The 112,901-nt window shown below is 71.8% G+C and carries 104 protein-coding genes and 1 pseudogene (1 of these 105 only partly in view); 59 read left to right on the plus strand and 46 right to left on the minus strand.

Annotated features, from left to right (window positions below):
• From OHU35_RS38505 to OHU35_RS38515, 3 genes are all read right to left on the minus strand, one after another.
• Window positions 1-493: the start of an FAD-binding oxidoreductase gene (locus OHU35_RS38505; protein ID WP_405508633.1), read on the minus strand. The gene continues 890 nt to the left of window position 1, outside the view; the window shows 493 of its 1,383 coding nt (coding positions 1-493); the start codon lies at window positions 491-493; the stop codon falls past the left edge of the window.
• A gap of 104 nt (window positions 494-597) precedes the next feature.
• Window positions 598-1,884 carry a cytochrome P450 gene (locus OHU35_RS38510; RefSeq protein WP_189722080.1) on the minus strand — a complete coding sequence of 429 codons (1,287 nt, stop codon included), beginning with the start codon at window positions 1,882-1,884 and terminating at the stop codon, window positions 598-600.
• 29 nt (window positions 1,885-1,913) lie between these two features.
• Complete coding sequence (locus tag OHU35_RS38515; protein ID WP_189722079.1) at window positions 1,914-3,263, minus strand: glutamine synthetase family protein; 1,350 nt, start codon at window positions 3,261-3,263, stop codon at window positions 1,914-1,916.
• A gap of 337 nt (window positions 3,264-3,600) precedes the next feature.
• On the opposite strand from OHU35_RS38515, the gene OHU35_RS38520 reads away from it, so the two are divergent.
• The 10 genes from OHU35_RS38520 to OHU35_RS38565 all read left to right on the plus strand — a co-directional run bounded on the left by OHU35_RS38520 (window position 3,601) and on the right by OHU35_RS38565 (window position 13,601).
• Window positions 3,601-3,789 (plus strand): ferredoxin, encoded by a 189-nt coding sequence (locus OHU35_RS38520; RefSeq protein WP_405508636.1) that lies wholly within the window; start codon window positions 3,601-3,603, stop codon window positions 3,787-3,789.
• Between the two features lies 1 nt (window position 3,790).
• Complete coding sequence (locus tag OHU35_RS38525; protein WP_189722077.1) at window positions 3,791-5,002, plus strand: NAD(P)/FAD-dependent oxidoreductase; 1,212 nt, start codon at window positions 3,791-3,793, stop codon at window positions 5,000-5,002.
• Complete coding sequence (locus OHU35_RS38530; RefSeq protein WP_405508638.1) at window positions 4,999-5,808, plus strand: acetoacetate decarboxylase family protein; 810 nt, start codon at window positions 4,999-5,001, stop codon at window positions 5,806-5,808. Before OHU35_RS38525 ends, OHU35_RS38530 begins: the two co-directional genes overlap by 4 nt.
• A 99-nt stretch (window positions 5,809-5,907) precedes the next feature.
• Window positions 5,908-7,371, plus strand: a complete 1,464-nt coding sequence (locus OHU35_RS38535; RefSeq protein WP_405508639.1) for an aldehyde dehydrogenase — start codon at window positions 5,908-5,910, stop codon at window positions 7,369-7,371.
• On the plus strand, window positions 7,364-8,284 hold the full coding sequence (locus OHU35_RS38540; protein ID WP_189722074.1) for a 3,4-dihydroxyphenylacetate 2,3-dioxygenase: 921 nt from the start codon (window positions 7,364-7,366) through the stop codon (window positions 8,282-8,284). The genes OHU35_RS38535 and OHU35_RS38540 overlap by 8 nt, the downstream gene beginning before the upstream one ends.
• Complete coding sequence (locus OHU35_RS38545) at window positions 8,277-9,122, plus strand: fumarylacetoacetate hydrolase family protein (RefSeq protein ID WP_189722073.1); 846 nt, start codon at window positions 8,277-8,279, stop codon at window positions 9,120-9,122. Before OHU35_RS38540 ends, OHU35_RS38545 begins: the two co-directional genes overlap by 8 nt.
• 79 nt (window positions 9,123-9,201) lie before the next feature.
• Window positions 9,202-9,804 carry a TetR/AcrR family transcriptional regulator gene (locus tag OHU35_RS38550; protein WP_189722072.1) on the plus strand — a complete coding sequence of 201 codons (603 nt, stop codon included), beginning with the start codon at window positions 9,202-9,204 and terminating at the stop codon, window positions 9,802-9,804.
• A 136-nt stretch (window positions 9,805-9,940) separates the two neighbouring features.
• Window positions 9,941-11,392 carry an APC family permease gene (locus tag OHU35_RS38555; protein WP_189722071.1) on the plus strand — a complete coding sequence of 484 codons (1,452 nt, stop codon included), beginning with the start codon at window positions 9,941-9,943 and terminating at the stop codon, window positions 11,390-11,392.
• Window positions 11,393-11,421: 29 nt separating this feature from the next.
• A complete protein-coding gene (locus tag OHU35_RS38560) occupies window positions 11,422-12,912 on the plus strand; it encodes an aldehyde dehydrogenase (protein WP_405508641.1) in 1,491 nt (496 codons plus the stop codon).
• Window positions 12,909-13,601, plus strand: coding sequence for a gamma-glutamyl-gamma-aminobutyrate hydrolase family protein (locus tag OHU35_RS38565; RefSeq protein ID WP_229872798.1), 693 nt, complete (start codon window positions 12,909-12,911; stop codon window positions 13,599-13,601). The genes OHU35_RS38560 and OHU35_RS38565 overlap by 4 nt, the downstream gene beginning before the upstream one ends.
• 14 nt (window positions 13,602-13,615) lie before the next feature.
• Here OHU35_RS38565 and OHU35_RS38570 read toward each other — a convergent pair whose 3' ends face one another.
• Window positions 13,616-14,188, minus strand: coding sequence for a MarR family winged helix-turn-helix transcriptional regulator (locus OHU35_RS38570; RefSeq protein ID WP_189722069.1), 573 nt, complete (start codon window positions 14,186-14,188; stop codon window positions 13,616-13,618).
• Window positions 14,189-14,296: 108 nt separating this feature from the next.
• Between OHU35_RS38570 and OHU35_RS38575 the strand changes: the two genes are divergently transcribed.
• Window positions 14,297-15,238 carry an LLM class flavin-dependent oxidoreductase gene (locus OHU35_RS38575; protein WP_189722068.1) on the plus strand — a complete coding sequence of 314 codons (942 nt, stop codon included), beginning with the start codon at window positions 14,297-14,299 and terminating at the stop codon, window positions 15,236-15,238.
• Between the two features lie 15 nt (window positions 15,239-15,253).
• Here OHU35_RS38575 and OHU35_RS38580 read toward each other — a convergent pair whose 3' ends face one another.
• Window positions 15,254-16,285 (minus strand): LuxR C-terminal-related transcriptional regulator, encoded by a 1,032-nt coding sequence (locus tag OHU35_RS38580; protein WP_189722067.1) that lies wholly within the window; start codon window positions 16,283-16,285, stop codon window positions 15,254-15,256.
• Window positions 16,286-16,514: 229 nt separating this feature from the next.
• Here OHU35_RS38580 and OHU35_RS38585 point away from each other — a divergent pair, with 229 nt between their 5' ends.
• The 4 genes from OHU35_RS38585 to OHU35_RS38600 are packed head-to-tail and all read left to right on the plus strand — an operon-like array spanning window position 16,515 to window position 21,780.
• Window positions 16,515-17,525 carry a sugar ABC transporter substrate-binding protein gene (locus OHU35_RS38585; protein WP_189722066.1) on the plus strand — a complete coding sequence of 337 codons (1,011 nt, stop codon included), beginning with the start codon at window positions 16,515-16,517 and terminating at the stop codon, window positions 17,523-17,525.
• 7 nt (window positions 17,526-17,532) lie between these two features.
• Complete coding sequence (locus tag OHU35_RS38590; RefSeq protein WP_189722065.1) at window positions 17,533-19,047, plus strand: sugar ABC transporter ATP-binding protein; 1,515 nt, start codon at window positions 17,533-17,535, stop codon at window positions 19,045-19,047.
• Entirely contained in the window at window positions 19,044-20,027 is a 984-nt protein-coding gene (locus tag OHU35_RS38595; protein WP_189722064.1) for an ABC transporter permease, read from the plus strand. The genes OHU35_RS38590 and OHU35_RS38595 overlap by 4 nt, the downstream gene beginning before the upstream one ends.
• A gap of 55 nt (window positions 20,028-20,082) precedes the next feature.
• Window positions 20,083-21,780, plus strand: coding sequence for an amidohydrolase (locus tag OHU35_RS38600; RefSeq protein WP_189722635.1), 1,698 nt, complete (start codon window positions 20,083-20,085; stop codon window positions 21,778-21,780).
• A gap of 16 nt (window positions 21,781-21,796) precedes the next feature.
• Here the strand turns inward: OHU35_RS38600 and OHU35_RS38605 are convergent, their stop codons facing one another.
• The 3 genes from OHU35_RS38605 to OHU35_RS38615 are packed head-to-tail and all read right to left on the minus strand — an operon-like array spanning window position 21,797 to window position 24,440.
• Window positions 21,797-22,678: a metal ABC transporter permease gene (locus tag OHU35_RS38605; protein WP_189722063.1), complete on the minus strand. Its 882-nt coding sequence runs from the start codon at window positions 22,676-22,678 to the stop codon at window positions 21,797-21,799.
• Window positions 22,675-23,523: a metal ABC transporter ATP-binding protein gene (locus OHU35_RS38610; protein WP_189722062.1), complete on the minus strand. Its 849-nt coding sequence runs from the start codon at window positions 23,521-23,523 to the stop codon at window positions 22,675-22,677. Before OHU35_RS38610 ends, OHU35_RS38605 begins: the two co-directional genes overlap by 4 nt.
• Complete coding sequence (locus OHU35_RS38615; RefSeq protein WP_189722061.1) at window positions 23,520-24,440, minus strand: metal ABC transporter solute-binding protein, Zn/Mn family; 921 nt, start codon at window positions 24,438-24,440, stop codon at window positions 23,520-23,522. The genes OHU35_RS38610 and OHU35_RS38615 overlap by 4 nt, the downstream gene beginning before the upstream one ends.
• Before the next feature lie 174 nt (window positions 24,441-24,614).
• Here OHU35_RS38615 and OHU35_RS38620 point away from each other — a divergent pair, with 174 nt between their 5' ends.
• From OHU35_RS38620 to OHU35_RS38630, 3 genes are all read left to right on the plus strand, one after another.
• Complete coding sequence (locus OHU35_RS38620) at window positions 24,615-25,295, plus strand: transcriptional regulator (protein ID WP_189722060.1); 681 nt, start codon at window positions 24,615-24,617, stop codon at window positions 25,293-25,295.
• On the plus strand, window positions 25,292-26,269 hold the full coding sequence (locus OHU35_RS38625; RefSeq protein ID WP_189722059.1) for a pyridoxal-phosphate dependent enzyme: 978 nt from the start codon (window positions 25,292-25,294) through the stop codon (window positions 26,267-26,269). Before OHU35_RS38620 ends, OHU35_RS38625 begins: the two co-directional genes overlap by 4 nt.
• A gap of 142 nt (window positions 26,270-26,411) precedes the next feature.
• The gene (locus tag OHU35_RS38630) at window positions 26,412-26,768 is read left to right on the plus strand and encodes a cupin domain-containing protein (protein ID WP_189722058.1); all 357 of its coding nucleotides are present in this window, start codon (window positions 26,412-26,414) and stop codon (window positions 26,766-26,768) included.
• 145 nt (window positions 26,769-26,913) lie between these two features.
• Here the strand turns inward: OHU35_RS38630 and OHU35_RS38635 are convergent, their stop codons facing one another.
• The 4 genes from OHU35_RS38635 to OHU35_RS38650 form a co-directional block, all read right to left on the minus strand.
• Window positions 26,914-28,278: a VWA domain-containing protein gene (locus OHU35_RS38635; protein ID WP_359892855.1), complete on the minus strand. Its 1,365-nt coding sequence runs from the start codon at window positions 28,276-28,278 to the stop codon at window positions 26,914-26,916.
• Complete coding sequence (locus OHU35_RS38640; protein WP_189722056.1) at window positions 28,275-29,132, minus strand: MoxR family ATPase; 858 nt, start codon at window positions 29,130-29,132, stop codon at window positions 28,275-28,277. Before OHU35_RS38640 ends, OHU35_RS38635 begins: the two co-directional genes overlap by 4 nt.
• Window positions 29,133-29,415: 283 nt before the next feature.
• Entirely contained in the window at window positions 29,416-30,723 is a 1,308-nt protein-coding gene (locus OHU35_RS38645) for an ABC transporter permease (protein ID WP_189722055.1), read from the minus strand.
• Between the two features lie 3 nt (window positions 30,724-30,726).
• A complete protein-coding gene (locus OHU35_RS38650; protein WP_189722054.1) occupies window positions 30,727-31,515 on the minus strand; it encodes an ABC transporter ATP-binding protein in 789 nt (262 codons plus the stop codon).
• Between the two features lie 156 nt (window positions 31,516-31,671).
• Between OHU35_RS38650 and OHU35_RS38655 the strand changes: the two genes are divergently transcribed.
• Complete coding sequence (locus tag OHU35_RS38655; RefSeq protein WP_189722053.1) at window positions 31,672-32,466, plus strand: SDR family NAD(P)-dependent oxidoreductase; 795 nt, start codon at window positions 31,672-31,674, stop codon at window positions 32,464-32,466.
• Here OHU35_RS38655 and OHU35_RS38660 read toward each other — a convergent pair.
• The 6 genes from OHU35_RS38660 to rhaI all read right to left on the minus strand — a co-directional run bounded on the left by OHU35_RS38660 (window position 32,442) and on the right by rhaI (window position 40,163).
• Entirely contained in the window at window positions 32,442-33,110 is a 669-nt protein-coding gene (locus OHU35_RS38660; RefSeq protein WP_359892847.1) for a lactate utilization protein C, read from the minus strand. The genes OHU35_RS38655 and OHU35_RS38660 overlap by 25 nt on opposite strands.
• Window positions 33,107-34,585 carry a LutB/LldF family L-lactate oxidation iron-sulfur protein gene (locus OHU35_RS38665; RefSeq protein WP_189722051.1) on the minus strand — a complete coding sequence of 493 codons (1,479 nt, stop codon included), beginning with the start codon at window positions 34,583-34,585 and terminating at the stop codon, window positions 33,107-33,109. The genes OHU35_RS38660 and OHU35_RS38665 overlap by 4 nt, the downstream gene beginning before the upstream one ends.
• A complete protein-coding gene (locus tag OHU35_RS38670; protein WP_405508649.1) occupies window positions 34,582-35,337 on the minus strand; it encodes a (Fe-S)-binding protein in 756 nt (251 codons plus the stop codon). Before OHU35_RS38670 ends, OHU35_RS38665 begins: the two co-directional genes overlap by 4 nt.
• Window positions 35,338-35,407: 70 nt before the next feature.
• On the minus strand, window positions 35,408-36,856 hold the full coding sequence (locus OHU35_RS38675; protein ID WP_405508651.1) for a rhamnulokinase family protein: 1,449 nt from the start codon (window positions 36,854-36,856) through the stop codon (window positions 35,408-35,410).
• Window positions 36,853-38,892, minus strand: a complete 2,040-nt coding sequence (locus OHU35_RS38680) for a bifunctional aldolase/short-chain dehydrogenase (RefSeq protein ID WP_405508653.1) — start codon at window positions 38,890-38,892, stop codon at window positions 36,853-36,855. The genes OHU35_RS38675 and OHU35_RS38680 overlap by 4 nt, the downstream gene beginning before the upstream one ends.
• A 110-nt stretch (window positions 38,893-39,002) precedes the next feature.
• Entirely contained in the window at window positions 39,003-40,163 is a 1,161-nt protein-coding gene (rhaI, locus tag OHU35_RS38685; RefSeq protein ID WP_359892837.1) for an L-rhamnose isomerase, read from the minus strand.
• 261 nt (window positions 40,164-40,424) lie between these two features.
• On the opposite strand from rhaI, the gene OHU35_RS38690 reads away from it, so the two are divergent.
• From OHU35_RS38690 to OHU35_RS38740, 11 genes are all read left to right on the plus strand, one after another.
• On the plus strand, window positions 40,425-41,942 hold the full coding sequence (locus tag OHU35_RS38690; RefSeq protein WP_189722046.1) for a sugar ABC transporter ATP-binding protein: 1,518 nt from the start codon (window positions 40,425-40,427) through the stop codon (window positions 41,940-41,942).
• Complete coding sequence (locus OHU35_RS38695) at window positions 41,939-42,979, plus strand: ABC transporter permease (RefSeq protein WP_405508655.1); 1,041 nt, start codon at window positions 41,939-41,941, stop codon at window positions 42,977-42,979. Before OHU35_RS38690 ends, OHU35_RS38695 begins: the two co-directional genes overlap by 4 nt.
• Window positions 42,972-43,946, plus strand: coding sequence for an ABC transporter permease (locus OHU35_RS38700; protein ID WP_189722044.1), 975 nt, complete (start codon window positions 42,972-42,974; stop codon window positions 43,944-43,946). Before OHU35_RS38695 ends, OHU35_RS38700 begins: the two co-directional genes overlap by 8 nt.
• 79 nt (window positions 43,947-44,025) lie before the next feature.
• Complete coding sequence (gene rhaS, locus OHU35_RS38705; protein ID WP_189722043.1) at window positions 44,026-45,108, plus strand: rhamnose ABC transporter substrate-binding protein; 1,083 nt, start codon at window positions 44,026-44,028, stop codon at window positions 45,106-45,108.
• Window positions 45,109-45,140: 32 nt separating this feature from the next.
• Complete coding sequence (locus OHU35_RS38710; protein ID WP_359892830.1) at window positions 45,141-45,461, plus strand: L-rhamnose mutarotase; 321 nt, start codon at window positions 45,141-45,143, stop codon at window positions 45,459-45,461.
• A gap of 16 nt (window positions 45,462-45,477) precedes the next feature.
• On the plus strand, window positions 45,478-46,902 hold the full coding sequence (locus OHU35_RS38715; RefSeq protein WP_405508656.1) for a BNR repeat-containing protein: 1,425 nt from the start codon (window positions 45,478-45,480) through the stop codon (window positions 46,900-46,902).
• Between the two features lie 87 nt (window positions 46,903-46,989).
• Window positions 46,990-48,015, plus strand: a complete 1,026-nt coding sequence (locus OHU35_RS38720; protein WP_189722040.1) for a LacI family DNA-binding transcriptional regulator — start codon at window positions 46,990-46,992, stop codon at window positions 48,013-48,015.
• A gap of 109 nt (window positions 48,016-48,124) precedes the next feature.
• The gene (locus OHU35_RS38725; protein ID WP_405508658.1) at window positions 48,125-49,426 is read left to right on the plus strand and encodes an alpha/beta fold hydrolase; all 1,302 of its coding nucleotides are present in this window, start codon (window positions 48,125-48,127) and stop codon (window positions 49,424-49,426) included.
• Between the two features lie 253 nt (window positions 49,427-49,679).
• Window positions 49,680-50,414, plus strand: coding sequence for a PIG-L deacetylase family protein (locus OHU35_RS38730; protein ID WP_405508660.1), 735 nt, complete (start codon window positions 49,680-49,682; stop codon window positions 50,412-50,414).
• A 37-nt stretch (window positions 50,415-50,451) separates the two neighbouring features.
• Window positions 50,452-51,345: an RNA polymerase sigma factor SigJ gene (gene sigJ, locus OHU35_RS38735; RefSeq protein ID WP_405508662.1), complete on the plus strand. Its 894-nt coding sequence runs from the start codon at window positions 50,452-50,454 to the stop codon at window positions 51,343-51,345.
• A gap of 19 nt (window positions 51,346-51,364) precedes the next feature.
• Window positions 51,365-52,207 (plus strand): pentapeptide repeat-containing protein, encoded by an 843-nt coding sequence (locus OHU35_RS38740; protein ID WP_359892816.1) that lies wholly within the window; start codon window positions 51,365-51,367, stop codon window positions 52,205-52,207.
• Here OHU35_RS38740 and OHU35_RS38745 read toward each other — a convergent pair.
• The gene (locus tag OHU35_RS38745) at window positions 52,169-53,665 is read right to left on the minus strand and encodes a cytochrome P450 (RefSeq protein WP_405508664.1); all 1,497 of its coding nucleotides are present in this window, start codon (window positions 53,663-53,665) and stop codon (window positions 52,169-52,171) included. The genes OHU35_RS38740 and OHU35_RS38745 overlap by 39 nt on opposite strands.
• Before the next feature lie 109 nt (window positions 53,666-53,774).
• Here OHU35_RS38745 and OHU35_RS38750 point away from each other — a divergent pair, with 109 nt between their 5' ends.
• Together OHU35_RS38750 and OHU35_RS38755 are read left to right on the plus strand one after the other, a co-directional pair.
• Window positions 53,775-54,383, plus strand: a complete 609-nt coding sequence (locus OHU35_RS38750; RefSeq protein WP_189722034.1) for a TetR/AcrR family transcriptional regulator — start codon at window positions 53,775-53,777, stop codon at window positions 54,381-54,383.
• A gap of 85 nt (window positions 54,384-54,468) precedes the next feature.
• Complete coding sequence (locus tag OHU35_RS38755; RefSeq protein ID WP_405508666.1) at window positions 54,469-55,197, plus strand: DUF2470 domain-containing protein; 729 nt, start codon at window positions 54,469-54,471, stop codon at window positions 55,195-55,197.
• Here OHU35_RS38755 and OHU35_RS38760 read toward each other — a convergent pair.
• The 4 genes from OHU35_RS38760 to OHU35_RS38775 all read right to left on the minus strand — a co-directional run bounded on the left by OHU35_RS38760 (window position 55,165) and on the right by OHU35_RS38775 (window position 59,123).
• Complete coding sequence (locus OHU35_RS38760; RefSeq protein WP_359892810.1) at window positions 55,165-56,355, minus strand: lactonase family protein; 1,191 nt, start codon at window positions 56,353-56,355, stop codon at window positions 55,165-55,167. The two genes, OHU35_RS38755 and OHU35_RS38760, sit on opposite strands and share 33 nt — an antisense overlap.
• A 172-nt stretch (window positions 56,356-56,527) precedes the next feature.
• Window positions 56,528-57,787, minus strand: coding sequence for an FUSC family protein (locus OHU35_RS38765; RefSeq protein WP_359892807.1), 1,260 nt, complete (start codon window positions 57,785-57,787; stop codon window positions 56,528-56,530).
• An 87-nt stretch (window positions 57,788-57,874) separates the two neighbouring features.
• The gene (locus OHU35_RS38770; RefSeq protein ID WP_189722030.1) at window positions 57,875-58,369 is read right to left on the minus strand and encodes an FBP domain-containing protein; all 495 of its coding nucleotides are present in this window, start codon (window positions 58,367-58,369) and stop codon (window positions 57,875-57,877) included.
• Window positions 58,370-58,478: 109 nt separating this feature from the next.
• Entirely contained in the window at window positions 58,479-59,123 is a 645-nt protein-coding gene (locus tag OHU35_RS38775; protein ID WP_405508669.1) for a PAS domain S-box protein, read from the minus strand.
• A 152-nt stretch (window positions 59,124-59,275) separates the two neighbouring features.
• Here OHU35_RS38775 and OHU35_RS38780 point away from each other — a divergent pair, with 152 nt between their 5' ends.
• The 4 genes from OHU35_RS38780 (at window position 59,276) to OHU35_RS38795 (ending at window position 65,171) form a co-directional block, all read left to right on the plus strand.
• Window positions 59,276-62,455 carry a cytochrome P450 gene (locus tag OHU35_RS38780; protein ID WP_405508670.1) on the plus strand — a complete coding sequence of 1,060 codons (3,180 nt, stop codon included), beginning with the start codon at window positions 59,276-59,278 and terminating at the stop codon, window positions 62,453-62,455.
• Window positions 62,456-62,485: 30 nt separating this feature from the next.
• Complete coding sequence (locus tag OHU35_RS38785; protein ID WP_405508672.1) at window positions 62,486-63,472, plus strand: phosphotransferase family protein; 987 nt, start codon at window positions 62,486-62,488, stop codon at window positions 63,470-63,472.
• Between the two features lie 73 nt (window positions 63,473-63,545).
• A complete protein-coding gene (locus tag OHU35_RS38790; RefSeq protein WP_405508674.1) occupies window positions 63,546-64,835 on the plus strand; it encodes an ROK family protein in 1,290 nt (429 codons plus the stop codon).
• 60 nt (window positions 64,836-64,895) lie between these two features.
• On the plus strand, window positions 64,896-65,171 hold the full coding sequence (locus tag OHU35_RS38795; protein ID WP_189722026.1) for a hypothetical protein: 276 nt from the start codon (window positions 64,896-64,898) through the stop codon (window positions 65,169-65,171).
• Between the two features lie 91 nt (window positions 65,172-65,262).
• Here the strand turns inward: OHU35_RS38795 and OHU35_RS38800 are convergent, their stop codons facing one another.
• From OHU35_RS38800 to OHU35_RS38815, 4 genes are all read right to left on the minus strand, one after another.
• Entirely contained in the window at window positions 65,263-66,291 is a 1,029-nt protein-coding gene (locus OHU35_RS38800; protein WP_359892797.1) for an SDR family oxidoreductase, read from the minus strand.
• Window positions 66,292-66,517: 226 nt separating this feature from the next.
• Window positions 66,518-67,660, minus strand: coding sequence for an aromatic acid exporter family protein (locus OHU35_RS38805; protein ID WP_372498769.1), 1,143 nt, complete (start codon window positions 67,658-67,660; stop codon window positions 66,518-66,520).
• A gap of 180 nt (window positions 67,661-67,840) precedes the next feature.
• Window positions 67,841-68,506, minus strand: a complete 666-nt coding sequence (locus OHU35_RS38810) for an HAD family hydrolase (protein ID WP_189722023.1) — start codon at window positions 68,504-68,506, stop codon at window positions 67,841-67,843.
• Between the two features lie 40 nt (window positions 68,507-68,546).
• Complete coding sequence (locus OHU35_RS38815) at window positions 68,547-69,587, minus strand: PHP domain-containing protein (RefSeq protein ID WP_189722022.1); 1,041 nt, start codon at window positions 69,585-69,587, stop codon at window positions 68,547-68,549.
• A 93-nt stretch (window positions 69,588-69,680) separates the two neighbouring features.
• On the opposite strand from OHU35_RS38815, the gene OHU35_RS38820 reads away from it, so the two are divergent.
• Window positions 69,681-69,917: a hypothetical protein gene (locus OHU35_RS38820; RefSeq protein ID WP_189722021.1), complete on the plus strand. Its 237-nt coding sequence runs from the start codon at window positions 69,681-69,683 to the stop codon at window positions 69,915-69,917.
• Here OHU35_RS38820 and OHU35_RS38825 read toward each other — a convergent pair.
• From OHU35_RS38825 to OHU35_RS38840, 4 genes are all read right to left on the minus strand, one after another.
• Window positions 69,914-70,459: a VanZ family protein gene (locus OHU35_RS38825; protein WP_189722020.1), complete on the minus strand. Its 546-nt coding sequence runs from the start codon at window positions 70,457-70,459 to the stop codon at window positions 69,914-69,916. The two genes, OHU35_RS38820 and OHU35_RS38825, sit on opposite strands and share 4 nt — an antisense overlap.
• Window positions 70,460-70,601: 142 nt before the next feature.
• Entirely contained in the window at window positions 70,602-71,264 is a 663-nt protein-coding gene (locus tag OHU35_RS38830) for a DUF4230 domain-containing protein (protein WP_189722019.1), read from the minus strand.
• A gap of 108 nt (window positions 71,265-71,372) precedes the next feature.
• Window positions 71,373-71,753, minus strand: coding sequence for an anti-sigma factor antagonist (locus tag OHU35_RS38835; RefSeq protein WP_405508678.1), 381 nt, complete (start codon window positions 71,751-71,753; stop codon window positions 71,373-71,375).
• Between the two features lie 228 nt (window positions 71,754-71,981).
• On the minus strand, window positions 71,982-72,419 hold the full coding sequence (locus OHU35_RS38840) for a MarR family winged helix-turn-helix transcriptional regulator (protein WP_405508680.1): 438 nt from the start codon (window positions 72,417-72,419) through the stop codon (window positions 71,982-71,984).
• Between the two features lie 103 nt (window positions 72,420-72,522).
• On the opposite strand from OHU35_RS38840, the gene OHU35_RS38845 reads away from it, so the two are divergent.
• From OHU35_RS38845 to OHU35_RS38855, 3 genes and pseudogenes are all read left to right on the plus strand, one after another.
• Window positions 72,523-73,977 carry an aldehyde dehydrogenase gene (locus tag OHU35_RS38845; RefSeq protein WP_189722016.1) on the plus strand — a complete coding sequence of 485 codons (1,455 nt, stop codon included), beginning with the start codon at window positions 72,523-72,525 and terminating at the stop codon, window positions 73,975-73,977.
• A gap of 23 nt (window positions 73,978-74,000) precedes the next feature.
• A complete protein-coding gene (locus tag OHU35_RS38850) occupies window positions 74,001-75,107 on the plus strand; it encodes an NAD(P)-dependent alcohol dehydrogenase (RefSeq protein WP_405508682.1) in 1,107 nt (368 codons plus the stop codon).
• Between the two features lie 19 nt (window positions 75,108-75,126).
• A pseudogene (locus OHU35_RS38855) lies at window positions 75,127-75,357 on the plus strand (IS5/IS1182 family transposase); the annotation flags it as partial.
• 19 nt (window positions 75,358-75,376) lie between these two features.
• Here OHU35_RS38855 and OHU35_RS38860 read toward each other — a convergent pair.
• Both OHU35_RS38860 and OHU35_RS38865 read right to left on the minus strand, forming a co-directional pair.
• Entirely contained in the window at window positions 75,377-76,744 is a 1,368-nt protein-coding gene (locus OHU35_RS38860) for a cytochrome P450 (RefSeq protein WP_189722014.1), read from the minus strand.
• Window positions 76,745-77,267: 523 nt separating this feature from the next.
• Window positions 77,268-78,218 carry an NADP-dependent oxidoreductase gene (locus tag OHU35_RS38865; RefSeq protein ID WP_189722013.1) on the minus strand — a complete coding sequence of 317 codons (951 nt, stop codon included), beginning with the start codon at window positions 78,216-78,218 and terminating at the stop codon, window positions 77,268-77,270.
• Window positions 78,219-78,289: 71 nt separating this feature from the next.
• Here OHU35_RS38865 and OHU35_RS38870 point away from each other — a divergent pair, with 71 nt between their 5' ends.
• The 6 genes from OHU35_RS38870 (at window position 78,290) to OHU35_RS38895 (ending at window position 83,842) form a co-directional block, all read left to right on the plus strand.
• Window positions 78,290-79,234, plus strand: coding sequence for a GlxA family transcriptional regulator (locus tag OHU35_RS38870; protein WP_405508685.1), 945 nt, complete (start codon window positions 78,290-78,292; stop codon window positions 79,232-79,234).
• Window positions 79,235-79,497: 263 nt separating this feature from the next.
• Complete coding sequence (locus OHU35_RS38875; protein ID WP_405508687.1) at window positions 79,498-81,225, plus strand: sensor histidine kinase; 1,728 nt, start codon at window positions 79,498-79,500, stop codon at window positions 81,223-81,225.
• 5 nt (window positions 81,226-81,230) lie between these two features.
• Entirely contained in the window at window positions 81,231-81,641 is a 411-nt protein-coding gene (locus OHU35_RS38880; RefSeq protein ID WP_003994857.1) for a roadblock/LC7 domain-containing protein, read from the plus strand.
• Window positions 81,638-82,009 (plus strand): DUF742 domain-containing protein, encoded by a 372-nt coding sequence (locus OHU35_RS38885; RefSeq protein WP_189722010.1) that lies wholly within the window; start codon window positions 81,638-81,640, stop codon window positions 82,007-82,009. The genes OHU35_RS38880 and OHU35_RS38885 overlap by 4 nt, the downstream gene beginning before the upstream one ends.
• Entirely contained in the window at window positions 81,990-82,595 is a 606-nt protein-coding gene (locus tag OHU35_RS38890) for an ATP/GTP-binding protein (RefSeq protein ID WP_189722009.1), read from the plus strand. The genes OHU35_RS38885 and OHU35_RS38890 overlap by 20 nt, the downstream gene beginning before the upstream one ends.
• Complete coding sequence (locus OHU35_RS38895; RefSeq protein WP_189722008.1) at window positions 82,592-83,842, plus strand: cytochrome P450; 1,251 nt, start codon at window positions 82,592-82,594, stop codon at window positions 83,840-83,842. The genes OHU35_RS38890 and OHU35_RS38895 overlap by 4 nt, the downstream gene beginning before the upstream one ends.
• Before the next feature lie 259 nt (window positions 83,843-84,101).
• Here the strand turns inward: OHU35_RS38895 and OHU35_RS38900 are convergent, their stop codons facing one another.
• Complete coding sequence (locus OHU35_RS38900; RefSeq protein ID WP_405508690.1) at window positions 84,102-85,715, minus strand: hypothetical protein; 1,614 nt, start codon at window positions 85,713-85,715, stop codon at window positions 84,102-84,104.
• 727 nt (window positions 85,716-86,442) lie between these two features.
• Here OHU35_RS38900 and OHU35_RS38905 point away from each other — a divergent pair.
• Together OHU35_RS38905 and OHU35_RS38910 are read left to right on the plus strand one after the other, a co-directional pair.
• A complete protein-coding gene (locus tag OHU35_RS38905; RefSeq protein WP_189722007.1) occupies window positions 86,443-86,907 on the plus strand; it encodes a pyridoxamine 5'-phosphate oxidase family protein in 465 nt (154 codons plus the stop codon).
• Window positions 86,908-86,986: 79 nt separating this feature from the next.
• Window positions 86,987-87,379 (plus strand): VOC family protein, encoded by a 393-nt coding sequence (locus OHU35_RS38910; RefSeq protein WP_189722006.1) that lies wholly within the window; start codon window positions 86,987-86,989, stop codon window positions 87,377-87,379.
• Window positions 87,380-87,402: 23 nt separating this feature from the next.
• Here OHU35_RS38910 and OHU35_RS38915 read toward each other — a convergent pair whose 3' ends face one another.
• Genes OHU35_RS38915 through OHU35_RS38925 form a run of 3 tightly spaced genes read right to left on the minus strand, consistent with a single transcriptional unit; the run spans window position 87,403 to window position 89,236 of the window.
• Window positions 87,403-88,197 (minus strand): thioesterase family protein, encoded by a 795-nt coding sequence (locus OHU35_RS38915; RefSeq protein ID WP_405508692.1) that lies wholly within the window; start codon window positions 88,195-88,197, stop codon window positions 87,403-87,405.
• 27 nt (window positions 88,198-88,224) lie between these two features.
• Window positions 88,225-88,551: a branched-chain amino acid transporter permease gene (locus OHU35_RS38920; protein ID WP_189722004.1), complete on the minus strand. Its 327-nt coding sequence runs from the start codon at window positions 88,549-88,551 to the stop codon at window positions 88,225-88,227.
• The gene (locus OHU35_RS38925; RefSeq protein WP_405508694.1) at window positions 88,544-89,236 is read right to left on the minus strand and encodes an AzlC family ABC transporter permease; all 693 of its coding nucleotides are present in this window, start codon (window positions 89,234-89,236) and stop codon (window positions 88,544-88,546) included. The genes OHU35_RS38920 and OHU35_RS38925 overlap by 8 nt, the downstream gene beginning before the upstream one ends.
• Window positions 89,237-89,298: 62 nt before the next feature.
• Between OHU35_RS38925 and OHU35_RS38930 the strand changes: the two genes are divergently transcribed.
• Complete coding sequence (locus tag OHU35_RS38930; RefSeq protein WP_189722002.1) at window positions 89,299-89,757, plus strand: Lrp/AsnC family transcriptional regulator; 459 nt, start codon at window positions 89,299-89,301, stop codon at window positions 89,755-89,757.
• Between the two features lie 71 nt (window positions 89,758-89,828).
• On the opposite strand, the gene OHU35_RS38935 is transcribed toward OHU35_RS38930, so the two are convergent.
• Together OHU35_RS38935 and OHU35_RS38940 are read right to left on the minus strand one after the other, a co-directional pair.
• A complete protein-coding gene (locus OHU35_RS38935; protein WP_189722001.1) occupies window positions 89,829-90,125 on the minus strand; it encodes a DUF4235 domain-containing protein in 297 nt (98 codons plus the stop codon).
• A gap of 40 nt (window positions 90,126-90,165) precedes the next feature.
• Complete coding sequence (locus OHU35_RS38940; protein WP_405508696.1) at window positions 90,166-91,188, minus strand: glutathione S-transferase family protein; 1,023 nt, start codon at window positions 91,186-91,188, stop codon at window positions 90,166-90,168.
• 159 nt (window positions 91,189-91,347) lie between these two features.
• Between OHU35_RS38940 and OHU35_RS38945 the strand changes: the two genes are divergently transcribed.
• On the plus strand, window positions 91,348-92,268 hold the full coding sequence (locus OHU35_RS38945) for a cation diffusion facilitator family transporter (RefSeq protein ID WP_189721999.1): 921 nt from the start codon (window positions 91,348-91,350) through the stop codon (window positions 92,266-92,268).
• A 68-nt stretch (window positions 92,269-92,336) separates the two neighbouring features.
• Here OHU35_RS38945 and OHU35_RS38950 read toward each other — a convergent pair whose 3' ends face one another.
• Window positions 92,337-92,786 (minus strand): nitroreductase family deazaflavin-dependent oxidoreductase, encoded by a 450-nt coding sequence (locus OHU35_RS38950; RefSeq protein ID WP_189721998.1) that lies wholly within the window; start codon window positions 92,784-92,786, stop codon window positions 92,337-92,339.
• A gap of 75 nt (window positions 92,787-92,861) precedes the next feature.
• A complete protein-coding gene (locus tag OHU35_RS38955; protein WP_405508698.1) occupies window positions 92,862-93,494 on the minus strand; it encodes a LysE/ArgO family amino acid transporter in 633 nt (210 codons plus the stop codon).
• A 367-nt stretch (window positions 93,495-93,861) separates the two neighbouring features.
• Between OHU35_RS38955 and OHU35_RS38960 the strand changes: the two genes are divergently transcribed.
• Window positions 93,862-95,058, plus strand: coding sequence for a cytochrome P450 (locus OHU35_RS38960; RefSeq protein ID WP_189721996.1), 1,197 nt, complete (start codon window positions 93,862-93,864; stop codon window positions 95,056-95,058).
• Between the two features lie 19 nt (window positions 95,059-95,077).
• Window positions 95,078-95,278, plus strand: coding sequence for a ferredoxin (locus OHU35_RS38965; protein ID WP_372498772.1), 201 nt, complete (start codon window positions 95,078-95,080; stop codon window positions 95,276-95,278).
• Between the two features lie 9 nt (window positions 95,279-95,287).
• Here the strand turns inward: OHU35_RS38965 and OHU35_RS38970 are convergent, their stop codons facing one another.
• Complete coding sequence (locus tag OHU35_RS38970) at window positions 95,288-95,839, minus strand: TetR/AcrR family transcriptional regulator (protein WP_405508700.1); 552 nt, start codon at window positions 95,837-95,839, stop codon at window positions 95,288-95,290.
• 92 nt (window positions 95,840-95,931) lie between these two features.
• On the opposite strand from OHU35_RS38970, the gene OHU35_RS38975 reads away from it, so the two are divergent.
• Window positions 95,932-96,390, plus strand: a complete 459-nt coding sequence (locus tag OHU35_RS38975) for a nuclear transport factor 2 family protein (protein WP_189721993.1) — start codon at window positions 95,932-95,934, stop codon at window positions 96,388-96,390.
• Window positions 96,391-96,418: 28 nt separating this feature from the next.
• Window positions 96,419-96,955, plus strand: coding sequence for a flavoprotein (locus OHU35_RS38980; RefSeq protein WP_405508702.1), 537 nt, complete (start codon window positions 96,419-96,421; stop codon window positions 96,953-96,955).
• 3 nt (window positions 96,956-96,958) lie between these two features.
• On the opposite strand, the gene OHU35_RS38985 is transcribed toward OHU35_RS38980, so the two are convergent.
• Window positions 96,959-97,834, minus strand: coding sequence for a hypothetical protein (locus OHU35_RS38985; protein WP_189721991.1), 876 nt, complete (start codon window positions 97,832-97,834; stop codon window positions 96,959-96,961).
• Window positions 97,835-98,048: 214 nt separating this feature from the next.
• Here OHU35_RS38985 and OHU35_RS38990 point away from each other — a divergent pair, with 214 nt between their 5' ends.
• Complete coding sequence (locus OHU35_RS38990; protein ID WP_405508704.1) at window positions 98,049-99,017, plus strand: aldo/keto reductase; 969 nt, start codon at window positions 98,049-98,051, stop codon at window positions 99,015-99,017.
• Window positions 99,018-99,108: 91 nt separating this feature from the next.
• On the opposite strand, the gene OHU35_RS38995 is transcribed toward OHU35_RS38990, so the two are convergent.
• Window positions 99,109-99,951, minus strand: a complete 843-nt coding sequence (locus tag OHU35_RS38995) for a phytanoyl-CoA dioxygenase family protein (RefSeq protein WP_405508706.1) — start codon at window positions 99,949-99,951, stop codon at window positions 99,109-99,111.
• A gap of 61 nt (window positions 99,952-100,012) precedes the next feature.
• On the opposite strand from OHU35_RS38995, the gene OHU35_RS39000 reads away from it, so the two are divergent.
• Window positions 100,013-100,984 (plus strand): helix-turn-helix domain-containing protein, encoded by a 972-nt coding sequence (locus OHU35_RS39000; protein ID WP_405508708.1) that lies wholly within the window; start codon window positions 100,013-100,015, stop codon window positions 100,982-100,984.
• 242 nt (window positions 100,985-101,226) lie between these two features.
• A complete protein-coding gene (locus OHU35_RS39005) occupies window positions 101,227-103,326 on the plus strand; it encodes a ricin-type beta-trefoil lectin domain protein (protein ID WP_405508709.1) in 2,100 nt (699 codons plus the stop codon).
• 11 nt (window positions 103,327-103,337) lie between these two features.
• Here OHU35_RS39005 and OHU35_RS39010 read toward each other — a convergent pair whose 3' ends face one another.
• Together OHU35_RS39010 and OHU35_RS39015 are read right to left on the minus strand one after the other, a co-directional pair.
• On the minus strand, window positions 103,338-104,594 hold the full coding sequence (locus OHU35_RS39010) for an arsenic transporter (protein WP_405509410.1): 1,257 nt from the start codon (window positions 104,592-104,594) through the stop codon (window positions 103,338-103,340).
• Between the two features lie 131 nt (window positions 104,595-104,725).
• The gene (locus tag OHU35_RS39015) at window positions 104,726-107,113 is read right to left on the minus strand and encodes a SpoIIE family protein phosphatase (protein WP_405508711.1); all 2,388 of its coding nucleotides are present in this window, start codon (window positions 107,111-107,113) and stop codon (window positions 104,726-104,728) included.
• Between the two features lie 257 nt (window positions 107,114-107,370).
• Here OHU35_RS39015 and OHU35_RS39020 point away from each other — a divergent pair, with 257 nt between their 5' ends.
• Window positions 107,371-110,460 carry a glycoside hydrolase family 2 TIM barrel-domain containing protein gene (locus tag OHU35_RS39020; protein ID WP_405508713.1) on the plus strand — a complete coding sequence of 1,030 codons (3,090 nt, stop codon included), beginning with the start codon at window positions 107,371-107,373 and terminating at the stop codon, window positions 110,458-110,460.
• 146 nt (window positions 110,461-110,606) lie between these two features.
• The gene (locus OHU35_RS39025; RefSeq protein WP_405508714.1) at window positions 110,607-112,850 is read left to right on the plus strand and encodes a glycoside hydrolase family 9 protein; all 2,244 of its coding nucleotides are present in this window, start codon (window positions 110,607-110,609) and stop codon (window positions 112,848-112,850) included.
• Window positions 112,851-112,901: the final 51 nt, after the last annotated feature.

Consider the following 112,901-nt stretch of genomic DNA (forward strand, 5'->3'; position numbering starts at 1 on the left):
CGACGTCGGCGGCGATCAGATTGTCCGCGGTCAGCCCGTACTTGCGGGTGAGATAGCCGTGCCCGCCGCCGAGGGTCAGGCCCCCGACCCCCGTCATGGAGATGATGCCGGTCGGGGTGGCCAGGCCGAAGGCGTGCGTGGCGTGGTCCAGGTCGCCGAGCTGAGCGCCGCCGCCGGCCTGCGCGGTCTTCGCCGCCGGGTCGACGCGCACCCCGCGCATCGGCGACAGGTCGATGGTGACACCGTCGTCCACCAGGCACAGGCCCGGTCCGCTGTGCCCGCCGCCCCGCACGGCGAGTTCCAGGCCGTGATCGCGGACGTAGGTGAGCGCGGCCATGACATCGGCGGCGTCCGCACACCGCACGATGGCCGCGGGGTGCTTGTCGATCATCGCGTTGTAGATCTTGCGGGCCTGGTCGTACTCGGCGTCCCGTGGGCCTATGACCGGTCCTCGCAGCGTGGTCCGCATGTCTTCCAGGGTGGCGCTGTTCATGACGATCTCCTCGGGACGCGTGACCGTGCTGCTATCACCAGCCTCCCGCCGACCGCGCGGCTGTGCATGTCCGGCGGAGAGCCACCGCCCGGCTGTCCGCGGATTCAGGTCAGGGTGACCTCCACCGGCAGCTTCTTGATGCCGTTGACGAAATTGGACCGCACTCGCGGCACGTCACCGGCCAGGCGGATGTCCGCGAGGCGCGGGATCAGCTCCTCGAACATGATCCGGATCTCGGTGCGCGCGAGCAGATTGCCCAGGCACAGATGGGGGCTGCCCTTGCCGAAGGTGACGTGGTCGTTGTCGGCGCGCGTGACGTCGAAGTCGTACGGATCGCCGAAGACCTCCTCGTCGCGGTTGCCGGAGGCGAACCACATCACGACCTTGTCGCCCTCCCTGACCCGCCTGCCGCCCAGTTCGACGTCGCGCGTGGCGGTGCGGCGGAAGTGGTAGACGGGGGAGGCCCAGCGCAGGAACTCCTCCACCGCGACCGGGATCAGCGAGGGGTCCTCCTGGAGGCGGGCCAGCTGCTCGGGGTGCTGGATCAGGGCCAGCATCGAGTGGGAGATGGTGTGCCGGGTGGTCTCGTTGCCGGCGACGACCAGGAGCAGGAAGTAGTTGTCGAAGTCCTGCGGGGAGAGCGGCACACCGTCCCGGGGGGTGGTGTTGACCAGCCGGGAGACCAGGTCGGTGCCGTCGCCGCCGCGTCGCCGCCGCGCCAGCTCCCGGCCGTACTCGAAGACCTCCAGCGAGGCGGGGGAGCGGAAGGGCAGATCGCGGTACCTCTCGCTCTCCTCGCTGTGCAGCAGGACGTCCGCGTAGTCCGGGTCGGTGTGGCCGATGATGCGGTTGCCCCAGTCGATCAGCCGCTGGTTGTCCTCCGGGGGCACGTCCAGCAGCCGGGCCAGGACGTTGATCGGGAAGTCCGCCGAGACGTCCTCGACGAAGTCGAAGCGGCCCTTGGCGAGCGCGGTGTCGAGGGTCCGCGCCGTCAGGCCGCGCAGGAAGTCGGTGTAGCCGCTGATCACGTTCGCGCCGAACTGCCGCTGGATCAGGCTGCGCAGTGCCCGGTGCCGGACCCCGTCCAGCTCGAGGATCGAGGCGCGTTTCTTGATCTGGTCGTCGTCGACCTCCTCCAGGTTGACGAACCTCGTGGAGGTGAAGGTCTCCGGGTCGCGGTCGACCCGGACGATGTCCCGGTGCCGGGTCACCGCCCAGAAACCGGAGTTGGGTGCCTCCTCCGGCTGCCAGTGCACGGGGTCCTGGTGACGCAGGGTGTGGAACATCCGCCAGGGTGTGACGCCGTCCGTGAAACGGTCCAGGTCGGCGAGGTTCACGTCGGCCAGGGGCAGCGGCTCGCGCAGCGCGTCGGTCGGGGTCTCGGTGGTCATGGAACAGCTCCTCGGCGGCACAGGGGGCGTCACAGGTGGTAGGCGTACTCGGTGAACTCCCAGTCCGTGACGTGCCGGTGGAAGCGTTCGACCTCGTCGCGCTTGTAGGAGAGGAAGGATGTGGTGAAGCCCTTGCCGAGCAGGTCGGTCAGGGCGGTGTCCGCCTCCAGCGCGTCCAGCGCGGCGGACAGGGTCTGCGGCAGGGCGGCGGACCGGGAGGTGTCGTAGCCGTAGCCCTCCAGCGGTGCGGGCGGCTCCTCGCCGGCGAGGACGCCCAGGAGGGCGGCGGCCGTCGTGCCGGCGATCGCCAGATAGGGGTTGGCGCTCGCGTCGCCCAGCCGCAGTTCGCACCGGGCCCCCGAGCCGCGCTCGGGCGGGATGCGCACCATGGCGCTGCGGTTGTCCAGTCCCCAGTCGATCAGCCAGGGCGCGAGGGTGTCCGGGCCGAAGCGCTTGTACGAGTTGACGGTGGGGTTGAGCAGCGCGGCCAGGGCGGGCGCGTGGGCGAGGACTCCGGCCACGGCGTGCCGGGCGACGGCGGACAGGCCGTACGGGCCCGACGGGTCGTCGAAGGTGTTGCGGCCCTGGTCGTCCTCGCCGGAGAGGTGGAGGTGGAAGCCGGAGCCGCCCGCGTCGTTGAAGGGCTTGGCCATGAAGGTGGCCAGCCTGCCCTCCTTGCGGGCCAGTTCCTTGATCGCCGCCTTGAAGCGGAAGGACCGGTCGGCGGCCGAGAGGGCGTCGGAGTGCGCCAGGTTGATCTCGATCTGGCCGCCGTCGAACTCGTGGTTGCCGCTGATCGCCCCGATCCCCAGATCGCGTACGTGGCGCAGGGTGCGCAGCAGGTGGTTGGCGGGGTCGGCGCGCAGCCCGGCGGTGTAGACGACGCCCGGGTCGGGTGCGTAGCGGCGCCAGCCGCCGGACGGGTCCGGCTCGCACAGGAAGTACTCCAGCTCGGGCCCGACCACCGGCCGCAGCCCGTGGTCGGTGCACCGGGCGAGGACGGCGCGCAGCAGGTCGCGGGGCGACTCCGGGGCGGGCGCGCCGGTCGCCGGGTCGACGACCTCGCCCAGACAGGCGGCCACCCCCGGCTCCCAGGGCAGGGGCACCAGCGTGCCGAGGTCGGGCCGTACGCAGATGTCCGGCAGCCCCGCGTCCAGCCCGCCGCTGACCGGGACCACGTCGCCCCGCGGGCTGGTGTGGTAGACGGCCCGGCAGAACGCGAGACCGTGCGCGCAGGCCCGGGGCAGCTCCTCGAGCAGCACGTCACGCGCCCGGTCGGTGCCGATGAGGTCGGGATAGGTCACCCGGACCACGTCGATGCCGTCGGCGGCGAGCCGCTCCATGTGGCGGCGGACTTCTTCAAGGTCGTGAGCGCTCACCGTTGTCTCCTCGGGCGGACGTCGGGACACCTCCGGGACACGGGGCCGGGGAGGCGGGTGGCGGGAGAGCGAGCAGGCCGGGCGCGGCGGAGCCAGGGACCGCCCGGTGCTTTGTTTGATGCCAAACGGTAGGGGTGGGTGAGGGGTGCCGCAAGAGGGCGGGGCAAGAATTTATCCATCCGGATAGCTATTGACCAGACCTCGGCCCCTGCCTACCTTGTTTGAAGCCAAACGAGTTCGGGGCGTGTCAGACCGCACCCCGTTGGCCGGGGCCCGGCCCTTCCGGCCGGGCCCCTTTCCCTCCCCTTCGACGCCCTCACATTCAGGAGGACCGGCCATGAAGGTCGTCGTCGACATGAACAAGTGCCAGGACCACGGCCAGTGCGTCTTCGCGGCCCCCGACGTCTTCCACATGGACGACGCCGGCCGCCTGGCCTACGTCCCCGACCCCGACGACGCCCTGTGCGACGAGGTCGAGGAAGCCGCGGACGTCTGCCCGCTCCAGGCCATCCGGATCGAGGACTGACATGAGCGGGCGCATCGTCGTGGCCGGCGCCTCCCTGGGCGGCCTGCGGGCGGCCGAGCAGCTGCGCACCGCCGGCTGGACCGGCGGCATCACGGTGCTCGGCGACGAGCCGCACCCCCCGTACAACCGGCCCCCGCTGTCCAAGGAGGTCCTCGCGGGCAAGGCGGCCTTCACGTCGCTGGCCTTCACCCCGAAGGCGTCCGTGGCGGACGTGGAGTGGCGGCTGGGCACGAAGGCGGTCGCGGCCCGGCTCGCCGAGCGGACCGTCGCACTCGACGACGGCTCGGTGCTCTCCTACGACGGCCTGGTCGTCGCCACCGGCATGCGGCCCCGGCGGCTGCGCTGCCCCGGGCCGGTCGCCGGCCGCCACACCGTCCGCACGATCGACGACGCCCAGGTCCTGCGGGGCGAACTCACCCGGCCCGGGGTGCGGGTGGTCGTGGTCGGTGCGGGGTTCATCGGCTGCGAGGTCGCCGCGACGGCGCTCGGGCTGGGCGCGGCCGAGGTGACGGTGGTCGACCCGCTGCCCCTGCCGATGGTCGGGCCGCTCGGCGAACTGCTCGCCCGCGCGCTGCTGCGGCGGCACGAGGAGCGCGGGGTGCGTTTCGTGCTCGGTGCGGGCGTGGCCGGGTTCGAGGGGCAGGACCGCGTCACCGGTGTCGTCCTGGGCGACGGCTCCGTGCTCCCCGCCGATGTCGTGGTGGAGTCCGTCGGCTCGGCCGCCAACACCGAGTGGCTCGACGGCAACGGACTCGACCTGGACGACGGGGTGCTCACCGACGCACACCTGCGCGTCGGCGGCCGGTCCGACGTCGTCGCCGTCGGCGATGTCGCCCGCTTCCCCAACGCCCGCTACGACGGTGTGCCGCGCCGGGTCGAGCACTGGTCCGTCCCGGCGGACTCGGCCAAGCATGCCGCGAAGGTGCTGGTCGGCGGCGTGGCCGATCTGACGCCCTTCGCTCCGCTGCCCACGTTCTGGAGCGACCAGCACGACTTCCGGCTCCAGTCCTTCGGCGCGCCCGTCCTGGGGCTCGGTGACGTCCGGGTCCTCGACGGCGATCCGTCGGGGGACGTCCTGGCCGGCTACCACCGCGACGGACTGCTGGTCGGTGTCGTCGCGCTCGGCGGGCCGGCCGTCGGTCGTGCCGCCGCCCGCTATCGCGCCGAGCTGCTGAAGCAGCCCGCCCTCACTGTGCAAGGAGCCCTCAAGTGACCGTTGTTCAGGGTTACTTCCACCCCAAGACGGCGAGCGGTGCCTCGTCGCTGATTCCCGCGCCGCCGTGGCGCTACTCCGGTGACCTGCTGACCGTCGAGTACCGGACGGATCCCTCGCGGGTGCGCGAACTGCTCCCCGAACCGCTGGAGTTGGCCGACGAGGATCCGGGGGCCGTCGCCCTGATCTGGGCGGACTGGCAGTCGTGCTCGGGTGCGGGGGAGGAGCTGCTCGATCCTGTGCGGGCGCAGTACAAGGAGGCGTTCGCGGTCGTGCGGTGCGTGTTCCGCGGGCGGACCTACTCGCGGTGCGTCTACATCTGGGTCGACAAGGACTTCGCGATCGCGCGAGGGCTGCATCAGGGGTATCCGAAGAAGCTCGGGTCCATTCATCAGACGCGGCCGCATCCGTACGGGCCCGCGCCGCGGATCGAGGCGGGGGCGCGGTTCGGGGCGACGTTGGCCGCGGCGGACCGGCGTATCGCTCAGGCCGTGGTGACGCTGCGCGAGCCTTCTGAGACCGGCGGCTTCGTCAACGCGCATCCCATGGCGCATCACCGGTGGTTGCCGTCGATCGAGGGCAAGGGGCTGGCTCTCGACGAGCTGGTCGAGTCGGGTGCGGCTTCCTTTGAGGGTGGGCAGCCGTGGGTCGGTGATGCGGATTTGGAGTTGTTCGAGGCGCCCACCGAGGAGCTTGCTCGGCTGGAAGTTCGTGAGCCGATCGCTGCGTATTACCGGCAGGTCGGGGTGGTCTGGGATGGGGGGCGGCTGTTGGAGGTCGGTACGTCGGGGGCGTCTGCCGAGTGAGCTGTGTGGGTGGGTGCGGGTTCGTTGTGGCTGGTCGCGCAGTTCCCCGCGCCCCTGGAGGGCGAGACCCCGCCCCCCGATACAAAAGGAGCTGTTTTCATGCCTGACAAGATCACTGTCGGCGGAGTCGACGTCGATACCCGGCACTGGATCGGTGGCCGGCGCGTCGCCTCCAGCGGTACCTTCACGGACCACTCGCCGATCGACGGCAGCGTCCTCGGCGAGATCGCCCGGGGCGGTGCCGACGAGGCTCGGGCCGCCGTGGCTGCTGCCCGGGAGGCCTTTCCCGCCTGGGCGGCGACCTCTCGCACGGAACGCGCCCGCCTCCTCCACGCCATCGCCGACGGGGTCGAGAAGCGGATCGAAGAGCTGTCGGTCGTCGAGACCACCGACAACGGCGCCCTCCTGCGCTCGCACCGCCGGGGCGTGATGCCCCGCGTCTCCCACAACTTCCGGTTCTTCGCCGACTGGTTGCTGTCGCTCGGCCACGAGGACTTCGAGACCCGGGGGCACACCAACCACGTCAGCTGGGACCCGGCCGGGCCCTGCGTGCTGATCACCCCCTGGAACGCACCCCTGATGCTGGCCACCTGGAAGGTCGCCCCCGCCCTCGCCGCCGGCGACACCGTCGTTCTCAAGCCGGCGGAGTGGTCCCCGCTGACCGCCTCCCTGCTGGCCGACATCGCAGCCGAGGCGGGGCTGCCGGCCGGGGTGCTGAATGTCGTCCAGGGGTACGGCTCGGAGATCGGGGACGCCCTGACCTCGCATCCGGACGTGCGCCGGATCAGCTTCACGGGGTCCGTGCCGACCGCGAAGCGGATCGCGGAGTCGGCCGCCGCCCAGCTCACCCCCCTGAGCCTCGAACTCGGCGGTAAGTCACCGCTGTTGGTGTTCGCCGACGCCGATCTCGAACTGGCCGTCGACCTCGCCGTCGAGCAGTACGACAACGCCGGGCAGGTCTGTCTGGCGGGCACCCGGCTGCTGGTCGAGGAGACGGTCGCCGACGAGTTCACCCGCCGGTTCGTCGAGAAGGCCACGGCTCTGGAACAGGGTGATCCGCGGGACGAGGCCACCGACGTCGGGCCCACCATCCATCCCCGCCAGCTGGAGAAGATCGACGGGTTCGTGCAGCGGGCTGTGGCGGCCGGGGCGCGGGCCGTCATGGGAGGGCATCGGAAGGACGGGCAGTACTACGCCCCGACCCTGCTCACCGATGTCGCCCAGGACTCCGAGATCGTGCAGGAGGAGGTCTTCGGGCCGGTCCTGACCCTCCAGACCTTCGCGGGCGAGGACGAGGCCGTCCGGCTCGCCAACGACACCCGCTTCGGGCTGGCCGCCACCGTCGCCACCGGCGACCGCGACCGTGCCGAGCGGGTCACCGCCCGGCTCGTCGCGGGCACGGTCTGGGTCAACTGCTTCTTCGTACGCGACCTCCAGGCGCCCTTCGGCGGCTCCCGGCAGTCCGGCGTCGGCCGTGAGGGCGGCACCTGGAGCTTCGACTTCTACTGCGACCTGAAGAACACCGTCACCGCCCCGAAGGGATGGAACCACGACCATGGGTGAGATCGTCGGGGCCGGGCTGCTCGCCCACGTGCCCACCATCGTGCTGCCCGAGGCGGACCGGCTGGAGCTCAACGAGGGCAAGGAGATCACCCTCGTGACCGGGCTCCGGGAACTCCGCGGGGACGTCTTCGAGCGTGACCACTACGACACCGTGGTCGTGCTCGACTCGCACTGGGCGACCACCGTCGAGTTCGTCGTCACCGCGCAGGAGCGGCGCGCGGGCCTGTTCACCTCCGAGGAGCTGCCGCGCGGCATGTGCAGGATGCCGTACGACTTCCCCGGCGACCCCGAACTCGCCCACAACGTGGCCAAGTTCGCCGACCGGCACGGCACCTGGATCACCCCGATCGACGACGCGTATCTGCCGATCTACTACGCCACCCTCAACCTCTGGAAGTACCTGGGCGAGGGCCTGCCCGACAAGCGGTGGGTCACCATCGGTGTCTGCCAGACCGGCGATATGGAGGACCATCTGCGGCTCGGGCGGGCGCTGGCCGACGGGATCGCCGCCACCCCGGGGCGACGGGTCCTGGTCATCGCCTCGGGCGCCCTGTCGCACACCTTCTGGCCGCTGCGCGAACTGCGCGACCACGAGGCCAGCGACCCGGTGCACATCCGTACGCCCGAGGCGCGCGAGGCCGACCGCGAGCGCATCGCCTGGTTCAAGGAGGGCCGCCACGACAAGGTCCTCGACACCATGGACGAGTTCTGGCGGTACAAGCCCGAGGCGAAGTTCTTCCACTACCTGATGCTGGCCGGCGCCCTCGGCGAGCAGGCCTGTGTCGCCCGGGCCCGGCAGTACGGCGCGTACGAGAACTCCGTCGGCACCGGCCAGGTCCACCTCTGGTTCGACCGCCCGGCCGGCGGCTGGACCGCAGACCACACCCCCGCGCAGGAGTCCGCCCATGCCTGAGTACCGCCGCATCCTCCTCGACGGCGCCGCCGTCCAGGTCACCGTCGACGGTGACGAACTCGTCGCCGGGGACGGTCGCCGCGTCAAGGCCGGGGACGCCCGGCACCTGCCGCCGGTCGTGCCCTCCAAGGTCATCGCCGTCCATCTCAACCACCGCAGCCGGGTCGACGAGTTCCGGATCGGCCTGCCCGGCACCCCGACCTACTTCCACAAGCCGACCTCCGCCCTCAACGCCCACCAGGGCGCGATCGTCCGCCCCGAGGGCTGCAGGTGGCTCAACTACGAGGGCGAGGTCGCCATCGTCATCGGGCGGACCGCGCGGAACATCGCACCGGCCGAGGCGGGGGAGTACATCGCCGGCTACACCGTCGCCAACGACTACGGGCTGCACGACTTCCGCGACACCGACGCCGGCTCCATGCTCCGCGTCAAGGGCTCCGACACCCTCTGCCCGCTCGGCCCCGGCCTCGTCACCGACTGGGACTTCCACGGCAAGCGGCTGCGGACCTACGTCAACGGGGAGGTCGTACAGGACGGCTCCACCGACGAGATGACGTGGGACATGCACTACCTCGTCGCCGACATCGCCCGCACCATCACCCTCCACCCCGGCGACGTCCTCCTGTCCGGTACGCCCGCCAACTCGCGCCCCGTCCAGCCGGGAGACGTCGTGGAGGTGGAGGTCGAAGGGCTGGGGCGGCTCACCAACCACATCGTGACCGGGCCGACCGCCGTCCGCACGGACGTGGGTGCCCAGCCCACCGAGTCGGAGGAGGTGCTGTCGACCGCGCTCGGCGGCGACTGGGAGTTCCGTGGCATCCGGCCGCCGCGCCGCTGACGTGGGGACCGGATGCGGCGTCGCCGACGTGGCAACCGGCCGCGTCGCCGAGCGGGACGGCCCGGGTAGGGTCGCGGACATGACCGAGCCCGCCGGCCGCCGCCCCCGCAAGCGCGTGAACTACGGCACGGGCCGCGAGGCCCTTCTGGAGGCCGCCGTGCGGGTCGTCGCCCGGGGCGGGCTGCGCAGGCTCACCTACCGGGCGGTCGCGGAGGAGGCCGGCGTCACCCACGGCCTGGTCGTGCACCACTTCGGCTCCCGCGACGCCCTGATCGAGGAGGCCGTCGCCCACGCCATCCGCTCCTCCCTGAGCAGCAGCGCCCTCGAACCGGGCACGGGCGAGGCCGCCGACTTCTCGGTGGGGCTGACGGACATGGTGGAGTCGGGGCCAGACCTCCAGGCGTTCCAGTACGAACTGCTGCTGGAGTCCCGGCGCCGTCCCGAGCTCCTGGCCCACCTGCGGTCGCTGTACGACGAGTACTTCGACGCGACCCGGCGCGAACTCACCCAGATGCTGCCCGGACCGGTCGACGAGGGCCTGTCCCGGATGGTCTTCGCCACGCTGGAGGGACTCGTCCTGCACCAGCTGGTCTTCGGCGAGCGTGAGGTCATCGAGGAGGCCCTCGACGAGCTGCGCGGGGTGCTGCGGCTGCTCGCCGAGCGGCGGGGCGACGAGGCCTGACCTCTCCGCGCCTCTTCGGCCCCGGAGCCCTGGAATTCCTCGTCCCTCACCCCTTGCCAAACGGATAGTTCCGCCCCACGATGAGGCAACTCGTTTGGCCTGAAACGATCCTTCCTCCCTCTGGCAGGTGATCCGAGTGGACAGTCAGACGGTCTCCCCGCACACGGCGAAACCGGACGCGCCCACCGCAGGCACGCTCAAGCCCGACGCCCTCGGCGTCCTGGGCATCCTCTTCTTCGTCCTGTCCGCCCAGGCCCCGCTCACCGGCATCGCCGGCGCGGCCCCCATCGCCGTGGCGCTCGGCAACGGGCCCGGCGTGCCCGCCGCCTACGTGGTGGCGGGCCTGGTGATCCTGCTGTTCTCGGTGGGCTTCGTCGCCATGGGCCGCCATGTCGTGGACGCGGGCGCCTTCTACACCTACATCGGCAAGGGCCTGGGCCGGACCACCGGCACCGGCAGCGCGGGCCTCGCGCTCTTCGCCTACTGCACCATCCAGGCCGCCATGTACGGGCTCTACGGCTCCATCGTGAGCGGCCTGGTCGCGAGCCACACCGGCCTCGACCTGCCGTGGTGGGTCTGGACGCTGGCCACCATGGCCGTCGTGCAGGCGCTCGGGGCGGCCGGTGTCGAGATGGGCGCCAAGGTGCTGGCCGTCTTCGTCCTGGCCGAGTTCAGCATCCTGGCGGTCTTCGCCCTGGTCACCCTCGTCCAGGGCGGCGGCCCCGAGGGGCTCGGCCTCGCGGACAGCTTCTCCCCGTCCGCCGCCCTGGACGGAGCGCCGGGCGTGGCCGTGATGTTCGCCGTGGCGTCCATGTTCGGCTTCGAGGCCACCGCGATCTACGGCGAGGAGGCCCGAGAACCGAGGAAGACCGTGCCGCGGGCCACCTACCTCGCGGTCGCCGTGGTCACCGGGTTCTTCGCCCTGACCTCCTGGATGATCGTCTCCTCCTACGGAGCTTCCAGGGCCACCGAGGCCGCGGGCAAGGCCCTGGAAGGCGGCGACGGGGCCGGGTTCGTCTTCGCGCCCATCGCGGCCGAGTTCGGCGGCTGGGTGGGCGACGTACTGCCGGTCCTGCTCGCCACCTCCCTCTTCGCGGGCATCCTCACCTTCCACAACTCCGCCAACCGCTACCTGTTCTCGCTCGGCCGCGACGGGCTGCTGCCGCGCCGGCTGTGCGGGCTCAACCGCCGCCACGCCCCCTGGGCGGCCGGCTGCGTCCAGACCGTCCTGGCCGTTCTCCTCGTGCTCCCCTTCGCGCTGGCGGGCAAGGACCCGGTGCTCACGCTGTTCTCCTGGTTCAGCGGGGTCGCCGTCCTGGCGATGATGCTGCTGTACCTGCTGACGTCGGTGTCCGTCGTCGTCTTCTTCCGCCGCGAACGTCTCGATGCCCGCCCCTGGAACACCCTGATCGCACCCGCCCTCGGCGCCCTCGGCATCGCCGGGGCGATCTGGCTCATCCTCGCCAACTTCACCACCCTCATCGGCGGCGAGCGCACCACGGCCCTGTGGCTCACGCTGTCGGTCCCGGTGGTCATGGCGCTGGGCGTGGTGGCCGCGCGGGTGCGCAAGCCGTCCGCGAACGCATGACCTGATCACAGACATCCCAAGGAGGTTCCATGCCGGCCGTCACCCACGACGAGTGGCTGCGCCGCGCCAAGGCGTTCCAGCTCTCCGGCGCCCATCACGTCGACGGCGCCGACGAACCCGGGAGCGGGGCGACGTTCCCGGTCGTGTCCCCGCGGGACGGCCGGATCATCGCCGAGGTCGCCGACGCGGGCGCCGCCGAGGTGGACGCGGCCGTCGCCGCCGCCCGGCGGGCCTTCGACACCGGCCCCTGGCCGCGCCTGGCGCCCGCCGAGCGCGGCCGGGCCCTGCTCCGCCTCGCCGACCTGCTCGACGAGCGGCGCGAGGAACTCGCGTTGACCGTCAGCCTGGAGATGGGCAAACCGATCACGGACGCCCACGGCATCGAACTGCGCGCCGTCATCAGCACCTTCCGCTGGTACGGCCAGCTCGCGGACAAGCTCACCGACGAGTCCCCGCACACCGCCCCGGACGCCCTCGCCCTGGTCACCCGGGAGGCCGCCGGAGTCGTCGGAGCGGTCGTCCCCTGGAACTTCCCGCTGACCCTGGCCGGCTGGAAGATCGCCCCGGCGCTGGCGGCCGGCTGCACGGTCGTCCTGAAACCCTCGGAGCACTCCCCGCTCTCCGCCCTGCTCCTGGGCCGCCTCGCGACCGAGGCCGGACTGCCGCCGGGCGTGCTCAACGTCGTCAACGGCGACGGACCCACAGCCGGCCGTGCCCTCGGCCTCCACCACGACGTCGACGTCCTGGCCTTCACCGGCTCCACCGCCGTCGGACGCCACTTCCTGCGCTACGCCGCCGACTCCAACCTCAAGCGGGTCTGGCTGGAACTCGGCGGCAAGTCGCCCAACATCGTCCTGCCCGACGCCCCCGACCTCGACCAGGCCGCCGCCACGGCCGCCTGGGGCATCTTCTTCAACCAGGGCGAGATGTGCACGGCCCCCTCCCGGCTGCTCGTGCACGCCTCGATCGCAGAGCGGGTCACCGAGGCCGTGGTCCGGCGGGCCCGGGAGCTGCGTGTCGGCGACCCCCTGGACCCGGCGACGGAGATGGGCGCGCTGGCCGGCCGGGCACATCTGGACCGCGTACACGACCACGTCCGGCGCGGCGTCGACGAAGGCGCCCGCCTGCGCACCGGCGGCGAACGGGTCCTCGCCGAGACGGGCGGGACGTACCTGGAGCCCACCGTCTTCGACCAGGTCGGCCCCGGCTCGCGACTGGCCCGGGAGGAGATCTTCGGCCCCGTCCTGTCCGTGCTCGCCTTCGACGACCTCGACGAGGCGGTCCGCCTGGCCAACGCCACCGAGTACGGCCTCGCCGCCGGCCTGTGGACCTCCGACCTGTCCACCGCCCACCAGGTCTCCCGCAGGCTGAGGGCCGGGACGGTCTGGGTCAACTGCTACGAGGAGGGTGACCTGACCGTGCCCTTCGGCGGCATGAAGCAGTCGGGCAACGGCCGCGACAAGTCCGCCCACGCGCTGGAGAAGTACACCGAGCTCAAGACCACCTGGATCCAGCTGTGAGGCCGCTGATCGCCGTCCCCGCACGGTTCTCCGCGCGGACCTCCGCACTCCGGTACGCCGCCGAGGTCAACGCCCGGGCCCTGATCGAGGCCGTCTGGCGGGCCGGCGGCGAACCGGTGGGCATCCACCCGGCGGACACCGGCACCGCCGCCCGGCTCGCCCGCTTCGACGGTGTCCTGCTCCCCGGCGGCGGCGACCTCGCCCCCGCCCGCTACGGCGCCGCCGCCCCGCACGACACCGTCTACGACGTCGACACCCTCCAGGACACCTTCGACCTCGCCGTCGCCCGCCACGCCCTGGAGTCGGGCCTGCCCCTGCTCGCGGTCTGCCGCGGTCTCCAGGTCGTCGACGTGGCCCTCGGCGGCACCCTGGAGCAGGACATGGGCGGCCCGGAACGCGAGCACCGGCACCTGGTGCACCCCGTCACCCTGGAACCGGACTCGGTCGTCGCCCGGGCCACCGGTGCCGAGAAGACCGACGTGTCCTGCTACCACCACCAGCGTGTCGACCGGCTGGGCACCGGCCTGCGCGTCACGGCCCGGGCGGCCGACGGCACGGTCGAGGCCCTCGAACTCCCGGGCGCCCACGGCTGGTTCACGGCCGTCCAGTGGCATCCGGAGGACACCGCCCACGAAGACCCCGCCCAGCAGGGCCTGTTCGACGCGCTCGTACGGGCCGCCGCCCGGTGAGGCCGCCGCGGGAGTCAGGCCCGGGGCCGCCGGCCGCTGCGCCGGGGCGCGGGCTCGGCACCGCCCAGCAGGGACTGCCGCCGCTCCTCGCCGTGCTCCTCGACCTGGAGCACCACGCTGCGCAGCCCCTCCGCGAGGCTGCGGCACTCCGCGCCGCTGAGCCGGGCCGTCACGAAGGCCTCCTCCTCGTTGAACGCCGGAAAGACCCGCTGCATGAACGCGTCGCCCTCCTCCGTGAGGCTCAGCAGCACCAGCCGCCCGTCGCTCGGATGGTCCGCCCGCCGCAACAGACCCCGCGACTCCAGCGTGCGCACCACCCCCGTCAGCGTGCCCTTGGAGATCCCCGCCTCCTCCGCCACGTGCCGGGTCTCCGACTCGCCCCACACCCAGACCACCCAGAGCACCACGAAGGCCGTCCAGGTCAGGTCGGAACCGCGCAGCACCGAGTTCTCCAGGTGCTGCCGCACGGCGGACGCCGCACGGTAGATGTTCGCCACCGCCGCCATCTGCTCACGCCGGATCGGAAAACCGCCGAGCTTCGCCGCTGCGAGCTTCTCGGCCTCGGTGATGGATCGGTGGCCCGGCACGGGCGGCTCCCTTGTCTGGTCGCGACGACACGTCACGCACGGGGGCGGCTCATCCGCGCCCCCAGTCGTTCGGACTCAAATTGTACGAAGTCGAAAGGGAAACCCGACATGCCCACGCCTCCCCGCATGCTCCTCGTCCTCAGCGAGAACTGGACCCTGACCGGGGGCCGGGCGGATCTGCCCGCCGCCGTCCGCTGGGCCCGCGAGGCCGAGGACGCCGGCTTCGACGCCGTCATGGTCAGCGAGCACATCGTCCTGGGCCCCGACGCGGCGGCGGCCGGCATCATGGGCAACCCCCGCGACTACGCCCTCCCGGGCAACCAGGACCCGCACACCCCCTGGCCCAACTCCCTGCTGCTGCTCGCCTCCATCGCCTCCGTCACCTCCCGGCTGCGGCTGGCCGCCGCGGCCGTCCTCGCCCCGCTGCGCCACCCGCTGCTGCTCGCCCGCGAGCTCGGCACCCTCGACCTCCTGTGCGAGGGACGGCTCGTCGTGCAGCCCACGGTCAGCTGGAGCAAGGACGAGTACGACGCCCTCGGCGTGCCCTTCGCCCGGCGGGGACGGCTCCTCGACGAGCATCTGGAGGTCTGGGCGAAGGCCTGGGGTCCGTCCCCGCTGTCCCACGAGGGACCGCACTATCCCTTCCAGGACGTCTGGTTCGAGCCCAAGGCCCACCGCCCGGACGGCCCCCGCCTCTGGTTCGGCGGACAGCGCCTGCACGGACCCGTCCTGCGCCGCCTGGTGCGGTACGGCCACGGCTTCCACCCGCTCGGCCGGCCCACGCCCGAGGACCTTCGGACGCTCAAGGAGTCGATGGCCGCCGCCGGGCGGGACATCGCCGGTCTGGAGATGATCGGCGGAACCCGGGCCGTCTTCCCCGACGACCATGCACCGGCGGACCTCGGCGCGGCGCTCGCCGTGATCCCCGAGCAACTGGAGCAGGGCTTCACCACGTTCTGCGTGAAACCGAACCAGTTCATCGACGACCCGGACGGAGTCGGGGCGTTCTGCCGCGAGGTCATGCGGCGCGTCGAGGCGCTTACTACCTGAGGGCCGGGGCCCGGATCACCGCTCGACGAAACGCGCGAGGTGATCCGGGTCCGGCCGCAGCAGCCCGTCCCGGACCGCGAGCGCGGTGGCCTCGGCGCGGGAGGCGCAGCCGGTCTTGCGCAGCAGATGCTCGACATGGCTGTGCACGGTCCGCGGGGACAGGAACAGCGCCTGCGCGATGGCCTGGTTGGTCTGCCCCGTGGCCGCCCGGGTGAGCACCTCCAGCTCCCGGGGGCTCAGTCCGTACGGCAGCTCCGTGGGCGTCTCGTGCACCAGTACCGCCTCCGACGCGAGGCCGGGGCCCGGCGGATGCCGGTGCAGGGCGACCCGCTGCCAGCCACCCCCGGCCGGCCACAGCAGCCGCAGCCGCCGGCCTCCCGTGCCCGTGAAGGCGTCGAGCAGCGCGTGGAAGGGCCCGTCGCCCCGCAGCACGAGGGGTCGGTCCCGGCCCGGCAGGTCGATCACCCCGCCGTCGCCGGTGACGAGGCTCGCCGCGTCCTCCTCGGCCAGACCGTGCAGGTCACCGGCGTGCGCCAGCGGGTCGGCGAACGCGGCCAGGGCGGGGATCACGGAGGCGAGCAGCAGCCGGGCGTCGGTGTCGTAGGCGTCCGCGCTCTCGGTGGAGAGATGGACCAGGCCCACCAGGCGGCCCCGATGCCGCAGCGCTCCCGTGACGCCGTCCCGGAAGCCGGCCGGGCGGACGCGCTCGGCGTAGAACCAGCCGTGCCGGAAGCGCGGTCCGGCGTCCTCGGGATCCTCCGCGTCCTGCGAGATGGACGGCGGCAGCTTCTGCCGTACGACGTTGCGGTACCAGGGCGTCCCGACGAATTCCCCGGCCAGGGCCTGCGAGGCCGCGGCGGTGTAGCCGATGCTCGCGACCTGCACGTGGGAGCCGGTCAGCGGGTCGATCGTGAGCAGGGTCGCGGCGTCCAGCGGCAGGGCGCGGGCGAGTTCGCGCAGGGCCTGAGCGGAGGCCGACGCGGTGTCGCGCTCGCGGGTGAGCATGCCGATGCGGGCGGCTGCCGCGATCTGGTGGTGGCTGGGCATGGCGAGCCTCCGGGCGGCTCGGGCGACGATATCGTTTGGGGCCTAACGATAGGGGTGCGGCCGGTGCCCGACAAGGTGTTCACCGACTCGCGCGCGGGATCGGTGTTCCGCCGGCCGCCGCCGGCAGTCGGTATTTGTACGGATGGTGCGGCGGGCCCGGCGGGACTTTCCTGTTCGGCACAGCCGGACGCCCGCTCCAGTCGGGCCCGCCCCTCGGAGAGCCCCTGCCATGACCCCACCGTCGTACGCCGCCTCGCGCAGACACTTCCTCGCCCTCTCCGCCGCCACCGCCCTGGCGGCGGCCGGATGCTCGGCACCCCGGGACACGGCCGCCTCGGCCGAAGCCGCACCCTCCGGCGGCACCCCCCTGACGAAGATCGGCCTCGACTACCCCTTCACCCAGCTCCCGCTCTACTCCACGCTGGTGAAGCTCTCCACCGCCCAGGCCAAGAGCCACGGCATCTCGCTGCTCACGACCAGCGACAACGCCAGCGCCGACACCCAGGCCGGCAACCTCCGCACCTGGGTCGCCCGCAAGGTGCCGGCGATCGTGTCCTTCCCGATGGTCTTCGAGGCAGCCGAGCCCATCGCCAAGGCGGCCCTGGACGCCGGACTGATCTGGGTGACCTACGGCGGCTCCCTGCGGCACCAGAGCGCCGACATCCGGTTCAGCTTCCGCGAGGGCGGCACGCTGCTCGGCGAGGCAGCGGCGAAGTGGGCCGAGGAGCACCTCGGCGGCAAGGGCAAGATCGCCTTCCTCACCGACAGCACCATCGAACTGGGCCGCGAACGCACCAAGGGCATGATCGACGCCTTCACCAAGCTGGCGCCGGGCGTCGACGTCGTGGCCCGGGAACAGGCCATCGACCCGGACACGGGCCTGTCCAAGACGAAGGCGATCCTCGCCAAGCACCCCGACCTCAACCTCGTCCTCGGTGTCACCGACGCCGCCGCGTACGGCGGGTTCAAGGCACTCCAGCAGGCGGGCCGCGGGAAGGACGACGCGAAGACCTTCGTCGGTGGCCAGGACGGGGCCGCGCCCTCCCTCCTCGCCGTCAAGCAGGGCACCTTCTACCGGGCCTCCGCCGCCCTGGCGCCGAAGGACATCGCCGCCGCCATCGTCGAGGTGCCGCGCGCGGTCGCGGCGGGCAAGGCGAACCCCAGTGCCCAGGTGCCCATCACGCTGGTCCAGCGCGGCGACGGGGCCGAGATCGACAAACTGCTCGCACAGAACGCCTAGGCCCGCCATGACGATCACGAACCTCCGCATCCGCGGCCTGACCAAGTCGTTCGGCGGAGTCCGGGCCCTGGACGGCGTGGACCTCACCGTCCCCGCCGGACAGGTGCACGCCCTGCTCGGCCACAACGGCGCCGGCAAGTCCACCCTCATCAAGTGCCTGGGCGGCGCCTTCCCGCCCGACGCCGGCACCATCGAGGTGGGCGGGACGACACACACCCGCCTCAGCCCCCGCGAGTCGATCGCGGCCGGCGTGGCGATCATCTTCCAGACCCTCAGCGTGGTCGACGCTCTGACCGTGGCGGAGAACATCTTCCTCGGCCAGGAGTGGACCCGGTACGGCCGCATCGACCGGCGCGCCCAGGAGGACGTCGCCGCCGGGCTGCTGGAGCGGGTGGCGGCCCGGTGCTCCCCGCGTGACCGGGTGGGTGATCTGCCCATGGGGCAGCGGCAGTTGGTCGAGATCGCCAAGGCCCTCAGCCGCAGCGCCTCCGTCCTGGTCCTCGACGAACCGACGGCCGCCCTGTCCGGCGCGGAGACCGACGCCCTGGCCGAACGGGTCGAGGACCTGCGCACCCAGGGGCTCGCCATCGTCTACGTCACCCACCTGCTGGCGGAGGTGGAGCGGCTCGCGGACGCGGTGACGGTCCTGCGCGACGGACGGGTCGCGCACCAGGGCACGGTCGCGGGGCAGACCCGGGCCGAACTGGTCGCGGCGATCGCCGGACGGCCGACGGAGGAGGTGCGCAGGCCCAAGCCCCGCCGTACATCAACGGCACCCCGGCTCGTCGTCAAAGCCCTGCGCGGCCCCGGCTTCGGCCCCGTCGATGTCACCGTCGGCGAAGGCGAACGCGTCGCCCTGTTCGGGCTCATCGGCTCCGGCCGCACCCGCGTCCTGGAGACCCTCTACGGCAGGCGCCGCGCCACCGCCGGAACGATCCGGGTCGGTGACCGTACCGTCGCCCCCGCCCGGCCGGCCGACGCGCTCGCCGCCGGGATCGCGCTCGTGCCTGCGGACCGGCGCGCACAGGGCCTCTTCCCGTCGCTGTCCGCGCAGGACAACACGCTGCTGCCCTCCGTCCGGCCCCTGGCCCGCCACGGCGTACGGGCGCTGCGCACCGAGCGGCGGGTGTTCGAGGCGCTGGCCACGGAGGTGGGGCTGCGTCCGGCCCGGCCCGGGCTGCCGGCGGGCGCGTTCTCCGGCGGCAACCAGCAGAAGCTCGTCCTCGGCCGGTGGATCAACGAGGCCCGGCACGTCGACGTGCTGCTGCTGGACGAGCCGACGCAGGGCGTCGACGTGGGGGCCCGGCAGGAGATCTACCGGGTCGTGTCGTCCCTCGCCGCCGAGCGGGGCACCGCCGTGTTGTTCGCCTCCAGCGACCCCGAGGAGATCGTGGCGCTCGCCGACCGCTGCCTGATCGTCGCCGGGGGACGGATCGCCGGCGAACTCTCGGGTGCCGAACTCACCGAACAGGCCCTGCTGTCGGCCGTCCACACCCCCCTGCCCGCCGAAGGAGCAGCATGACCACCGCCGACCGCGTCCTCACGCGCCCCCGACTCCTGGCCACGGGCGGGCTGGACACCGTACGCCGCAACCCGCTCCTGGTCGTGCTCGTCGCGATGGTGCTGGTCTTCCAGCTGACCACGGGCAGTTTCCTCGACCCGGCCAACCTGAGCGGCATCGCCACCGACGCCGCCACGCTCGCCATCGTCGCCGTCCCGCTGGCCCTGCTCGTCATCAGCGGCTACCTCGACCTGTCGGTCGGCTCCACGCTCGCCCTCGGCGGGCTGGTCGCGGGCTGGCTGGCCGGGCAGCACCACCAGTCACCCGCCGTCGCCCTGCTGGGGGCGCTCGCCGCCGGGGCGGCGGTCGGGGCGGTGAACGGCGTCCTGTGCTGCTACTTCGGCCTGTCCGCGTTCATCGTCACCCTAGGGATGCTGACCGCCGTACGGGGCCTGGCACAGCAGCTGTTCCCGCTGCCGCTGAGCGGCTTCGGCTCCGGGTTCGCCTGGATCGGCGGGGCGCGGATCGCCGGGGTCGCGGCGCCGGTCGTCATCGCCGCGCTGGTGCTGGCGGCGGGCACGCTCTTCCTGGCGCTCACCCCGGCCGGACGCCACGTCTTCGCCATCGGCGTCAACCGGGAGGCCGCCCACCTCTCGGGCATCCAGGTCCGCCGGACCCCGTTCGCGCTGTTCGTCGTCACCGGCGTGGCCGCCGCCCTGGCCGGGGCCGTCAAGGCGTCGGTGCTGGACAGCGTGGTCGCGGGAACCTCCGGGGCCGGGTTCGAACTGACCGTCCTCACCGCGGTGCTGCTCGGCGGAGTCGCCCTCACCGGCGGCACCGGCTCGATCCTCGGCGTCCTGCTCGGCGTGCTCTTCCTCGGCGGCCTGCAGAACGGCCTGACCCTGCTGAACGTGCCGACATTCTGGCAGCAGATGGCCCAGGGCGTCGCGCTGGTGGCCGGCGCGGCCCTGGCGTACTTCGCTCCCCGCACCGGGCGCTGACCCAACTCCCCCCTGACATCCCGAAAAGAGGTCACTCGTGAGCGAGACCGCATCCGTGAGCGACACCGCCCCCACCCTCGTCCTGACCGGCGGCCAGGTCCTCACCGTCGACGCGGGCTTCACCGTCGCCGAAGGCGTGGCCGTGCGCGGCCGGGACATCCTGGCCGTCGGCGGCGACGCGGAGATGCGCGCCCTGGCCGGACCCGGCACGCGGATCGTCGAACTGGGCGGCCGGACCGTGCTGCCCGGCATCAACGACTCGCATCTGCACGGGGCCGCCTACGGGATGACGAAACCGCCCTTCGCCATCGACGTCGGTCATCCGGCGGTGGGTTCCCTCGCGGACATCGCCGAGGCCGTGGGCCGGGCGGCACGGGACGCCCCGGACGGCGCGTGGATCGTCGGTCTGGGCTGGGACCCCGGCTATCTCGCGGAGTGCCTGGCCGAGCCGGGCCGCTTCCCGCACCGCCGGGACCTGGACGCGGTGGCGCCGCGCCACCCGGTCTGTCTGACCGACTTCTCCTCGCACATGGTGTGGGCCAACTCCGAGGCACTGCGCCGCTGCGGCATCGACGCGGACACCGCGCCCCCGCCCGGCGGCGTCATCGACCACGACCCCGACGGCCGGCCGACCGGCATCCTGCGCGAGGCCGCCGGGCGGCTCGTCCAGGCCGAGCTGCCCGCCCCCACCGTCGCCCAGCGCCGCCAGGCCATCCAGGGCGTGATCCGCGAGCTGCACGCGCGCGGCATCACCAGCTACACCGAGCCGGGCCTCGGCCCCGGCGGCGCCGGAACCCTGTTCGGGGGCCTGAGCACCGACAACTGGACCGCGTACGCCGAACTCGCGGCCGAGGGCGCACTCGAAGCCCGTGTCAGCGTCCTGCTCCTGCCCGCCCCCATGGGCGGCTCCGCCGACGACGTCCGCAAGGGCCTGGCCGAACTGCGCCGCCCCGAGTCGGCCGACCCCCGGCTCCTGCGGGCCATCGGCGTCAAGGTCTTCGGCGACGGAGTACCGCCCAACCGCACGGCGTGGATGAACGAGCCCTACCCGGAAGGCGGTCACGGCGCCCTCTGCGTGCACGGCGACACCCCCGCGCTCCAGGCGGACGAACTGCGCGAGATGATCCGGGTCGCCCACGAGGCCGGCTTCCAGCTCGGCGTGCACGTCACCGGCGACCGGGCCATCGACACGGTCGTGGACGCCTTCGTCGCCGCGAACACCGCCGCGCCCCGCCCCGACGCCCGCCACTACGTCATCCACGGCGACTTCATCGGCCCCGGCAGCCTGGCCAAGCTCGCCGCACACGGCTACGGCGTCAACATGAACCCCGCCATCAAATGGACCATCTCCGACCTGATGGACGAGGTCGTGGGCCCCGAACGCTCCGCCTACCAGTGGCCGGTGCGCTCCGCGCTCGACGCCGGAGTACGGGTCTGCGCCAGCTCCGACGCCCCGATCACCGAGCCCGACTGGCGGCAGGGCGTGGCCTCGATGATGCTCCGCGAGTCCAAGGCCAGCGGCCGGCCCAGCGGCCCCGAACAGTGCGTGCCGCTCGCCGACGCCCTGCGCGCCTACACGGCCACCGCCGCCTGGCAGGACTTCGCCGACGATTTCAAGGGCACCGTCGAACCGGGCCGGGCCGCCGACCTGTGCGTCCTGGACCGGCCGCTGCTGGGCCTCGACCCGCACGAGATCACCGAAGTGCGGGTGGATCTCACCGTGTTCGACGGGCGGGTGGTCTTCGAACGCTGAGCGGCCGGCGGGCGCGTCACGCCGCCCGCACCACCGCCCTCCTCGCTCCCCACCGCCGGGTCCGGTACCCGCCGGCCGCCCGGCACACCGCGTAGATGCCGAACGAGATCGTCGTGACGTAGGGGCTGATGGGGATGCTGCTGCCGAGCGCGAGCAGGATGCCGCCCTCGATCGAGGCCACGGCGAACAGCACGCTCAGCACGGGCAGCAGCACCGGCGACGCGGTGACGCGGGCGGCGGCAGCGGCCGGGGTGACGACCAGCGTGAGCACCAGCAGCGCGCCGACGACCTGCACCGACAGGGCGACGGCGAGGCCGAGTACCAGCATGAACGCGAAAGACAGAGCCCGCACGGGCACCCCGCGGGCCTCCGCCACGTCCGGGTCGGTGCTGGCGAAGGTGAGCGGACGCCACATGACCGCCAGGGCGATGAGCACCAGCACGGACGTGCCGAGCAGCCATGACATCTGCGGGGTGTCCACGGCCACGATCTGCCCGGTGAGCAGCCCGAACTTGTTGGCCGCCCGGCCCTTGTAGAGGGCCAGGAAGAGCACGCCCAGGCCCAGCCCGAACGGCATGATGATGCCGATCACCGAGTTGCGGTCCCGGGCCCGCGTCCCCAGCACCCCGATGGCCCCGGCCGCGAGGAGCGAGCCGGCGATCGAGCCCGCCACGATGTTCGCGCCCAGCAGCAGCGCCGCCGAGGCGCCCGCGAAGGACAGTTCGCTGATGCCGTGCACCGCGAACGGCAGGTCCCGCATCAGTACGAACACCCCGGCCAGCCCGCCCACGAGCCCCAGCGCCACACCCGCGACGAGGGAGTTGTGGACCAGGGCGAGGAGTTCGCCGTAGTCGGTGAAGTCGAAGATCTGGTGCCAGATCCCGGCGGCGAGCGTCATGCGCGCACTCCGTCCGTCTCGTGCGTCTGCTCGGGATGGTGTGCCGGTGCGGCCGGTTCGTCGGGCGCGCCCGCGACCACCACCCGGCCGCGCACCCGTACGACATCGACCTGCGTGCCGTAGAGCCGGGACAGCGACTCGGAGGTCAGCACCTCGTCGGGGGTGCCGACGCGGTGGCCGCCGGGGGCCAGGTACAGCACCCGGTCGACCAGTCCCAGCACCGGGTTGATCTCGTGCGTCACGAAGACCACAGCCGTGCCGTGGGCGCGGCGCCGGGCGTCGATCAGTTCGGTGACGGCCCGCTGGTGGTTCAGGTCGAGCGACAGCAGCGGCTCGTCGCACAGCAGGATCCGCGGGTCGGTGGCCAGGGCCTGCCCGATGCGGACGCGTTGCCGTTCGCCGCCGGACAGCATCCCGAGCGGGACATCGGCGTAGGCCGACGCCCCGACCGCCTCGAGGATCTCGTCCACCCGGCGGCGGACCCCGCCGGTGCGCAGCCGCGGCCCGAAGCGGTGCCCGTCGACGCCGAACCGTACGAGGTCCCGGGCGCGCAGCATCGCCTGGGCGGACAGCGCGGCCTGCTGCGGCACGTAGCCGATGTCCCGGGCGGCGTCACGCGCGGGCCGGCCGAGGACGGTCAGCGTCCCGGCGGACAGCGGCCGGCGGCCCAGCAGCGCCCGTACGAAACTGGTCTTGCCCGCACCGTTCGGCCCCAGCACGGCCAGGAACTCCCCGGCCCGTACGTCGAGATCGAGGCCGCTCCACACCTCGCGGGCGCCGTACGACAGGGCCGCGCCGCGCAGACTGATGACAGGAACGCCGTCCTGCCGGGATATCGCGGTCACTTGGCCAGCGCGCCCGCGAGCGCGTCGACGTTGGCCGTCATCCAGCCGAGGTAGTCCTTGCCCTTCGGCAGGGTCTCGGTCACGGGCACGACGGGGATGCCGGCCGCCTCGGCCGCCGCCTCGGTCTTCTCGGTCTGCGGGCCGGAGGTCTGCGCGTTGCAGACGAGCGCCTCGACCTTCCTGCCGCTGAACAGCGCCAAGTTCTCCTGGAGGATCCGCGGGGATACGTCGTCACCCTCCTCGATCGCCTCGCTGAACTCGGCGGGTGTCCGGTTGACCAGGCCGCTCGCCTCGGTCATGTACAGCGGCACGGGCTCGGTGATCGCCACGCCCGCGCCGCCGTGCTCCTTCTTGATCCGGGCTTCCTTCGCCTCCAGTGGCGTGAGCCGGGCCTCGAAGGCGGCGGCGTTCTTCTTGAAGACGGCCGCGTCGGACGGGTCGGCCTTGGTCAGGGCCGCGGCTATCCGGCCGGTGACCTTGGCGACGGTGGGGAAGTCGTACCAGACATGCTCGTTCAGCTCGCCGCCCTTCGGCGCGGTCTTGCCGGACACCTCGACCGCGTTGATCACCTGGGCGGAGTCGTTGTGGCCGCCCTTCAGCATGCGGTCGACGAAGTCGTCGTAGCCGCCGCCGTTCTCCACGACGACCTCGGCCTTGGAGAGGGCGAGCTGGTTCTGGGGGTCGGCCTCGTAGGAGTGCGGGTCCTGGTCGGGGTCGCTGATGACCGAGGTGACGTCGACTCTGTCGCCACCGACGCGCCGCACGATGTCGCCGTAGACGTCCGTGGAGGCGACCACCGCGACGCGGGCCGGTGTGCTCTTGCCGCCGGGGGAGTCCGACGAGCTGCCGCAGCCCGCGAGAAGGGCCAGTGACGCGCTGGTCAGCAGCGCCAGGCGGCGGGACGTGGACAGGGGCATGGCTCCTCCAGGACGGACATGCACAGGGGTACTTGGCAGCGCCACGCTAGATGGGAATGAATGTCAAGAGCGGGTTCTGGTCGAAGTCATGTGAAAACCATTGCCAATTGTTGAAGCGGAGATCCGGACTGGTCTGGACTGGAAATCCAGGCATTGGACGCGTAGTCTAAATCCATGCGAGAGACTCTGACCGCGGAACGGGATGCGATCCTCGCCGCGCTGACGCCGGTCGTCGAAGGAATCGCCGCGACCTTCGGGCCGGTCTGCGAAGTCGTGCTGCACGACTACCGGAATCCGGAGAAGTCGGTGGTCGCCGTCGCCGGATCGGTGACCGGGCGGACGGTGGGTGGCGCCATGAGCGAGATCGGCATGCGCGTCCTCGCCGGAGGTGACGGGGCGGCCGACGAACTGAACTACGTGACCCGCACCCGCAACGGAGCGCTGGTGAAGTCCTCCACGATGGTGCTGAGGGATTCCACGGGGGCCGTGTTCGGCGCGCTCTGCGTCAACGTGGACGTCGGTGCCGTCAGTCAGGTCCACGGCCTGCTCGGCGCACTCGCCGGAATACGTCCCGAGCCGGCGGAGCTGCCGACCACCACCTTCGGCAACGACATCGACTCCGTGGTCGACGCCCTCGTCGACGTCCACCAGTCGAAGCAGCGGGGGAGCTGGGCGGAACTGGACCGCGCCGAGCGCCTGGAGCTGTTCGGCGGCCTGGACGCGCGCGGTGTCTTCGCCGTGCGCGGCGCGGTCGAGCAGGTCGCCGCCCGGCTCGGCATCTCCCGCGCCTCCGCCTACAACTACCTCTCCCAGGCCCGGGCCGCCCACGACACTTCCACCGGAGGACCCGCGTGACGACCACCACCCCACCGGTCACCCTCGACGACGTCCGGGACGCCGCCGCCCGGCTCAAGGGCGTCGCCCACCGCACCCCGGTGCTGCGCTCCCGCACCCTCGACGCGCTCGCCGGTGCCGAGATCCACCTCAAGTGCGAGAACTTCCAGCGCGTCGGCGCCTTCAAGTTCCGCGGCGCCTACAACGCCGCCTCCCGCCTCACCCCCGAGCAGCTGTCCCGGGGTATCGCCGCCTACTCCTCCGGCAACCACGCCCAGGCCGTCGCCCTGGCCGCCCGCGAGCTCGGCACCACCGCCGTGATCGTCATGCCGGAGGACGCCCCGCCGTCGAAACGGGCGGCCACCGCCGGCTACGGCGCCGAGATCGTCACCTACGACCGCTACACCGGCGACCGCGTGGCCATCGCCGAGGCCCTGGCTGCCGAGCGGGGCCTCACCGTCATCCCGCCGTACGAGCACCCGCACGTGATGGCCGGCCAAGGCACGGCCGCGCTCGAACTCCTCGAAGAAGTGGGGGAGTTGGGGGCGATAGTGACACCGGTCGGCGGTGGCGGGCTCATGGCCGGAAGTGCCACGGTGGCCAAGGGGCTGCACCCGGACATCCGGATGATCGGCGTGGAGCCGGAGGCCGGAGACGACACCAAGCGCTCGCTGGAGGCCGGACGGCGCATCAGTGTCCCGGTGCCGCACACCATCGCCGACGGACAGGCCCTGCACACACCGGGCGAACTCACCTTCTCCGTCAACCGGCGGCTCGTCGACGAGATCGCGCTGGTCACCGACGACGAGATCAGGGACGCGATGCGGTTCGCCTTCGAACGCCTGAAGATCGTCCTCGAGCCGAGCGGCGCCACCCCGCTCGCCGCCCTGCTGACCCGCCGAGCGGGCCGCCTCCCGCGCCGCGTCGGCGTGATCCTCTCCGGCGGCAACATCGACGCCGGGCGCTTCGCCGAACTCTGTGGCAACGAGGTCTGAGCGGAAGTTCTTCGGTTGGCGGCCCCGGACGGACGGGCGGACGATTGAGGAGTAGGAGGCCGGCCGCCGACGGCGGCGTCCAGGGCCGCCGGGGAGACCGGCCCCCCGGCCGCGGTGCGACGCGGCCGGAAGGGAGCGCGTCATGTTGGAAGTGAAGACGCTCGACAAGCCCGACGAGCGGCGTGATTTCCCCCGCGGCCACCTCGAAGCCGTCCACATGACGGATCTCGACTTCGCCGTGGCGACCTTCGAGCCCGGCTGGCGCTGGACCGAGTCCGTGGCCCCGATCGCGGGCACCGACACCTGTCAGATGCACCACAACGGCTACGTCCTCCAGGGCCGCATGCGCATCCGCATGGACGACGGCGGCGAGATCGAGGTCGGCCCCGGCGACGTCTACGTCGTCTCACCCGGACACGACGCCTGGGTCGTGGGCGACGAGCAGGCCGTGGTCTACGACTTCCAGGGGCAGACGGCTAGGGAGTTCGCGAAGAAGTAGCGCTCCCTCGCTCTTCGGAAACCGATCGGTTTACGCTTCCCCTCGTGGGAACCCGATCGGTTTCCTGTAGGGACTCGACACCGGGCTGGCGGCCGACCCCGCCGCTCTGTACCCGCAGCTCGCCGTCGCCTGATCACGCCCTTGGTCACACCGGCAGCAGCCGCGCCACCAGTGCGCTGAGCTGTCCTACGTTGCGGCACTCGTGCATCTCGACCAGCTCGGCATAGACCGGCGCGACGGAATCGCCCGTGCCCCACAGGGAGCGCTGCTCGGGGTTCAGCCAGTAGACGCGGCGCGCCCGTTCGGCGATCCGCCGCACGGCGGGCGGATTCGGGTCGCTCCCGTTCGTCCGCGCGTCACCGAGGACGAACACGGTCGTGCGCGGGCCGACCGCGTCGCCATGGATCTCGGCGAACTCGCCCAGCGCCGTGCCGTAGTCGCTGCTGTCGTGCCATCCGGTGAGGGTGGCCTCCGCCCCGATCCGGGCGCTGAGCCCTTCCGGATCCGCGGTGCCGTGCCGAAGGAGCGCGGTCACCTCGTCGATCCGGTTGACGAAGGCGAACACCCGCACCTTGCTGAACTGGTCGTGCAGCGCCTGGACCAGCAGCATCGTGAAGTCCGAGAAGCCGGACACCGACCCCGACACATCGCACAGCAGCACCAGTTCGGGGCGGGCGGGGCGGCGCCGGCGCAGCACCGGCTTCATCGGCACCCCGCCCGTCGACAGCGAACCGCGCAGCGTCCGCCGCAGGTCGATCGTGCCCCGGGAGGCGCGGCGGCGCCGGGCCGCGAGCCGGGTCGCGAGCTTGCGGGCGAGCGGCTGGACCGCCCTGCGCAGCTCGGCCAGCCGGGCCTTCCCGGCGAACAGGAAGTCGACCCGGTCGGCGGTCGGGGCCACCGCCCGCCGGGCGATCTCGTCCCGGTCGCGCCGCTCGGCGACCCGGCGCCGCGCCTCCGTGGCCACCAACGCGCGGAAGTTCTCGATACGTCGCCGGATCTCGTCCTCCAGCAGCCGGTCGGCGAACCCCGAACTGCCGCCCTGCCCCCGCACGGTGTCGCGGACCCGGGCGAGCAGGGTCTGCGGGCGCAGCCGCTCCAGGGCCTGGTACGACGACCAGCCGTCCGACTCCGGCGAGGATCCGTAGCCCCCGAAACCGTCGATCGCCTCGACCGCCAGCCGGCCCAGCAGCGCCTGGTCGTCGGCGGCGAGTGCGGCGGCCAGCCGGTCGCGCAGATCCTCCCGTCCGGCGCCCTTCTGCTCCGGGCCGCCGACACCGCGCGGGAAGTACAGGTCGAAGACCGGGTCGAACACCTGCCGTTGCCCGGTGCCGTGCAGCAGCGTCGCCGCCAGCCCCTCGCGCAAAAGCTCCCGGTCCGTGAGACCGAGCGCCTCGATCGCCTGCCCCGCGTCGACCGTCTCGCCGGTGCCGATCCGGATGCCATGCGCGCGCAGCGCCCCGACCAGGGACGTCAGCCGCTCCGCGACGCCCGTGCCCGTCGGGGTGGTCACAGGGCGTCCAGGTCGAGCTTGGCGCTCGCCTTGAGGACGTCCTCCTGATGCTTGAGGAGCACGCCGAGGCTGGCCCGCACGACCGTCTCGTCCAAGGTGCCGGCGCCCAGTGCGAGCAGCGTGCGCGCCCAGTCGATGGTCTCGGCGACCGACGGCACCTTGCGCAGGTCCATCGCCCGCAGCGCGCCCACGACCCGGACGACCGAGCGGGCCAGCGCCTCGTCGAGCCCCGGCACCTTCAGCCGTACGATCCGGCGCTCCAGCGCCTCGTCCGGGAAGCCGATGTGGAGGAAGAGGCAGCGGCGGCGCAGCGCCTCGGACAGTTCCCGGCTCGCGTTCGAGGTGAGGACGACGAAGGGGCGGCGGGTCGCGGTGATGGTGCCCAGCTCGGGCACGGTCACCTGGAAGTCGCTGAGCACCTCCAGGAGCAGGCCCTCCACCTCGACGTCCGCCTTGTCGGTCTCGTCGATCAGCAGCACTTTCGGGTCGTCGCCCCGGATGGCGGTCAGCAGCGGCCGGGTGAGCAGGAACTCCTCGCTGAAGATGTCCGTGCGCGTCTCGTCCCATGACTCGTCGCGGCCCGCACTGATGCGCAGGAGCTGCTTGGCGTGGTTCCACTCGTACAGCGCCCGGGACTCGTCGACCCCCTCGTAGCACTGGAGGCGCACCAGCCGCGCGCCCGCGACCTCGGCGACGGCCTTGGCCAGTTCCGTCTTGCCGACCCCGGCCGGGCCCTCGACCAGCAGCGGCTTGCCCAGGCGGTCGGCGAGGAAGACGGTCGTGGCGACGGCGGGCGAGGCGAGATACCCGGTCTCGGCCAGACGTGCGGAGACGTCGTCGACGGATGTGAACAACGGGGCCTCCAGGACGGCGGCGAGGGTCAGAGCACTATCCAAGCGCTTGTTCAGTCAGGATGTCACGGGGGTTCCGTGCACCGGAAGGTGGTAGACCGATCGGTTTCCCCGCTGTCCGGGGTGAGGTGGCCGCACTGGCCGGGATCGAGACGCTGGACGGCCTGACCACGGCGACTGTGACCGCGCTGCTGGAGGCGTCCGCCATGCGGTGAAGGGGCGGCCGCCGAAGCGACCGCCCCCTCGCGGCCGCCGAAGCGACCGCCCCTCGCGACCGACCTGTTCCTCACGCCACCGCGACCGCCCCGACAGCCGGAGTGCGCAACGTCCGCCGGGCCGTGGCCAGGCTCGTGCCCAGCGTCACCACCGCCGCGACCGCGACGACCGCCGCGCCGATGCCGAAGAACTCACCCGGCACCACCTCGTCGGTGCGCGCCACGGTGAAGGGCACGACCCCCGCCAGCGCCGCCAGCGTGCCGAAGAACACCCCCGTGACCATCAGGATCAGCCCTTCGACCCCCACCAGCCCGAGCACCTGCCCCGGAGTCGCCCCCGCGAGGCGCTGCTGCCCGAACTCCCGGACCCGGTAACTGGTCGCCGCGTAAAGCGAGTTGACCAGCATGACGCACACGAAGACCACGATGATCCCGACGACCGTGAAGTTGAGCGTCTCGAGGTTCTTCGCGTCGACCGACTTGACCATGCCCGAAGCCTCGACGGCATCGCTCTCCACCGCCTGCATGGTCAGCGTCGCCGTGGCGACCGCCGTGAACAGGATCAGCGACATCAGGATCCCGGCGAGCTGCCCGGCCCGCTCGCGCAGATTGCGCACCGCCAGCCAGCCGCTCGCGCCGCCGAGCGGCAGCCGGTCCAGCACGGCCGCCAGCAGCCGCGGCGCCCGCAGCGCGCAGCCGACGGACAGCAGGATCGCCCCGTACGCCGGCGGCGCCATCAGCGCGGCGTCCGTCGCCGAGAACACGAACGTCGAGGTCGCCGACGCGGCACCCGCCACCAGAGCCGCGTAGGCGAGGACCGTCCGCGCCCGGCCCCGCTGCCGGCTCCCGCCCGTCGCCCGCCGCACGGCGAGGAACGCGGCCCCCACGGCGGCGGACAGCGTGATGCCGATGCCGGACGAAAGCGCCACCGGACCGAAGGAGTGGCCGACGGACCGTGCGACCTGACCGCTGTCCTGGAACACCTCCAGCAGCGCCCGGCCGCCGAGCAGCGCCGGGCCGATCGCCAGCGCCGCGCCCACCAGGGCCACGGCCAGCGCCTCACCCACAACCATCCGCTTGATCTGCGCCGGAGTCGCCCCCGAGCAGCGCAACAGCTCCATCTCGGCGGCCCGCTGACGCACGTTCACCGTCAGCGTCGAGGCGATCGCGAAGAACACCAGCAGGGTGCCGTAGCCGCCGACCACGCCCGCCGCGGTGGAGAGGGTCTCCTTGCTCACCGGGTCCACGCCGGGCTGCCCGGCGGTGTCGTGCATCGAGTTGAACGTCATGACGATCGCCGCACCGAGGAACGCGGACAGCAGGGTCGCCAGGAACCGCCCGGGCCGCTGCCGTATCGACCGCATCGCGAGGACGAACACGGCTCACACCCCCGCCCGCACGTCGTCGCCCAGATGTGCCAGCCGTTCCGCGACGGCGTCCGCCGTCGGCGCGTCCATCCGGCCCGCGAGCCGGCCGTCCGCCAGGAACAGCACGGTGTCGGCGTACGAGGCGGCGACCGGATCGTGCGTCACCATCACCACGGTCCGGCCGTGCACCCGCACCGCCTGCCGGAGCAGGTGCAGCACGTCCCGCGCACTGCGCGTGTCCAGCGCGCCCGTAGGCTCGTCCGCGAAGATCACCCGCGGTTCGGTGACGAGCGCCCGGGCGATCGCGACCCGCTGGCGCTGACCGCCCGACAACTGATGGGGCCGGTGCCCGAGCCGGTCACCCAGTCCCACCGCCGTCAGCACCTCCCGGACCCGCTGCCGGTCCACCCGCCGCCCGGCCAGCTTCAGCGGCAGCACCGTGTTCTGAGCGACGGTCAGCGTCTCCAGCAGGTTGTACTGCTGGAACACGAACCCGATCCGGCCACGCCGGAACTTCGTCAGCTCGGCCTCGCCGCCGCCCGTCAGCTCGGTGCCGTCGACCTGCACGATCCCGCTGTCGGGCCGGTCGAGCCCCGCCGCGCACTGCAGCAGCGTCGACTTGCCGGAACCGGACGGCCCCATCACCGCCGTGAACGTGCCACGCCCCAGACCGAGCGTCACACCGTCCAGGGCGGTCACGGCGCTGTCGGCGCTCCCGTACGTCTTGGTGACCTTGACCAGCCGCAACGCCTCGGCAGCGGGTCCCGGGTCCTGGTCCTGTCGTGGGCCCCTCATCCGCACCATCGTCGTCCCCCTTCGTCCGACACGCCCTGTGTCTCGTCCTCGACGCTACGGAGAAGACGACGTGACCACACTGGCCGCAGAACCCGTATCGGGGGGTGTACTCAGCGACACCCCGGGGGTACCCGATCAGACCAGCACCGAAAGGGATGACACGGCATGCAGATCGATCTGAAGGGCCGCACCGCGCTGGTGACCGGCTCCACGCAGGGCATCGGCGCCGCGATCGCCTCGGGTCTGGCCCGGGCGGGCGCCAGGGTGGGGGTCAACGGCCGTTCGCCCGGGCGGGTGCAGGAGGCAGTGGACCGGATGCGGGGCGAGGTCCCCGGCGCCGACCTGGTGCCCGTGGCCGCCGATGTGACGACCGAAGAGGGCGCGCGGCAGGCGGTGGACGCCCTGGGGCAGGTCGACATCCTCGTCAACAACCTCGGCGTCTTCGAGTCCGCGGACCCCCTGGAGATCAGCGACGACGAGTGGCGGCGCTACTTCGAGGTCAACGTCCTGGCCGCCGTACGCCTCACCCGGCTCGTCCTGCCCGGCATGACCGAACGCGGCTGGGGCCGCGTGCAGTACATCGCCAGCGACTCGGCGGTCGTCATCCCCGCCGAGATGATCCACTACGGCATGTCGAAGACCGCCCTGCTCGCGGTGAGCCGGGGCTTCGCCAAGCAGGCGGCCGGTACCGGCGTCACGGTGAACTCCGTGATCGCCGGGCCGACCCACACGGGCGGCGTCGAGGACTTCGTCTATCAGCTCGTCGACCGCGACCTGCCCTGGGACGAGGCCCAGCGCGCCTTCATGCGACAGCACCGGCCGCAGTCCCTGCTCCAGCGGCTGATCGAGCCGGAGGAGATCGCGAACATGGTCGTCTATCTCGGCTCCGACCAGGCCTCCGCGACCACGGGCGGTGCCCTGCGCGTCGACGGCGGCTACGTCGACTCGATCCTGCCCTGATCCCTGGGGCGGTCCTCGGTCACCAGGATCACCTCCAGCGTGCGCGGACCGTGCACCCCCTCGACCCGGTCCAGCTCGATGTCACTGGTCGCCGACGGCCCGGAGATCCATGTCAACGGGCGTGCCGGGTCGAGGCGTTCGAGGCCCTGCGGCACCGAAGATACGACCTGGCCGGGCACCCGGACGACACAGATGTGGTGGTCCGGGACGAGGGTGATCCGCCGTCGGCCCTGGTCGGGCGAGCCGTCGAGGACGATCGTGCCGGTCTCGGCGATGGCGACGGCACACCCGGTGACGACGCTGTCGACACGGTCGAGTTCGTGCGGCGTGCTCACGGCCCGGTCGTGGACGCGTGTCGCGTCGACCGCCTTGAGCCAGTGGGGCGGCAGTTCGGGGGGCACCAGCACGGATCGCGTGCCCCGTTCCGCCAGGAGTCGCATGAGCACGTCCGGCAACTCGTCGTCCGTGCAGCGATGCACGACCGCCCGGTAGTCCGCCAGGTTCTCGGCGAGCAGATCCACCGTCTCCGCGACAGTCCGCTGCCCGTGCTCGCGCAGATAGTCCCGCGTGATCGGCGCCTCGTCGGCCGACACATCCGCCAGCGCGCGCCGCACCCGCCCCAGGATCCGCTCCCTGCTGTTCACTTGGCCCCGTCCTTCCCGCCACGCGTGCGCTGCCACCAGTCCCGGAACGGTTCGGCGGGCACCGGCGGCAGATCCCGGGTCCCGCTCCAGGCCCGGCCGGGCCCCGGCAGCGTACGGGGATGGAAGCGCCGGGTCCGGGAGGCGGCGCGCTGGCCGGTGCGCAGCGCGCCCGGGTGTGTGAACGCCCAGCGGGCCGCCCGCATCGCCGCACGCTCGGCGGCATGTCCCTTCGCGGGCCGCAGCACCACCTTGTTGCCCTCCCGGGTGACTTCCCCGCCCTCCACGACCCGTTCCCGCAGATGCACCAGCACCTCGGGGATGTCGATGGCGACCGGGCACACCTCGTAGCACGCCCCGCACAGCGAGGACGCGTACGGCAGCGAGGCGTCGATCTCGCTGGCCGTGCCCCGCAGCTGGGGGCTGAGGATCGCGCCGATCGGGCCCGGGTACACCGAGCCGTAGGCGTGGCCGCCGGCCCGCTCGTACACCGGGCAGACGTTGAGACACGCCGAGCAGCGGATGCAGCGCAGCGCCTGCCGGCCGACCTCGTCGGCGAGGGTGTCGGTGCGGCCGTTGTCCAGCAGCACCAGATGGAAGGTGCTCGGCCCGTCCTGACCGGTCGTGCCGGTCCAGGTGGACGTGTACGGGTTCATGCGCTCGGCCGTCGAGGAACGGGGGAGGGTCTGCAGGAACACCTCCAGGTCCTGCCACGTCGGCACGATCTTCTCGATGCCGACGACCGAGATCAGCGTCTCGGGCAGGGTCAGGCACATCCGGCCGTTGCCCTCGGACTCGACGACCACCAGGGTGCCCGTCTCGGCGACCATGAAGTTGGCGCCGGAGATGCCGACCTTGGCGCGCAGGAACTTCTCCCGCAGATGCAGCCGGGCCGCCTCGGCGAGTTCGGCGGGCGAATCGGTGAGGCCCTCGGGGGCCGGGCGGCCCCACTCGCTCATCTCGGAGCGGAAGATGTCCCGGATCTCGCCCCGGTTGCGGTGGATGGCCGGGACGAGGATGTGCGAGGGCCGGTCCTTGCCCAGCTGCACGATCAGCTCGGCGAGATCGGTCTCGTAGGCGTGGATGCCCTCGGCCTCCAGCGCCTCGTTGAGCCCGATCTCCTGCGTGGCCATCGACTTGACCTTGACGACCTCCGACTCGCCGGTCATCTTCACGAGTTGCGTGACGATGTCGTTGGCCTCGTCCGCGTCGGCGGCCCAGTGCACGACGCCGCCCGCGGCCGTGACCGACTCCTCCAACTGCACGAGGTAGCGGTCCAGATGGCGCAGCGTATGGTCCTTGATCCGCTTGCCCGCCTCGCGCAGCTCGGCCCAGTCGGACACCTCCGTCACGGCCTTCGCCCGCTTGGCGCGGATGGTGTGCGTGGCGTGTCGCAGATTGCCGCGCAGGGTCTCGTTGCCCACGGCCTCCCGCGCGGCCTCCGGAAACGCCGGCATGCCGAGATACGTCCCGCTCATACGGCCGGTTCCTCCTCCGTGCTCGCCAGGATCTCCGCGATGTGCACCGGCCGCATGCCGGTCCGCAGCCGGGTCATCGTCCCGCCGATGTGCATCAGACAGGAGTTGTCGGCCGCGCACAGCACCTCGGCGCCCGTCGACTCGGCGTTGCGCACCTTGTCGGTGCCCATCGCCGCCGAGACATCGGCGTTCTTCAGGGCGAAGGTGCCGCCGAACCCGCAGCACTCGTCGGCCCCCGGCAGCTCGGCGAGCTCGAGCCCCTTCACCGCCTGGAGCAGCCGCCGGGGCCGGTCGCCGAGCCCGAGTCCACGCAGCCCGTGACAGGTCGGGTGGTACGTCACCGTGTGCGGGTAGTACGCCCCGACGTCCGTCACGCCCAGCATGTCCACCAGGAACTCCGTGAGCTCGTACGTCTTCGGCACCACCGGCGCCAGCGTGGCCGCGAGGGTGTCCCCACGCCCCTCGGCCCGGGCCCGCTCGCCCATCCGCGGATACAGCTCGCGCACCATCGCCCCGCACGACCCGGACGGCGTCACGATCGCCTCGTACCCACCGAAGACATCGGAGAAATGCCGGGCGAGCGGCTCGGCCTCGTGACGGTATCCGGTGTTGTAGTGCGCCTGTCCGCAGCAGGTCTGCGCCATCGGGAAGTCGACGTCGACGCCCAGTCTGGTCAGCAGTTTCACCACGGCGCGCCCGGTGTCCGGATACAGCGTGTCGTTGACGCAGGTCAGGAACAGGGCGACACGCATCGCGGCTCCTTGTGGTCGATCATCGGATGAGTGCAGCGTAGTCCGGGGACGAGACCCGGGGGAGACCCCGTCAGTCCCCGGCGAGCCGGTCCTGCGCGGCACGCCACCGCTCGGTCCCGCCGCGCGGCTCGTACCGCGTGAGCGGCTGCGTACGGACGAGCAGCCGCCGCATCCCCGCCAGGTCACCGACCAGGCCGTGCGCCCGCGCCTGCACCAGCACGTTGCCCAGGGCGGCGGCCTCCGTCGGCCCGGCGACCACCGGCAGCCCGCAGGCGTCGGCGGTCAGCTGGCACAGCAGCGCGTTGCGCGTGCCACCGCCCACCACATGCACGACGTCGACCGGATGCCCGGCGAGCCGCTGCGCGTCCCGCACGGCCTTGCGGTGTGCGAGGGCGAGGGAGTCGAGGATGCAGCGCGTCACCTCGGCCGGCGACTCCGGCACGGGCTGCCCCGAGGCCCGGCACGCCTCGGCGATCCGCTGGGGCATCCGCCCCGGCGCGAGAAACGCCGCGCCACCGGCATCGACGACCGACCGCAACGCCGGCACCTTGGACGCCTCCAGCAGCAGCGCGCCCAGATCCGTCTCGCCCCAGGCCCGCACACACTCCTGGAGCAGCCACAGCCCCATGATGTTGCGCAGATACCGGACCGTGCCGTCCAGACCCAGCTCGTTGGTGAAGTTCGCCGCCCGGCTCTCCTCGGTCAGCACCGGCGCGTCCAGCTCCAGACCGGCCAGCGACCAGGTGCCGGTGCAGATGTACGCGAACCGCTCGCCCGGCGCCGGCACGGCGGCGACCGCCGACGCGGTGTCGTGCGACCCTACGGCCGTCACCGGCACGGGACCGGTCAGCCCGGTCTCCTCCAGCACCTCCGGCCGCAGCACACCCGCGGAGTCCCCGGGCTGCCGCAGCGGCGCGAACAGCCCGAGGTCGATGCCCAGCCGCTCCGCGACCCCGTACGCCCAGTCCCGCGTGCGCGGATCGATCAGCTGGGTCGTCGAGGCGTTGGTCAGCTCCGTGCCCTGCTCACCGGTCAGCCAGTACGTCAGCAGATCCGGCATCAGCAACAGCCGCCGGGCCTGGTCGAGTCGGTCCGTGGAGCGGGCGGCGGTCAGCTGATACAGGGTGTTGAAGGGCGCGTACTGAAGACCCGTCGCCGCGTACAGCTCCTCGGCGGGCACGGTCGCCCACACCTTCTCCGCGACGCCCTCGGTACGGCTGTCGCGGTAGTGCACCGGGTTGCCGAGCAGCGCCCCGTCGGCGTCCAGCAGGCCGTAGTCCACGGCCCAGCTGTCGATGCCGACGGAGTCGACCCGCCCGGCCGCCTTCAGTCCGTCCAGCACCCCGGCGTAGAGCCCGAGCACGTCCCAGTGCAGCCCCTCGGGCACGCGCACCGGCCGGTTCGGGAAGCGGTGGGCCTCGCTCAGCTCCAGCGAGTCCGGGCCGACCCGGCCGACCATGACGCGCCCGCTGGACGCGCCGAGGTCGACCGCGGCGTATGACCTCACAGCGGCGCTCATCGCAGGAAGGCGGCCGCGACGCCGGCGTCGACCGGGATGTGCAGCCCGGTGGTGTGGGTCAGGTCCCCGCCGGTGAGGGCGAAGACGGCGTTGGCGACATGCTCGGGCAGCACCTCGCGCTTGAGGATGGTCCGCTGGGCGTAGAACTCACCCAGCTTCTCCTCCTCGACCCCGTACACGGCGGCCCGCTTCGCCCCCCACCCCCCGGCGAAGATCCCGGACCCGCGCACGACACCGTCCGGGTTGATCCCGTTGACCCGGACCCCGTGCTCGCCCAGCTCGGCGGCGAGCAGCCGCACCTGGTGGGCCTGGTCGGCCTTGGTGGCCGAGTAGGCGATGTTGTTGGGCCCGGCGAACACGGCGTTCTTCGACGCGATGTAGACGATGTCGCCCCCGAGCCCCTGCGCGATCATCACCCGCGCCGCTTCCCGCGACACCAGGAAGGACCCGCGCGCCATGATGTCGTGCTGCAGATCCCAGTCCTTGGCCGAGGTCTCCAGCAGCGGCTTGGAGATCGAGATACCCGCGTTGTTGACGACGAGATCGACTCCGCCGAAGGCCAGCACGGCCGCCCGGAACGCCTCGGCGATCTGCTCCTCGGATGTGACGTCCACCGTCACGGAGACTGCCTTGTCCGCCCCGCCCAGCTCCTCGGCGACGGCCCGGGCGTTCTCACCGTTGAGGTCCGCGACGACCACACACGCGCCCTCGGCCACGAGCCGCCGCGCGATGGCCTTCCCGATCCCGCTGCCCGCACCGGTGACGAGCGCGACGCGCGTGGCCAGCGCCTTGGGCTTCGGCATCCGTTGGAGCTTGGCCTCCTCCAGCGCCCAGTACTCGATGCGGAACTTCTCCGACTCCTCGATGGGCGCGTACGTCGAGACAGCCTCCGCCCCGCGCATCACATTGATGGCGTTGACGTAGAACTCCCCGGCCACCCGGGCGGTCTGCTTGTCCTTGCCGAAGCTGAACATGCCCACGCCCGGGACCAGGACGATCGCCGGGTCGGCGCCGCGCATGGCGGGGGAGTCGGGCAGGGCGTGCCGCTGGTAGTAGGCGGCGTACTCCTCGCGGTACCCGGCGTGCAGCTCCTTGAGCCGGGCGACGGCCTCGTCGAGCGGAGCGGCCGGCGGCAGGTCGAGGACGAGGGGCCGGACCTTGGTCCGCAGGAAGTGGTCCGGGCAGGAGGTGCCCAGCGCGGCCAGCCGCGGATGCTCCGCGCTCGCGAGGAAGTCGAGAACGACCTCGGAGTCGTCGAAGTGCCCGACCTGAGGCCGGTCCTCGGAAGCGAGGGCGCGGACGTACGGCGCGAGGGCGGCGGCCCGCTCCCGGCGCTCACCGGCGCTCAGCGCGGCGTACCCCTCGATCACCGGCCCGAAGGGCTCGGCCTTCCCCCGCTCGGCCAGGAACGTCTCGGCGGTCCGGATGATGTGCAGCGAGTTCCGCTCGCACTCCTCGGAGGTGTCACCCCAGGCGGTGATCCCGTGCCCGCCGAGAACACACCCGATGGCCTGCGGATTGGCCTCCTTCACGGCGGCGATGTCCAGCCCCAGCTGGAACCCGGGCCGCCGCCAGGGCACCCACACGACACTGTCCCCGAAACACTCGGCGGTCAGCTTCTCCCCGTCGGCCGCGCAGGCGAGCGCGATCCCGGAATCCGGATGCAGATGATCGACATGAGCGGCCTCGACGAGCCCGTGCATGGCGGTGTCGATGGAGGGAGCCGCCCCGCCCTTCCCGTGCAGGCAGTAGTCGAACGCGGCGACCATCTCGTCCTCGCGCTCCACCCCCGGATACACATCCACCAGCGCCCGCATCCGATCCAGCCGCAACACGGCCAGCCCGCCCTCGGTCAGCGTCCCGAGATCCCCACCGGACCCCTTGACCCACATCAGCTCCACATCACCCCCGGTGACGGGATCGGTCTCGGTGCCCTTGGCGGAGGCATTGCCTCCTGCGTAGTTGGTATTACGGGGATCAGCACCGAGCCGATGCGACCGAGCGAGCAGAGCGGCAGCTTCGGGATGGGTAGCCATGAATGCCAGTTCCTTTCAAAGGAGAGTGGAGGTTTCCTCAGGGGCGCGGGGAACTGCGCGACCAGCAACAACCGGCCCGCACCCCGCAGACAACAGATCTCGGCAGACGCTTACGCACCCCACCCCGCCTGCCGCCCACCAACCCGCTCGGCCACGATCTTCTCGCCCCACCCGGACCGCCGGTAGGCGGCAATGGGCTCGGGGTCCAACCCCGTCTCTTCCCGCACCTCCCGAAGCAGCGGCCGCACATCCGTGTTGTACGCATCCATCACCACGGCATTGGCCTCGAGAACGTCCCCGGACGCCTGCGCCGCACCCAGCGCATCCCCGTCAACGAGCAACGCCTTCGCCGTAGCCTCCTGCACGTTCATCACCGACCGAATGATCGCCGGAATCTTCGCCTCGATGTTGTGACACTGATCGAGCATGAACGCGACCTCGGGCGTGAACCCGCCACCCCGAATCACCTCATACATGATCCGGAACAACTGGAACGGATCCGCGGCCCCCACCATCAGGTCGTCGTCCGCGTAGAACCGCGAGTTGAAGTCGAACCCTCCGAGCTTCCCCTCACGCAACAGCGTCGCCACGATGAACTCGATGTTGGTCCCCGGCGCGTGATGCCCCGTGTCGACCACGACCTGCGCCTTCGGCCCGAGCTTCAGGCAGTGCGCATACGCCGTCCCCCAGTCCGGAACATCCGTCGTGTAGAACGCCGGCTCGAAGAACTTGTACTCCAGCAGCATCCGCTGCCCCTCGCCCAGCCGCTCGTAGACCTCCGCGAGCCCCTCGGCCAGCCGGTCCTGCCGCCCCCGGATGTCGTCCTGCCCGGGATAGTTCGTCCCGTCGGCGAACCACAGCTTCAGATCCGTCGACCCAGTCGCGTCCATGATGTCGACGCACTCCAGCAGATGATCCACGGCCTTCCGCCGCACCGCCGCGTCCGGGTGGCAGATGCTCCCGAGTTTGTAGTCGTCGTCCTGGAAGGTGTTGGAGTTGATCGCGCCGAGCCGCACACCACGCTGCTCCGCGTGCTTCGCCAGCGCCGCGTAGTCGTCGACCTTGTCCCACGGAATGTGCAGGGCCACCGTCGGGGCGACCCCCGTGAACTCGTGCACCTTCGCCGCGTCGTCCAGCTTCTCGTACGGATCGCGCGGCACACCCGCCTGCGCGAACACCTTGAACCGGGTGCCCGAGTTCCCGTACGCCCACGACGGCGTCTCGACGGCCTGGGTCTTGAGAGCGGTCTTCGCCGCGGCGAGCTCGGTCACGTCAGGGCTCCTGTGGCATCGGGTCGTAACGACCACCGAATGAAACGATTCAGGACGCGAAGCTATGGGCCCCCCGAAGGGGTGTCAACCCCTCCGGCTCACACGGTTTCCCGTGACCGGTGCGTGACCTTCTGTCCTCGAAATATTTTCGACCGGTACCCATTGACGTGACATGCGCGGCCCGCCTAACGTCCCGGCAACCCAGTTGAAACCTTTCACGACGCCGGGAGGGCCTCCCGCCGGCGTCGTCGAGGAGCCCTCATGACCCACCCGTCCACCACGGGTCCGGCACCGGTTCTGGCACTGAGGGACGTGTCCAAGTCCTTCGGCGCGGTCCGCGCACTGCGGGACGTCTCCCTGGAGCTGTTCCCCGGGGAGGTGCACGCCCTCGCCGGCGAGAACGGCGCCGGCAAGTCCACCCTCATCAAGGCGCTCGCCGGAGTACACCGGCCGGACGCCGGCCAGGTGCTGCTCGATGGTGCGCCCGTCGTCTTCAACGGCCCCGGCGACGCCCGCGACGCCGGCATCGCCGTGATCTACCAGGAGCCCACGCTCTTCCCCGACCTGTCGATCGCCGAGAACATCTACATGGGCCGCAGGCCCAAGCGCGCCCTCGGCCGGATCGACCACAAGGCCACGCACAACGCGACCGCCGCCCTCATGGAGCGCCTCGGCGTCGAACTCGACCCCGACCGGCCCGCCCGCGGCCTGTCCATCGCCGACCAGCAGATCGTCGAGATCGCCAAGGCCCTCTCCTTCGACGCCCGCGTCCTGATCATGGACGAGCCGACCGCCGCCCTCACCGGCAGCGAGGTCGCCCGCCTCTTCGGCGTCGTACGCACCCTGCGCGACCAGGGCGCCGCCGTGCTGTTCATCTCCCACCGGCTGGAGGAGATCTTCGAGATCTGCCGGCGGGTCACCACCCTGCGCGACGGCGCCTGGATCGCCAGCGAGCCCCTGGACGGCATGACCGAGGACGACCTCGTGCGCCGCATGGTCGGCCGCGACCTCGACGAGCTGTACCCCAAGCAGGACGTGACGCCGGGCGAAGTCGCCCTGAGCGTGCGCCGCCTGACCCGCGAGGGCGTGTTCACCGACGTCTCCTTCGAGGTGCGGCACGGCGAGATCGTCGGCCTCGCCGGGCTCGTCGGCGCGGGCCGCACCGAGGTCGCCCGGGCCGTGTTCGGCATCGACCGCTGGGACGCGGGCGAGGTCTCCGTGGAGGGCAAGGCCCTCCTCAACGGCGCCCCCTCCACCGCGATGTCCGCCGGACTCGCCCTGGTCCCCGAGGACCGGCGCGCCCAGGGCCTGGTGATGGACATGTCCATCGAGCGGAACATCGGCCTCACCGGGCTCCGTACGACCGTCAGGGCCGGGCTCATGGACCGCGGCGCCGAGCGCAGCCGCTCCCTCGACTGGGCCGTCAAGCTCCAGGTGAAGTACGCCCGGATCGCCGACACCGTCAACACCCTGTCCGGCGGCAACCAGCAGAAGGTCGTGCTCGCCAAGTGGCTGGCCACCGGCCCCAAGGTACTGATCGTCGACGAGCCGACCCGGGGCATCGACGTCGGCACCAAGGCCGAGGTGCACCGGCTGCTGTCCCAGCTGGCCGCCGACGGCGTGGCCGTCCTGATGATCTCCTCCGACCTGCCCGAGATCCTCGGCATGGCCGACCGCGTGCTGGTGATGCACGAGGGCCGCCTCACCGCCGAGATCCCGCGCTCCGACGCCACCGAGGAAACCGTGATGGCCGCAGCCACCGGGAGGGCCGCCGCATGACGGTCGTCACTCCCCGAGAGGCCCCCGTGGCCGACGTGCCCAGGTCGAGCGGCACACGGCTGGTCGACCGCGTCTTCAAGATGCGCGAACTCGCCATCCTGGTCGTGTTCCTGGTGATGATCGCCGTCACCCAGGCCGGCAACAGCGAGTTCCTGTCCGAGCAGGGCATCAAGGACCTGCTGCTGAACGCGACGATCCTCGTGCTGGTCGCCACGGGCCAGTCCCTGGTGGTCATCACGAGGAACGTCGACCTGTCCGTCGGATCCACGCTCGGCATCAGCGCGTTCGCCGCCGGAACGTATCTCCAGGGCGGCGGCAACCCGGTCGTGGCCATCGCGCTGGCCGTCCTGCTCGGCATCGGCTTCGGACTGCTCAACGGACTGCTCGTCAGTCTCGGCCAGGTGCCCGCGCTCGTCGTCACCCTCGGCACGCTCTACATCATCCGCGGCATCGACTCCATCTGGGTCGGCTCCCGCCAGATCACCGCGGCCGATCTGCCCGGCGGGTTCGTCGACTTCGGCTCCGGCGGCGTCTGGGCGGTGCCGTACCTGGCGCTGATCGCCCTGGCGGTGCTGGTGGCGACGGCGTACTACCTCAAGCACTACGGCAGCGGACGCGAGCTCTACGCCCTCGGCTCCAACCCGGAGGCCGCCCGGCTCGCCGGCATCCCCGTCCGCAAGCGGATCCTCGCCGCGTACACCTTCTGCGGCGCCCTCGCCGGACTCGCCGGCGCGATGTACCTCGCCCGGTTCGGCAACGTCGACTCCGGCACCGGCAACGGCTACGAACTGACCGTCGTCAGCGCGGTCGTCGTCGGCGGCGTCGTCTTCACCGGCGGCTCCGGCAGCGTCTACGGCGCGGCCCTCGGCGCGCTGCTGCTGACCTCCATCAACAGTGTGCTGCCCGCCCTCGGTGTCAGCTCGGTCTGGGTGCTCGCCATCAACGGCATCCTGCTCATCCTCGCGATCGCGGTCGACCGGGTCGTCGCGCTGCGCGTGGCCTCCGCCCTGAAGAAGAGGAACGCCCGCCATGGCTGACATCTCCCTGAGCCGAGCGATCCGCTGGGATACGGTCGTCGGCGCCCTGCTCGTCGTGGTCCTGCTGTTCTCCTTCGGGTTCGTCGACGGCTTCGGCAACGCGCTCAACCTGTCGTTCCTGATCGGGAGCACGCTGCCGATCGCGCTGATCGCCCTGCCGATGACCCTGCTGGTGGTGTCCGGGGAGATCGACCTGTCCGTGGCGTCCACCGCCGGTCTGTCCGGTGCCGTGATGGGTGGCTTGTGGAACCAGGGCATGACCATCGAGGCGATCATCCCCATCTGCCTGTTGCTGGGTGTGGTGTGCGGGATGGTCAACGGTCTGCTGGTGACCAGGCTGGGACTGCCGTCCCTCGCCGTCACCATCGGCACGCTCGCCGCCTACCGGGGTATCGCGCAGATCGTGCTCGGGTCCGACGCGGTGACCGACTTCCCCTCGCAGTACCTGGAGTTCGCGGCCGGGCGCATCGGCGACACGTTCATCCCGTACGCCTTCCTGCCGTTCCTCGTCCTGCTCGCCATCGCCGTGGTCGCACTGCACGCCACGCCGTTCGGACGGTCGTTGTTCGCGATCGGCGCGAGTGAGGAGGCAGCGCGCTTCGCGGGCATCCGCGTCAAGCGGCAGAAGCTGCTCCTGTTCACGCTGACCGGGTTGATGGCCTCGCTGACCGGCATCTTCTGGGCGCTGCACTACGCCAGCGCCCGCTACGACAACGCTACGGGGCTCGAACTGTCGGTCGTGGCCGCGGTGTTGCTCGGCGGTATCGATTTCGACGGCGGCAAGGGCACGTTGGGTGGTGCGATCGCCGGGGTGTTCCTGCTCGGCGCGTTGCAGAACGTGATGAGCCTTCAGGATGTCTCGGCGCAGTCGCAGATCGTCGTGACCGGTGTGTTGCTCGTGCTTTCCGTTCTCGGGCCGCGGGTGGCTCGGCAGATCGCCGTGTTGCGTGCGCAATCGTCCGGCTGACCCGTTGTTCGTGGCTCGTCGCGCAGTTCCCCGCGCCCCTGAGCGGCGCTTCCCTCAACCTCTTTCAAAGGAAACCGTCATGCGTAAGTCCACCCTCCGCCGCAGCTGCGCGGCGCTCGCCACCGCCACCTCCCTCGCCCTGGCCCTCACCGCATGCGGCGGCACCACCAAGAAGGACGTGGCGAACGAAGGGGCATCCGCCGCCACCGCCGGCAAGGCCGATCCGAACGCCGCCACCAAGAAGGGCCTCACCGTCGGCTTCCTGCCCAAGCAGGTCAACAACCCGTACTTCACCTCCGCCGACAAGGGCGGCGAGAAGGCGCTGAAGGAGCTCGGCTCCAGCTACAAGGAGGTCGGTCCGTCCAGCGCCACCGACACCTCCGGGCAGGTCAGCTACGTCAACACGCTCACCCAGCAGCAGGTCGACGCGATGGCCGTCTCCGCGCAGGACCCGGGCGCCCTGTGCACCGCGCTCAAGCAGGCCATGAAGAACGACATCAAGGTCGTCACCTACGACTCCGACACCACGCCCGACTGCCGCAACGCCTTCGTCTCGCAGGCGTCCGCCGAGGACCTGGGCCGCACCGAGGTGCAGCTGCTCGCCAAGCAGATCGACTACAAGGGCGAGATCGCGATCCTTTCCGCCGCGCAGACCGCGACGAACCAGAACACCTGGATCGACTTCATGAAGGACGAGCTGAAGAAGCCCGAGTACAAGAACATGAAGCTGGTGAAGACCGCGTACGGCAACGACGACGCCCAGCAGTCCTTCCAGCAGACCCAGGGCCTGCTCCAGGAGTACCCGAACCTGAAGGGGATCATCTCCCCGACCACCGTCGGCATCAAGGCCGCCGCCCAGTACCTGTCGGGCTCCAAGTACAAGGGCAAGGTCAAGCTGACCGGCCTCGGCACCCCGAACGACATGCGCAAGTATGTCAAGAACGGCACCGTCGAGGCGTTCGAGCTGTGGGACCCGGCCAAGCTCGGCGAGCTGGCCGCCCGTACCGCCGTCGCCCTGTCCTCCGGGCAGATCACCGGCAAGGAGGGCGAGACCTTCAAGGCCGGCTCCATGGGCGAGTACACCATCGGCAAGGACGGTGTGATCAGCCTCGGCAAGCCGACGGTGTTCGACGCCAAGAACATCGATCAGTTCAACTTCTGATCACTGGATTCCGATCACCGAAAGGGGTGTCGATGCAGCGCGTGTGCTTCCTGCTGAAGGTCAGGGCGGACCGCCTCGACGAGTACCGCGAGCGGCACGCCACCGTGTGGCCCGAGATGCTCCAGGCGCTCTCGGAGACCGGCTGGCACAACTACTCGTTGTTCCTGCGCGAGGACGGACTGCTGGTCGGCTACCTCGAGACCGAGGACTTCGCAGCCGCCCAGGCCGGAATGGAAGCCACCGACGTCAACGCCCGCTGGCAGGCGGAGATGGCGCCGTTCTTCGAGTCGCTGGACGGCGCCCGGCCCGACGAGGCCATGAAACCGCTCACGGAAGTGTTCCACCTCGCATGACGATGGAGTCCATGAGATGCACAGACGTACGCTGCTGGCCGCCGCCCTCGCCGGGGCCGTGGTGACCCCCGCCCTCGCCTCCGGCACCGCCCGGGCCGCCGGTCCGGGGCCCTCCGTGACCCGGACCGGCACCACCACGCTCGACAGCCAGGCCGTCTTCTTCGTGTCGTACGACGGACTGGTCAACAACAACGCGTTCCAGAAGAACGGCCTGCTGACCTACAAGGGCTACCAGTACGCCGTCTGGTACACCGCCGACCGCAACGCCGTCGTCGGCCGCCGCGCCCTCGGATCGAGCACCTGGTCCACCGTGAAGGTCGGGCACACCCTGCGGTACGACGACTCCCACAACGTCATCTCCATGGGCGTCTCCAAGGTCGACGGCCGTCTGCACCTCAACATGGACTCCCACAGCGACGGCTTCACCTACGTCAAGTCGGTCGCCGGACTGATGGACAACCCCGGCGGCCTCAGCTGGACCGCCGCCCGCTTCGGAGCACCCCAGTCCACTCTGGACGGCCTGGCACTGACCTCGCAGTTCACCTACCCGCAGTTCGTCTCCACGCCGGACGGCAAGCTCCAGCTGAGCTACCGCGTCGCCGTCTCCGGCAACGGCCGCAACGCGCTCGCCGAGTACGACGGCACCAAGTGGGCCAACCTCGGCGAATGGTCCGCCTCCACGGGCACGTACACCAGCGAGCACGGCTCCTCGACCGCCCGCAACATGTACCTGCACGGCATCGACTACGACCGGAACGGGCGGCTGCACTCCTTCTTCACCTGGCGCGAGCAGAACGGCGCCGTGATGTGCGACGGCGGCGGCATCAGCAACCACGACACCGGCTACGTCTACTCCGACGACCGGGGCCGCACCTGGCGCAACAACGCCGGCAGCGTCGTCGGCGTCACCGGCGGCTCCGACAAGGTGTCCGTGAACGACGCCGGGCTGGTCGTGGACCCGCTGAACCCGGACCACTCCCTGATGAACCAGGAGAGCCAGTTCACCGACTCCGCGGGCCGGCCGCACGCGATCATCTCCTACGTCCCCGGCCGCTTCGGCCAGTGCACCACCGACTACGTCGCGAACCGGACCGCCAACGGCCGCGCCTTCCACGTCCGCAGGAACGCCTCCGGCACCTGGCAGAAGACCGAGATCCCCGTCCCGCTGAACTCCAGCCAGCGCACCAAGCTGATCCTGGACAAGTACGACAACGCGTACGCGATCTACCCGTTCGGCCGGATCGCCGGCGCCTCCGCGGCCTCCGGGTACACCGACTGGAAGATCCTTTTCGACGGCAGTGGCCTCAACGCCTTCGGCGAGGTCGTCATCGACGAGACACGTGTCGGGCAGGACGGGGTGCTGTCCTTCATGTACCAGGAGAAGTCCAGCGGTACGACACCCTCGGCGCTGCACGTCGTCGACTTCCGGCTCCCCGCCTGACCGGATCCGGTCGCCTGGGCGGCATGCCGGTAATGTGAAGCCGCCCCGGCCGCCGCCCCTCGTCTCCCCCTTGGAGGTCCCTGCCCGATGTCCCAGTCGGTGGGTATCAAGGACGTCGCCCGTGCCGCCGGAGTCTCCGTCGGCACGGTGTCGAACGTGATCAACCGCCCGGACACGGTCGCGACCGAGACCCGGGCCCGCGTGCAGTCCGCGATAGACCGGCTCGGTTACGTCCGCAGCGAGTCCGCGCGGCAACTGCGCGCGGGCCGCAGCCGGATCATGGGGCTGCTCGTCCTCGACATGGGCAACCCCTTCTTCGTCGACGTGGCACGCGGCGCCGAGCGCGCCGCCCGCCAGGCCGGACTCGGCGTGATGGTCTGCAACAGCGCCCAGAACCCGGGCGAGGAGGCCGACTACCTGTCGCTCTTCGCCGAGCAGCGCGTGCGCGGCGTGCTGCTCACCCCCGCCGACGCGACGGGGCGCAACATCGAGGCCTTCCGCCGGCACGGCATCCCGTTCGTCCTGGTCGACCGGGTCGCCGAGGGCACCACGGAGTGCTCGGTCTCCGTCGACGACGTGGCGGGCGGCGCCCTGGCGGTACGCCATCTCGTCGACGCCGGGCACCGCTCCCTCGCGTATGTCAGCGGCCCGCCCGGCCTCAACCAGGTCCGCGACCGGCGTACGGGCGCCCTGGAAGCGCTCGCCGAGGCCGGGCTCGGCCCCGACGCGCTGCGCGAGCTGCCCACCGAACGGCTGGACGTCGCCGCGGGCCGTGACGCCGGAGCCCGGCTGCTCGGCCTCGCCGACCGGCCCACCGCCGTGTTCTGCGCCAACGACCTGCTCGCGCTCGGCGTGCTTCAGGCCATGTACGCGGCGGGCGTGGGTGTCCCCGACGACCTCGCCATCGTCGGCTACGACGACATCGAGTTCGCGGCCGCCGCCGCCGTCCCGCTCACCTCGGTACGGCAGCCCGCCGTCACCATGGGCGCCATGGCGGCCGATCTGCTCCTGGAGGAGACGGAGGCGGAGGGCGCGGTGAAGCCGCACGAGCACCGACGGGTCGTCCTCCAGCCGGAGCTGGTGGTCCGCCGCTCCAGTCTGTCCGCCCGCTGAGCCTGAACGGCCGTTCAGCAAGGTTTCATGATCCGAAGGGCCCACCCGCGGACGTTCCCTGTGATGAACTGGGACGCGGTCCGAAAATCCGTCCGTCCCGGGAGCCCTGTTGACCGTCAGCTACCGCCAGCCCGGAGTCGTTCTCACCGACCGTCGCTTCACCGTCCCCCTCGACCACGACCACCCCGAGGGCGACACGATCGAGCTGTACGCCCGCGAGGTCGTGGCGAGCGGCAAGGCCCACCAGGACCTGCCCTGGCTGCTCTATCTGCAGGGCGGTCCCGGCTTCGGCGCGGACCGCTCCGTCGGCAGGCCCGGCTGGCTGGGCAGGGCCCTGAAGGAGTTCCGCGTCCTGCTCCTCGACCAGCGCGGCACCGGCCACTCCACGCCCGCCAACCGGCAGACGCTCCCGCTGCGCGGCGGCCCCGCCGAGCAGGCCGACTACCTCACCCGCTTCCGCGCCGACTCGATCGTCCGCGACTGCGAGGCCATCCGCCCGCTGGTCACGGGCGGCGCGCCCTGGACCGTCCTCGGCCAGAGCTTCGGCGGCTTCTGCGCGACCAGCTACCTCTCCCTCGCCCCCGAGGGCCTGGCCACCGCCGTGATCACCGGCGGGCTGCCCGCCCTGGACGCCCACGCCGACGACGTCTACCGGGCCGCCTTCCCGCGCGTCGAACGCAAGGTCGCCGCCCACTACGCCCGCTACCCGCAGGACGCCGAGCGCGCCCGCCGGATCGCCGACCACCTGCTGACACACGACGTGGTCCTGCCGAACGGCTACCGGCTCACCGTCGAGGCGTTCCAGTCCCTCGGCATCCTCCTCGGCACCGGCGACGGCACCCACCGCCTCCACCACCTCCTGGAGGACGCCTTCGTCCGCACCCCGCAGGGCTTCACCCTGTCCGACGCCTTCCAGGAGCAGGCGCAGGGCATGCTGTCCTACGCCCGCCACCCGCTGTACGCCCTGGTCCACGAGGCGATCTACGGCCAGGACGGCCGGCCCACCGCCTGGTCGGCCGAGCGGGTCCGCGCCGAGTTCCCGCAGTTCGACGCGGCCAAGGCGCTCGCGGGTGACGAGCCGCTGCTGTTCACCGGCGAGTCGATCCACCCCTGGATGTTCGACTGCGACCCGGCCCTGCGCCCCCTGCGCGACACCGCCGACCTGCTCGCCGCCCGCACCGACTGGACACCCCTGTACGACGCGGCCCGCCTGGCCGCCAACAAGGTTCCGGTCGTCGCGGCCGTCTACCACGACGACATGTACGTCGACACGGCCCACTCCCTGCGGACCGCCCGCACGATCCGCGGCCTGCGCACCTGGATCACGGACGAGTTCGAGCACGACGGTGTGCGCACCGGCGGCACCCGCGTCCTCGACCGGCTGCTGGCCATGGCGCGTGACGAGGCCTGAGGCCGGTGGCCCGGACAAGGGGCCTGCCGTTTGGATCACGCCGCAGACGCGGGGTCTGGCACGCACATCTGCGGCGTTGTCGTCACTCGCCGACTCCCCCACGCTCGGCTGCGCTCGCGCGGGCGGTGCCCCCATCGCGTCGACTCCCTCCTCCGCCTTGCAACTGCACGCACCAGACCCCGCTCACCGGCGCTGACGAGAAACCGCCAGTTCCCTGCGACCTGATCCAAACGACAGGCCCTAGTCTGCCGACATGACGACCACTCAACTCCAGCCCATGCCCGACGACTGGCGGCGTGCCCTCGCGGTCGTGGCCCACCCGGACGACCTCGAGTACGGCTGCTCGGCGGCGATCGCCGGCTGGACCGACGGGGGCCGCGAGGTCGCCTATGTGCTGGCGACCCGGGGCGAGGCGGGCATCGACACGCTGGAGCCGGAGAAGTGCGGCCCGCTGCGGGAGCGCGAGCAGCGGGCGAGCGCGGCGGTGGTCGGCGTCTCGGCCGTGGAGTTCCTCGACCACAAGGACGGCGTCATCGAGTACGGCACCGCCCTGCGCCGCGACATCGCCGTCGCCATCCGCCGGCACCGGCCCGAGCTGGTCATCACGCTCAACCACCGGGACACCTGGGGCGGCGTCGCCTGGAACACCCCGGACCATGTCGCCGTCGGCCGCGCCACGCTCGACGCGGCCGGCGACGCCGGCAACCGGTGGATCTTCCCGGAACTCGTCGAGCAGGGCCTCGAACCGTGGGACGGAGTGCGCTGGGTCGCGGTCGCCGGTTCCAGCACACCCACCCACGCCGTCGACGCGACGGCCGGTCTGGAGCGCGCGGTGGCCTCGCTGCTCGAACACCGCACCTACATCGAGGTGCTGACCGACCAGGACCCGGAGACGTACGTCCGCGGCTTCCTGACCCGGCACGCCGAGGCCACGGGCGAGAGGTTCGGGGGCAGGCCGGCGGTGGCGTTCGAACTGTTCAGCAGATGACTCGGCAGACGACGGACGAGGGACGACGGGGGAGAGCATGACGGGCAGCGAGGAACTGGCCGACCGGTTCGAGGAACACCGCGGGCACCTCAGAGCCGTCGCGTACCGCATGCTGGGATCGCTGACCGAGGCGGAGGACGCCGTTCAGGAAGCCTGGCTGCGGCTGAGCCGCACCGACCCGGACGACATCCAGAACCTCGGCGGCTGGCTCACCACGGTGACCGGCCGCATCTGCCTCGACCTCCTGCGCTCGCGCACCGCACGCCGTGAGGAGCCGATGGGCGACGCCTTCGTCCCGGACCCGGTGCTCAGGCCTCTGTCGCACGTCGACCCGGCGGAGGAGGTGCTCCAGGCCGACTCGGTCGGCCTGGCCCTGCTGGTCGTCCTGGAGAACCTGGAGCCCGCCGAGCGGCTCGCGTTCGTGCTGCACGACATGTTCGCCGTGCCGTTCGACGACATCGCGCCGGTCGTGGAGCGCAGCCCGGCCGCGACCCGGCAGCTGGCGAGCCGCGCCCGGCGCCGGGTGCGCGGCGCCACGCCCTCGGCCGAGCCGGACCTCGGCCGGCAGAAGGAGGTGCTCGACGCCTTCCTGGCCGCCTCGCGCGGCGGCGACTTCGAGGCGTTGCTCGCGCTGCTGCACCCGGACGTGGTGCTGCGGGCCGACTCGGGAGCCCTCGTGCGGGGCGCGGCCGCGTCCAAGGTCGTCCAGGGCGCGAAGACGGTGGCGGAGCAGGCGCTCATGTTCGCCCGGTACGCGCGGTCCGCGCGGCTCGTGCTGGTCAACGGCTCGGTCGGCCTCCTCCACGCGCCCGAGGGACGGGTGCAGTCGGTCATGGGGGTCACGATCGCCGACGGCCGGATCACCGGCATGTACATCCTGGCCGACCCGGAGCGGCTGGAGCGTCTGGAGGCGCCCGGACTCACGGGCTGACGGGCGTTCTTCGTTTCGTATGCTGAACGTCATGCGAGATCACAAAGCCGCGCGAGCGGAACTGCGCGGCGACTGCGAGCGGTGTTTCGGGCTGTGCTGTGTCGCCCTGCCCTTCGCGCGATCGGCCGACTTCGCGGTCGACAAGGACGCCGGAACCCCCTGCCGCAACCTCCAGGACGACCACCGCTGCGGCATCCACGCCAGGCTGCGGCAGAAAGGGTTCACCGGCTGCACCGTCTACGACTGCTTCGGCGCCGGACAGCAGGTCTCGCAGATCACCTTCGGCGGGCAGGGCTGGAGGTCCGGGCCTCCGGAGCACGCCCGCCGCATGTTCGACGTGTTCCCGGTCGTCCGGCAGTTGCACGAGCTGCTGTGGTACCTGACCGAGGCGCTCGCCCTGCCCGCGGCCCGACCGGTCCACGCGGATCTGCGCACGGCCCTGGAGAAGACCGAGGAGCTCACCGGCGGGACCCCCGAGGAACTCGCCGAGCTGGACGTGGCGGCGCACCGCGAGGAGATCAACGTCCTGCTGCTGAGGACGAGTGAACTGGCCAGGGCCGGCACCCAGGGCCGGAAGAAGAACCGCCGGGGGGCGGACCTCATGGGCGCCCGGCTGAGGGGCGCCGACCTGCGCGGCGCCACTCTTCGCGGCGCGTACCTCATCGCCGCCGACCTCACCGGCGCGGACCTGCGGGGCGCGGACCTGATCGGCGCCGACCTGCGCGACGCGGATCTCACCGACGCCGACCTGACCGGCGCGTTCTTCCTCACCCAGCCGCAGCTGAACGCGGCCCGGGGGAGCGCCGGGACCCGGCTCCCGGAGTCAGTCACCCGCCCCGGGCATTGGACAGCGCAGGTCTGAGGCCGGTTCCCGCACCGGAGTCCGTCGCTCCGGGTGCAGCCGCAGATCCTCCGGCATCAGCGTCAGCCGTTCCGTGACGCGCAGCCGGTAGGCCGGGTCGGCCCGCAGCTCGTAGCGGCGCAGCAGCAGGCCGAGGACCAGCGTCGCCTCGTGCAGCGCGAACTGGCGTCCGATGCACGCCCGCGCCCCGGTCCCGAACGGCTTGAAGGTGTGCGGGGCGCGGGACCGTACGGCCCGCGCGTCGAAGCGGTCCGGGTCGAACCGCTCGGCGTCCGCGCCCCACACCTCCGGGTCCCGGTGCAGCATCGGCGTCAGCACCAGGGCCCACGCCCCGCGCCGCATGGGATGCTCCCCGGCCAGCACCGTGTCCTCCCGTGCCTCCCGGGCGAAGGCCGGCGCGGTGGGCCACAGCCGCAGCGACTCGTCCAGCACCCGCCGGACGTAACGCAGCCTGGCCACCTGCTCATAGGCCGGCTCCGCCGTGTCGCCCCACACCCGGTCCACCTCGGCGCGGGCCCGGGCCGCGGCCTCGGGGTGCCGGGAGAGGTAGTGCAGGGCGAAGGAGAGGGCGCCCGAGGTGGTCTCGTGGCCCGCGACGAGGAAGGTGATCACCTGGCGGCGGACGTTCTCCGGCGAGAGCCGCTCCCCGGTCTCCGGGTGGGCCGTCTCCAGCATCCTGTCCAGCAGGTCCCCGTCGCCGCCGCCGGTCGCGCGCCGGGCCCGGACCAGCTCGTCCACCGTGCGGTTGAGGTGGGCGATGTCGGCCGCGTTGCGGCGGCTCGCGCTCCGCAGCAGCAGCGGGGCCAGCGGGAAGGGCACGGTGTTGAGCCGCTGCGCGTAGGTCAGCGTGCCGACCATCGCGGTCACGAAGGGATGCGGCCGGGAGCGCTCGAACGACCCGAAGTCGTGCCCGAAGCCGGTCCGGGCGATCGTCTCCAGCGTCAGCTTGGTCATGTCGCCGGGCACGTCCACCGACCGGCCCGTCGCCGCCGCCCGGTCCCAGTGCTCCGTCAGCCGCCGAGCGACATCCAGCATCATCGGGTGGTAGCCGGCCATGGCCTCGCGGCTGAACCCCGGGGCGAGCACGTCGTGCGCCAACTGCCAGTTCGGCTCGTGGTTGTACGCCGTGAACAGGCCGTCCCCGGCGACCGGCCGCAGGTTGGCGATGCCGAGCCCCACGTGCTTGGCGAACCGCGACTCGTCCGCGAGATCGGCCGTGTGCCGGGCGCCCCACACGAACACGAACTCCTTGCCGAAGGCCTTCCGCCGGAACACCGGCCCCAGCTGCCGGGCGTACCGCAGCGAGTCCTGGAGGGGAGTGCGCCGGTTCACGCCCACCACATCACCGAGCAGCGGGATCCGGCGCGGCGGATGCGGAATGCGGTCCAGCTCCGGCCAGCCCAGCTCGGCACTCCGGAACCCCTTGGGCCCTACAGTCCGTATCGGCGCCTCCGTCATGACGCGATCTCCCTTGATCCGGCGGCGGGTTCGCACGTGTTGTACGTGGGTTCAATAGCGCGGTTCAGTCTGGTCCCGTTGTTGAACCGGCGTCAAGTAAAGTGCTGGCATGGCCGCGAACCAGGGCGGGCGCACCCGCCGCCGGCTCAGCACCGAGGAGCGCCGGGAGCAGCTCCTGTCGGTCGGGGCGCGGCTGTTCTCGGAGAGCCCGTACGACGACGTGTGGATCGAGCAGGTCGCCGAGATCGCCGGGGTGTCCCGCGGGCTGCTGTACCACTACTTCCCGACCAAGCGTGACTTCTTCGCGGCGGTCGTGGAGCGTGAGAGCGAGCGGATGCTGCGCATGACGGCGGCGGTTCCGGGCGTCCCGGTGCGCGAGCAACTCGCGGCCGGTCTCGACACGTTCCTGGAGTACGTCCGGGCTCACGCGCACGGCTACCGCGCCTTCCACCGTGCCGACGCGGCCGGGGACCAGGCGGTGCGGCGGGTCTACCAGCGGGCCCTGGCCGCGCAGGAGCGGCAGATCCTCGCGGCGCTCGCCGCGGACCCGGAGTTCGGCCCGGCCTTCGAGGTGCGGCCGGAGGTGCGGCTCGCCGTGCGCGGCTGGCTGGCGTTCACCACGGCCGTCTGCCTGGAGTGGCTGCGCGACGCGGAGTTGGGCCGGGAGCAGGTGCGCGAACTGTGCGCCCGCGCCCTGCTGGGTGTGCTCACTCCCTGAAAGGCCTCGTAAAGATCACGTGACGTGGTTGGCTCACACCCCGATCTTCGGTAGGTTAGGCAAGGCTTACCTAAGGAGGTCTGGGATGGGTGACGACAGCCAAAGCTGGACGGCGGCCCCTGCCGCGGCGGAGCGGGCGCGTTCGGTGCTCGCCGCCGCGTGGTCATGCTCGGTGACCGCGGAGGGCACGCGGGAGGAGCTGGTCGGCGCGCACACGGTGACCGAGGACGGCAGGGTGCTCGTCGACGTGCCGGAGGACAGCGCCCTGCTCGCGGCCGCGATCTGCGCGCCCCGTGGCGAGCCGTCCGCGGTGCTGGAGTTCGCCGACGTCGCGCCCGTCCCCGTGCGGAACCGGATCCGCGCCCGGCTGTGGCTCGCGGGCTGGTTCGCCGTGGAGGAGGGGCAGCTGGCCTTCCGGCCCACGCGTGTCGTGCTGCGGCAGCCGTCCGGTGCCGTGGTCGTGGACCTCGACGAGTTCGCCGCCGCCGTGCCCGACCCGCTCACCACGGCCGAGGCCCGGCTGCTGACGCACCTCGCCGACTGCCACGCCGACGCGGTCGAGCGGCTCACCCGGCTCGTGGAGCACGACAGCCTGCACGGCGCCGTCCGCGTCCAGCCGCTCGCCGTGGACCGGCACGGACTGACGCTGCGCATCGAACGGTCCCGCGCCCACGGCGACGTACGCCTGGCGTTCCACGCACCCGCCGACGACGTCGCGCAGCTCACCGAGCGCATGCACGTCCTGCTCACCCAGGCGAGCGCCGCGTCCTGCCCGCGGGCCCTACAGCGGCAGCGCACAGACGGCGACCGGTGAGGGAAACGGTTCGCCTGCGCGCCGCAGCGCACCGTTGGTCTCGTCCACGTGGAAGACGGTGACGGTGTTGGACTTCTGGTTCGCCGCGAACAGCAGCGTGCCCTCCGGCGAGAAGGCGATCTGGCGGGGGAAGTCCCCGTCCACCGGCACGGTGTCCAGCAGTCTGAGCCGGGCACCGTCCGCCTCGATCGCATAGCGCGTGAGGCTGTTGGGGCCGCGGTTGGCCAGATATGCGTACCGGCCGTTCGCGGTCACCAGGAGCTGCGCCGGGTAGCTCGTGCCCGAACCCGTTCCCGTGGACTGCGCCTCACCGACGGTCACACGGCCGGAGGCCGGATCGTACGAGCAGACGGCCACCGTGTTGTCGGCCTCGTCGGCGAGATAGGCGTACCGGCCGCCGGGGTGGAACGTGAGGTGACGCGGTCCCGCGCCCGGCCGGGTGCGCGCCCGCGACACCTCGGTGAGCGTGCCGGCCTTCTCGTCGAGCCGGTACGTGTAGACGGTGTCCGTACCGAGGTCCACGGCGAGCACGTGCCGCCCGTCGGGGCTGGTGAAGATCTGGTGGGCGTGCGGCCCGTCCTGGCCCGGGCCGGGCGGCGGAGCGGAGTGCCGGACGAGGTCGGTGCGCTCGCCGAGGGCTCCCGAGGGGTCGATCGGATGCACGGCCACGCTGCCCGAGCCGTAGTTCGCGCTGAGCAGCCAGCGTCCGCCCGGATGCACCGAGAGATGGCAGGGGGCCGCGCCCCCGGTGCTCCGGCTGCCGAGGACCTTCCGGTCGGCCAGCCGGACGGCGGTCACGGCGCCGTCCTCGCGTTCGTTCACCGCGTACAGCGTGCGGCGGTCCGGGTGGATCGCGAGGTACGACGGGTCGCCGACGCCCGTCACGGTTCCGGTGCCGGTGATCCGGCCCGTCTCCGCGTCGTAGGTGGCCAGGCCGATGCCCTTGCCGCCGCCCTCGACGGAGGTGTAGGTGCCGAGGTAGAGGGGGCGGGGTCCGGAAGGCCGCCGGGCCTCGCGGGACGGGCTCGACTCGGGGGCCGACGGGGTCGTCGAGGTCGAGGGTGGGGGCGCGTTGTCACAGGCCGGGAGCGCCGCCGCGGCGGATCCTCCTGCCAGCGCGCCGACGAACCGGCGCCTGCTCCAGCCAGCACTGCCCATGTCGCCCCTCAGGTCGTCACTCGTCCCCGTCGCGACAGCCACCTTGGCGTGGATCACCCACCGGGTGCAACAACGGCACCGCGCGTTGCGCGAGGCGCAACGCGCCTCGCCGGCTATCAGTGCCCGTCCCCGACGGGCCGGCCGCCGGCGAGCCCTCAGCGAGAGCGCCGTCTCAGCGAGAGCGCCCGTCGAACCCGGCGCGGTTCCGCCACAGCTGTTCCGTGACGCCCAGCCGCTCGCGCAGTCGTGTCAGCCGGGGCATCCGCGCGCGCTGCTCGCGCGAGACGCGGTCCAGTTCCTCGAACAGGCGCCGGGTGCGGTGCTCGGTGTCGAGCTCGTCGAGGATGCGGTTGACCTCCGTCAGGACGGCGCCCGGAAGCTGCCAGTGGTCAGGGGCGCGTTCGGCCTCCTCGCGCAGCAGCAGGGCGAGCTTGTCGCGGGTGCCCGCCGCGGTGCGCAGTTCGGCGGCGAGACGTTCCTCGGCCGACTCGGCACTCGAGCTGAGGTGGGTGGTGACCAGCACCGCGAAGCTCACCACCGCGTCGGCGATCTCGGACAGCAGCTGCTCCAGGGCGGCACCCGTCTCGGCCTCGAACAGCGGCTTGGGTTCGCGCTCCTTCGCGAGGTCGGTGAGGGAACGCGCGAGCACGCGCAGGACGACCGTGCAGATCTCCAGCGTGTCCAGGCCTGTGCGCATCACGACCCGGTGCAGCACGCTGTCCTGCACGCGCGGGTTGAGCCGCAGACTGTCCTCGGCCTGTCTGAGGGCCGCGTCCACCTCGACGATGTCGTGGTCCAGGCGCCGCGCCTCGTGCAGCCGCTCCGCCGCGCGGTCCACGGGCGTTCCGCGGGCGGCCTCCTCGCCCATGCGCAGCATCAGCTGCCGCAGCCGGCGGGCCAGATCCTCGATCGACTCGCCCGCCTCCTCCACCCACACCGGCGGAGCCAGCAGCAGATTGCAGGCGAGCCCGACCGTCGCGCCGATCAGTGTCTCCACCACCCGGGCCCAGGCGGTGTTCCCGACGGTGGTGACCCCGAGGACCAGCATCGCGCTGATCGCCACCTCGGGGACGTACTCCTCCACCTTGACCAGCCGCCCCACGACCAGCGCGGCCACGAGGAGCAGCGCCAGGCTCCACCAGGTCAGGCCCACCAGCAGGCTGAACGCGATGGCGACGAGGACTCCCGTGACCACGGCGTTCACACGGCGGAAGCCGTTGGTGAGCGTGGCGTACAGCGTCACCTGGACGACCAGCAGCGCGGTCAGGGGAGCGGTGAGAGGTGCGGCCGCCGGCTCGGGGCTCAGCCGCAGCGCGATGACGTACGCGATCGTCGCCGCGGTCGCGGACCGGAACGTCTGGACGACCACGGGATCCCGGCGCTTGTGCATGATCCGCGTGGCGTGCGCCGTCCACTCGCGTACCTCTCGCATCCTTGGGCTGTTCCCCTTCGCCTGGCGCATCGAACGCATCCATGAAGGACGTTAGCGCCGCGGGAAAACAGGGGCGACCGAGGACGCTCAGGCGTACACCTTGTCGAGGAAGGCGGCCAGCCCGTCCGTGGTCCGGTCGATCTGCTCCGCCAGGGTGAGGCTCTCCTCGAGACGGGACCCGCTCTCCGGGACCTTCTTCCCGCGTACGTAGAGGGAGCAGGCGAGGTCGGTGCACATGTACACACCGACGGAATTCCCCTCACGCCCGGCCGCCCCGGCCTTTCTGGCGGTCATCAGCGAGACCCCGCCCCGCGGGTGCGTCGTCAGGCACAGCGAACACATGCTGCGCTGCAGAGACCCCCGCTGCGCGGGCTGGAACCGCATCGTCACCCCGACGAGCCGGCCTTCCCGCTCGGTCACGAGATAACTCCGATCGGGCGCACCCGGATCCCGCCACCCGAGGAAGTCGAGATCGTCCCAGGGGCGTTCCCCGAGATCCCGGGGGACGGCCAGCCGCTTGGCCTCTCCCTTCGAGCAGTTGATGAACGAGGTGCGGATGTCCTGCTCGGTGAGCGGCTTCATGCGAGGGCTCCTGGATGTCTTCGGTCAAACCTAGGGGTCCTAGGTTTTGCGGGCCAGGTCAGGTTAGACAGCCGCGACGAAGGGGGCGAGCGGTTTTCTGCGTCGCGTCTCAGTCCGGCCCCGCCGCCGAGGCCTCCGGCGGCCACACCCCTGGGGCCAGTACCCCCAGTGCGTAGGCGCGGGCCACCAGTTCCGTGCGGTTGGCGGCGTGCCAGCGGGAGGACAGACGGCGCAGGTGGTATGTCACGCCGTCGGTGGTGAGGCCGGTCTCGCGGGCGGCCCGGGCCGTGGTGGCGCCCGCTGCCAGCAGGGCCAGGATGCGGGCCTCAGCGGGGGTGACCTGTTCGGCGGGCGGGGTGCTCCGGGCCTCGTGCTCGCCGTCCACCCGCAGCATCACCAGCAGGGCGGGCGTCTCCTCCACCGTGTCGCTCACCGGGTCCGCCGTCAGCTCCCCGTACCGCTCCGCTCCGCCGGGTGCCCGCCAGCGGACCGACACCTGGTACCGCGAGCGGTGCCGCAGCCGCAGCGCCTCGGCGATCCGCTCCACCTGCGTCGCCTCCCGCGGGCTGAACAGCTCCAGCACGTCACGGCCGCGCAGCCGCCCCGGCGTCGTACCGCACTCCGCGGCCATCGCCGGGTTCGCGAGCAGCACCGCGCCGTACACGTCGCACACCGCGACCGGCATCGCGACCCGGTCGAAGAGGAGCAGGGCGCGGTTGCGCCAGGTCACGGCCTCGTGCCGGGCCAGGTCCACAAGCGTCTCCTGCCACGCCGGGTCGCTCCCGCGCAAGAGCGACGCATCTGCTTGCACTACACAATCATGTAGGGGCGCGGCACCGCCCGCCGGGCCCCGTGGATCACGCTGGATCGCAGTACTTCCGTACCGCGAAAGGCAGTTGCCGCGTCATGCCCCCCACCGGACAGACCTCCCGCACCGCAGACACCCGCGACGACATCCCCGTCGCCGACATCACCGCCACCGGACCCGGCCCCGCGCCCATCCAGCAGGCCATGGACCTGATGCGCGAGCACGGGTCCGCGTTCGTCCGGCGGCTGTACGGGCGGGACACCCTGTTCGTGGGCGACCTGGACCTGGTCGCCGACCTCGCTGACGAGCAGCGGTTCGCCAAGCACATCGGGCCCGGCCTGGAGAACGTCCGCGAGTTCGCCGCCGACGGCCTGTTCACCGCGTACAACGACGAGCCCAACTGGGCCAAGGCGCACGACATCCTCATGCCCGCCTTCGCGCTGGGCTCGATGCGGACCTATCACCCCGTGATGCTGCGGGTCGCCCAGCGGCTCATCGCGTCCTGGGACCGCGACGCCGGTGCCGGGAAGCCCGTCGACGTGCCCGGCGACATGACCCGCATGACGCTCGACACCATCGGACTCGCCGGCTTCGGATACGACTTCGGCTCCTTCGAGCGGGCCGAGCCGCACCCCTTCGTCGAGTCGATGGTCCGCTGCCTGGAATGGAGCATGACCCGCCTCGCCCGCGTCCCGGGCCAGGACTACTCGGCGCAGGACGCGGCCTTCCACGACGACTCCGCCTACCTCGCCCAGGTCGTCGACGAGGTCATCGCCGCCCGCACCGGCACCGACCAGAGCCAGGCCGACGACCTCCTCGGCCTGATGCTCACAGCCGAGCACCCGGCCGACGGCACCACGCTCGACACGGCCAACATCCGCAACCAGGTCATCACCTTCCTCATCGCGGGCCACGAGACCACCTCCGGGGCCATGTCGTTCGCGCTGTACTACCTCGCCAAGCACCCGACCGCGCTCCAGATGGTGCAGCGCGAGGTCGACGAGCTGTGGGGCGACGCGGCGGACGTCGAGCCGGCGTACGACGAGATCGGCCGGCTGACCTACACCCGCCAGGTCCTCAACGAGGCGCTCCGGCTCTGGCCCACGGCCGCCGTGTTCGCCCGGCAGGCCCGCGAGGACACGCTGCTCGGCGGCCGGATCCCGATGCGCGCCGGAGACTCCGCCCTGGTGCTCACGCCGATGCTGCACCGGCAGCCCGTCTGGGGCGACAACCCCGAGCTGTTCGACCCCGCCCGCTTCACCGCCGAGGCGGAGGCGGAGCGCCCGGTGCACGCCTTCAAGCCGTTCGGCACCGGTGAGCGCGCCTGCATCGGCCGTCAGTTCGCGCTGCACGAGGCGACCATGCTGCTGGCCATGATCGTGCACCGCTACCGGCTGGGCGACCACGCCGACTACCGGCTCGACATCAAGGAGACCCTCACCCTCAAGCCCGAGGGCTTCACCCTCGCGCTCACCCCGCGCACCTGCGCCGACCGCGTCCACACGCCGCTGCCCGGCGCCACCCCGCTCCATGACACCGAGGCGGCCGAGCCGCAGGACCTGCCCGCGCGCGTCCGCCCCGGCACCGCCGCCCTCTTCCTGCACGGCAGCAACTACGGCACCTGCCGCGACTTCGCCGCCCAGCTCGCCGACGAGGCCGCCGCCGTCGGCTGCGAGACCCAGGTGGCAGCCCTGGACGCCTACGCCGGCGGCCTGCCCACCGACCGGCCCGTCGTCATCACGGCAGCCTCCTACAACGGCCGGCCCACCGACGACGCCACCGCCTTCGCCGCCCGCCTCGAAGAGGACCACGACCTGTCCGGCGTGACGTACGCGGTGCTCGGTGTCGGCGACCGCAACTGGGCCGCCACCTACCAGCACGTCCCCACCCGGATCGACGAGCGGCTCGCGGAGTCCGGCGCCACCCGGCTGCTCGACCGCGCCGCCGCCGACGCCTCCGGCGACCTCACCGGCACCGTCCGGGAATTCACGGCGGCCCTGCGCACCGCCCTCCTGCGGCAGTACGGCGACCCGGACGCCACGACCCCGGACCCCGAGCCCACGGCCGCCTACGAGGTCCGCACCCTGACCGGCGGCCCGCTGGACGCCCTCGCCGAACGGCACGAACTCGTCCCCATGCGGGTCACCGAGGCCTACGACCTCGCCGCGCCCGGCTACGCGCGCCGCAAGCGGTTCCTCCGCGTCGCCCTCCCGGACGGCGTCACCTACCGCACGGCCGACCACCTCACCGTGCTGCCCGCCAACGACCCGGACCTCGTCACCCGCACCGCCACCGCGCTCGGCCTCGACCTCGACACGGTCCTGGACATCCGCGCCACCCGACCGCGCCGCGACGGCATCGCCGTCGACCGGCCCGTGACGGTACGGCAGCTCCTCACCCACCACGTGGAGCTGCAGGAGCGCCCGAGCGCCGGGCAGCTCGCCGCGCTCGCCGCCGCCAACCCGTGCCCGCCGGAGCGCATGGCCCTGGCCGCCCTCACCGACGACCCGCGCACGCTCGTGGAGATCCTCGAGGACCACCCGGCCCTGCGGGGCGCTCTGGACTGGCCGCTCCTCCTCGACCTCCTCACCCCGCTGCGCCCCCGCCACTACTCCATCTCCTCCTCGCCCGCCGTCGACCCCGGCCACGTGGACCTGATGGTGTCGCTGCTGCAGGCACCCGCACGCTCCGGCAAGGGCGTCTACCGGGGCACCGGATCCGGCCACCTCAACGCGGTGGAGCCCGGCGACACGGTCTACGCGCGCGTGCAGCCGTGCCGGGAGGCCTTCCGTATCGACGCCACCGGCGGAGCCGCACCCGTCGTCATGATCGCGGCGGGCACCGGCCTCGCCCCGTTCCGCGGCGCCATCGCCGACCGCACGGCCGCCCTCGCAGCGGGCGCCGAACTCGCCCCGGCCGTCTGCTACTTCGGCTGTGACGCGCCCGACGCCGACTTCATGCACGCCGACGAACTGGGCGCCGCCGACACCGCCGGGGCCGTATCGCTGCGCCCCGCCTTCAGCGAGACCCCCGAGGGCGAGGTGCGCTTCGTGCAGCACCGCATCGCCGCCGAGGCCGAGGAGGTCTGGGGCCTGCTGGACGCCGGAGCGCGGGTGTACGTGTGCGGCGACGGTTCGCGGATGGCGCCCGGGGTGCGGGAGGCGTTCCGTACCCTGTACCGGAAGCACACAGGCGCTGACGAGACGGCCGCCGAGCAGTGGCTCGACGGGCTGGTCGCGGACGGGCGTTACGTCGAGGACGTGTACGCGGCCGGCTGACCGAAGTCGCAGGGGAGGGGTGGGCGCACGGTGGTGGACTCCTGGGAACGGGCCCGGCGCATCCTGGAGGAGGCGGGTCTGGATCCCGGCCGCCTCGCCCGCCTCCGCCCGCTGACCGGCGGCACGTACAACACCGTCGAGGAGCTCCGGCTCACCGACGGCACCCGCCACGTGCTGAAGATCCCGCCCGCCGCGGCCGTTCCCGGCCTCCGGCACGAGCGCCGGCTCCTCGTGTCGGAGGCCGAGTTCTACCGTTGTGCCGCCCGCGCCGGTGTGCACGCGCCGCGGCTGGTGTCCATGGGGGACGACTTCCTGCTGATGACCGCCTGCCCGGGTGACTCCTGGGACGACTCCCTCACGGCGGCGGAGCAGACCGCACTGCGCACGGAGCTGGGACGCCAGACGGCCCGTCTGCACCGTGTGACGGGCCCCGGCTTCGGCTATCCCTCCGGCGCCCTCGGCCCGCTCGCCCCCGACTGGCGGACCGCGTTCACGACGATGTTCGACGCCGTCCTCGACGACGCCCGGCGCTACGGGGCCCGGCTGCCCCGCCCGGTCGACGCGGTGGCCCGTACCGCCCGCTCCGCGTACGGCGTCCTCGACGAGGTCACCGTCCCGTGTCTCGTGCACTTCGACCTGTGGCGGGGCAACATCCTCGTCGACCGCTCGGACGGAGCAGCCCGAATCGGCGGCCTCATCGACGGGGAGCGCATGTTCTGGGGCGACCCCCTCGCCGAATTCGTCTCCCTGGCGCTGCTGGGGGACATCAAGGAGGACGAGGCGTTCCTGGCGGGCTACCGGGAGTCCGGCGGCCGGGCCGGCTTCGACGCCCCGGCCCGCGTCCGCCTCGCCCTGTACCGCGCCTACCTGTACCTGATCATGCTCACCGAGACGATTCCGCGCGAGGTCGGCGAGGAGCAGGAGCGCTGGGTGCAGAAGACCGTCGCCCCGGAACTCGTCGTGGCCCTGGACGAGATCGAGGAACTCCTCGGCAGGAAATCTCACAGCGTGAAATAAGGGGTGGAGGAATGTCGCGCCGAGCCTGCCCCGGCGGTATGTTGCAGGTCGGACCAGGGGCGGAAGGAGCCACATGGCGGGGCGGAACGGGCGCACGGTACGCGATCTGAGGCGGGCCAACCGCACGGCCGTGCTGCAACGGCTCTACTTCGACGGCCCGCTCAGCCGCTTCGCACTCGGCCCGGCGACCGGACTGAGCTCCGGCTCCGTCAGCAACGTCGTCGCCGATCTGCTCGCCGACGGGCTGGTCGAGGAGGCCGGCAGCGTCGACTCCGACGGCGGCCGCCCCCGCACCCTGCTGCGGGTCGCGCCCGGCAGCGGCCACATGATCGGCGTCGACGTCGGCGAGACCCGGGTGCGCGTCGAACTGTTCGACCTCACCCTCACCGAGCTGGCCCGCGTCGAGCGCCCGCTCGCCGGCCGGCGGTACGAGGTCGAGGTCATCGTCGACCACATCCGCCAGGGCATCGCCGAGGTGCTCGACACCGCAGGTCTCGCGCCCGAGCGGCTTCTCGGCGTCGGCATCGGCGTCCCCGGCATCGTCGAGCGCACTCCCGACCGCGGCGCACTCGTGCACGGGCAGACCATCGGCTGGGACGCCGTCCCGCTGGAGGCCCTGCTCCGCACCGGAACCCCGCTGCCGGACACCGTCCCGTACTTCATCGACAACGGCGCCAAGACGCTGGGCCAGGCCGAGATGTGGTTCGGCGCCGGGCGCGGCGCGCACAACGCCGTGGTGGTCCTCTTCGGCTCCGGCGTCGGCGCCAGCCTCGTCACCCCCGAGGTGGAGCAGGGCCGGGCCGTCGAATGGGGGCACCTGACCGTCCGGGTCCGCGGCCGCCGCTGCCGCTGCGGGGCGCTCGGCTGCCTGGAGGCCTACGCGGGTGCCGAGTCGCTGCTCGCCCGCTGGCGGGAGGAGGGCGGCCGGGGCCAGGACGGCACCGACGAGGAGTCCGCGCTCACCGCCATGCTCGCCGCGGCGTACCCGCCCGGGGACGGCGAGGCGGACCCGGTCGCGCTGGCCGTCCTGGAGGAGACCGCCGAGTACCTGGGCGCCGGTCTCTCCGACCTGATCAACCTCTTCCAGCCCGAGCGCATCCTCATCGGCGGCTGGGCGGGCCTGGCCCTCGGCGCCCGCTTCCTGCCCGCCGTACGCCGCCACGCCATGTCCTACGCGCTGCGCCACCCGGCCGGGAGGGTGACCGTCGAGCTGGGCCGGCTCGGGCCCGACGCGGTCACGGTCGGCGCCGCGATCCTGCCGCTCGCCGACTTCTTCGCACGCGGCGGACGGCGTCCCGATCCGGCACCGGAGAGTCCGCTCCCCGCGTGGCACGCGGTACTTCAGGAGCGGGCACCACGCTGAGGTTTCGCTGGTCACCCCGGAGGTACTCGCTCGGCGCCCGGACCACGAAGGGAGGACGCCGTGACCGACCACCGCCTCGAAGGACCCGGCGAGAACGGTCGGCCCGTCCCGCGGGACATGCCGGACCAGCAGGCCGCCACGGGCGAGGACCCGTGGGAGGCCGCCTCGCGCTCCACGGGCACCGGCGAGGACGAGAAGGACGGGAAGACCCACGCCGACGAGCCCGCCGCCGACGTCCCCGAGACGGACGAGGCGGGGACGGGCCGGCAGGGGGAGTCGCCGCGACAGGGCACGGTGCACCCCGAGCATCCGGTGCCGGACGAGCCCGCCGACTGAGTGCCCCTGAGCGCCGATGGCCGCAGCCGACCGTGGGGGCCGGCTGCGGCCATCGGTTGTGTGCGGGGTGCGGGTGCGGCGTGGCCCGCGGTCAGCCCACCTTGTGTCCCTGCAGCGGTTCCGTCCGCGCGCCCGCACCCTGCTGGAGTCCCTGCAGGAACTGCTCCAGCACCTCCGGCGCCGTGTGTTCCGGCCGCCAGCCGAGTTCCGTACGCGCGCGTGCGCAGTCCATCAGGGGCAGCCGCAGCACCGCGTCGAACAGGTGCGGTGAGGCGGGCAGCAGATGCAGGCCCCAGGCGGCGGCGATCGCCGAACGGGCCGCCGTGCGCGGCAGCCGCACCGGGCGGGCGCCGAACATCCTGCCCAGGAGTTCCGCGTCGACCGTCGGCTCGGCCGCCAGGTTGAACGCGCCGCGGGCGTCGGAGTGCACCGCCAGCCGGTACGCGTGCGCCGCGTCGTCCGTGTGCAGCGCCTGCACCCGCAGCCCCGCGATGTCGGGCAGGAAGGGCAGCAGCTCCGGACGGGCCGACGGGCCCGGCAGGAAACGCCCGCCGAAGATACGGCGTTGCTCGCTCGCGGACTCCCGCTGGAAGAGGAAGGCGGGCCGCATCCGCACCACCCGCGTCTCGGGATGATCGCGCTCGAACGTGTCCAGCGCACGCTCCAGGTAGGCCTTCTCCCGGCAGTACGCGGCGTCCGGCCAGCCGTGCGTCGGCCATGACTCGTCCACCGTCCGGTCCTTCGGACCCGGCGAGTACGCGCCGACCGACGAGGCGTGCACCAGCGCCGGTACCCCCGCTGCGGCCACCGCATCGAACACCCGCATGCTGCCGAGGACGTTGGTGCGCCAGGTCGTCGCCGGGTCGTGCGTCGGCTGGAACGCCCAGGCCAGATGGACGACCGCGTCGGCGTCCGTGAACCGCTCCACGAGGTCGGACTCCGCGAAGGCCAGATCGACCGCGGACCAGTCCGTCTTCGGCGGCGACCACTCGGGGATCCGCCGGGCCAGGCCCAGCACGGAGGCGACCTCCGGATCCTCGGAGAGGAGGCGCACCACGCTGGTGCCCACATTGCCGGTGGCGCCCGTGACGACGATCCTCTTGCCCGTTCCGCTGCTCACCTTCCGCTCCTCTCGGCCGCGTTGTTCCGCCAGCGGTGACCGAGTACCCGGGGGTCGCACGGATTGCACGTGGGCGGATCCATCGCGCGTGGGCAGAAGGAAGCCCCGGCCGGACGGGGGATCACGGCCGGGGCGGCTCGAAGGGGTGGGCACGGACCCACACCTTGTTCAACGGGCAACCAATGCTGGGTGTTCCACGCTCGGACGCCCCGTCCGGTGAGGTGCGTCACTGCCCCTGGTCGTCCGGCACGGTCTCGGCCCACAGGTTCTCCGCCTGGAGCAGCAGCGTGCCCAGGACCGCCGTGTGCGCGGCCCCCTCCCCGGCGTGCCGGCGCAGTTTCTCCTGCAGCTCCTGGTGCAGCTCCCGCATCGCCTCCTCGGTCTCCTTGTCCGGACGGGGCCGCACGCTGCCGTCGAGCAGACTGTCGGCCTCGGTGTGGCAGGCTTCCCCGATCAGCTCCAGCAGACGCGCGTACGCGTCCAGGGCCGGGCCCTCGGGCGGGGCGGGCGTCCGGTTGTCGTCCACGGACACCGCCAGGGCCCGGGTCAGCGCGGCGACGTGCCCGGTGACCCGGCCGAACCGCTCGTCCTCGTCCACCGGTGGCAAGGCGCCCCCGTGCGGCACGCGGTGCAGGCGCCGCAGCGGGCCGTAGGTCAGGCGCAGGCTCTCCTTGCTCCACCGGCGCGCCGAGCGCAGCGCCTCCAGGCGGTGGTCCAGCCGGGACGACGCGCCGAGCCAGCCGGCGGCGGTCTGCGCGTCCCACTCGCCCTGGCGCAGATCGGCGGCGACGGTGCGCAGGACATCGCCCGCCTCCCGGGCGAGGGCCGCCAGGTTCTCCCGTACGTCCCGCAGATGGACCGGCGGCAGGACGAGCGCGTTGACCGCGACGCCGATGACGGCGCCCAGTGCCGCCTGCCCCACACGGTGCCCGACGCCGGCCATGCTCACGGAGCCCGCGGTGAGGGTGAACAGGGCGGTGGTCGCCGCGTAGATGCCCTGGTCGCCGAAGCGGGACCAGTTCGCGAGCAGCATCAGCACCGGGACGGACAGGGCGAGCGCGCCCGTCGTGTCGCCGGTGAGCGCCTGTGCGGCCGAGGCCAGCACGGTGCCGACGCAGATCGCCCCGAACTGCCGGGCGCCCTGCACCAGCGAGCTGTAGACCGTGGCCTGCACCAGCACCAGCGCCACCCACGGTGCCATCAGCGCCAGCGGATCTCCCATCCAGACGCCGCCCACCACCCAGGCGAGCACCGCCGCCGCGGCGGCCTTGAGTGACTGGACGACCAGATCGCGTTCCCGCCCGGGCCTGTTCCAGGCGGCTCGCAGGGCGTCCCAGGCGGCCCGCGTCTCCCGCCGCACGGAGTCCACCGGCCGTGTACCGCGGACCCCCTGCTCCAGCGCGCGGATCCTTCCTTGCCCCTCATCGGCCGGAGTGCCTCTGTCCCTCTCCGGCCGGAAGGCCCGAGCCGTCCGGCGAACCGCACTCGTCACTCGCGTCATGCGCGGCGAGTATCCGCGTGACCGGGGGTTTCACGCCTCATGCCGGCCTCATGCCAGCGGACTGCCGCGGAGGGAGGACAGCAGGTGCGCGGGGTCGGCGTAGACCGCTTCCGCGCCGGACTTCTCCAGGTCGGTGCGCGGGATGCCGCCGCACAGCACGCCCACACAGCGCACCCCGGCGCGGCTGCCCGCGAGCATGTCCCACACGGTGTCGCCGACGAAGACCGCCCGCTCCGCCGGCACCCCGGCCAGCTCCAGCGCGTGCTCGACCGGCTCGGGCGCCGGCTTGCCCTCGTCGACGTCGTCGGCGCTCGCCGTGGCGGTGATGGCGTCGTCCGCGTCGAGGGCCCGGCGCAGCGCGCTCAGCTCGGCGCCGCCCGCCGAGGTGGCCAGCACCACGGCCCAGCCCTCCCGGTGCAGCCGTCGCAGCAGCGGCCCGGCCCCCGGCAGCGCGGGCAGCCGGTCGACGTACTGCCCGTACAGCGCCTTGTGGGCGGCGCTGATGCCGGCGTCCTGGTCCTTGTCGCGGCTGTCTCCCAGCAGGTGGGCGACGAGGTCGGTGGAGGGCAGGCCCACGGCCCGGTGCACGGCGTGCGTCGGCACCTGGTGGCCCGCCTGCCGGAAGGCCTCCCACCACGCCACGACGTGCAGGTGATTGGTGTCGACCAGCGTGCCGTCGACGTCGAACACGGCCGCCCGTTCCGCGCTGCCCATGGATGCTGCCCCTTCCTCTCCGGCCCGCCCGGGTACCACCTCAGCCGCCTGCCACGCCGGACGGCACCCGCCGTTCGCGGGTCCAGGACAGCAGCTCCGGAAGGGACCACGTCGTCACCACACGCTCGGGCGGCACCCCGCACTCCTCCGCCCGCGCGCACCCGTTGATCTGCCAGTCCAGCTGCCCCGGCGCGTGCGCGTCGGTGTCGACGGAGAACAGCACTCCCGCGGCCACGGCCCGGCGCAGCAGCCGCCGTGGCGGGTCGAGCCGCTCCGGCCTGCTGTTGATCTCCAGGGCCGTGCCGGTCTCCGCGCACGCCGCGAACACCTCGTCCGCGTCGAACTCCGACTCGGGCCGCCCCCGCCCGCTCACCAGCCGCCCCGTGCAGTGCCCGAGCACATCGGAGTGCGGATCGCGTACGGCGGCCACCATCCGCCGGGTCATCGACCGGGCGTCCATACGCAGCTTGGAGTGCACCGACACCACCACGACATCGAGCCGGTCCAGCAGCTCCGGCTCCTGGTCGAGCGAGCCGTCCTCGAGGATGTCGCACTCGATGCCGGTCAGCAGCCGGAACGGCGCCCAGGTCTCGTTCAGCTCCGCCACCACGTCCAACTGCTCCCGCAGCCGCTCGGCCGTGAGGCCACGCGCCACGGTCAGCCGCGGCGAGTGGTCGGTCAGCGCCGCCCACTCGTGGCCCAGCGCCGCCGCGGCCCGGCCCATCTCCTCGATCGGGCTGCCGCCGTCCGACCAGTCGGAGTGCAGATGGCAGTCCCCGCGCAGCAGCTCCCGCAGCCCTTCGCCGCCCCGCACGGCGGGCCGCTCCGTGGCCTCGCCCTCCAGCGTGCGCAGATAGCCGGGCTCCTCCCCGGCCAGCGCCTCCCGCACCACCTGCGCGGTCTTCGGACCGACGCCCTTGAGCGACTCCAGCGAACCGTCCGCCACCCGCCGGCGCACCTCGTCGTCGCCCAGCTCCTTCAGCACCCGGGCCGCCGTACGGAAGGCGCGCACGCGGTACGTCGGTGCCAGGGACCGCTCCAGCAGGAAGGCGATCCGGTCCAGTGCCTCGACGGGATCCATCGCCACCTCCACCTCAAGGGTTCCCCAGCGCCCGGCGGGCCGCACGGCGGACTGAACCCCGCGCTGTCGCCGGTTGCGCTCTACTCTCGATGCATGACCGAAAGCGCGAGCCCGTACATATCCCACCCGCGGATCATCGTGCTCGGGGTGCAGCCGGGCACACCGCCGTTCCGGATCGTGGAGATCGACGGCCAGGTGGTCGGGGAGGCCAAGGCCGCCACCGACGTACTGACGGCGGCGGCCGCGTTCGGCATCACGGTCCACGACATGGACGATCCGGACGTGGTCCGCTGGGTGGGCGGAGACAAGTACACCTGGACCTTGCACTAAGCCTTCTCGGCCGACGGCTTCCTGTCCGCCCGGCCGCGCCGGGGCCTGCGCGCGTGGACCGCCCGGCTCAGGCGGCGGCCCAGGAGCAGGTAGCCGATCAGCGCGCCCGTCGTGTTGAGGATGACGTCGTCGATGTCGAAGGCGCGGCCGGTGACCAGGGCTCCCTGGGCGAACTCCACCAGCAGCATCACGATCGAGGTCATCAGAAGGACGCGCAGGATGCCGCGCGTGCGCGGCGCGACGACGGGCACGAGGATGCCGAAGGGGACGCCGAGCAGGATGTTGCCGCCGATCTGCCGGACGGCGTCTCGCAGTTCCGGCTGGTCGAGATAGGCCTTCAGGGAGTCGCCCGGCCGCAGGTTGGTGTGGGTCAGTGCCTCCGAGGCGGGCGAGGGCTGCAGGGTCAGCTGCGCCAGCACCACGGCGAAGGCGACCATGAACGTGAAGGCGCACAGCGTCGCCAGCAGCCGGACGGGCAGGGGGAGCGGATGTCGCTCGTTCCGGGACCCGACGGTGCGGGGACGTGAGGCTGCGCTGGCCATACGGTCCTCCAGTCTTCAACTTCCCTGTGTGACAGGGCGGTTACCCAGGGGCGTAAAGACGATGCCGCCGGGGATCGTTCCCAGCCACTGTTGCCCGCGTTCCGCCGGGGCACTCCGCCCTGTCCCAAGTACTCGTGGCCGGTCAGTTCCCGTACGACACGCGCACCTCCTTGAAGCCCAGGGAGCGCAGCAGGCCTTCGAGCATGCCGGTGGCGTTCTTCTCGGCGCGTGCGGTCAGCTCGCTCTCCTTCGCCGCGGCGCCGATGTGCCGTACCGCGAGTTTCTGCACGGCCTGTTCACCGTTGGGGTTGTCCGAGAAGAGGTCGCCGAGGCGGTCGAAGAGACCGCGCTGCTTGGAGACGGCGTAGGAGCGGTCGGGATCGAGGGCCGGCTTGCCCAGTTGCGCGTGCGGCAGCCGGAGCGTGGCGGACGTACGGTCGCCGTTGACCTTTACGTCGTTCTCGCCGACCTTGCCCAGGTCGACGTAGGCGTCCACGGTGCCCGCACCGACGTACAGGGTGCGGGTGCCGCGGATCGCGTCGGGCAGGAACCTGGCGTCCTTCTCCAGGTCCACGACGACCTGGAAGTTGCCGGAGGCGGCGTCGTAGCGGCTGATGTCCTGGATGGACTTCAGCAGCGCGGGGCCGGACCGGTCGTGGGTGTCGGTGCCGAACAGGTCCTTCAGGCCCGGGATCACGCTGAGCCGGATCCCGGCGAAGAACACGACGAGCACCAGGACGAGCGCGCCCACCACCTTGGCCCAGCCGGGCATGCGCCTGGGGAGGCGCTTGACGGGAGTCGTCATGCGACGGCCCTCCTTCCTACTGTCCGGATGCCCGCCACATCCCCTGCCAGACCGGCCGGTTGAAGACGGGAGGACTTCGGCGGAAGCACGAAGGGCGCACTCGGGGCGTCACACCGAGCCGGACGTGGCCTCCGGCTGTTCCAGGGCCGCGTCCAGCGTCGGCTGGGGTGGCAGCAGCCGGGACAGGCCAGTGATGCGCAGGACCCGCAGGGTCAGAGGGTGGGCGCAGACGAGGAGTACCCGGCCGTCCCGGTCGAGGACCCGGCTCCTGGCCCGGTAGAGCAACCGCAGGCCCGAGCAGTCGAAGAACTCGATCCCGCTGAGGTCGATCACGACCCGGGCGGCGGGGCGGTTCGTCTCCCGGTCCAGGTGCGGGGCGATCTCCGTGGCCGCGGCGAGGTCGATCTCGCCGCGGAACTCCAGCACGGTGTGCCCCCGTTCCTGGCGGACGCGCAGATGCCGGGTGAGCGGTGCAGGTTCCTGCCGCACGACGAGATCGCCTCCAGCTTGCTCCGTGCGTGGGGAGGGGCCACGGTCCTCAAAACCGTTCCCCGCCCCGCAAGTTACCCTCCAACGAGTGAATTTGAGCATGTTCGATTGACATATGTCTCTGAATTGCGGGCGAGTTGGCCGAGGTTCGCGCGGGGGAGTGCGCGGGCGTGAGCGCGGGCGCGATTCCAGGCGTGCGCTCCAAGCTGCGACAGGGTGCGCTCCGCGCTAGGACAGGGCGTGCCAGGCCTTGGTGAGGGCCTGGCGGAACTGCTCGGTCTGGTGTGCCGTGAGGTCGCGCACCATCCGCTCCTCCAGCTCCCGGACCGGCCCGGCGTGCCGGGCGAGCAGCTCCCTGCCGTCGTCGGTGAGCAGGATCAGCAGCTCCCGGCGGTTGCGGGGGTTGCGCTCCCGGCGTACCAGCCCGCGGCCCTCCAGGGAGCGGACGAGATCGGCGATGGACTGCGCGGTGACGAAGGAGTCGCGCGCCAGCTGGGCCGCCGACAGTCCGTCGTGTCGCTCCAGGACGGTCAGCGCGGTGTACTGGAGAGCGGTGATCCCGGAAGGTCTGACCAGCTCGTCCAGGTGGGAGCGCACGACGAGCTCCACCTGCTTGACCATGTAGAGCAGGGAAGGGGGCGCCTTGGTCGCCTGTGTGTCGAGCATGGATGCAGGCTAGAGCATTGACAGGAAACCTGTCTGTAAAGAGACTGCGAACCAACAGGAATCCTGTTGGTTGAAATCTTGGCGACGACGCTGGGGAGCGGCGATGACCACCTTCGAGAGGGAACCCGGACAGCTGTTCATCGGGGGCCAGTGGCGCGAGGCCGCCGACGGGGCGCGTACCGAGGTGGTCGACCCGTCCCGGGGCACGGTCGTCACCACCGTCGCGGAGGCGGGCCCCGCCGATGTCGACGCGGCCGTACGCGCCGCCCGCGAGGCCTACGACGACGGCGCCTGGTCCGGACTGAGCGGCCGCGAGCGGGGCCGGGTGCTGCACCGCGTCGCCCGGCTGATCCGCGAGAACGCCGACGAGCTGGCCGCCCTGGAGAGCCTCGACGTCGGCAAGCCCATCTCGCTGTGCGGAGCGGTCGACGTGACGAACGCGGCCAACGACTACGAGTACTTCGCGAACCTCGCCCAGAGCCAGGACGGCGCCCTGCGCGACACCCCCATGAACGCCCTCGCCTACACCAGGCGCGAGCCGCTCGGGGTGGTCGCCGCGATCACCCCGTTCAACTTCCCGCTGATCCTCGCCGGCTCCAAGCTCGGCCCCGCGCTCGCGGCCGGCAACACCGTCGTCCACAAGCCCGCCGACGAGACCCCGCTCAGCGCCCTGTACATGGCCCGGCTCCTCCAGGAGGCGGGCGTACCGGACGGCGTGGTCAACGTCGTGACCGGCAGCGGCCCGGTGGCCGGTGAAGCACTGCTGCGCCATCGCGGTGTCGACAAGGTCGCCTTCACCGGCTCCACCGCGATCGGCCGGCACGTGGCGAGCGTCGCCGGCGAGGCGCTCAAGCCCGTCACCATGGAGCTGGGTGGGAACGCGGCCCACATCGTCTTCGAGGACGCCGACCTGGAGAAGGCGGTCGGCGCGGTCATCAAGGGCTTCGTCTTCAACACCGGCCAGTTCTGCATGGGCGGCCCGCGCCTGCTGGTGGCCCGCTCGGTGTACCCGACGCTGCTCGGCATCCTCGCCGAGGCCGTGCCCGGCGTGCCGATCGGCGACCCGCGCGACCCGGCCACGGTCATCGGCCCCATGGCGGCGGAGAAGCACCTGAAGAAGGTCGAGGAGTACGTCGCCCTGGCCCGCAAGGAGGGCGCCCGCATCGTCTGCGGCGGCGAGCGGCTCGACCTGGACGGCGGCTACTACTACAAGCCCACCGTCATCGCCGACCTGTCGAACGACTCCCGCGTGATCCAGGAGGAGATCTTCGGCCCCGTCCTCACGGTGCAGCCCTTCGACGACGAGGACGAGGCCGTCGCCCTCGCCAACTCCACGCCCTACGGCCTGGCCTCGGGCGTCCAGACCAGCCACCTCGCCCGCGCCCACCGGGTCGCCGACCGGCTCCAGGCCGGCATCGTCTGGATCAACGACTGGGCGATGCTCGACCCCGCCGTGCCCTTCGGCGGTGTGAAGGACTCCGGCTACGGCCGTGAGTACGGGCCCGAGGCCCTCGCCGGTTACACCAAGGTCAAGTCCGTCGTCGTCTCGCTCGACTGAGACACCGTCAAGGAGCCATCGCGATGCCCACCACCACCCGTGCCGCGGTCGTCGAGTCCGGCGGCGCGCCCTTCACCCTCTCCGACGTCGTCCTCGACGAGCCAGGGCCCCACGAGGCGCTGGTCCGCATGGTCGCCACCGGCCTGTGCCACACTGACCTCGGCGTGGCGAGCGGCGGACTGCCCTTCCCGCTGCCCGGGGTCCTCGGCCACGAGGGCGCGGGCGTCGTCGAGGCCGTCGGCTCCGCCGTCACCGGCGTCGCGGCCGGCGACCACGTCCTGCTCTCCTTCACCTCCTGCGGCGACTGCCGCAACTGCCGCGGCGGGCACCCCGCGTACTGCGCGACCTGGCTGCCGCTGAACCTGCTCGGCGGCAGCCGCGCCGACGGGTCGAACACCATCAGCCGGGACGGCGAGGCCCTGGGCGGCCACTTCTTCGGCCAGTCCTCCTTCGCCGAGCGGGCACTGGCCGACGAGCGCAGCCTGGTCAAGGTCGACCCGGACGTGCCGCTGGAGTCGATCGCCCCGCTGGGCTGCGGCGTACAGACCGGTGTGGGCGCCGTCTGGAACGTCCTGAAGCCCGACACGGGCAGCACGGTCGTCGTCCTGGGCGCCGGGGCGGTCGGCCTGTCGGCCGTGATGGCGGCGGCCCTCACCCCGGCCACGAGGATCGTCGCCGTCGACCGGGTCGCCGAACGCCTGTCGCTGGCGACGGAGCTGGGCGCCACGCACACCGTCGACACCAGCCGGGAGGACCTGGCCGAGGCCCTCGCCGGCATCACGGGCGGCCAGGGCGCGGACGGTGCCGTGGAGACCACGGGCAACGTCGGCGTCCTGCGCCAGGGCGTCGACGCGCTCGCCGCCCGCGGCACCCTGGTCGTCGTCGGCGCCCCGCCCTTCGGCACCGAAGTCGCCCTGGACGTCAACGGCCTGCTCGGCGGCAAGCGGATCGTCGGCCTCACCCTCGGCGACAGCGAGACCCAGACGATGATCCCCGCCCTGGTCCGCCTGGTGAAGGAGGGCCGCCTGCCGCTGCGCCGCCTGATCAGCACGTACCCCTTCGGGGACATCGACCGGGCGGTCCAGGACATGAAGTCGGGCAAGACGATCAAGCCGGTTCTGACGTTCTGACCCCGGCGACTGAGCCGGGCAGAAGGCCGAACAGGCCTCCAACCGCCAGAAGAAGGGTTCTCGCGGCGGCCCGCCCGGTCGGTCACGATCCGGAGCTGAACAAGGACGCAACACCGTCGAACGCTGGATCAACAAGATCAAGGAGTGGCGGGGCCTGGCCACCCGATACGACAAGACCGCCACCAGCTACCTCGCTGGACTCCACCTACGCGGTGCCGTGATCTGGATCCGCAGCCTCCGACCAACGTGATCCAAACCTGGAACAGGCCCTAGAGACCGCCCCCGGCTCGGGGACGGTTCCGGCGGCGGACCGTCATCCGCAGGGTGTGCGGCCGTACGGTGAGCCGGGCGACCTGGCGGATGACCTGGCCCTCGGCGAGTTCCAGCCGTACCGAACGCAGCATCGTCGCGAGCGCCGTGACCATCTCGGTGAGGGCGAGACGGTCCCCCATGCACTTGTGCTTGCCGTCCCCGAAGGGCAGGAACGCGCCCGGCGGAGGATCCTGCGCGGGGTCGGTCCACCGGTCCGGGGCGAAGGTGTGCGGGTCGGGGAAGCGCTCGGGGTCGCGGTGCAGGGCGTGCTGGCAGTAGGCCAGTTCGGTGCCGGCGGGCAGAATCCACTCGCCGAGCCGAGTCTCCTCGGTGGTGCGGCGGGTGACCAGCCAGCCAGGGTGGTGCAGCCGCAGGGTCTCGGTGATGACCCGGTTCAGGTACGGCAGCCGGATCACGTCGTCGAAGGCGACCGGCCGTTCGCCGAGGACCTCGTCCAGCTCAGCCATGACCCGGGCCTCGATGTCGGGGTTGCGGGCGAGTTCGTACAGAGCCCAGGACAACACCGACGCGGTGGTCTCGGTGCCCGCGACGGCCAGGGTAAGGATCTCGGAGCAGATCTGATGCCCGGTCAGCGGCTCGCCGGTCTCCTCGTCGATGGCGCGCAGCAGCATGGAGAGCATGTCCCCGGTGTCGTGCCCGGAGGCCTGCAGTTCGTCGACGGCGGTGTTGATGGTGGCGCGTACGCCGGCCCGGGCCCGGTCGAAGCGGCGGTTGAAGGGCAGCGGCAGACGCTCGGCCCAGTCGGGCAGCATGATGCGCACACCGACGTCGTTCAACACCACCGACAGGTCGCTGCGCAGCCGGCGGAAGACTCGGTCGTCGAGGCTGCCGGCGAACACCGTCTTGGCCAGCATGTCCAGGCTGAGCCCGACCATCGCCTCGCGTACGTCGAGGGTTCGCCCGGGCTCCCAGCCGGCGACCGTGGCCGTCACCTCGGCACGCATGATGTCGACGTACCGGCTGATCTCGGTGTGGGCGAACGCCGGTTGCAGCTGGCGGCGTTTGCGTACGTGGGTCCGGCCGGTGGCGGTGACGACACTGTCGCCCAGCAGCTGGCCCAGCTTGTCGTAAAGTCGGCCCTTGTCGAGGCTGGGCCCCAGGGCCTTGAGCATCTGGTGGATCAGGGCCGGGTCCTGGACCACGATGGTGCGTGTCCCGGGTTGCAGGATGATCTCGACAAGTGGTTCTCGTGTCTCGCGCAGCGAGTCGATGAAGCCGAGGTTGTCGCGCATTTTCAGAGTGTGGCCGATGAACGGAAACGATCCTGCGGCTCGAGGTATGGGGGGAGGCGCAGTGGACGTCACGGGTCATCACCTTCACGGCAATCATGGGTTCATGGGCGCCCCTATGACTTCCCTGAACCTTCCCAAGTGCAATCCTGACATGAACGTGTCCTGCGCCACGTGGCGATCTGGTGGGGAGGGGAGGGGGAGCCCTCTCTCCTCCCCGGCTTCGACGGCGTCCAGCTGAGCCTGACCCAGTCATTCCGTTTGGCCCGGCCCTCGCCGCCGAAGCCCACAGATGGCCAGCCAGCGTTGAATCCCCCCTGCGGCTCACGGGCACGCCTGCCTGCCCTCGACACCAGTGTCGGCCCTGTCGACCACCCCGATGCCGTGCTGTGCACCCGGTCGACGCCCAGCCATCGGCGTGGGATCGGCTCGGACCTCCACCTAGCCGGCCCGTCCTCCTTCGGCCTCCCACGACAACGTAGATCGTCGTGTTCGCGCCGCACCGGCATCCTCCTGGAGTCCGGCCAGCCCGATCAAGGTCCGGCCGGCCCGGCCAGGGCCGGCACAGGCCGGGGGAAGGTGTGCCCGCCCAGCCCGGCTAGTCGTTCACCAGCACCAGCTTCCCCGTAGTACGCCCGGTGTCGCCCAGCGTGTGCGCTTCCGCGGCAGCGGCCAGCGGGAAGGTGCCCGCGATCGTGGCGCGGAGCTTGCCCGCCTCGGCGAGTTCCGCGATCGCCCGCATGTCGCTGCGGTCGGCGTCGACGAGCATGCGGAGCCCCCGTACGCCAAGCCGCTCGGCCTCCTCGTAGAAGTCGTTCGAGCCTCCCGGGAGGATCGAGACCACGACACCGCCGGGGCGCAGGACGCGCAGGGAGCGCAGGGCGTTGTCGCCGCCGAGCGTGTCCAGGACGACGTCGACGTCCTTCACGGCCTCGGTGAAGTCCGTCTCCCGGTAGTTCACCGTCTCGTCCACGCCGATCGAGCGCAGGAACTCGTGCTTGCCCGCGCTCGCGGTGCCGATCACGTACGCGCCGCGCGCCTTGGCGATCTGCGCCGCCACATGCCCGACCCCGCCCGCCGCGGCGTGGATCAGCACCCGCTGCCCGGGCTGTACGTCCGCGTGCTCGACCAGCGCCTGCCACGCGGTGAGCGAGACCAGCGGCAGCGCGCCCGCCTGGACGTGGTCGATGCCGGCCGGCTTACGGGTGAGGGCGCGGACCGGAGCGATCACGTACTCCGCGTGCGAGCCGTGCCCGTACGGATACGGCAGCATGCCGAAGACCTCGTCACCGGGCGCGAAGGCCACGACTCCGATGCCGACCGCCTCCACCTCCCCGGAGACGTCCCAGCCGAGGACGAAGGGCGCCTCGCCCAGGAAGCCGCCGGTCTCGCGGTGCTTCCAGTCGGTCGGGTTGACCCCGGCGGCCCGCACCCGGACCAGCACCTGGTTCGGTCCCGGTACCGGGCGCTCGGTTTCCACTTCCTTCAGGACCTCGGGACCGCCGAGGACGTCCTGGCTGATGGCTCGCATCGTGTTCTGTGTGCTCATGGTGTCCCAGCCTGCCGGTCCGCGCCCCACCCGCCAATGGCAAGATTGCCAACCTTCGATAGGATCGTGCCATGCGACGTGAACGAGTGGTGGTCCTGGCCCTGGACGGGGTGTACCCCTTCGAGCTGGGCATCCCCAGCCGGATCCTCGGCGCGGCCGACGGCCGTTACGAGGTGCTGACCTGCTCGGTCGACGGCCGTCCGGTGCGCACCAACGCGGACTTCGGCGTCACCGTCGAGCACGGCCCCGAGGCCCTGGCCACCGCCGGCACGGTGGTGATCGCGCCCGTCGCGCCCGACCGTCTGACCGACGAGGTGCCCGACGACGTCCTGGCCGCCCTCGCGCTCATCCGGCCCGGGACCCGCATCGTCTCCATCTGCACCGGCGCCTTCGTCCTCGCCGCAGCAGGGCTCCTCGACGGGCACAGGGCGACCACCCACTGGCAGGTCGCCGACCGGTTCCGGCGCATGTTCCCGCTCGTCGACCTCGACCCGGATGTGCTGTTCGTCGACGACCACCCGTTCCTCACCTCCGCCGGAGCCGCCTCCGGCGTGGACATCTGCCTGCACCTCGTCCGCAAGGACCACGGCAGTCACCTGGCCAACACCGTCGCCCGCCGCTGCGTGGTCCCGCCGTTCCGGGACGGCGGCCAGGCCCAGTACATCGAGCAGCCCGTCCCCGAACAGGGCGCCGCGAGCACCGCCACCACCCGCGCCTGGGTCCTGGAACGCCTCGGCGAGCCCCTCACCCTGGCCGACCTCGCCGGCCACGCCCGGATGAGTCAGCGCACCTTCGCCCGCCGCTTCCACGGCGAGGTGGGCCTCAGCCCCGGCCGCTGGCTGATCCAGCAGCGCGTGGCCCGGGCCCAGCACCTGCTGGAGTCCAGCGACCTCACGGTGGACCAGATCGCCGGCCGGGTCGGCTTCGCGACGGGCGCGTCCCTGCGCCAGCATCTCAACGCGGCGATCGGGGTGTCCCCGCAGGCGTACCGCCGCACGTTCCAGACCGCCCGCTGACCCGCCTGCCTGCCGCGTGAGGGCCGGTGCGCGGCCAACTCCGCAGGCTGGCATGAACATTTGTCGACCTGTTGCCTTCTGTCGAAGCGTGACGGAACCCTCACGTCCGCAGAGCGACGCGTTTGATCCTTTCGGGTTCAAACCCGATAAGGTTCCGATCGGCGCTGCGAGTTGACGCGATCGCGTCCGGTCGGCTCGCGGTGCGTACTCATGAGTGCGATCCACACACCCCCTGTTCGATCGTGTTTGTTCGAAGGATGCAGATGGAACTCGCCACTCCGCCACCGGCGGCGCGGGCCCCTGTCGCCTGGTACAGCTGGTGGTTGATGCCGCTGGGCTTGGGAGGCGGGACGGTTGCCGCCACGTTCATGAGCTCGGAGCGAATAACCGCGGCCGTCGCCGGTCTCGCGGCGACGGCGGCCAGTGCCGTGTGCGTGCGCCTGCTGCTGCGCACCCGGGCACAACTGCACAAGGCGGAGAACTCCTTCCGCACCACGCAGGCCGAGCACAACCAGCAGTGGCAGCAGCACGTAGCGGGCCTGGAACGGAAGTTCTCCGCCGAGCGCGCCTCCCTGGAGTCCCAGGTCTCCGAGCAGAACGCGACCTACGAGCGGCGCCTGGCCGACCAGGGCGCCACGTACGAGACGCAACTCTCCGACACCTCCCGGGCCTACGAGGAACGGCTGACCGAGCAGGCCACGTCCTACGAAGCCCAGCTCGCCGACCAGGCCGAGGTCTGGCAGGAACAGCTCTCCCACCAGCTCGCCGCGGTCGCCCGGCTCGCCGACGAGCAGCTGCCCTCCGCGATGGAGGCGCTGCGCTCCGGCGACGCCATCGACGACGTCCTGCCCACCGTCAACCAGTGCGCCAAGGTCAGTTCCGACCTCCAGGCCGAGCTGCGCAAGGTGCTGCGCACCGCCCTGATCGGCCTGGAGTCGGAGTTCGACCGCTCCACCTCCGCCGAGCAGGCCGTCATCAGCATCGGCAACCGCATCCACGTGCTGACCAGCAAGCTCCGCGGCCGCCTGCACGAGATGCAGGGCGAGCACGGCAGGCTCCCGGCCGTCGCCCGGGGCCTGATGGAGCTCGACCAGGAGATCGGCCCCGCCGACTGTCTCGCCGCCAGCATCGGCGTGCTCGGCGGCTCGGACCGCCCGGGCCGGCAGTGGCAGGAGCCGCAGCGGCTGCTCAGCGTGGCGCGCGGCGGCATCGGCCGGATCAAGGACTTCCACCGGATCCAGGTCCGCCACCTGCCCGAACTCGGCGTCGACGGCGGTCTCGTGGACCACCTCACACTGATCTTCGCCCACCTTCTCGACAACGCGGCCCGCTACTCGCCGCCCACCGAGCCGGTGCTCATCTCCGGCAAGGAGGTGCCCAACGGCGTCGGCATCGAGATCCAGGACTCCGGCAAGGGCCTGAGCGAAGAGAAGAAGCGCGAGGCCGAGCACGCCCTCGCGGGCACCGCTCCCGGCGCCGGCCTCGGCGGCATCACCGAGGACGCGAACATCGGTCTGCGCGTCGTCGGCGCTCTCGCCCGCCGCTACGGCATCCGCGTCACCTTCGCGGACTCCCCGTGGCTCGGCACTTCCGTGGTGGTCGTGGTTCCGCACAAGTACTTCAGCCCGCTGCCCGCCGCCGCACCGGCCGCACCGGCCGCGCCCGAGGTCCGCACCGCCATGGCGGCCCCGGCCCGCGAGACGGTCACCGCACCGGCACCGGCACCGGACGGCCCGGCCGAGGCCGCGGAGACCACGCCCGGCGGACTGCCCCGGCGCCGCAGCAAGCGGAACGAAGCGGCCGAGCCCAGGCAGGCCGAGCGGACGGACCGGAGCGCCGCCTCCGCCATCCCGCCGGACGCCTCGTTCTCCGGCCTCGCCGCCTTCGCCACCGCCGGACGCGACGCCGAAGAGGCGTCCCAGGCGGCCGGCGACCGCGACACCGACGCCGGACGCGAGTCCAACGAGCACCGCACCGAAGAGAGCGACTAGTCCTCATGACGCAACAAGGAACAGATGTGAGCTGGGCGCTCCGCGATCTCGTCGAGAGCATCCAGGAGATCCGCTTCGCCCTTGTGGCCTCCAGCGACGGCAAGGCCATCACCTCCTACGGCGCCGAAGACCCCGACGACGTCGACCGCTTCGCCGCCGTGGTGGCCGGTCTGCAGGCACTCGCCCAGCCGGTCGCCGAGCAGTTCCCCAAGTACGCCGGGCAGCTGCGCCTCGCCATGATCGAAGTCGACGGCGGGCACCTCTTCGTGGTCCGCGCCGGTGTGGAGACCTACCTCGGTGTCCTTGCCAGGGAAGGCCTCGACCAGGGCCTGCTCGGGCACCAGATGAGAGACCTGGCCCGCAGGATGGGTGAGCTTCTCGGCACCACTCCGCGCCTGGAGGAGCACTCTGGATGAGTGCTCCCCGCAGGCCCGTGGACCCGTCCGGTCTCGAGCGCTACTACGTCCTCACGGGCGGACGCAGCGGACCGGGCGGTTCGGCGTCGAGCCTCGACGTGGCGACGCTCGTCGTCGCCCGCGCCGCCCCGTTACCGGGCATGCAGCACGAGCACGAGGAGATTCTCCGCCGGTGCCGCGATCCGCTGTCGGTCGCCGAACTCGGCGCTCACCTCGGGCTGCCCTTCAACATTCTCGCAGTGCTGCTGTCGGACCTGCTCGTCGCAGGTCGCGTCGAAGCCCGTAACCCCATCCCGGCACACGACGCCGGCCGCGGGCCCGACCTCGCGCTCCTTGAGGAGGTACTCAGTGGACTTGAAAGGCTTTGACCAACCCGGAGGGCGGGCGGGCGGGGACGCCCGCTCGGTGAAGGTGATGATCGCCGGCGGGTTCGGCACCGGGAAGACCACCATGGTCCGGTCGGTCAGCGACATCAAGCCGCTCACCACCGAGGAGACCCTCACCCAGGCCAGTGCCGACGTCGACCGTCTCATCGGCGTCGCCGACAAGACGCAGACCACCGTCAGCCTGGACTTCGGCAAGATCGGCATCAACGAGAGCCTGGTGCTGTACCTGTTCGGCACGCCGGGCCAGGAGCGCTTCTGGTTCCTGTGGAACGGGCTGTTCAAAGGGGCGCTCGGCGCGATCGTCCTGGTGGACACCCGCCGCCTGGAATCCAGTTTCCGGGCGATCGAGGAGATGGAGCGGCAGGAAGTCCCCTTCGTCGTCGCCCTGAATGTCTTCCCCGACTCCAACAACTATCCGGTCGAGGAGATCCGGGACGCTCTGGACATCCCCGAGCACACCCCGGTCATAGCCTTCGACGCCCGCGACCGGGCCTCCAGCCGGGACGTCCTCGTCGCCCTGATCCACCACCTGAGGGAACGCTCGGCCGTGGCCCTGGAGCCCCGATGAACGACTCGACCGAATCCGGACTCCAGGCCGTACGGGGCTGCCCCGTCGCCCATCACGGCGCCGACCTGACCAGGCTGTACGGCCCGGACGCCGCGACCGATCCGGGAGGCATCTACGAGCGGCTGCGCAAGGAGCACGGCTCGGTAGCGCCGGTCCTGCTCGAAGGCGACGTGCCCGCCTGGCTGGTACTCGGATACCGCGACAACCGGCGGGTGCTGGACAACCCCCGCCAGTTCAGCCGGGACGCGCGGATCTGGCGGGACTGGCGGGAGGGCCGGATCGAGGAGACCTCGCCGATCATGCCGATGGTCGGCTGGCGCCCCGACTGTGTCTCCCAGGACGGCGAACCGCACCGCAGGCTCCGCGGCGCCGTCACCGACGGGTTGCAGGCGGCTGCCACCCGGGGCATCCGACGGCACGTCACGTACTTCGCGAACAAGCAGATCGACGCGTTCGCCGACGCCGGGCGCGCCGACCTCGTGGCCGACTACGCCGAGCAGCTGCCGATGCTCGTGCTCACCAGGATGCTGGGCCTTCCCGCGGCGGACGGGCTACGCATGATCGAGTCGTGCGCCGAGGTCTTCAAGGGCGGTGCGGGTGCCCTCGAGCACAACGACCGGATCATGCAGATCCTCGCGGAACTCGCCGAGCGCAAGCGGGCCGAGCCGGGCTCCGACTTCGCCACGGCCCTGCTGGAGCACCCGGCCGGCCTCGACCACGACGAGGTCGTCAGCCATCTGCGCCTGGTGCTGATCGCCGCGCACACCACCACCAGCAATCTGCTGGCCCGGGTCCTGCAACGGGTCCTCACCGACGCCGCCCGGCTGTCCGGTCTGGTCAGCGGGGAGCTGAACGTCTCCTCAGTGGTGGAGGAGGTCATGTGGGACGCCCCGCCGCTGTCCGTGCTGCCGGGCCGGTTCGCAACCGCCGACATGGAGCTCGGAGGCCATCACGTCCAGGAGGGAGAACTGCTCATCCTGGGCCTGGCCGCCGGCAACCTCGACCCGGATGTACGGCCCGACTCGGCCGTCGCCGTGCAGGGCAACCAGGCGCACCTGGCGTTCAGCGCCGGACCGCACGAGTGCCCAGGGCAGAACATCGGCCAGTCCATCATCGAGATCGGCGTGGACGTTCTGCTGCACCGGCTGCCGGACCTGCGCCTGGCTGTACCGCCGGAAGAACTCGGCTCGACGGCCTCCACGTGGGAGTCCCGGCTGGACAGCCTGCCGGTCGAGTTCGCCGTCTAGGCCACGCCGGCGGACCGTTGCCCGGCCGGCTTCCGGCCGGGCAACGCCGTGCGTGGGTGCAGGCGGTGGCTCACACGCTCAGCAGGTCGTCAACCGAGCTGGTGGGGGACGATCAGGCCGATGTCGAGGTAAGCGCCGTCGCCGAGTACGGCCATGCCCTGGCAGTGCTTTCGCGTCTGCGGTGGGGCCGGGCACAGGCCGGGCCGTTACCACCACCAGGCGGGTGCGAGCAGCGGCCCGAGCCGTCAGGATCGAGGCGTCAGCCGTCGAGCCAGTCGCCTGCGACGCCCGTGGGACGGTATCCCGTGGCGTTCCAGAGGAAATGCGGGTGGGCACAGCCGAACATGTAGGCGAGCAGTGCGGTGTCCTCCCTCCCGGTCTGAGGGTCGTGCAGGGTGTGGAACCTCTCGGATCCGACTACGCCGGCGTCTTGTTGGACATGACGGGCGCGGTCCGGCGATGGTGCGGCGCTGGATGCCTCCACGGCGGCTATGTAGGTGCGGCGCAAGATCTCCCATGTGCTGTCCGTGTTGCCGTACCAGGGGCCGTGCAGTGCTTCGAAGGCATGGAGCTCGGCGTCGAAGAGGTGCCATGCCCGGGGGTATTGGGCTCGACAGCGTGCGGACAGTTCGGCGGTCCGGGTGCTCAGTGCTGGTGCGGTGGGCCGTGGGGCGATGGTGAGGGTGGTGCCGTGGGTGAGGAGGCCGGTGCATGGGTTGGGCTGCAGGTCGCACAGCGGGCACTCCTCGGCCGGGGGGAGGGCCTGGGTGATGCCGTCGAACCACAGGGCGTGGCGGCCCGTGAGCCCCATCCAGACGGTGGTGGTGGTCATCAGCCAGGTGTTCCACATCGGGCTGTGGGCCTCGGGCATGCAGCCGTACTTGACGAGGGCTATCGCGCAGGCAGCGTAGAGCGCCTTGGTGTGGGTGGGCATGTCGGCGAGCCAGAAGTTGCTGATCTCGCCGGTGAGGGCGTCGGCTCGTACATCGGCCATGTCGTCGATGACGCGGCACAGCAGCAGGGAGGCGAGGTTTTCTTCCTGCCAGAGTTCGGTGTCGGGGGCGACGTGCCAGAACAGGCAGTCCAGCATCTGCAGGGCTGAGTAGGTGCTCTGGTTGAGCGGGTTGGTCTGGGGGAGCATGACGCTGCCCGCGTCGTGCTGTTGGAGCCAGTACTCGTCGACGGATCGCTTGTGGGCTGCGAAGAGTCCGGAGACCAGGGCCCGTGCGCTGTTGGTGCTGAAATTCTCGGCCAGGCGGCCTTCGACGTGTTGGGTGAGGCGCGTTGTGTCGATGGTGTCGATCACGCGTTTGTATTCGTGGAAGACGAGGATGTCGTTCTCGAAGCGGTGGCGGTGGCCGAGGTCTCGTTCGAGGTCGTTCATCTGCCGGGTCCAGGACCATCCACCGGTCAGGACGCTGTCGAGTTCCCGGCGGTATGGCCAGGTCTTGACGGTGAGGGGACGACCGGCGCTCTGCCGCCAACGGTAGTCGTCCAGCGTGCGTGCGGGGGGCGTGGGCAGCCGACGGCACAGAGGGCAGGCGCAGACGGTTGTCTGCTCCTCCTCGCGCGGCGGGGCGAGTGCCCGGCTCCTCCAGGCCCCTTCCAGCATGGTGCAGGTCAGTCTGCAGACCTCAATGTCGGTGCTGACTTGGGGGAAGGCTGCTTCGATCATGCGCAGTCTGGTGTCGAGGTGCCTCAACCTGGCGTAGCCCTCCTCGTCGGGCGGGAGGAACGCGGGCCGCGCCAGATGGAGGGCTCCCTCCACATGCAGCGTCGTGCTGGAGTGGGGGGAGCCGAATGCGTTCAGCCGCTGCTGAGCGGCGTTCTGGGACCTTCGGTACTGCTCCGTGCTCCCATTGATCTGTTTCACCAAGAGGCGGGCCAGGGTGTTCGCCGCCTCCGTGGGCTGGAGCTGGGCGCTTGGCTGCGCCGGGAGCGAGCTGGCGGCGGATGCCTTCGGAACAGCACCTGCGACTCGAGATTTCACACCGGTCTCCCAATAAGCTGTGGTCCTGGCAACGGAATCGATCGACCGTGGTCGTTGACCTGCCGTGTCCGGGAATCTTCTGTACTTTCCGCGACGGCCTCGCCGGACAGCCGGACTCGATGACGGCACTCCTGCTGCAAGGCGAGCACCTGCATCGCCGCCTCAGCTGTGTTGATCAGGAAGCACTCGCGGTCCGTCAGGCGTAGCGCGACCCCTGGAGCCGGGATGCGCTGCTTCGCCCGAGGCGTGTGGGTAGCTGACCGGGGTGTCGAAGGGGAGGCCGAACCGGACGTCCTGAGGCATGTGGTTCCTTTCGGGAGACGGACCGCAGAGCCCCCCGCCCCTGCGAGCGGACGGTGCCATGGCCGGCCGCGCACTCGAACTCGGTTTCGTACTGCGAACGTTGAACCGAGAAGCGGTACGAGACTGCCCACGGCGGGAATAAGCCATTCCGTGACCCCGCCGTGATCTCGGTTACTGCAGGAACCGCTTGAGCTGCGTATACTCCCTCGTCCCTCACCCGGCATGGCCCGTCCGCCGGGCCTCCCCAGCCTCTTGGCGTCACACTGGACTTCGCCCGTTTGACGACTCCTCAGGAGGCGCACCGACGATGACGTCCCCACCCGTACGCGGCGCTGAGCAGCGCAAGAAGGACACCCTGCACCGTCTGGACCACGACGTGGACGCCTGGGTCGCCACGGCCGACCCCGCGTCGGGGGCGCCGTACCTCGTCCCGCTGTCCTTCCTCTGGAACGGCTCGTATCTGCTGTTCGCCACGCCCGCGTCCAGCCCCACCGGACGGAATCTGACCGCGACCGGCCGGGCCCGCGTGGGCATCGGGCCGACCCGTGACGTCGTCCTCGTCGAGGGCACCGTCGAGACCGTCCAGCCCGGCGAGCTCACGGAGCAGGACGCCGAACTCTTCGCCGCCAAGACCGGGTTCGATCCCCGCCGGCTGGCCACGCCGTACCTCTACTTCCGTGTCGTGCCGCGGCGGGTGCAGGCCTGGCGGGAGGCCGACGAACTGGACGGGCGCGAACTCATGCGTGACGGACGGTGGTTGGTGGCCGACTGAATCGGCCGGACCGGGATAACCGCAAGGTACGAGGCCGTGGGGCACGATCGCCCCGCGGCCGGAATCCTGCGGAGGAGACATGGCCCTGGTGAAAGCGGGTGTCCTGGTGCTCGACTGCGCCGAGCCCGAAAAGCTCGCCGTGTTCTACAAGGAGTTGCTGGAAGGGGAGGAGTCGGACGCGACGGCCAACCGGGTGGAGATCAAGACCGCCGACGGCTTCCGGATCGCACTGCGCCGGGACGTGAACGCGACCCCGCCCAGCTGGCCGCGCCCCGAGAACTCCCTCCAGGCCCACCTGGAGTTCGTGGTGGACGACCTCGACGCGGTGGAACGCCGGGTCGTCAGCCTCGGCGGGCGCCCCCTGGAGGCCAAGGAGGCCTCGGGCCCCCTGGAGGAGCGCGGCTACGCCGACCCGGCAGGCCACTCCTTCATCCTGCGCCGCACCCCACCGACGGCACCCAAGCAGGGCTGAACGCGACGTTCCGCCGACGCCGTTCAGTCGGTCGCCGGCAGGGGGCGGACGGTGAGGATCTGCTGGGCATGGCCGACGGGGCCGGTGAGGTCGTGCAGGACTGTGCTGGTGACGCCCTGGCCGGCGGGACCGAAGGTGACGGTGGTGTCGAGCCCGGTCCAGCGGCCTTCCGGCCGGCGGTGGAGGTGGAGGGTGAGGTCGACGTTGGGGAACATCCAGGCGGTGGGCGGCTGTCGCACGGCGATGCCGTTGGCGGTGTCGATGAGCGCGATGTAGGAAGCGAGCGGACTCACGGTCTGTCCGGCGACGAGGTCGAGCCGCGTGGAGACCCAGGCCGTCGTGCGGCCCGGCCGCGGGGGCGCGAGCGGACGGACGTCCAGGGAGGCGATGTATCCGCCGGGCCACACGGAGGTCAGCGGCCAAGGGGTGAGCGCCTCGGGAGGGGTGAGCGCGTCCGCGGTGTCACCGGCTACCTCCGTCGTGTCACGGTCGGCGAGGAGCCAGGCGCGGGCCCGCACCACGGGACGGCCGGCGATGAGCGCGACCGCTTCGAGGAGTTCGATGGTGCGGCCGGGCCGGAGGGTCTCCACCCGGATCTCGCACTCGTCCAGGGCGAGCCGGCCGAGGATGTCGAAGCTGATCCGGGACAGCGTCGGGCCGGTGTCCGGCCGTCCGGCCAGATACCGGTCGACGGCGTGGACCATGAGGCCGGCGAGCGGGCTGAAGTGCTGCTCGTCCGGGTCCCACACACCGCTCGCGTGGGCGGTGGGCTCGAAGCGGTGCGTGTCGACGGATTCGTAGTAGCCGCCGGTGTGCAAGGGGCGCGTGCCTTTCGGTGAGGGGAGTCAGTGGGCGAAGACCGCGCCGGCCAGGGCCACATGGACGGCCGTGCCGGCGAGGATGCTCAGCAGGGCGTTGCGACGCCACAGGTGCAGGCCGACGGTGACGGCCAGGGCGGCCGTCGGGGCCGCGGCGCGCGACTCGGTGAGCGGCAGATCGCGCAGGCAGTAGACGACCAGGATCACCATCACCCCGGCGGGCATCCGGGTGCTGAGGTACCGCACGGTGGCGCTGGCCCGCAGCGGGGCCAGGGCGGCGAACGGCAGGGCGCGCAGGGACCAGGTGACGGCGGCGGTGACGAGGACCGCGACGACGGCGTAGGTGTCAGACATGAGCGGGCTTCCTCCGGGTGGCGAGCCGGCGTGCCAGGAGTCCGGCGGTGAACAGGGCGAAGGCCGCCGGCAGCAGCTGCCCGGGGAAGAGGAGGCGGGCGCCCAGGGCGCAGAGCAGGGCGAGCACCGGAGTCGGCAGGTCGCCCCGCAGGTCACGGATCGCGTCGAGAGCGAGGACGGCGAACAGGGCGGTCAGGGCGAAGTCCAGTCCGGTGACACCGTCCGGTACGAGGGAGCCCAGCAGAGCTCCCGCGGTCGCGCTGCCGGCCCAGTACAGATGCATGAAGAACTGCAGCCACAGGATGCGCGGGCCCGACCAGTCCCGGGCCCGCCCGCCCGCGGTCAGCGCGTACGCCTCGTCGGTGAGCGCGAAGGTGCTGTACGTCCTGGCGAGCCGGCCCCGCACGCGGTGCAGGGGAAAGGACAGGGCGTAGAAGACGTGCCGCGCCTGCACCAGGAAGGCGGACAGGGCGATGGACGCCGGCGGCGCGGCGGCCACGACCATGCCGATGAGCAGGAACTCGAAGGAACCGCCGTAGATCAGCGCCGCGGACAGCCCGGCCCACCACCAGTCGAGCCCCGACTGGACCACGAGCGCCCCGAAGGCGAGACCGAGCGGCACCATCCCGAGGCCCACGGAGGCACAGTCCTGGAAAGCGGCCCGCGCCGCTGGGCTTATTCGCATGTCGACATTTTAGGAAAGTGCGCGCCTCATATGGTTGCCGATTGTGGCCCTATGATCTCCCTATGGGCAATGAAAGTGGCCTCGATGCCGTCGACCGCGAAATTCTGTTTCATCTGCGCCAGGACGGCCGGCTGTCGAATGTCGAGCTGGCCAAGCGGGTGGGACTGACTCCGCCTCCCTGTCTGCGCCGGGTCAAGCGTCTGGAGGAGAGCGGCGTCATCGCCGGCTACCGGGCCGTCATCGACCCCGCAGCCGTGGGCCGCGAGCTCGAGGTGCTCATCGACGTCGAGATCTACGCCCAGGACCGCAGGACCGTCGAGGAGTTCGAGGCCACCGTCGCCTCCTACGAGGAGGTCGTCGAGTTCCGGCGGATGTACGGGCGCCCCGACTACTTCCTCCGTGTCGCCGTGGCCGACCACGCCGCCTACGAGGCCTTCATGATGGGCAGGCTCAGCGGCCTGCCCGCCGTCCTGCGTCTCGAGTCCCACCTCACCATGAAGACGATCAAGGTCGACGGCTGAGCGGACCCCGGGCACAGGCCGGCCCCGCCCGCCGCACAGGCCGGACGGGGCCGGGCGAGGCCGGGCAGGTGTCAGTCCCGGCCGCCCTTCTCGTCGGCCGGCCACGCGCCGGTCGAACGCTCGATGGCCTTGGCGCCCGCGCGGTCCACGGCGCTGCGCACCACCGCGAAGATGGCGCCCTGGACCGCCGCGGCGAGCAGGATCTCGCCCCAGCCGCGGTCCCGGTCCAGCGCGTCGGGCGCGTCCTCCTCGTGCCGGATCGCCATCCACGTCTTGCGGAAGGCGAGCCCGGCCAGCCAGCCGCTCGACCAGCCCAGCACGAACCCGAGGGGCTGGTAGGCGAGGGGCATCTTCTTCTTCTTGGCCACGGGGATCTCCTTGGTCGCTCAGGGGGGTGGGTGGAGGGGGTCAGGGGGTGTGCGCGGCCGGTATCCGCTCCTCGGCGCGGACCGGCCCCGGCGGTGTGCCGTCACCGAACGGCCTGCCGCCCAGTTCCGCACGGTGGTGCGCGGTCAGCCAGCCGGACAGGTCCGGCCCCAGCGGCACGACGCGGGTCGGGTTGATGCCCGTGTGCACCTGGTAGTAGTGGCGCTTGATGTGGTCGAAGTCGACGGTGTCACCGAACCCGGGCGTCTGGTACAGGTCACGGACGTACCCCCACAGCACCTGGTTCTCCGTCAGCTTCCAGCGGTTGCACTTGAAGTGGCCGTGGTAGACCGCGTCGAAGCGGACCAGCGTCGTGAACAGCCGGATGTCCGCCTCGGTGATCGTGTCGCCGACCAGGTACCGCTGCCGCTCCAGCCGCCCCGCGAGCAGCTCCAGCCGCCGGAACACGCCCGCGCAGGCGGTCTCGTACTCCTCCTGCCCGGTGGCGAACCCCGCCCGGTACACGCCGTTGTTGACGTCCTGGTAGACGTCCGCCATCACCTCGTCGATCTCGTCGCGCAGCGCGTCCGGGTACAGGTCGGGGGCGCCGTCCCGGTGCAGGGCCGTCCATTCGGTCGCGAGGTCGAGCGTGAGCTGCTGGTAGTCGTTGGTGACCAGCCTCCCGCTGGGCACGTCCACGATCGCCGGCACACTGACACCGCCGGGGTAGTCGCTCTCCCGCCGGTCGTAGGCCTCGCCGAGGTAGCGGATGCCGAGGACCGGGTCGCGGCCGTCCTCGTCCAGCGTGAAGCGCCAGCTGCGGTCGTCCTGGATCGGGTCGGCGACGGCCAGGGACAGCGCGTCCTCCAGGCCGAGCAGCCGCCGGGAGACCAGCGACCGGCTCGCCCACGGGCAGGCGCGGCTGACGACCAGACGGTAGCGGCCCGCCTCCACCGGCCAGCCGTCCCGGCCGTCCGTCGTGATCCGGTCCGCGAAATGCGCCTTGGACCGTTGGAACGTCCTCCTGCCATAGGCGCTGTTGCCGTCGACGTCGTCGCGGCTCATGGGGGTGACCTCCTTGCCGTGCGTGTGGCCTGCCGGTCGTGCGGGTGCCCTGGTGAACGCGTTCCCCTTTTTCCGCCGACGGCACGGTGTGAGCACCGCCGACCGGGGCAATCGGCGTGGGTGACTGAACAGGGATCTGATCGGAGGACACGCGTCACCGTGCTGGTGGCGCTCGCGGCCAACCTGGTGATCGCGGTCGCCAAGGCCGTCGGCGGACTGTTGGCGGGTTCACCCGCCCTGCTGTCGGAGGCGGCCCACTCGGTGGCCGACAGCCTGAACGAGGTGTTCCTGCTGGCGGCGCTGCGCCGCAGCCGCCGCCCCGCCGACCGGCGTCATCCCTTCGGCTACGGCAAGGAGCGGTTCTTCTGGTCGCTCCTCGCGGCGGTCGGGATCTTCGTCATGGGCGGCTGCTTCTCGTTCTTTCAGGGCTTCGAGGCCCTCGCGAGCGGATCGGAGGAGAAACTCAGCGGCTATGTCGCCGGCCTGATCGTGCTCGGTATCGCCCTCCTCGCGGAGGGCGGTTCCTTGTTGCGCGCCCTGTACCAGGTGCGCCGGCAGGGCGGTACGCGCGCCGGGCTGCGCGACCCGGCCCTGCGGACGGTCGTCGCCGAGGACGGCACCGCGGTGCTCGGCGTCACGCTGGCCATGGTGGGCATGGCGCTGCACATGGTCACCGGCCAGGTGGTGTGGGAGGCGTCCGCCTCACTCGCGATCGGCACCCTGCTGGTCTACGTCGCTTTCCGGCTGGGCCGTGACGCGCGCGACCAGCTGATCGGCGAGGCGGCCGACCCGGAGGCGAGCGGGCGGATCCAGGCACTGCTGCGGGCGCAGCCCGAGATCGACAGTGTGGAGGCACTGTTCACGATGAAGACGGGCCTCGACTCGACCCTCGTGGCCGCCCGCGTCGACCTGGTGCCCGGCCTGGACAGCGAGCACGTCGAGGACGTCGCCGTCCGCATCAAGCGCTCCATCGCCCGGACGGTGCCCGAGGCGGACCAGATCTTCCTCGACGTCACGGACCGCCGCGCCCGGGAGGCAGCAGAAAGCCCCGCCGCGACGGGGGAACGCGGCGGGGCCTGAACCACGCGTGCCCCGCCGCCAACGGTTCATGCAACCCGAGCGGAAATTCCTTGCCGCCCGCCCTGGCCTCAGTCTCCGGCGACGGGCTCCAGCACGAACAACGGGATCTCCCGGTCCGTCTTCTTCTGGTAGTCCGCGTACGCCGGATACGCCGCGACGGCCCGGTCCCACCACTCGGACTTCTCCTCGCCCGTGACCTCACGGGCGGTCATGTCCTGCTTCCGGGGCCCGTCCTGGAGCTCCACATGCGGGTCGGACTTGAGGTTGAAGTACCAGACCGGGTGCTTGGGCGCACCGCCGAGGGAGGCGACGGCGGCGTAACGCCCCTCGTGTTCCACCCGCATCACCGGCGTCTTGCGCAGCTTGCCGCTCTTGGCGCCCCGTGAGGTCAGGACGACGACCGGCATCTTGGAGCCCTGCAGTGTCGTCCCCTCCGTGCCGCCGGAGCTCTCGTACAGTTCCACCTGCTTGCGCACCCACTGCGTCGTGCTGGGTTCGTACTCGCCTTCGAGAGGCATGGCAATCCGTCCCATCGTCGTGTCAGAAGCCGACTGGTAACTGGTACCAGCCCTCAACACCGGTACACCCGGGAATCATCCTGGAGAAACGGCCATCCGCACGGCCAGCGCCGTCATCACCCCGCTCGCCACCAGCGCCGTCGCCAGCCGGCCCCGGTGACCGGTCAGCGCCCGGCCCAGCAGGGCACCGCTCCCGGCGAGCAGCACCTGCCAGCTGGCGGAGGCGGCGAAGGCGGCCAGGACGAACACACCCTGCTCCACCGGCCCGGCCGGACCCGTGGCCCGGGAGCCGAGCACGAGCGCCGCGAAGTAGATCACGGTGGTGGGATTGAGCAGGGTGATGCCGAGCAGCCCCGCGTAGGCCCGGGCGGGACTCGGGGGAGCGGGGGCCGTCCGCGTGGCGAGCCGGTGGCCGCGGTACTCGCGCAGGGCGGTGACCGCGCCCCACACCGTCAGCCCGAGCAGCACCAGGACACAGACCCAGCGCAGCGGCCCGAGCACCGGCCGCAGCGCGGCGGCCAGGGCCGTGCCCCCGAGCGTGGCGGCGAGGGCGTAGAGCCCGTCCGCGGTGGCGACGCCGAGCGCGGCGCAGACACCGGTACGCAGGGACGTGCGGGCGGTGAGGGAGACGAGGTAGGTCCCGACCGCGCCCACGGGGACGGCGATGCCGTACCCGGCGAGCAGCCCCGCGACGAGCGCGGCCGTCATGACCGCGGCGGCGTCGGCCCTCCACGGCGGCCGGACCGCTGCTGTCGGCGCGCGGCTGAAGCGGCGACGGACAGCGGCAGCGACGGCGGAAGGACATCGAGCGTGGGCATGGCTGGATCCTGAGGCCTGTCCCGCCGCCTCGACAACCGGTTTTCGAATCGCCGCCGTGACTTGCCCGGAGCCCCCGCTCCCGGCAAGGACCCCGATCGCGCACCACAGGTCCCGACCCCGGTCTTCGAACGTGAGGACGGCATTCCCCGGCCATGTTGCCGCCGCCACCGATCTGGCCGAACTTCGCGTCGTCCTTTAGGTGCCCGGGGCATCTAATGATGATCGGCACGACGCACTACTCGTCTGCGAGGTCTTCATGACGGACACGACCGCACCCGTCGCCTTCCCCCAGAGCAGGACCTGCCCCTACCACCCGCCCGCCGCCTACGACTCGCTGCGCACGGAGCGCCCCCTCACCCGCATCACCCTCTTCGACGGCCGCGAGGCCTGGCTGGTCAGCGGGCACGCGATCGCCCGCGCCCTGCTGGCCGACCCCCGCCTGTCGTCCAACCGCGACCGGCCCGGCTTCCCGGCCCCGACCAAGCGGTTCGCCGGGATCCAGAACCGCAGAACGGCCCTGCTGGGCGTCGACGACCCCGAGCATCGCGTCCAGCGCCGCATGGTCGTCGGGGACTTCACCCTCAAACGGGCCGTCGAACTCCGGCCACGGATCCAGCAGATCGTCGACGAGCGGCTCGACGCGATGATCGCCCAGGGCCCGCCCGCTGACCTGGTGACCGCCTTCGCGCTGCCGGTGCCGTCCATGGTGATCTGCGCCCTGCTCGGCGTCCCGTACTCCGACCACGACTTCTTCGAGACCCAGTCGCGACGGCTGCTGCGCGGCCCGGAGACCGCCGACGTGCTGGACGCCCGAGACCGGCTGGAGTCGTACTTCGGCGAGCTGATCGACCGCAAGCGCAAGGACCGGGGCACCGGTCTGCTGGACGATCTGGTCCACCGGCAGCCGGACGAGGGCGCACTCGACCGCGAGGACCTGATCGCCATGGCTCTCATCCTGCTGGTCGCGGGCCACGAGACGACCGCCAACATGATCTCGCTCGGCACCTTCACCCTGCTCCAGCACCCCGAGCGGCTCGCCGAACTGCGCGCGGACCCGGGGCTGCTGCCGACCGCGGTCGAGGAGCTGATGCGGATGCTGTCGATCGCGGACGGCATGCTGCGCCTGGCCGTCGACGACATCGAGGTGGCCGGGACGACGATCAAGAAGGGCGAGGGCGTGGTCTTCGCGACCTCCGTCATCAACCGCGACGAGACGGTCTACCCCGAGCCGGACACGCTCGACTGGAACCGCCCGTCCCGGCACCATGTCGCGTTCGGCTTCGGCATCCACCAGTGCCTCGGCCAGAACCTCGCCCGCGCCGAACTGGAGATCGCCCTGCACACCCTCTTCGACCGGCTGCCCGGCCTGCGCCTGGCCGCCCCGGCCGACGAGATCCCCTTCAAGCCGGGCGACACGATCCAGGGGATGCTGGAACTCCCCGTGACCTGGTAAGAGGCTTCCGCACATGCACATCGACATCGAGATCGACACGGACGTCTGCATCGGCGCGGGCCAGTGCGCCCTGACAGCCCCGGAGGTGTTCACCCAGGACGACGACGGCTACAGCGCCCTGCTGCCCGGACAGGAGGACGGCGGCGGCAGCCCGCTGGTGCGGGAGGCGGCCCGCGCCTGCCCGGTGAGCGCCATCACCGTCTCGGAGAGGGTGAGCTGAAGCCCGGCCTCACGTGGTCCGCAGGAGCAGCCGGGCCGCCTCGCGCGCCTCGGCCGCGGGCTCGGCGCTCCTGATGACACCCGCCGTGACCATGGCACCCTCGGCCAGCAGGAACAGCTGCCCGGCCAGCGCGTCGGGCAGCCCCGCCGCGTCCACGAGCAAGGCGAGGTAGTCCCGGAACGCCCGCTTGTGCGCGCGCACTTGGCCGGCCACGCGCGCGGACGTCGCGCCGAGTTCGCCGTAGGCGTTGATCCACGCGCAGCCGCGGAAGCCCGGCTCGCCGAACCACCCGCCGAGCCAGTCGAACACCGCCAGGATCCGCTCCTCGGGCTCCCCGTGCCGCTCGACGTACTCGGCCAGCTGCCCGCGCCAGCGCGTGTCGCGCCGCTCCAGATACGCCTCCACCAGCTGCTCCTTCGCCGGGAACAGCTGGTAGAGCCGCTTGAGTGAAATCCCGGACGTGCCGCGGACGTCGTCCATCCCGACGGACCGCACGCCCCGCCCGTAGAACAGCTCCTCGGCCGCGTCCAGCGCCCGCTCCCGGGCCGCCGCGCTGTCCATGTACCACCACTCCTTGACGAGAGAACGAGCGTTCTCCTACCGTAGCAGTCATCAGGAGAACGCTCGTTCTCCGTTGTGACCAGGGAGAATCAATGACCGCCCGCCCGCCCCTGCCGCCCTTCACCCGCGAGAGCGCCGCACAGAAGGTCCAGGCCGCCGAGGACGCCTGGAACACCCGCGATCCGCACAAGGTCGCCCTCGCCTACTCGGAGGACTCCGTCTGGCGCAACCGCGACACCTTCGTCACCGGCCGCGCCCGGATCGCCGAGTTCCTGACCCGCAAGTGGGAGCGCGAGCGGGAGTACGCGCTGCGCAAGGACCTCTGGGCCTTCGACGGCAACCGCATCGCCGTCCGCTTCCAGTACGAGTGCCGGGACACCGGGGGACAGTGGTGGCGCTCCTACGGCAACGAGCTGTGGGAGTTCGACGAGCACGGCCTCATGACCCGCCGCGAGGCAAGCATCAACGACGTACCGATCGAGGAGAAGGAGCGCCGCATCTTCGGCCCGCGGCCTGAACAGGACCGCGGACGCACCTTCCCGGTCCGGTGAGCGCGGGGGAGTCGCTAGGGTTTCCGGGATGACCGACCAGGCCGCCCGCAAGCCCTTCCTCTACGTCGTCGTCTGCGCGGCCGGAATCGCCGCGGACGTCAGCAAACTGATCACCGCCGCGCAGGAGCGGGACTGGGAGGTCGGTGTCATCGCGACTCCGGTCGCCATGAACGGCTTCTTCGACACCGCCGCCGTCGAAGCCCAGACGGGCCGCCCGATCCGCTCCGCCTGGCGCACCCCGGGCGAGCCCCGCCCGTTCCCGGCGCCCGACGCCCTGGTCGTCGCACCCGCCACCTTCAACACCGTCAACAAGTGGGCGGCCGGCATCGCCGACACCCTCGCGCTGGGCACCCTGTGCGAGGTCGCGGGGCTCGGCGTGCCGATCGCCGTCCTCCCGTGCGTGGCCGACGCGCTGGCCGCCCACCCCGCCTACCGGGACAGCCTCGAGCGGCTGCGGGGGATGGGTGTGCGGTTCGGGGAGCCGTACGCCGGAGAGCCGGGCGAGGACGGCGGGCGGCCGGAGTTCGGCTGGGAGCGGGCGCTGGACCTGGTCGAGCGGGGCTGACGGTCAGCCGCAGCCGACCGTGGGCCCCTCCACCATGCCGCCGGTGTAGAGCGCCTGCCCGCGCGGCATCCAGTAGCCCAGCTTCGAGACGACCGTCGAGCAGGCGGACCCCTGTGTGACCTGGACCCGCACGGTGGCCGGACGGCCCGGCTGGAGGTCGGTCAGCGCACAGTCCACGGAGTACGTCAGCCTGGCCTCGGACGGGGCCCGTCCGATGAGCGGGTTGACGCACCGGGCGTCCGCCGTGCTGATCCGCACCCCCGTGCTCTCCTCGCCGATCAGCCCGAAGCGGGCACTGCCGTCGCCCTGTTCGCTGTCGCGGTACACCCGGTACGTCAGCGTGGTGGTGGCCCCGCGACGCAGGGTGGTCCGGTCGACCTCGACGCGGTGCGTGGGCCGCTGCTTCGGCGCGCTCAGAGTGAGCACGGCCCGGACCGTGCCGCGCAGGTCCACACCGCCCGGCGTGGAGCGGACGTGCACGGTGGCCGTGACGTCGTAGATACCCGGGCCGGGGTACGGCTGGGACCCGGGCAGCGTCCCGGAGGCGACCGTCTTGCCCTGGCGCTTCGCCGTCCAGGTACCGGAGGTCAGACAGGCGTAGCGGACGGACGTGCCGGGACGGCTGCAGTTCGCGGGAGCCGAGACCGCCATCACCGGGGTGCCGCTGCCCGCGCACAGGCTGACCGTGGCCCGCTCGCCGTCCGCGCCGCTCAGGACCCCCGCGGGTGTGCACAGCGTCGCCGGTCCCTCGGCCGCCGGAGCCTGGGCCCGGACCTCGTGTCCGGGCGGGGCCGGCCGGCTCCAGGCGGTCGAGATCAGGGCGAGGGACGCCGCGGCCGCCCCGGTCAGGATCCTGAGTGTCCTCCGTCGTGCCGCCACGCGATCTCCCGTACACCGCCGACCGGCCGGGCGCCGGTCACCTGCGCCGAGGATGCGGCAGCGGTCCGGCCGTCTCGCCGCTCCCACGCCGTGCGGTCACCTGGGGGCAGCAACGATGACGGCCCGTCAGCCGGTCCGGCGCACCCTGCCTTCGAGCGCACACGAGCACGTACGCTCCCCCTGGAAACCCCTCCCGAAGGCAGGAGCAGCAACGATGCAGTACGTGAAGCTCGGTTCGACGGGCCTGGACGTCTCCCGGATCTGTCTGGGGTGCATGACCTACGGCCTGCCCGACCGCGGCCGTCACGAGTGGACCCTCGGCGAAGAGGCCTCGCGCCCGCTGATCCGGCAGGCGGTCGAGGCGGGGATCAACTTCTTCGACACGGCGAACGTCTACTCCGACGGCACCAGCGAGGAGATCGTCGGCCGTGCCCTGCGCGACTTCGCCCGCCGCGACGAGATCGTGCTCGCGACGAAGGTGCACGGCCGCATGCGGCCCGGGCCGAACGGCGGCGGACTGTCCCGCAAGGCGATCATCACCGAGCTCGACCAGAGCCTGACCCGCCTCGGCACCGACTACGTCGACCTCTACCAGATCCACCGCTACGACCCGCACACCCCCGTCGAGGAGACGATGGAGGCCCTGCACGACGTCGTCAAGGCCGGCAAGGTCCGCTACATCGGGGCCAGTTCGATGTACGCCTGGCAGTTCTCCAAGGCCCAGTACACCGCGCGGCTGAACGGCTGGACGCGCTTCGTCTCCATGCAGAACCACTACAACCTCATCTACCGCGAGGAGGAGCGCGAGATGCTGCCCCTCTGCGCGGACCAGGGCGTGGGCGTACTGCCCTGGAGCCCGCTGGCCCGCGGCCGCCTCACCCGTGACTGGGGCACCACGACCGAGCGCAGCGCCACCGACACCTTCGGCAGCAACCTGTACCAGGAGGGCGACCGCACCATCGTCGAGGCCGTCACCCGCATCGCGGCCGACCGTGACGTGCCCCGCGCCCAGGTGGCCCTGGCGTGGCTGCTCCACCAGTCCACGGTCACAGCGCCGATCGTAGGAGCGTCGAAGCCTCGGCACTTGGAGGACGCGGTGGCCGCCGTCGACCTCCAGCTCAGCGACAAGGAACTCGAGGAACTGGAACGCCCCTACACAGCGCATCCGATCGCCGGCCACTGAAACGCCCTGCTCTCCAGGGGCGCGGGTCTGCATCGATGTGCGGCTCCGCCGCGTGGGCGCGATCAGCCACAACGAGCGCGCAGACCACCGATCAGTGAGGCCCCTGCGGCGACGCGAACTCCGTCCCGCAGGGCCCCGCCCCCTCACTCTCCGGCAGAGCCACCCGCCCCCCACTCATCGACAACGTCCGGTAGAACCTCCCGATCCGCTCCGCCGACCGCCCCACATAGTGCCCGATGAACGACCGCCGGAACCGATCCCGCGACCGGTTCGGCTGCGACCCGTGCACCAGGCTGCCGTTGAAGAACAGGACATCCCCCGGCGACATGTCCACCGGCACGGGCGCCAGCCCGGGCGGCGGCGGAACATACTCCCGGGCGAAGGAAACCCCCGCATCCGCCTCCTCCGGGCAGAACACCTCCATCCGGTGCGTGCCCGGCACGACCTCAAGACCGCCGTTCTCCCGGTCGATCACATCGCACGCCAGCCACGCCGCCACACACGTGCCCGGCTCCACCCGCAGATAGAAGTTGTCCTGGTGCAGCGCCTGGCCCCGGGCGCCCGGCGGCTTGAAATAGAACATGCTCTGCGCGGCCAGGACCTCCTCCCCGAGGAGCACCTCCAGGACCGTGCGCAGCCGGGCGTCCAGCAGGACGTCCCGCGCGAGGCCGTTGATCTCGTGCGGGTGCATCACCCGCGGCCAGACGCGCAGCGGATCGGCGTCCGCCCCCGACGCACGCGGCTCGAAGTGCCCGGGAACCGGCCCGGCCGCGTGCAGTGCCGTGAACTCGCCGCACAGCCGCTCGATCTCGTCGGCCCCGAAGAGCCCGCGTACGACCATGAAACCGTCCTCCTCGAACCCCTCCCGGTACCGCCGGAGCCCGGCGGGGTCCAGGATGGGAGCGCCGGCGGCGCCGTTGCCCGTGACTGTCATGAGCGCACTCCTCGGTTGGGTGTCCACGGTCCGACACTAGGCCGCCCTGTCGTCGAGGAGGATGCCCGTGCCTGCTGACGGATTGCCCCGCACTGCTGAGAACGGGAACGACGGGGCCCCCGCCCCGCCGCCCGGTCTGGTCGTGCTCGGCCATTTCGACCAGCCGCCCGGCTACGCCGTCAACCGCCCGCGTGGCTCCGCGAGCTGGCTCTTCACCTGGACCACGGGAGGCCGGGGCCGACTGCGGCAGGGCGCGGTGGAGACCTCGGTCGGCGCAGGTGACCTCGTCGTGCTCGCGCCGGGCGTCCCGCACGGGTACGCGGTGGAACCCGGCGCCCGGCACTGGCGGTTCTGGTGGGCGCACTGCCAGGCCCGCCCGTCGTGGGCCGGGTGGCTGCGGCCGTACGACGCCGGCGACGGGGTGTACGTGGTCACGTCCGCCCCCGGTGTGCACGGACGCGTCGAGTCGGCGTTCCGGCGGATACACACCGACGCCCGCTGGACCGGGACCGAGGCACCGGCCGCACCGGCGCCCCCTGACGGGCAGGTCGCCGTCGCACACGGCAGCGCGGCCCGCGAACTCGCCCTGTGCGCGCTGGAGGAGATCGTCCTCCTCACCACTGCCGGCGCCCGCCCGGCGGCACCCCGCCCCGGCCTCGACGCACGGATCCGCCGGGCCGAGGAGCTGATCGCCGCCGACCCGGGCGCCCCGCACACCGTCCGCTCGCTCGCCGAGGGCGTCGCCCTGTCGCCGTCCCGCTTCGCCCACCTGTTCAGCCGGCAGCTCGGCCAGTCGCCCATGCACGCCCTGCGCGAGGCACGGCTGCGGCACGCCGCGCGGCTGCTGGAGGGCACCGACCTGCCCGTGGAACGGGTGGCCGCGGCCTCGGGTTTCGCCAGCCCGTTCCACTTCAACCGCGTCTTCCGTGAGCGCTACGGGATGCCGCCCGGCGCGTACCGGACAAAGTACGGCGACCCGTCCGGCCCAGCGGTTTCCGGACGGCGACGGGAACCGGGCGAATACCTGCCATAAAAACCGAGCGGGCAGCCCGGAAATCCCTTTCGGACCGCTGATTGACATTTTGTCAAAAAGCCCTGGCCGTCTACGTAATGCACGAAACCGCGAGATCTCTTGTTCCCTGTCGCTGACCTGTGCAAAGGTGTGCCCTGTCGGCGTGCGGACAGCGCGCCGTTCTTTCGTATGCGCGAGGCCGCCGTGCCGGCATACCCCTTGGTATGGACTTTATTCCGCATGTCCTTGAGAGGAATGCAGCCGTGAACGACGCAAGTCCGTCGAATTCCCCGGCCCCGGCCCGCAGGTTCGGCCCGACGGACGAGCAACTGAGCGCCGAGCTCAGGAAGTGGACGGGCGCGACGCCCGCACTTCATCCCGTCGGCGAGCTGCTGGACCGGCACTGGGAGGCGGCATTCGCCTACGCCCGGCTGTGCACCGCCGGTCCGCATTTCGCCGGAATGCTCACCACCGCGGCCTTCACCCGGCTCTTCGGCGAAAGCCTGCGCCAGAACGGTCCGACGTCCGCCTGGCGGCCCCAACTGCTCGTCACCGTGCGGCGGATCGCGGCCGAGTGGGCCACCGACCACCGAAGAGACATGCTCCACCCGGATCTGCTGTCCGAGGCCGGTGACGGGGAGCGGCCGGCCGCCCGGCTGCTGCCGCCGCAGCACCGGCGCTTGCTGTCCGGGGCCTTTCAGCGGCTGCCCCAGTCGGCCCGCTGCCTGCTGTGGCACATCGAGGTCGAGGCCGAACCGCTCACGGCTCCCGCCGGGTTGCTCGGCCTGGACGAGGAGGGCGCGCGCGTCGAACTGGCCCGGGCCCGGGACCGGATGCGTGAGGAGTGCCTCCAGCTGCACCGCGAACTCGCCCCCGACGAGGAATGCCGGCGCTATCTGCGCCTGCTGGACGTGACGTACCGACGTGGCGCCCTCGAGCTTGACCCCGATCTACGCGCGCATATCGAGGGATGCGGGCACTGCAGCGCCGCCGCGGACCAGCTCGACCGGTTCAACCACGGGCTCGGCGTCGCCCTGGCGGAGGCGGTGCTGGGCTGGGGCGGGCAGGACTACGTGGAGAGCGCGTCGAGCGCCGCCGCGGAGGCCTCCCTGGAGAGCGGGGTTCCCGGGGACATGGCCGGCACGGAACCGGCCGGTGCCGCGCGTGCGGCGTTCCCGGACCCCGTCGCCCTCGCCGGCGCGATCGGGGAGTCGTTCACCGACCCCGTCGAGCCGGTGGCCGCCCCACCCGCCCCCGCAGCCGAAGGGGAAGCGGGGGCCCCACCGCGGGTCCGGGTCCAGACACAGGACCAGGCGCAGGCACTGGCTCACGCCCAGGAGGCATTCCCCACCCTCCCGCCCGACGCGCCGGCACCGGCCGGTGGAACGGCTCCCGGCCCGGGCGCCGTTGGCCCCCGCACCGCCTCGCGCAGATCCGCCCACAAGGCGGCCCGCCGTGCCGCCCGCCGCCGTAACCTCACCGTGGGCGTCCTGACCGTCAGCGGCCTGGTCGTCCTCCCGCTGGTCCTGTGGTCCATCGGCAACTCCGGCGACGCCGCCCCGCCGGCCGGCGCGGACCGGCCCTCCGAGGCATCCGGCCCGGGCGCGGGCAAGCCGACCGGTGACCCGTCCTGGATCGGGGCGGGCGAGCCCCGCAAGGGCGCTCTGCGCGGCCGGCTGCACAACATCGCCTCGGGCCTGTGTGTCGGCATCGAGGGCAAGAAGGCCGTCGAGGACGCGGAAGCCGAACTCACCACCTGCTCCTCGGCCCCCGCCCAGCAGTGGACGTACGAGACCGACGGGCTGCTGCGCAACGGTGCCGACCCCGACCTGTGCCTGGACTCACGGCTCGGCTACTCGGTGCGGCTGGCCCCCTGCACGGGCCCGTCCCGCCCCGACATCAAGGACATTCGCTACGACTTCATCCTCCAGGGCGCCCTGGTGCCCCGCCGGGACCAGGAGCTCGCCCTGGCCCCGGCCGCGACCGACGGCTCGGGGGCCCTGGTCCTCAAGACCCGGGCGGACGACGAGGTCCAGCGCTGGGTGATCGACACCTCCAAGACCGATCTCCAGATGGAGGTCGTCAACTGGGAAGCCGCCGCTCCGGTGCCGCAGCCCGAGCCCACCCCGACCCCCACCCCCACACCGTCGAGGACACCCGAGCCGACCCCCACCCCGACCGCCACTCCGTCGACGTCCCGGCCGGCGCCCACGAGCCCGTCGCCCAGCACCACGTGCCACTACTACGGCTACTACTGCTCCGGGAACGGCGACCACGGCTACCCCGGATACGGCGATGGCTATGGATACGGCTATGGATACGGATACGGATACGGGGATGGCTACGGCGGTCGCGGCCGCTGACCGGGCGCGGCTCAGACCCCCACGACCCCCAGCGACAGCCACAGCGCCACCACGGCCGGCACCAGCGCGGCGGGTACCGCGAGCAGCCCGAGCCGGGTGAATTCCCCGAGCTCGACGCGGTGCCCGTGCTGATGCACGATCCGCCGCCACAGCAGGGTCGCCAGCGATCCGGCGTAGGTCAGGTTGGGGCCGATGTTCACGCCGAGCAGCACCGCCAGCACGGCACCAGGACCGGCCCCGGCGGTCAGCGGCAGCAGCACCAGCACCGCGGGCAGGTTGTTGATCAGGTTCGCCAGGACGGCGGCCAGTACGGCCACGCCCAGCAGCGCGAGCAGGCCCGAGCCGTCGGGCAGCACACGGTGGAGCGCGTCGGCGAGACCGTTGTCGACGACCGCGCGCACGACGACGCCGAGCGCGAGCACGAACGCCAGGAAGGCCGGGGCCGCGGACTGCACCACCGTCAGCGGGGTGGCCCGCCGCCGCAGCAGCGCCCGCCCGGCCAGCACCAGCGCACCCGCCAGCGCGGCCCACGCCGGTGCGATCCCGAGGGCGGAGGCCACGACGAACCCGGCGAGTGTGCAGCCCACCGTGACCAGGGCGAACAGCGGCAGCTCGGGGGGCCGCGCGGGGTCGGGGGAGGGGAGCGGGGCGGCCAGTTCATCGTCGAAGAACCGCCGGAAGATCAGGTACTCGGCGCCGATCGCGACGAGCCAGGGCAACGCCATGAGTGCCGTGAACCGGGTGAAGCTCAGCCCGCTCGCCGTGAAGGCGAGGAGGTTGGTCAGGTTGGAGACCGGCAGCAGCAGCGAGGCGGTGTTCGACAGGTGGGCGCACGCGTAGAGGTGCGGCCGGGCCTGGACGCCCATCCTGGTGGCGGTGGCGAGCACCACCGGTGTCAGCAGGACGACCGTGGCGTCCAGGCTGAGCACGGCCGTGATGACGGAGGCCAGCGCGAACACCGCGGTCAGCAGCCGCCCGGGACGCCCCGCCGCCCAGCGGGCCATCCACGCCCCGGACGCCGTGAACAGTCCCTCGACGTCGCAGAAGTGGGCGAGCACCAGCACGGCCGCGAGGAAACCGACCACGGGCCCCAGCCGCTGGATCTCCTCCCATGCGTGCGTGGGCGAGATCACTCCGACGGCGACGGCGAGCCCGGCGGCCGGAACCGCCAGTACGGCCTCGGGCAGCCCCTTCGGACGGACTACGGCCCAGACGAGGACCGCGGCCAGCAACGCCACGGACAGGACTTCGGCGAGCGGGGTGTTCAGGGCGGGGTCCTCCGGGGCGTGTGCAGGCGGTGCCCGCCCATGAAACCAGGCTCCGGTAAGAATCCGTGCACGGGCTTTCATACGGCCCGCTTCGGAGCGTGACCAGCGGTGCCGCCGTGGTCACTGTCCGTTCACAGCGCGTCGAGCATCGTCAGCTCGGCCCAGATCGTCTTGCCCTCGGGGGTGTGCCTGCTGCCCCAGCGCTGGGTGAGCTGGGCGACCAGGAGCAGACCGCGGCCGCCCTCGTCCCAGGTCTTGGCCCGGCGCAGATGCGGGGCCGTGTGGTTGGTGTCGGACACCTCGCAGATCAGCGTGGCCGCGTCGTGGATCAGCCGCAGCCGGATGGGCTTGGCGCCGTAGCGGATGGCGTTGGTGACCAGCTCGCTCACCACCAGCTCCGCGGTGAACGTGGCCTCGGTCAGCGACCAGCGCTCGAGCTGTTCGACGACCTGCTTGCGGATGGGGGCCACCAGCGCCGGGTCGGCCGGGATGTCCCAGGTCGCGACCTGGGAGGACGGCAGGCCGCGGGTGCGGGCCAGCAGCAGGGCCACGTCGTCGGCGGAGCCGCCCGAGGGGAGCAGCGCCTGCAGCACGCGGTCGCAGATCTCGTCCAGCGAGCCGGCGGGGGCCGACAGGGACTCGCCGAGCATCCGCTGGCTCGTGTCGACGTCCCGCTCGCGGCTCGCGAGCAGCCCGTCCGTGTGGAACGACAGGACACTGCCCTCCCGCAGCTCCACCTCGGCGCTCTCGAACGGCAGCCCCCCGACACCGAGCGGGGGACCGGAGGGCAGGTCGAGCTGCCGGGCCGGGCCGTCCGGTGGGACCAGGAAGGGCTGCGGGTGCCCGGCCCGGGCCAGGGTGCAGCGCCGCGACACCGGGTCGTACACCGCGTAGAGGCAGGTCGCGCCGACCTCCCCGGTGCCGGCCGCCTCTTCGCCGCCGGACTCCTGGGACAGCCGGACGACCAGGTCGTCGAGGTGGGTGAGCAGTTCGTCGGGGGCCAGGTCGATGTCGGCGAGGGTGCGGACGGCGGTACGCAGCCGGCCCATGGTGGCCGAGGCCTGGATGCCGTGGCCGACGACGTCCCCGACGACCATGGCGACCCGCATCCCGGACAGCGGGATCACGTCGAACCAGTCGCCGCCCACACCGGAGCGGGTGGCGGGCAGATAGCGGGAGGCCGCCTCCACCGCGGCGGTGTGCGGCAGGTGGCGGGGCAGCAGGCTGCGCTGCAGCGTGAGGGTCGTCTCCCGCTCGCGGGAGTAGCGGCGCGCGTTGTCGATGCAGACGGCGGCCCGGGCCGTGACGTCCTCGGCCAGCAGCACATCGTCGTCCGTGAAGTCCTCGGAGCGGCGAAAGCGGGTGAACACCGCGACCCCGAGGATGGTGCCCCTGGCCTGGAGCGGGACGGACATCGTGGAGTGGATGCCGTACTCGCGGACCCGCCGGAAGCGGACCGGGTCCCAGGCGAGCCACCGTTCGAGGTCGTCTGCCGAACCCGAGGCCACCACCGCGTGGCCCACGATCAGCGAGGCCGCCTGCGGGGAGGACGCCGGGTAGACCTCCACCTGCCCCGGCTTGGCGACGGCCTCGGGGCTGCCCGTGTTGACGGACTGGTGGGCGGCCCGGCGCAGACTCACCGGCGGGACGGGCGGCCCTGCGGACTCGCCGCCGTGCTCCCGGGTGTCGAGCAGGTCGACGCTGACGAAGTCGGCGAGCGCCGGGACGCACACGTCCGCCAGCTCCTGGGCCGTACGGGTGACGTCGAGGGTGGTGCCGATGCGCACGCTCGCCTCGTTGACCAGTTGCAGCCGCTGCCGTGACCGGTACTGGTCGCTGAAGTCGTGGGCGGTCACGCACACGCCCCGCACCTGGCCGGACGGGTCGGTGAGCGGGGCGATCCGGGCCAGCCAGGCGTGTGCCCCCCGGGTCTCGCCGCTGGCCTTCATGTACGTCTGCATGTTGTGCCGCCGGCCGGTGCTCAGCACCCGGCGCAGATTCTCCTCGAGCTCGGTGTTCTGCGGCCGGCTGCCGATGTCGGTGGGTCTCAGACCCCGCAGGCGGTCGGCGGGCATCCCGAGGAGGTCCGCCATGGCGTCGTTGACGCCGCGCAGCCTCAGCCCCTCGTCGAAGATCATCGTGGCGCAGGGTGACTGCGTGAGGGCCGCCCGCACCAGCGGGTCGTCCGACAGATCCGCACCGGCGGCCTCCGGCGGGGACACGGCGAACCACTCGGCCGTCTCGCCCTCCGGCGGTCTGCGGTGGGCGAGCACCCACACGGACACCGTACGGCCGTCGCGGTGACGCAGCGCGAGCATGCCGCTCCAGCGGGCATCGCGGGGTGCGGGCGGGGTGTCCGCGTCGTCGGCCAGCAGCTCGGCGGCCGGGCGGCCCACGACCTCGGCGGCGGTGTGGCCCAGCAGCCGGCTGGCGCCCTCGCTCCACTCGGTGAGCACGCCGTCGGCGGCGATGACGGCACGCGCGGCCCTGTCATCGTCGAACGGCTCGTCCGGGCTCATCGTCGCCACTCCATACGGACACTCACAGTGATCAGAGAGGTCGCTTGCGTTCCAGCCTAGTCCGTAGGCGCCCGACATGAACCGGTAACCCCGAGGGCGCCCGGCCGTGCGGGGGCGAGGCGCGATTCCGGCCGATGTGACGCCCGGGACAGAAGGATGTCGCCGCACTCTTGACGGCCCTGTGTGACACCTCGACAGAATCTGTTTGTTCGCGATCAGTTGTGAGTACTTCTGGGCCTTAATGAGGGAGAGCCGTCATGTCGGTCACGCGCAGATCGGTCTTGCTCGCCTCCGCGGCCGCGCCCGCGGCCGGAGCGCTGCTCGGCACCCCGGAGGCGTGGGCCGCCGAGGAGGCGCGCGGCGCGTCCGGCCGCAGCACCATCGCCCTGCGCGACGGCTGGCGCTTCGCGCTGGTCAACCCGGGCGGCATCACCGACCCGACCGGCGCCTACGCCGACGCCGCGCTTCCCGGCTACGACGACTCCGGCTGGCGCGAGGTCGCTGTCCCGCACGACTGGAGCATCGAGCAGGCCCCCACCACCGAGCACGGCACCACCAGCGGCACCGGCTTCCTGCCCGGCGGCCTCGGCTGGTACCGCCTCGCCTTCACCCTGCCGCCCGCCCTCGCCGGCCGGCGGATCTCGGTGGAGTTCGACGGCGTCTACATGGACTCCCACGTCTATTGCAACGGCGAGGAGGCCGGCCGCCACCCCTACGGCTACACCGGCTTCGCCTTCGACCTCACCGACCTGGTGCACACCGACGGCACCACCGAGAACGTGATCGCGGTCAAGGTCCAGAACCGGCTCCCCAGCAGCCGCTGGTACTCGGGCAGCGGCATCTACCGCGAGGCCCGCCTGGTGGTCACCGAGCCGGTGCACGTGGCCCGCTGGGGCACCCGCGTGCTCACGCCCGAGATCTCCGCCGAGCGGGCCGTCGTACGGATCGACACCTCGGTCGTCGACGCGTCGGGCGCGGGCGCGGACGTCGAGGTCGTCTCCCGGATCGTCGACCGGAAGGGCCGGACGGTCGCCCGTACCTCCTCCACGGTCGCCGTCACCGACGAGCAGACCGAGACCCATGAACTCACCGTCAAGCGCCCGGAGTTGTGGGACATCGAAGCCCCGCACCGCTACACCCTGCACACCGAACTGCGCGTCGGCGGCCGGACCACCGACACCTACCGCACGCCCTTCGGCTTCCGCACCTTCCGCTTCGACCCGGACGAGGGCTTCTTCCTCAACGGCACCCACCACAAGCTCAAGGGCGTCGACCTCCACCACGACCTGGGCGCCCTCGGCGCCGCCGTCAGCAAGGACGCCATCCGCCGGCAGTTGCTGATCATGAGGTCGATGGGCGTCAACGCCTTCCGCACCTCCCACAACCCGCCTTCCCCGGAGATGATCGAGGTCTGCGAGGAACTCGGCATCGTCATGCTGGTGGAGGCGTTCGACTGCTGGAAGAGCCCCAAGACGCGCTACGACTACGGCCGTTTCTTCGACGAGTGGGCCGACAAGGACATCGCGGAGATGGTCCTGGCCGCCCGCAACTCGCCCGCCGTCCTGATGTGGTCCATCGGCAACGAGGTCAGCGAGTTCACCTCCACCGCCGGTCTCGCCATGGCCGACCGGCTCATCGCCGCCATCAAGGCGTACGACGTCACCCGCCCGATCGTGATCGGCTCCCACCGGCACCGCAGCGTGCCCGCCCCGGGCTCGCCCGGCGACCTGATCCTCGCCAAGATCGACGGCCTCGGCCTCAACTACAACACCGCCAAGTCGGTGGACGCCCTGCACGCCCGCTACCCCAAGCTGTTCCTGTTCGAGTCGGAGTCGTCCTCGGAGACCTCCACCCGCGGCGCCTACCAGGAGCCCGAACACCTCAACACCGGCGAGGACTACACGCCGGGCCGGCGCGCGACCTCCTCCTACGACAACAACCTCGCCTCGTGGACCATGAGCGGCGAGTACGGCCACAAGAAGGACCGGGACCGCAAGTGGTTCGCCGGGCAGTTCCTGTGGTCGGGCATCGACTACATCGGCGAGCCCACGCCGTACGACGTCTTCCCGGTCAAGGCCTCCTTCTTCGGCGCGGTCGACACCGCGGGGTTCCCGAAGGACATGTACTACCTCTTCCAGAGCCAGTGGACCGAGAAGCCGATGGTCCACCTGCTCCCGATGACCTGGAACCACGCCGAGGGCGACACGGTCGAGGTCTGGGCGTACGCCAACGTCGACACCGTCGAACTCTTCCTCAACGGGAAGTCGCTGGGCGTGCGGCGGTTCGACACGAAGAAGACCACCGACGGCCGCGCGTACCTGGAGACCACCGAGGCGACCGGCGACGACAAGACCTTCACCGACGGCCCCTACCCCGGCAGTTACACCAGCCCGAACGGCAGCGCCGGAAAGCTCCACTTGACCTGGAAGGTGCCCTTCGCGGCGGGTGAGCTGAAGGCCGTCGCGCGCAAGGGCGGCAAGACGGTCGCCACCGACGTGCTGCGCACCGCCGGCGCCCCGCACGCGATCCGTCTGACACCGGACCGCGAGTCCACCGCCGCGGACGGCCGTTCGCTGGTCTTCGTGACCGCCGAGGTGGTCGACCGGCGCGGCGTGGTGGTGCCCGGCGCGGAGCACCTGATCTCCTTCGAGGTGGCGGGCGGCTCCCTGGCCGGGCTCGACAACGGCCGGCAGGAGAGCGCCGAGCGCTACCAGGCGAGCACCCGCACCGCCTACCACGGCAAGGCCCTCGCCATCGTCCGCTCCGGCACGAGGACGGGCACGGTGAAGGTGACCGCCCGCGCCGACGGACTGCGCACCGGCACGGCGACCGTACGCGCCACCCCGGCCCGGGACCGGGCCGAGACGGCCCCGCCCGCCTTCAGGCCGGAGCACCCCGCACCCCTGGACCACCCGCACGCGGACGCCAGTTACTCCGGCCGCCCGGACACCCTGCCCGCCGCCATGCTCGACGGCGATCCGGCCACCGGCTGGTCCAACGGCTTCTTCAAGCAGGCCACGGCCCTGCTGCCCGCCTTCGACGGGGCACGCGGCGAGGACTGGGTCTCGGTCGACCACGGGCGCACCCGCGCCTTCGACCGGGTGGACGTCTCCTTCACGGTGGACGCCACCCACAGCCTGCCCGCGGCGATCGAGGTGGCGGTGTGGGACGGCCGGGCGTGGCGGGCCGTACGGGACACCGCGATCGACTGGGCCACCGCCTCCGACGCCCCCACGGCGATCACCTTCGAGGCCGTCCGCGGCTCCCGGATCCGGCTCACCCTGACGAGCCGCCACCCCGGCGAGGCGCGGGGAGCGATCCGCATCAGCCGGCTGGACACGCTCTAGTCCACACCGGTCCGGACGGGCGGCGGACAGCCAGTCCTGTCCGGACCGTTGACGGGGTGTCACATGAGCCACAACCATGGCGGCATCCGCATCTGGGAGCGCTCCCATGACGAGCGCCACCCGCACCTCTCCCGAGGAGCCCGGACGTGAAACGACGCAGAACCGCCCTGCTGTCCCTGACGGCCCTCCTGGCGACCGCGCTCACCGCGCTGCCCTCCGCACCGGCCGGGGCCGAAGAGGTCGAACAGGTCAAGAACGGCACCTTCGACACCACCACCGCCCCCTGGTGGACGACCAGCAACGTCACCGGGGGTCTGTCCGACGGCCGGCTCTGCGCCGACGTACCCGGAGGCACCACCAACCGCTGGGACGCCGCCGTCGGGCAGAACGACATCACCCTCGTGAAGGGCGAGACGTACCGCTTCTCCTTCAGCGCGACCGGCACGCCCGCCGGGCACGTGGTGCGGGCGATCGTGGGCCTGTCGGTGTCCCCGTACGACACCTACTACGAGGTGACACCGCAGCTCAGCGTCTCCGGCGACAGCTACTCCTACACCTTCACCTCGCCCGTCGACACCGCCCAGGGCCAGGTCGGCTTCCAGCTCGGCGGCAGCGCGGACGCCTGGCGCTTCTGCATGGACGACGTCTCGCTGCTGGGCGGCGTCGCGCCGGAGCCGTACGAGCCCGACACCGGCCCCCGGGTCCGCGTCAACCAGGTCGCCTACCTGCCCGCCGGGCCCAAGAACGCCACCCTGGTCACCGACGCCACGGCGAAGCTGCCCTGGGAGCTGAAGAACGCCCGCGGCACCGTGGTCGCCCGGGGCACGACCGTGCCGCGCGGCGTCGACGCCTCCTCCGGGCAGAACGTCCACTCGATCGACTTCGGTACCTACCGCACGAAGGGCACGGGCTTCACCCTGGTCGCCGACGGCGAGACCAGTCGCCCCTTCGACGTCGACGCCAGCGTCTGGGAGCGGCTCCGGCTGGACTCGGCGAAGTACTACTACACCCAGCGCAGCGGCATCGAGATCCGCGAGGACCTGCGGCCCGGGTACGGCCGCCCGGCCGGTCATGTGGGCGTGGCCCCCAACCAGGGCGACACCGCCGTGCCGTGCCAGCCCGGGGTGTGCGACTACACGCTCGATGTCAGCGGCGGCTGGTACGACGCAGGCGACCACGGCAAGTACGTCGTCAACGGCGGCATCTCCACCTGGGAGGTGCTGAGCACGCACGAACGCGCGCTGCACGCCCGCACCGGCGACGCCGGCAAGCTCGGCGACGGCACGCTCGCCATCCCCGAGAGCGGCAACAAGGTCCCGGACATCCTCGACGAGGCCCGCTGGGAGCTGGAGTTCCTGCTGAAGATGCAGGTGCCCGCCGGGAAGCCGCTGGCCGGCATGGCCCACCACAAGATGCACGACGAGCAGTGGACCGGGCTGCCGCTGCTGCCCGGCGACGATCCGCAGAAGCGCGAACTGCACCCGCCGTCCACCGCGGCCACCCTGAACCTGGCGGCCACGGCCGCGCAGGCGGCCCGCCTGTACCGGTCCTACGACAAGGAGTTCGCCGACAGGGCCCTGGCGGCCGCCCGCAAGGCGTGGTCGGCGGCGCTCGCCCACCCGGACCGCCACGCCTCCGAGAGCGACGGCATCGGCGGCGGCGCCTACCCAGACAACGACGTGACCGACGACTTCTACTGGGCGGCGGCCGAGTTGTATCTCAGCACGGGGGAGAAGCAGTTCGAGGAGTACGTCCTGAAGTCCCCGGTCCACACGGCCGACCTCTTCAAGCCCCTCGGCTTCGACTGGGCCCGCACCGGGGCGGCGGGCCGGCTCGACCTCGCGACGGTGCCGAACAAGCTGCCGGGCCGCGACAAGGTGCGCCAGTCCGTCGTCAAGGGCGCCGACCGCTATCTGGCCACCCTGAAGGACCAGCCCTACGGCATGCCCTACGCGCCGGACGGCAACACGTACGACTGGGGCTCCAGCCACCAGGTCCTCAACAACGCCGTCGTCCTCGCCACCGCGTACGACATCACCGGCGCCTCGAAGTACCGGGACGGCGCGCTGCAGAGCATGGACTACATCCTCGGCCGGAACGCGCTGAACATCTCCTACGTCACCGGCTACGGCGAGGTCAGCGCCAAGAACCAGCACAGCCGCTGGTACGCCCGCCAGCTCGACCCCGGCCTGCCCCACCCGCCGAACGGCACCCTCGCCGGCGGGCCCAACTCGAGCATCCAGGACCCCTACGCACAGAGCAAACTCCAGGGCTGTGTCGGACAGTTCTGCTACATCGACGACATCCAGTCCTGGTCGACCAACGAACACACGATCAACTGGAACGCCGCCCTGACCCGGATGGCCGCCTTCGTGGCGGACCAGGGGTAGGGAACGTGTCCGGTGCCGGGGGAGTCCGCCGACAGGACGCCTCCGGCACCC

The sequence above is a fragment of the Streptomyces purpurascens genome (assembly GCF_045040895.1).
Classification (GTDB): Bacteria; Actinomycetota; Actinomycetes; order Streptomycetales; family Streptomycetaceae; genus Streptomyces; species Streptomyces purpurascens.

What these genes read in the sequence shown, in the direction of transcription:
- OHU35_RS38510 (WP_189722080.1), bottom strand. Translation starts at nt 1,884, where the DNA reads ATGACCACCGAGACCCCGACCGACGCGCTGCGCGAGCCGCTGCCCCTG.
- OHU35_RS38520 (WP_405508636.1), top strand. Translation starts at nt 3,601, where the DNA reads ATGAAGGTCGTCGTCGACATGAACAAGTGCCAGGACCACGGCCAGTGC.
- OHU35_RS38525 (WP_189722077.1), top strand. Translation starts at nt 3,791, where the DNA reads ATGAGCGGGCGCATCGTCGTGGCCGGCGCCTCCCTGGGCGGCCTGCGG.
- OHU35_RS38535 (WP_405508639.1), top strand. Translation starts at nt 5,908, where the DNA reads ATGCCTGACAAGATCACTGTCGGCGGAGTCGACGTCGATACCCGGCAC.
- OHU35_RS38540 (WP_189722074.1), top strand. Translation starts at nt 7,364, where the DNA reads ATGGGTGAGATCGTCGGGGCCGGGCTGCTCGCCCACGTGCCCACCATC.
- OHU35_RS38545 (WP_189722073.1), top strand. Translation starts at nt 8,277, where the DNA reads ATGCCTGAGTACCGCCGCATCCTCCTCGACGGCGCCGCCGTCCAGGTC.
- OHU35_RS38550 (WP_189722072.1), top strand. Translation starts at nt 9,202, where the DNA reads ATGACCGAGCCCGCCGGCCGCCGCCCCCGCAAGCGCGTGAACTACGGC.
- OHU35_RS38560 (WP_405508641.1), top strand. Translation starts at nt 11,422, where the DNA reads ATGCCGGCCGTCACCCACGACGAGTGGCTGCGCCGCGCCAAGGCGTTC.
- OHU35_RS38575 (WP_189722068.1), top strand. Translation starts at nt 14,297, where the DNA reads ATGCCCACGCCTCCCCGCATGCTCCTCGTCCTCAGCGAGAACTGGACC.
- OHU35_RS38580 (WP_189722067.1), bottom strand. Translation starts at nt 16,285, where the DNA reads ATGCCCAGCCACCACCAGATCGCGGCAGCCGCCCGCATCGGCATGCTC.
- OHU35_RS38585 (WP_189722066.1), top strand. Translation starts at nt 16,515, where the DNA reads ATGACCCCACCGTCGTACGCCGCCTCGCGCAGACACTTCCTCGCCCTC.
- OHU35_RS38590 (WP_189722065.1), top strand. Translation starts at nt 17,533, where the DNA reads ATGACGATCACGAACCTCCGCATCCGCGGCCTGACCAAGTCGTTCGGC.
- OHU35_RS38595 (WP_189722064.1), top strand. Translation starts at nt 19,044, where the DNA reads ATGACCACCGCCGACCGCGTCCTCACGCGCCCCCGACTCCTGGCCACG.
- OHU35_RS38605 (WP_189722063.1), bottom strand. Translation starts at nt 22,678, where the DNA reads ATGACGCTCGCCGCCGGGATCTGGCACCAGATCTTCGACTTCACCGAC.
- OHU35_RS38615 (WP_189722061.1), bottom strand. Translation starts at nt 24,440, where the DNA reads ATGCCCCTGTCCACGTCCCGCCGCCTGGCGCTGCTGACCAGCGCGTCA.
- OHU35_RS38620 (WP_189722060.1), top strand. Translation starts at nt 24,615, where the DNA reads ATGCGAGAGACTCTGACCGCGGAACGGGATGCGATCCTCGCCGCGCTG.
- OHU35_RS38630 (WP_189722058.1), top strand. Translation starts at nt 26,412, where the DNA reads ATGTTGGAAGTGAAGACGCTCGACAAGCCCGACGAGCGGCGTGATTTC.
- OHU35_RS38650 (WP_189722054.1), bottom strand. Translation starts at nt 31,515, where the DNA reads ATGGTGCGGATGAGGGGCCCACGACAGGACCAGGACCCGGGACCCGCT.
- OHU35_RS38655 (WP_189722053.1), top strand. Translation starts at nt 31,672, where the DNA reads ATGCAGATCGATCTGAAGGGCCGCACCGCGCTGGTGACCGGCTCCACG.
- OHU35_RS38665 (WP_189722051.1), bottom strand. Translation starts at nt 34,585, where the DNA reads ATGAGCGGGACGTATCTCGGCATGCCGGCGTTTCCGGAGGCCGCGCGG.
- OHU35_RS38670 (WP_405508649.1), bottom strand. Translation starts at nt 35,337, where the DNA reads ATGCGTGTCGCCCTGTTCCTGACCTGCGTCAACGACACGCTGTATCCG.
- OHU35_RS38675 (WP_405508651.1), bottom strand. Translation starts at nt 36,856, where the DNA reads ATGAGCGCCGCTGTGAGGTCATACGCCGCGGTCGACCTCGGCGCGTCC.
- OHU35_RS38680 (WP_405508653.1), bottom strand. Translation starts at nt 38,892, where the DNA reads ATGGCTACCCATCCCGAAGCTGCCGCTCTGCTCGCTCGGTCGCATCGG.
- OHU35_RS38690 (WP_189722046.1), top strand. Translation starts at nt 40,425, where the DNA reads ATGACCCACCCGTCCACCACGGGTCCGGCACCGGTTCTGGCACTGAGG.
- OHU35_RS38695 (WP_405508655.1), top strand. Translation starts at nt 41,939, where the DNA reads ATGACGGTCGTCACTCCCCGAGAGGCCCCCGTGGCCGACGTGCCCAGG.
- OHU35_RS38700 (WP_189722044.1), top strand. Translation starts at nt 42,972, where the DNA reads ATGGCTGACATCTCCCTGAGCCGAGCGATCCGCTGGGATACGGTCGTC.
- rhaS (WP_189722043.1), top strand. Translation starts at nt 44,026, where the DNA reads ATGCGTAAGTCCACCCTCCGCCGCAGCTGCGCGGCGCTCGCCACCGCC.
- OHU35_RS38710 (WP_359892830.1), top strand. Translation starts at nt 45,141, where the DNA reads ATGCAGCGCGTGTGCTTCCTGCTGAAGGTCAGGGCGGACCGCCTCGAC.
- OHU35_RS38715 (WP_405508656.1), top strand. Translation starts at nt 45,478, where the DNA reads ATGCACAGACGTACGCTGCTGGCCGCCGCCCTCGCCGGGGCCGTGGTG.
- OHU35_RS38720 (WP_189722040.1), top strand. Translation starts at nt 46,990, where the DNA reads ATGTCCCAGTCGGTGGGTATCAAGGACGTCGCCCGTGCCGCCGGAGTC.
- OHU35_RS38730 (WP_405508660.1), top strand. Translation starts at nt 49,680, where the DNA reads ATGACGACCACTCAACTCCAGCCCATGCCCGACGACTGGCGGCGTGCC.
- sigJ (WP_405508662.1), top strand. Translation starts at nt 50,452, where the DNA reads ATGACGGGCAGCGAGGAACTGGCCGACCGGTTCGAGGAACACCGCGGG.
- OHU35_RS38740 (WP_359892816.1), top strand. Translation starts at nt 51,365, where the DNA reads ATGCTGAACGTCATGCGAGATCACAAAGCCGCGCGAGCGGAACTGCGC.
- OHU35_RS38745 (WP_405508664.1), bottom strand. Translation starts at nt 53,665, where the DNA reads ATGACGGAGGCGCCGATACGGACTGTAGGGCCCAAGGGGTTCCGGAGT.
- OHU35_RS38750 (WP_189722034.1), top strand. Translation starts at nt 53,775, where the DNA reads ATGGCCGCGAACCAGGGCGGGCGCACCCGCCGCCGGCTCAGCACCGAG.
- OHU35_RS38755 (WP_405508666.1), top strand. Translation starts at nt 54,469, where the DNA reads ATGGGTGACGACAGCCAAAGCTGGACGGCGGCCCCTGCCGCGGCGGAG.
- OHU35_RS38760 (WP_359892810.1), bottom strand. Translation starts at nt 56,355, where the DNA reads ATGGGCAGTGCTGGCTGGAGCAGGCGCCGGTTCGTCGGCGCGCTGGCA.
- OHU35_RS38765 (WP_359892807.1), bottom strand. Translation starts at nt 57,787, where the DNA reads ATGCGAGAGGTACGCGAGTGGACGGCGCACGCCACGCGGATCATGCAC.
- OHU35_RS38770 (WP_189722030.1), bottom strand. Translation starts at nt 58,369, where the DNA reads ATGAAGCCGCTCACCGAGCAGGACATCCGCACCTCGTTCATCAACTGC.
- OHU35_RS38780 (WP_405508670.1), top strand. Translation starts at nt 59,276, where the DNA reads ATGCCCCCCACCGGACAGACCTCCCGCACCGCAGACACCCGCGACGAC.
- OHU35_RS38790 (WP_405508674.1), top strand. Translation starts at nt 63,546, where the DNA reads ATGGCGGGGCGGAACGGGCGCACGGTACGCGATCTGAGGCGGGCCAAC.
- OHU35_RS38810 (WP_189722023.1), bottom strand. Translation starts at nt 68,506, where the DNA reads ATGGGCAGCGCGGAACGGGCGGCCGTGTTCGACGTCGACGGCACGCTG.
- OHU35_RS38815 (WP_189722022.1), bottom strand. Translation starts at nt 69,587, where the DNA reads ATGGATCCCGTCGAGGCACTGGACCGGATCGCCTTCCTGCTGGAGCGG.
- OHU35_RS38820 (WP_189722021.1), top strand. Translation starts at nt 69,681, where the DNA reads ATGACCGAAAGCGCGAGCCCGTACATATCCCACCCGCGGATCATCGTG.
- OHU35_RS38825 (WP_189722020.1), bottom strand. Translation starts at nt 70,459, where the DNA reads ATGGCCAGCGCAGCCTCACGTCCCCGCACCGTCGGGTCCCGGAACGAG.
- OHU35_RS38830 (WP_189722019.1), bottom strand. Translation starts at nt 71,264, where the DNA reads ATGACGACTCCCGTCAAGCGCCTCCCCAGGCGCATGCCCGGCTGGGCC.
- OHU35_RS38840 (WP_405508680.1), bottom strand. Translation starts at nt 72,419, where the DNA reads ATGCTCGACACACAGGCGACCAAGGCGCCCCCTTCCCTGCTCTACATG.
- OHU35_RS38845 (WP_189722016.1), top strand. Translation starts at nt 72,523, where the DNA reads ATGACCACCTTCGAGAGGGAACCCGGACAGCTGTTCATCGGGGGCCAG.
- OHU35_RS38850 (WP_405508682.1), top strand. Translation starts at nt 74,001, where the DNA reads ATGCCCACCACCACCCGTGCCGCGGTCGTCGAGTCCGGCGGCGCGCCC.
- OHU35_RS38865 (WP_189722013.1), bottom strand. Translation starts at nt 78,218, where the DNA reads ATGAGCACACAGAACACGATGCGAGCCATCAGCCAGGACGTCCTCGGC.
- OHU35_RS38870 (WP_405508685.1), top strand. Translation starts at nt 78,290, where the DNA reads ATGCGACGTGAACGAGTGGTGGTCCTGGCCCTGGACGGGGTGTACCCC.
- OHU35_RS38875 (WP_405508687.1), top strand. Translation starts at nt 79,498, where the DNA reads ATGGAACTCGCCACTCCGCCACCGGCGGCGCGGGCCCCTGTCGCCTGG.
- OHU35_RS38880 (WP_003994857.1), top strand. Translation starts at nt 81,231, where the DNA reads ATGACGCAACAAGGAACAGATGTGAGCTGGGCGCTCCGCGATCTCGTC.
- OHU35_RS38885 (WP_189722010.1), top strand. Translation starts at nt 81,638, where the DNA reads ATGAGTGCTCCCCGCAGGCCCGTGGACCCGTCCGGTCTCGAGCGCTAC.
- OHU35_RS38895 (WP_189722008.1), top strand. Translation starts at nt 82,592, where the DNA reads ATGAACGACTCGACCGAATCCGGACTCCAGGCCGTACGGGGCTGCCCC.
- OHU35_RS38905 (WP_189722007.1), top strand. Translation starts at nt 86,443, where the DNA reads ATGACGTCCCCACCCGTACGCGGCGCTGAGCAGCGCAAGAAGGACACC.
- OHU35_RS38910 (WP_189722006.1), top strand. Translation starts at nt 86,987, where the DNA reads ATGGCCCTGGTGAAAGCGGGTGTCCTGGTGCTCGACTGCGCCGAGCCC.
- OHU35_RS38920 (WP_189722004.1), bottom strand. Translation starts at nt 88,551, where the DNA reads ATGTCTGACACCTACGCCGTCGTCGCGGTCCTCGTCACCGCCGCCGTC.
- OHU35_RS38925 (WP_405508694.1), bottom strand. Translation starts at nt 89,236, where the DNA reads ATGCGAATAAGCCCAGCGGCGCGGGCCGCTTTCCAGGACTGTGCCTCC.
- OHU35_RS38930 (WP_189722002.1), top strand. Translation starts at nt 89,299, where the DNA reads ATGGGCAATGAAAGTGGCCTCGATGCCGTCGACCGCGAAATTCTGTTT.
- OHU35_RS38940 (WP_405508696.1), bottom strand. Translation starts at nt 91,188, where the DNA reads ATGAGCCGCGACGACGTCGACGGCAACAGCGCCTATGGCAGGAGGACG.
- OHU35_RS38950 (WP_189721998.1), bottom strand. Translation starts at nt 92,786, where the DNA reads ATGCCTCTCGAAGGCGAGTACGAACCCAGCACGACGCAGTGGGTGCGC.
- OHU35_RS38955 (WP_405508698.1), bottom strand. Translation starts at nt 93,494, where the DNA reads ATGACGGCCGCGCTCGTCGCGGGGCTGCTCGCCGGGTACGGCATCGCC.
- OHU35_RS38960 (WP_189721996.1), top strand. Translation starts at nt 93,862, where the DNA reads ATGACGGACACGACCGCACCCGTCGCCTTCCCCCAGAGCAGGACCTGC.
- OHU35_RS38970 (WP_405508700.1), bottom strand. Translation starts at nt 95,839, where the DNA reads ATGGACAGCGCGGCGGCCCGGGAGCGGGCGCTGGACGCGGCCGAGGAG.
- OHU35_RS38975 (WP_189721993.1), top strand. Translation starts at nt 95,932, where the DNA reads ATGACCGCCCGCCCGCCCCTGCCGCCCTTCACCCGCGAGAGCGCCGCA.
- OHU35_RS38980 (WP_405508702.1), top strand. Translation starts at nt 96,419, where the DNA reads ATGACCGACCAGGCCGCCCGCAAGCCCTTCCTCTACGTCGTCGTCTGC.
- OHU35_RS38990 (WP_405508704.1), top strand. Translation starts at nt 98,049, where the DNA reads ATGCAGTACGTGAAGCTCGGTTCGACGGGCCTGGACGTCTCCCGGATC.
- OHU35_RS38995 (WP_405508706.1), bottom strand. Translation starts at nt 99,951, where the DNA reads ATGACAGTCACGGGCAACGGCGCCGCCGGCGCTCCCATCCTGGACCCC.
- OHU35_RS39000 (WP_405508708.1), top strand. Translation starts at nt 100,013, where the DNA reads ATGCCCGTGCCTGCTGACGGATTGCCCCGCACTGCTGAGAACGGGAAC.
- OHU35_RS39015 (WP_405508711.1), bottom strand. Translation starts at nt 107,113, where the DNA reads ATGAGCCCGGACGAGCCGTTCGACGATGACAGGGCCGCGCGTGCCGTC.
- OHU35_RS39020 (WP_405508713.1), top strand. Translation starts at nt 107,371, where the DNA reads ATGTCGGTCACGCGCAGATCGGTCTTGCTCGCCTCCGCGGCCGCGCCC.